Below are 115343 nucleotides of genomic sequence, written 5' to 3' on the forward strand. Positions count from 1 at the left end.
GCTCGGGCTCAAGCTCACCACCAGGACCAAGCCGCAGACGGCGGCCGTCAGTCAGGGCTTCGGGCTGCGCGAGCTGGTCGACTTCCGCGTCGACCTGGCGGTGGGCGAGGAGACGATCAGCGAGGCGGAGCTGGCCGAGCTGGCCAGGCTCAAGGTGCCGCTGGTCCGGGTCCGCGGCCAGTGGGTGGAGCTGGACGACCGGCAGCTCAAGGCCGCGCTGCGGGCCGTGGAGGGGGTGCGCGCGGGCGAGGCGGCGGCGGCCGACCTGCTGCGCCACGTGATCCAGGGCGACGACGAGCTGCCGTTGCTGGCGGTCGACGCCGACGGCGTGCTCGGCGACCTGCTGTCGGGCCAGGCCGAGCGGCGGCTCGTTCCGCTGGCGACCCCGCCGGGTCTCGACGCCGTGCTGCGGCCCTACCAGGAGCGCGGGCTGGCGTGGCTGAGCTTCCTGTCGGAGCTGGGGCTCGGCGGCGTGCTCGCCGACGACATGGGCCTGGGCAAGACGGTCACCACGCTGGCGCTGCTCGTCCACGAGCGGGCCGCCGCGCCGACGCTGCTGGTCTGCCCGATGTCGCTGGTGGGCAACTGGCAGCGGGAGGCGGCCAGGTTCGCCCCTGGGCTGCGCGTGTACGTCCACCACGGCCCCGGCCGGGACGCCGCCCGCATCGCGGAGGCCGACCTGGTGATCACCACGTACGGCACCGCCCACCGCGACCTGGAGACCCTGCGGGAGCACGAGTGGCGCCGGGTGGTGTGCGACGAGGCCCAGGCGATCAAGAACAGCGGCACCCTCCAGGCCCGCGCCGTCCGGTCGATCCCCACCGGCACCCGGCTGGCCCTGACCGGCACGCCGGTCGAGAACCACCTCGCCGAGCTCTGGTCGATCATGGAGTTCGCCAACCCCGGCCTGCTCGGGCCGCGGGCCCGCTTCCGCACCCGGTTCCAGGAGCCCATCGAGGCCCGCCAGGACGAGCAGGCCGCCGCGGCGCTGAAGCGGGCGACGGGCCCGTTCATCCTGCGCCGCCTCAAGACCGACCGGTCCGTCATCTCCGACCTGCCGGAGAAGATCGAGATCAAGGAGTGGTGCCCGCTCACCCCCGAGCAGGCCACCCTCTACCAGGCCGTCGTGGACGACATGCTGGCCCGGATCGACGACAGCGAGGGCGTCGAGCGGCGCGGCCTGGTGCTGTCGGCCATGGCCAGGCTCAAGCAGGTCTGCAACCACCCGGCCCACCTGCTCAAGGACGGCTCCCGCCTGGCCGGCCGGTCGGGCAAGCTGGCCCGGCTGGAGCAGCTGGCCGAGGAGGTGCTGGCCGAGGGCGAGAAGGCGCTGCTGTTCACGCAGTACGCCGAGTTCGGGACGATGCTCCAGCCCTACCTCGCCCAGCGCCTCGGCCGCCCGGTCCTGTGGCTGCACGGCGGCCTGCCCAAGAAGACCCGCGACCGTCTGGTCGAGCGTTTCCAGCACGACCCGGAGCCGATGTTGTTCCTGCTGTCGCTCAAGGCGGCCGGCGTCGGGCTCAACCTGACGGCGGCCGGCCACGTCGTCCACGTCGACCGCTGGTGGAACCCGGCCGTGGAGGACCAGGCCACCGACCGGGCCTTCCGCATCGGCCAGCGCAGGAACGTCCAGGTGCGCAAGCTGATCTGCGCGGGCACCCTCGAAGAGCGCGTCGACCAGATGATCGAGCGGAAGAAGGCGCTGGCCGAGCGGGTGGTCGGCGCCGGCGAGGAGTGGCTGACCGACCTGTCCACCGACGAGCTGCGCGAGGTGTTCCGCCTCACGGGAGGGTCCTGACCATGCCCGACTGGTACGACGGCGGCGGCCCCATCGAGGTCGAGGGCGGCCTGCGGGCCCGGTCGCGGCGCGGCAGCATCGGCTCGGCCTGGTGGTCCAGGCGCTTCGTCGACATCCTGGAGCGCGTCTGCGACAAGGGCCGCCTGTCCCGCGGCCGCGCCTACGCCCGCAAGGGCCAGGTGCTCTCGATCGACCTGTCGGCGGGGCTGGTCCGGGCGTCCGTGCAGGGGTCGCGGCCCAAGCCGTACGACGTCGTGGTCAGGATCGACGTCCACGGCGAGGACGTGTGGGCGCGGCTGGAGGAGGCCGTCGCGGCGCAGGCCGTCCACCGGGCCAGGCTGCTGGCCGGGGAGATGCCGGTCGAGATCGAGGAGCTGTTCGCCGCCCATGGCGTCGACCTGTTCCCGCGCGACCTGGACATGGAGTGCTCGTGCCCCGACTGGGGGTTCCCGTGCAAGCACCTGTCGGCCGTGCTCTACCTGCTGGCCGAGTCGTTCGACGACGACCCGTTCCTGGTGCTGGCCTGGCGCGGGCGCACCCGCGAGCAGCTGCTCGGCTCGCTGGCCGACGACCCGCCCGCGCCGGACCCGCTGGAGGTGGCCGACGTGCCGTTCGCCGACCGGCTGGCCGACTTCTACGCCCCCGGCGCCACCGCGCACCGCCCGGAACGCCGCCCCGCCGCGGCCGCCCCCGACCTGCTGCCGCGGGTGTTCCCGCCGCCCGCCGGCCTGGCGGACGTGCTCGCCCCCGCCTACCGGGCGCTGGGCGAGGGCTGAGGTCAGTTGTCCTCGAAGGAGTCGGGGACCATCACGCGCACGCCGTTGGGCACCACGCGCAGCGTGATGGGGGTGCGCAGGCGCACCTCGCCGTCGACGTCGGCGGCCATCGGCGGGTCGGTCTCCAGCAGCATCTCCCGGCCGACCACGAACGGGCCGCCCGCCAGGCTGCGCCAGCGGCCGGTGGTCGCGCGCAGCAGCGTCTCGCCGAGCAGGCGCAGCTTCTTGCCCGAGCCGAGCTGGTAGGCCACCAGCATGCCGTTGTCGATGCTGATGTCCTTGGCCACCTGCCAGCCGCCGTGGAAGCGGCCGTTGGCGATGTTGAGCTGGTGGGTGAGCAGCTCGTGGCGCTGGCCCTCGACGGTGATGTAGGCCCGGAAGGGCCGGTGGCCCGGCAGGACGGTGAGCGCGGTCATCGGGTAGGCCGGACGGCCAACGATGCGCTTGAGCCACGGCTTGACCCGGCCGGCCACCTCGACCGAGACGCCGAAGCTGGCCAGGTTGGCGAAGGGGCGGTCGCCGGCCATGCCGAGGTCGATGTCGGCGACCTTGCCGGTGGAGAACACCCGGATGGCGCCGGCCAGGTCGAGCGGCAGGCCGAGGCTCCTGGCGAAGTTGTTGGTGGTGCCGAGCGGCAACACGCCGAGCGCCACGTCGCGATGGGCGACGTGGCGCACGGCCGAGGAGAGGGTGCCGTCGCCGCCGCCCACGATCAGCAGGTCGGGTTCGGTGGCGAGGGCGGTGTCGAGCAGGTCGCGCAGCCGCTTGGGGTTGTAGACCGACAGCTCGGCCAGCGGCTCGAACCCCAGGTTGTGCAGCTGCTCGATGACCTCGAAGTAGTGGCGGCGGCCGCGGCGTGAGCGAGTGTTCACCACCACCGCCACCCGGCGATCCCGCCGGATCGCCTCAGTGTGCTCGATCTTGGTGCGCAGTTCGCTCATGGTCATCAATCGTAGGCGCTGTGTCCGCCGCTCAGTGCTGGATCGGGGGCCGCCGGAGACCCGGCGGCCCTCCTCACGCTACTTCTTCGGCGGGACGACCTGGACGATGGCGCCCAGGTTGCCCGGCAGCGGGCTGATCAGCTTGAACTGCACGCCCAGCGCCTTGCCCTCGTCGCCGGGGTTGCCCGAGCCGGCGACGTGGCCGTTGCCGAGGTCGGTCCCGTACAGCTCGGTGGCGGGGGTGCCGTCCAGGTGCACCACGCGGGTGCTGTACGGCTGGTCGCCCTTGCTCGGCACCACCGTGGAGGCGTCGAAGTCACGGTAGTAGAGCGAGCCGTTCTGCAGCTCGAAGCCCGGAACCCAGGTCTTCGCGTCGGTGAAGTTCGGCACGCCCTTGAGCGCGGGGACGTTGGTGCAGTACTCGCTGAACGGCTCGTCCGGCGCCTCCAGGCACTCCTTCAGCGGGTAGGTCTTGTTGAAGGAGAACGCCGCGTTGGAGGACTGCGTACGGCCTTCCAGGTTCTTGTGCCTGCTCGGGTCCTTCTGGGCGGCGGTGCCGGTGCGGCGCAGCGGGTCGTAGTGCGAGTCCACGACCAGCAGGCTGCCCTTGGAGCCGATGCTCGGCGGCAGGGTCAGGTTGTTGACCACCGAGTTGTTGGTGAAGGTCGAGTCGCGGTACCAGACCAGCAGGCCGGGCGCGTTGTACTTGACCTTCTCGACCTTCCACGCCCCGTCGCGGGAGTAGTTGGTGTCGTAGGCGTACTGCAGGCCCTTGTCGAAGCCGTCGAAGTTGCGCCACTCGGCGAGGTAGAAGCGGGAGATCTCGCGCGAGCCGTTGTTGACGGTCCAGCCCTGGCCGCTGGTGTTGGTGAACGTGCCGCCGGTGGCCTTCCAGCCGTTGTCGCCGTTCTCGACGTCGTCGCTCCAGACGGCGGTGCCGCCGTTGGTGAGCGAGAAGTCGTCGGCGTGCCAGCCGCGCGGCTCGAAGGCGGCGTCGGTGTTGTAGGTCAGGCGCAGCTTGATCGACTGCCCGGCGTACGGCGTCAGGTTGACGTAGTCGTGCCGCCACTGGCCGCCGGTGTCGCCGGTGAGCCCGTACTTCTTGTTGCCGAACGTCTTGAGGTTCTTGTTCGGGTCGGGGTAGCCGTCGGGGGTGCTGACCTCGGTGCCGGCCTCGTCATAGACCTTGAGCTGGGTCCAGGTCTGGCCGCCGTCGGTCGAGACCTCCACGAAGCCGAAGTCCCAGTCCTGCTCGATCTCGTAGTTGTTCCACATCCAGAACCGCACGTCGGAGCCCGCGGGCACCGGGACGTCACGGGTCAGGGTCTGGTTGGCCCAGTCCTGGTCCAGGTTGGACCACCAGGCCTTCGTGCCGCTGTGCGGGTCGATCATCTTCAGCGGCGTGGAGGCCAGGTTCACCCGGACGCCGTCCTCGGTGAGCTTGGGCGTGCGCGAGGACTGCCCGACGGTGACGAGCTTGGCGGCGTCACCCGGGTTGAACGTCTTCGGGTTGGCCCAGCCGAGCACCCACTTGTCCCACAGGCCCATGTGCGTGGGCATGGACTGGAAGATGGGGCCGGAGTGGGAGCCGCTGGACATCAGGTCCCAGAAGTCCACCGCGGAGCTGGCCTGGCCGCTGGTGTCGTACAGGTCGGGCAGGCCCAGGTCGTGGCCGTACTCGTGGGCGAAGACGCCGACGCCGGAGTCCTCGGGCTGCACGATGTAGTTGGAGATCTTCTTGTCGCTGCCGGGGATCTTGTAGCCGCCCGCGACCGCGCTGGAGTGCGCCCAGATGGCGTAGGTGCCCTCGGCGCCGCCGTCGGAGGACTTGTCCTTGCCGGCGTGCACCATCACCAGGTGGTCGATGACGCCGTCGGGCTCGTCGAAGTTGCCGTCGCCGTCGGAGTCGGCCACGTCCTCCTGGTCGTAGTCGGCCCAGGGGAAGTTCGGCTGGGCCGCGGCCAGGGCGTTGACCGTGTCGATGGCGAGCTGGCCGGCGCCGGTGGGGTTGCTGGGGTGACCCGACATGTCCTGCGGCTGGCCGCCACAGGCCGCGGCGCCGTAGTACGCCTCGGAGTGGGGGGCCTTGATCCAGCCGACGGCCGAGCCGGTGACGGAGTAGGCGCCCTTGGACAGCTCCTCGTACATCTTCTTCATCGTGAAGCCGGAGATGTCGATGCCGGGCTTGCCGTCGCGCGGGTCCTTGAGGTCCTTGCGCACGCGCTCGGTGATGCCCTGGTCGCTGTAGAGCATCTTGTTGAAGTGGTCGGTGCTGAAGTCCTTGAGCCAGAAGGAGTTGTTGTCCTTCTGCGGCAGCGTCGCCGGGTCGGGGATGTTGTTGTGCAGCGGGCCGTTCTTGAGCGTGCCCGGCGGCTCGACCACGCAGTCGTCCGGCGGGCTGTCGGTCGTGCGCAGCCGGTTGAAGCCGGAGAAGTCGTCGTTCGCCTGCTCGTTGAACTCGACCAGGACGGTGAGGAGCTTGGCGGTCTTGACCTGCTTGGAGTTCTTGAAGATCCATTCAGCCGGGTTGCGGCCGGTCCTGATCGCCTGGTTCTCGCGGGCGGCGAGGACGCGGGCCGCGGCGGGGTTCCCGCTGACGAACTTCCTGTCGAACTTCTCCGCCGGTGAGAGCGAGCGGGCCTTGCCCTTGGTCAGGCCGGGTTCCTGCGGCTCCTTCTCGACCCGCGGGGGAGCGTAGTTGATGTAGTAGTCCGCCGCCGTGGGCTGGTAGCTGGCCACTGACGTGGCCTGGGCCGCCGGGACGGTCAGCGCGGCGCCGAGGAGGGCGACCGCCGGGAACGCGACTAACAGGCGCTTTGAGCTTGGCACTCGGTACCCTCTCTGCCCGGGGTCGCCGGGCGCATGGCCATAGGGTGTGCAATGCCGGACGCTAGAGGGTGGATAAACGGGTCGTAAAGTACGTTGTTGAAACGTGATCAAACTACGACATTTTGACCAACAGAATTGCCGCGGCGGCATCGCCCGCAATGGCCCGGCATAAACGGAACGACGCGATCTTGAAAGGCCGGCTCGGCCGGCTGGTCAGTCGGCGGCGAGCACCGGGGGCGGCTGCTCGGGGCCGGGGTCCGGCTCCACGGCGGGCGTCGCGTGCTCGTGCGGGTAGTGCAGGTCGAACGCGGGCCGCTCGGAGCGGATCGGCGGCATGCCGGTGAAGTTGTGCCGCGGCGGCGGGCAGGAGGTCGCCCATTCCAGCGAGTTGCCGTAGCCCCAGGGGTCGTCGAGCGTGACCCTGGGCGCGTGCCTGGCCGTCCGGTACACGTTGTAGAGGAACGGCAGCGTCGAGGCGCCGAGCAGGAACGCCCCGGCCGAGGAGAGCTCGTTGAGCGCGGTGAAGCCGTCGGCCGCGCTGTAGTCGGCGTACCGGCGCGGCATGCCGAGCTGGCCGAGCCAGTGCTGGACGAGGAACGTGGTGTGGAAGCCGGCGAACAACGTCCAGAAGTGCACCTTGCCGAGCCGGTCGTCGAGCATCTTGCCGGTCATCTTCGGCCACCAGAAGTAGAAGCCGGCGAACATGGCGAACACCACCGTGCCGAAGACCACGTAGTGGAAGTGGGCGACGACGAAGTAGGTGTCGCTGATCTGGAAGTCCAGCGGCGGCGAGGCCAGGATGACGCCGGTCAGCCCGCCGATCAGGAAGGTGACCAGGAACCCCACCGCGAACAGCATCGGCGTCTCGAACGACAGATGGCCGCGCCACATCGTGCCGATCCAGTTGAAGAACTTCACGCCCGTCGGCACCGCGATGAGGAACGTCATGAACGAGAAGAACGGCAGCAGCACCTGCCCGGTCGCGAACATGTGGTGCGCCCACACGGTCATCGACAGCCCGGCGATGGCGATGGTGGCCCCGACCAGGCTCAGGTAGCCGAAGATCGGCTTGCGGCTGAACACCGGGATCACCTCGGTGACGATCCCGAAGAACGGCAGCGCGATGATGTAGACCTCGGGATGACCGAAGAACCAGAACAGGTGCTGCCACAGCAGCGGCCCGCCGTTCGCGCCGTCGAAGACGTGCGTGCCGAGCTTGCGGTCCGACTCCAGCACCAGCAGCGCGGCGGCCAGCACGGGGAAGGCCATCAGCACGAGCATGCTGGTCAGCAGCACGTTCCAGGTGAAGATCGGCAGGCGGAACATGGTCATGCCCGGGGCCCGCATGCCGATGATCGTCGAGATGAAGTTCACCGCGCCGAGGATCGTGCCGAGCCCGGACATCACCAGGCCCATGATCCACAGATCGCCGCCGACCTGCGGCGAGTGGATGGCCGACGACAGCGGCGTGTAGGCGAACCAGCCGAAGTCGGCGGCCCCGCCCGGGGTGAGGAAGCCCGCCACCACCATGAGCCCGCCGAACAGGAACAGCCAGTACGCCACCGCGTTCAGCCGGGGGAAGGCCACGTCGGGCGCGCCGATCTGCAGCGGCATGACCACGTTGGCGAACCCGGCGAACAGCGGCGTGGCGAACAGCAGCAGCATCACCGTGCCGTGGATGGTGAACAGCTGGTTGTACAGCTGCTGGCTGACCACCTGCATGCCGGGCTGCGCCAGCTCGGCCCTGATCAGCATGGCCATGACGCCCGCGACGAGGAAGAAGCCGAAGGAGGTGATCAGGTAGAGGTACCCGATGACCTTGTGGTCGGTCGTCGAGAGCCAGGAGGCGATGACGGTCCCGGTACGGCGGCGCCTGACCTGCTCGATCGAGGTGTCCCGAACAGTCGTCACGGCTGCTCCCTCCTTCGCGGAGTTGTGCCTGCCCCGATGTCCTCCATTCCACTCCGGCGATCGCCGGAGTGGAAGCGCTTCTTGGGAACGTCTTTGAACCGGTGTCCCACATGCCGGGCGATTACCGGCTCCCTTGTGGATGTCTTCTATCCTTTGGACCGAACCGACTCGGAGGAGAGATCTCGTGACCGCACAGAGTGACTACGCCGCCCTCGTCCAGCGGGGGCTCTCGCTCGACCTCACCCGGGGCAAGCCGTCACCGCGCCAGCTCGATCTCTCCGACGGCATGCTCAGGCTGCCCACCTCCGTCAAGGCCGCCGACGGCACCGACGGCCGCAACTACGGCAACCTCCAGGGCCTGCCCGAGCTGCGCGAGATCTTCGCGCCGCTGGTGCAGGTGCCGGCCGGGCAGCTCGTCGTGGGCGGCAACTCCAGCCTGACGCTGATGCACGACACGATCGTGCACGCGCTGCTGTCGAAGGTGCCGGGGGCCGAGCGCCGCTGGGTCGAGGAGCCGGAGATCACGTTCCTGTGCCCGGTGCCTGGCTACGACCGGCATTTCACCATCTGCGAGCGCCTCGGCATCAAGATGACGGCCGTCCCGATGAACGCCGACGGCCCCGACATGGACGTCGTGGAGCGCCTGGTCGCCGCGGACCCGGCGGTCAAGGGCATCTGGTGCGTGCCGAAGTACAGCAACCCGTCCGGCGTCACCTACAGCGACGAGACCGTGCGCAGGCTGGCCGCCATGCCGACGGCCGCCCCCGACTTCCGGATCATGTGGGACAACGCCTACGCCGTCCACCACCTCACCGACACGCCGGACGAGCTGGCCGACCTGCTCGCGCTGGCGGCCGGGCACGGCAACGCCGACCGCATGTTCGTCTACGCCTCCACCTCGAAGGTGACGTACGCGGGCTCGGGCGTGTCGTTCTTCGGCTCCTCGCCGGCGAACGTGGAGTGGTTCCTCGCCAACACCGCCAAGCAGTCCATCGGCCCCGACAAGCTCAACCAGCTCCGGCACGTGGAGTTCCTGCGCGACGCCGCGGGCGTGGCCGCGCACATGCGGCGGCACGCCGAGCTGATCGGCCCGAAGTTCGAGCTGGTCGACAAGGTGCTGACCGAGCGGCTCGGCGACCTGGCCACCTGGACCAGCCCGCGCGGCGGCTACTTCATCAGCCTGGAGGTGCCGCACGCCGCCGAGGTCGTGGCCAGGGCCAAGGCCGCGGGCATCGCGCTCACCCCGGCCGGCGCCACCCACCCCTACGGCCAGGACCCGGCCGACCGCACGATCCGCATCGCCCCCACCTTCCCCGAGCTGGACGAGCTGGAGCAGGCCATCGACGGCCTGGCCGTCTGCGTCCGCCTGGTGGCGGAGGAGCGCGGCTAGATCGCCCGGCCCCGGAAGCCGAAGATGTACTCGCGCGTCTCGCCCGGATGGAACGAGACGCCGACCCCCGGCTCGAACGCGACGTTGTCGCGGGCGCAGTAGTACAGCCGTTCCCACACGGCCAGCGCCTTCTCCCGGGCCGGGGCCTCGGCGTGGTCGCGCCTGCGGGCGCCGCGCGCGCCGAGCACGAACAGCAGCCCGAGCCCCCAGAACAGCCCGGTGAGGCAGAACGGCGCGAGCAGCACCTCGCTCCACTGCGAGTCCTTGCCCATCGCGATCACCAGCGACACGACGAGATGCACCAGGGCCGCCGCGCCGAGCATGATCCACCCCTGGTTCCTGGCCCAGGGCGTGTAGTGGCGGCTGGGGAACGACATCCACACCGCGAGCTGCGTACGGCTCATGACGTGCTTCGACGCGCCCATCGACGGCGCGGTCGGCAGGTCGGCGACTTCGCGCTGGCCGGGCAGCCTGACCCTTCCGATCCGGTATGTCGTCCCCGCAGCGACCGCGCCCGGAACCGCGACGAGCTGGTCAGCCTGCGTACATACCGGGCACCTGACTTCCACCCAGGGCAGTCTGGCCTTAAGGAACGGTCCGCGCAAACCGTAGGGTGCAGGTGTGAGACCGATTGATGCCCTGGTGAACTCGCTGTCCGAAGCTCGCGTGCTGACCGACCCGGACGTGATCGACTCCTACGCCCGCGACCGCACGTTCGTCGAGCCGGGCAAGCCGCTCGGCGTGGTGCTCGCCGCCTCGCGCGAGGACGTGGTGACGACCCTGCGGTGGGCCACCGAGCACCGGGTGCCGGTCGTGCCGCGCGGCGCCGGCACGGGCCTGGCGGGCGCGGCCACCGCCGGCGACGGGACGATCGTGTTGTCGCTGGCCAGGATGACGGCCATCAGGGAGCTCTCCCCCGCCGACGAGATCGCCGTGGTGGAGCCGGGGGTCATCACCGCCGACCTCGACCGCGCCGCCCGCGAGCACGGGCTCATGTACGCGCCGGACCCCTCGTCGTACGAGATCTCCACGATCGGCGGGAACCTGGCCACCAACGCCGGCGGCCTGCGCTGCGTGAAGTACGGCGTCACCAGGGACGCCACGCTCGGCCTTGAGGTCGTGCTGGCCGACGGGCGGATCCTGAACACCGGCCGGCGCACGATGAAGGGCGTCACCGGCTACGACCTGACCGGCCTGTTCGTCGGCTCGGAGGGCACGCTGGGCGTGATCACGGCGGCCACCGTGCGGCTGCGGCGGGCGCCGGTCGCGCCGCCGGCCACGTTCGCCGCCGAGTTCGGCTCGCTGCGCGAGGCGGGCGCGGCCGTGTCGGCGATCATGGCCGCGGGCTGCCAGCCCTCGCTGATGGAGCTGCTGGACCGCGCCACGCTGGAGGCCATCGACGACTGGCGCAACATCGGGCTCGAACCGGCCACGCAGGCCATGCTGATCGGCCAGTCCGACGCGACCGACGGCCCGGCCGTGGCCGCCCGCATGGAACGGCTCTGCCTGGACAACGGCGCCTCGTTCGTGGCCGTCTCCTCCAGTCCGCAGGAGACCGAGGAGCTGGTCGGGCTGCGCAGGATGGCCTACCAGGCCAAGGAGCGGCTGGGGGCGTGCCTGGTCGAGGACGTGTGCGTGCCGCGCTCGGCGCTGCCTGAGATGATCACCGCGATCGAGGCGGCGGCGGCCCGGCACGGCGTGCGGATCTGCACGGTCGCCCACGCCGGCGACGGCAACCTGCACCCGGTCTTCATCTTCGAGCACGGCACGCCTGAACCGCCCCCGCAGGTGTGGGCCGCGGCCGACGAGGTGTTCCGGCACGCGCTCTCGCTCGGCGGCACGCTGACCGGCGAGCACGGCGTGGGCGTGCTCAAGCGGCGCTGGCTGGGGCTGGAGTCCGGGCCGGTGGCGGCCGAGGTGCAGCACGGCATCAAGGCGGTCTTCGACCCGCTGGGCATCATGAACCCGGGCAAGGCCATCTGAATTTGCCAAGCCGTGACCTTGGGCTCCGGCGCGGACACGACCTGCGACGAAACACTGACATGTGCCGTCAAAAGGCGAAACTTACTTACAGGTCCGGCAGACGTCCCACATGTCACGCTGGTAGCGTTTTGCCCCATCTATTGGTTGTCATGGGGGTCGACGTGAATCAGTTCCAGCCGTTGGCGGCGGACGACCCGCGGCGGCTGGGGGCGTACGACATCGTCGCCCGGCTCGGCGAGGGTGGTCAAGGCGTCGTCTATCTGGGCAAGAGCGACTCGGGGGACCAGGTCGCCGTCAAGCTGCTGCACAACGCCCTCGTGGCCGACGCCGACGCGCGGACCAGGTTCCTGCGCGAGGTGGCGGTGGCGCAGCGGGTCGCCCGGTTCTGCACCGCGCCCGTCCTGCACGCCGACCTCGACGGGAGCCGCCCGTACATCGTGAGCGAGTACGTGCCCGGCCCCTCGCTGCGCGAGCTCGTCATCAACGAGGGCCCGCGGCGGGGCGCGGCGCTGGAACGGCTCGCGATCAGCACGGCCACCGCGCTGGCGGCCATCCACCGGGCCGGGATCCTGCACCGCGACTTCAAGCCCGCGAACGTGCTCATGGGCCCCGAGGGGCCGGTCGTGATCGACTTCGGCATCGCCCGCGCGCTGGACTCCCCCGGCGCGACGGCCACGGGGATGGCGATGGGGACGCCGTCGTACCTGGCGCCGGAGCAGCTCAGCGGGGCCGCCGTGTCGGAGGCGGCCGACGTCTTCGCGTGGGGCGTCACGATGGTGTACGCGGCCACCGGCAAGCCCGCGTTCGGGGCCGACTCGATCCCCGTGGTGATGAACCGCATCCTGAACGAGGAGCCGCAGCTCGGCGGGATGGAGGGCGAGCTCGCCGCGCTGGTGGGCCTGTGCCTGTCGAAGGACCCGGCGCAGCGGCCGAGCGCCGACGAGCTGATCGTCCGGCTCACGGGCCAGCCCGCTCCCAAGGCCGCCATCGAGCCGGTCACCGGCGCGACCGCCACCCCGGCCGTGCCCGCCCAGGCCGGCCCTCCGAACAGCCCGGCGAATGGCCCTTCCGGTGCTGCGCAGGACGCCTACCCCGGTCCCTGGACCCAGCCCACCGGCACCAACGCCGTGCCCCGGCAGCCCGGCCCCGACCACCGTCCCGCCCCCGGCGTCCCGCAGGGACCGGCGGGCGGCCCTCAGGGCGCGGCGGGCCCCCAAGGTTCGGCGGGCGGCCCTCAGGGCGTCCCGGCCAGACCCGGCGCGCCGGGCGGCCCCCACGCGGGCGCCATGCCCGGCGCCGCCCAGGGCGTCCCCCACCCGGGCGCCCCGCAGGCCGGAGCCCCGGGCGTACCGCAGGCCGGCGTTCCCGGCGGTCCGCACACACCGGGCGGGCCCCAGACGGGCGCCCCTCACGGCGGCGCCCCCGCCGGCTCCCCGGGCGCGCCTCACGGAGGCACGCCCGGCGGCGTTCCCGGCGGTCCCCACGCCAGTGGCATGGGCGGGCCGGCCGCGCAGGGTGCGGTGCCGCACGGGCACCAGCACGGCGGCATGCCGGGCGCTCCTCAGGCGGGACATCCCGGCGGCCCCCAGGCGGGGCACCCCGGTGGGCCTCAGGCGGCGAACGCGGGCGCGACCAGGGTCGGCGGTCCCGGTGGGGCGCAGGGCGAGACGTCCGGCAAGGCGCCCGACAAGCAGCGGCGGACGCTGACTCTCGCCCTCTCCGGCGCGGCCGCCGCCGCGCTGCTGGTGGTGGCGGGCGCCGTCGTGGTTCAGGCCAACAGCGGCAAGACCGCCGTGACCGCCACCGGCACCACCTCCCAGAACCCCACAGGCGACGGGCAGGGCGCCGGGCAGCCCGAGCCGCCGGTCGCCGAGGTGACCCCGGACCCGATCCTCCCGGCGGAGACCGGCGAGCCCGTCCCCACGCTGGACGTCGGCCAGGCCGAGCCGCCCAAGAAGGCCGAGCACACCAAGGAACCCGTCATCGCGGTCCCGAACCCGGTGACGACCGTGACGGCGACGGCCCACCCGGCGAGCAAGCACCCCACGCACAAGCCCACCCCCACCAAGACGAAGAAACCGACGGGGCTGATCGACGGCGAGGACCAGCCGGACGCCACCCCGACCCCCGGCCCCACGACCACGGTCCCGGGCCCGGCCAAGAAGCCGGCGACGACCAAGCCGACCGTGAAGCCGACCGCCACGCCCAAGCCGACCGCCACGCCCAAGCCGAACACCTACAACGTGGTGACCGTCTGCGGCTCCGGCTACAAGGTGATCGACAAGCACGCGCTGGGCACCTCGGCCACGATCTACCTGCTCTACAACACCGGCGCGGGCAAGAACTGCGTGGTCACGATGTCGAAGCTGGTCTATCCCGGCAAGGTCTCCATGAACGCCACCCTCCAGGTCAAGGGCGGCGCGAGCGGCGGCAACCCGGGCAAGTTCACCGCGTACGCGGGCCCGGTCCGGCTGGCGGCCGTGAAGAAGTGCGTGATCTGGGGCGGTTCGTGGAACTCGCTGAGCTGGAAGTCCGGCTGGAGCCACTGCACCTGACGTGACGGCGCGCGGCGGGACCCCTTCCTTCCGCGCGTCCCGCTCGCTACGGTGACTGACGTGATCGTCAGGTCCCTGACCCTGCGCGGCAAGCGCACGCGGGCCACGTTGCTCGCGGCCGGGCGTGAGGCGTTCGAGGAGCACGGGTACGACGCCGTGCGGATCGACGACGTGTGCGCGCGGGCCGGGGTCTCCCACGGCACCTTCTACACGTACTTCGACTCCAAGGAGTCGCTGTTCGGGGAGGTGGCGCAGACGGTGGTCGGCGAGATGTTCGCGGCGAGCGCGGTCGGCGACGCCGCCTCCGGCGACCCCTACGCCCGCATCGAGGCCGCCAACCGCCTCTACCTGCGGGCCTGGGCGGCCAACTCGCGCCTGGTCCGCATGGTGGAGCACGCCGCCGACGCCGACGCCCGCTTCGGCCGGCTGGTGCTGGAGCTGCGCGAGGCGTTCGTCCGGCGCGGCGCCGACGGGCTGCGCCGGCTGCAGGAGCAGGGCCTGGCCGACCCCTCGCTCGACCCGCGGCTGACGGCCGTCATGCTGGGCGGCATGGTCGAGCACTTCGCCCACGTGTGGCTGGATCTCGGGGAGCGGGCCGGCGAGCAGGACGCCGTCGACCACCTGACCCGGCTGTGGGCGCGGGCCATCGGGCTGACGCCCGCGTCGACTTCACGACAGGAGGCCGTGTGATCAGGAGCCGGCTCGACCCGCGCGACGCCGAACACCTGGCCCGGCGCGCGGCCATGCTCGCCAAGCTGGCCGAGCTCGACGCCGAGCACGCCAAGGCGGTGGCGGGTGGCGGCGAGAAGTACGTCGAGCGCCACCGCCGGCGCGGCAAGCTGCTCGCCAGGGAGCGCGTCGAGCTGCTGATCGACCCCGACTCGCCGTTCCTGGAGCTGTCGCCGCTGGCCGCGTGGGGCAGCGAGTTCCAGGTGGGCGCGGGCATGGTGACCGGCATCGGGGTGATCGAGGGCGTCGAGTGCCTGATCACCGCGAACGACCCCACGGTCAGGGGCGGCGCGTCCAACCCGTGGACGCTGCGCAAGTCGCTGCGCGCGGCCGACATCGCGCTGGCCAACCGGCTGCCGTACGTCAACCTGGTCGAGAGCGGCGGCGCCGACCTGCCGACGCAGAAGGAGATCTTCATCCCGGGCGGCCGGATCTTCCGCGACCTGACGCGGCTGTCAGCGGCGGGCGTCCCGACGGTGGCGCTGGTCTTCGGCAACTCCACGGCCGGCGGCGCGTACGTGCCCGGCATGAGCGACTACGTGGTGATGGTCCGCGACCGCGCCAAGGTGTTCCTGGGCGGGCCGCCGCTGGTGAAGATGGCCACCGGCGAGGAGTCCGACGACGAGTCGCTGGGCGGCGCCGAGATGCACGCCAGGACCAGCGGCCTGGCCGACTACCTGGCCGAGGACGAGCACGACGCGCTGCGCATCGGCCGCGCCGTCGTGCGCTCGCTCAACTGGCGCAAGCAGGGCGTGGCGCCGCTGCCCGCCCGCGAGCCCGCCTACCCGGCCGACGAGCTGCTGGGGATCGTCCCGGAGGACCTGAAGATCCCCTTCGACCCGCGCGAGGTGCTCGCCCGCGTGGTGGACGGCAGCGAGTTCGAGGAGTTCAAGCCCCTGTACGGCCCCTCGCTGGTCACCGGCTGGGCGCGCGTCCACGGTTACCCGGTGGGGGTGCTGGCCAACGCGCGCGGGGTGCTGTTCAGCCAGGAGTCGCAGAAGGCCACCCAGTTCATCCAGCTCGCGAACCAGTCGCGCACGCCGCTGCTGTTCCTGCAGAACACCACCGGCTACATGGTGGGCAAGGAGTACGAGCAGGGCGGCATCATCAAGCACGGCGCCATGATGATCAACGCCGTGTCGAACTCGACCGTGCCCCACCTGACCGTCGTCATGGGCGCCTCCTACGGCGCCGGCAACTACGGCATGTGCGGGCGCGCCTACGACCCCCGCTTCCTGTTCAGCTGGCCGAGCGCCAAGTCGGCGGTGATGGGCCCGGCCCAGCTCGCCGGGGTGCTGTCGATCGTCGGCCGGGCCGCGGCGCAGGCCAGGGGGCAGGTCTACGACGAGGAGGCCGACGCGGCGATGCGGGCCATGGTGGAGTCCCAGATCGAGGCGGAGTCGTTGCCGTTCTTCCTGTCGGGGCGGCTCTACGACGACGGGGTGATCGACCCGCGCGACACCCGTACGGTGCTGGGGATGTGCCTGTCGGCGGTCAACAGCGCGCCGGTGCCGCCCGCGGCGGGGTTCGGGGTGTTCCGCCCGTGATCACCCGTCTGCTGGTGGCCAACCGGGGCGAGATCGCCCGCCGGGTCTTCCGCACCTGCCGCGCGCTCGGCGTCTCCACGGTCGCCGTCTTCTCCGACGCCGACTCCGGCGCGCCGCACGCCCGCGAGGCCGACCTCGCCGTCCGCCTGCCGGGGGCCCATCCGGCCGAAACCTATCTGGCGGTGGACCGGATCATCGAGGCGTGCCGGGTCTCCGGCGCCGACGCGGTGCACCCGGGCTACGGGTTCCTGTCGGAGAACGCCGCGTTCGCGCGGGCCGTGCTGGACGCCGGGCTCACGTGGGTGGGGCCGCCGCCCGAGGCGATCGAGGCGATGGGCTCGAAGATCGCGGCCAAGCGGCTGATGGCCGAGGCCGGGGTGCCGGTGCTGCCCTCGCTCGACCTGGCCGCGCCGGGCGAGTTCCCGCTGCTGGTGAAGGCGTCCGCGGGCGGGGGCGGGCGCGGGATGCGGATCGTCAGGCACGCCGGCGAGCTGGCCGCCGAGGTGGAGTCGGCGCGGCGGGAGGCGCAGGCGGCCTTCGGCGACGGCGCCGTGTTCGCCGAGCCGCTGCTGGAGGCCGCCCGGCACGTCGAGGTGCAGGTGCTGGCCGACGGGCACGGCACGGTGTGGGCGTTGGGCGAGCGGGAGTGCAGCGTCCAGCGCAGGCACCAGAAGGTCGTCGAGGAGTGCCCGTCGCCGGGGATCTCGGAGCGCACCCGCGAGCTGCTGTGCGCGGCGGCCGTGCGCGCGGCCCGGCGGATCGGCTACGTCGGGGCCGGCACGGTGGAGTTCCTGGTCAAGGGCGAGCGGGTGGCGTTCCTGGAGATGAACACCCGGCTCCAGGTCGAGCATCCGGTCACCGAGCTGGTGTTCGGCGTCGATCTCGTCCGGCTGCAGCTGGAGGTGGCTGAGGGCGCGGCGCTGCCGCCTGAGCCGCCCGCGCCGCGCGGCCACGCCATCGAGGTGCGGCTGTACGCCGAGGACGCCGCCTACGTGCCCCAGACGGGCGTGCTGCGCCGGTTCGAGGTGCCGGGTGACGTCCGGGTCGACTCGGGCGTCGAGTCCGGGTCGCAGGTGTCGCCGCACTACGACGCGATGCTGGCCAAGATCGTCGCGCACGGCGGGACGCGGGCGGAGGCGGCGCGGAAGCTGGCCGCGTCCCTGCGCGGGGCCCGGCTGCACGGCCTCACCACCAACCGCGGCCTGCTGCTGGAGATCGTGACCGACCCGGCCTTCCTCGCGGGCGAGACGAACACCGCCTTCCTCTCCCCCGGCGGCCCGCTGTCATCGCCGTCGTCCCCGCCTGCCGGAGACAGCGGCCTGCCGGCGCTGGCCGCCGCGCTCGCCATGGCCGCCGCGCACCGGCGCGACGCCCCCGTCCTGGCCGGGCTGCCCGGCGGCTGGCGCAACGTGCGCTCGCAGCCCGCCCGCGCCCGGTTCGAGGAGGCCGACGTCGTCTACGACCCGCTGCCCGCGGGCGTCACGGTGGTCTCCGCGCGGCCGGAGGAGGTGGTCCTGGAACACGACGGCCTGCGGCGGACGTTCCAGGTCGCCCGGTACGACGGCGACGAGCGCGTCTACGTCGACTCCCCCATGGGCGCGGCCGTGCTGACGCCGGTGCCACTGCTGCCCGAGCCGGTCGAGCACGTCGCCCCCGGCTCGCTGCTCGCGCCCATGCCGGGCAGCGTGCTGCGGGTCGAGGTGGCCGCGGGCGACACGGTGGCCCGGGGCCAGCCGGTCCTGGTGCTGGAGGCGATGAAGATGGAGCATCGCATCGCCGCCCCGGCGGGCGGCGTGGTGTCGGACGTACGCGTCGAGCAGGGTCAGCAGGTCGAAGCCGGGGCCGTGCTGGCGATCATCCAGGAGGAGACCACATGACGAGCCTGGTGCACAGGGAGCTGGCGGACGGCGTGGCCACCGTCACGCTCGACTCGCCGGCCAACCGCAACGCGTTGTCCCGGCGGCTGCTGGCCGAGCTGGCCGAGCACCTGCGCTGGGCGCTGGCCGAGCCGGGCGCCCGGGTGATCGTGCTGACCGGCACGGGCCGGGTGTTCTGCTCGGGCGCCGACCTGAAGGAGCAGCGCGGCGACGCGGACGCGCCGGTGACGGCGTCCTTCCCGGAGATCATGACGCTGCTCTGGGAGAGCCCGAAGCCGGTGATCTGCCGCCTGAACGGCACGGCCCGCGCGGGCGGCCTCGGCCTGGTCGCCGCGTGCGACTTCGCGATCGCGCCGGACACGGCGTCGTTCGCGTTCACCGAGGTGCGGCTCGGGGTGGTGCCGGCGATGATCTCGGTGCCCGTGCTGCGCCGGCTCGACCCGCGGGCGGCGGCCGAGTACTTCCTGACCGGCGAGGTGTTCGACGCCGCCACGGCGGCCCGCATCGGCCTGCTGACCAGGGCCGTCCCGGAGGACGAGCTCGACGCGACCGTGCGCCACTACGCGGGGATGCTGGCCAGGGGCGGCCCGGAGGCGCTGGCCATCACCAAGCGGCTGGTGCGGGAGGTCCCGGCGGTCTCGTTCGAGGAGGGCCTGCGGCGGATGAGCGAGCTGTCGGCCGAGCGGTTCACCTCGGCGGAGGGGCAGGAGGGCATCGCGGCGTTCATGGACAAGCGCCCGCCCAAGTGGGTGCCGTGATGGCGCTGCGCGTCGCGAACTGCAGCGGCTTCTACGGCGACCGGCTCTCGGCGGCCAGGGAGATGGTCGAGGGCGGCCCGATCGACGTGCTCACCGGCGACTGGCTGGCCGAGCTGACCATGCTCATCCTGGCCGGCAACCGGCTCAAGGGCCGTCCCGGCTACGCCCCGACGTTCCTGCGCCAGCTCGAGGACGTGCTCGGCCCGTGTCTCGACCGCGGCATCAGGATCGTGACGAACGCGGGCGGCCTCGACCCGGCCGGGTGCGCCGAGGCCGTGCACGAGCTGGCCGCCCGGCTGGGCCTGTCCCCCAAGGTCGCCCACGTGACCGGCGACGACCTCATGGGCCGCCCGCTCGACCTGGTCCACGCGGGCACCGGCGAGCGCGCGCCGGCCGCGCCGCTGACCGCCAACGCCTACCTGGGCGGCCGTCCCATCGCCGCCGCGCTGTCGGCGGGCGCGGACGTCGTGGTGACCGGCCGGGTGACGGACGCCGCGCTGGTCACCGGCCCCGGCATCTGGCGGTACGGATGGGGCCCCGGCGACCTCGACCCGCTGGCCGGCTCGGTCGTCGCGGGCCACGTCATCGAGTGCGGCTGCCAGGCCACGGGCGGCAACTACGCCTTCTTCCAGGACGTGCCCGACCTGGCCCACTGCGGCTTCCCCATCGCCGAGCTGCGCGCCGACGGCTCGGCGGTGATCACCAAGCATCCGGGCACGGGCGGCCTGGTCTCGGTCGGCACGGTCACCGCGCAGCTCGTCTACGAGCTGGGCGGCCCGCGCTACCTGGGCCCCGACGTGGTGGCCAGGTTCGACACGATCACGCTCGCCGACGACGGCCCCGACCGGGTGCTGATCTCCGGCACGCGCGGCGAGCCGCCGCCGGACACGCTCAAGGTCGCCGTCAACTACCCGGCCGGCTACCGCAACACGATGACGCTCGTCCTGACCGGGCTGGACGTCGAGGCCAAGGCGCGGGTCGCCGAGGAGGCCGTCTGGGCGCGGGTGCCGCGCGAGACCTTCGACCAGGTGGACGTGACGCTGACGGACGCGGGCCTGCTGCGGATCACCGTCATGGACGCCGACCGGCGCACGGCGGGCCGGGTCTTCTCCTCGGCCGTCGTGGAGACCGGCCTGTCCAGCTATCCGGGCTTTTATGGCCTCACCCCGCCCGGCGACGCCTCTCCGTACGGGGTGTACTGGCCGGTCCTGGTGCCGGCCTCGGAGGTGCGCCCGCGGGTCTTCCTGGACGGCGTGGAGCTGCCCGTCCAGGAGGAGCCTCCGGTTCCCCCGGGCGGGCCGGTCCCCGAGCCGCCCGCGCCGCCCGCGCCGCCCGTGCCGCCGGTTCCGGCACCCCCCGGCGGGCCCGCCGTGCGCGTGCCCCTGGGCCGGGTGGCGGGGGCGCGCTCCGGCGACAAGGGCGGCGACGCCAACCTCGGCGTCTGGGTCGCGACCGACGAGCAGTACGCCTGGCTGGCGGCGACCCTCACCGCCGACCGGCTCACGTCCCTGCTGCCGGAGCTGGCCGCCCACCGCGTCGAGCGGCACGAGCTGCCCAACATCAGGGCGCTCAACTTCGTCGTGCACGGGCTGCTGGGCAGGGGCGTGGCGGCCAGCCCGCGGATGGATCCGCAGGCCAAGGCCCTGGGCGAGGAGCTACGCGCCCAGGTGGTCGACGTGCCCGCCGCCCTGCTGCCCCAGCGCCCGCAGGCCGAGCAGCCCGGCGCCTAGCAGGCCCGCGTCCACGCCGAGCGCCGACGTCCGTACCTCGGGCGCGGGGCGGAAGGCGAGCCGCGCGGCCAGCCGGGCGCGCAGCGGGGTCAGCAGGGCGTCCCCGGCCAGCGACAGGCCGCCGCCGACGACGATCACCGCGGGGTCCAGCACCAGCGTGTACGTGGCCAGCGCCAGTGCCAGCGCCTCCACGGCCTCCGCCCACACGCGGGCGGCCGGCTCGTCCCCGGCGGCGGCCCGGCGGACGACGTCCTCGGCGGAGGTCTCGCCGGCGCGGGCGGCGACGGAGGCGGCCGAGGCGTAGGCCGACAGGCAGCCGCGCTGCCCGCACGGGCACGGGAGCCCGCCGGGACGCACCGGGATGTGCCCGATCTGCCCGGCCCAGCCGGCGGCGCCGCCGTACAGGGAGCCGGTCAGGACGACGGCTCCGGCGATGCCGGTGCCGATGGGCAGGTAGAGCGCGTCGGGGGCCGCCGATCCGTACGCCAGCTCCGCCTCGCCGGCCGAGCGCACGTCGTGGCCGAGGGCGAGGGGCAGCCTGCCGTCGGTGAAGGCCGCGGCGGGCACGTCCCGCCAGCCGAACGCGGCCGAGAAGACCGCCCGCCCGGACGCGACCAGGCCGGGCACGGCCAGGCCCACGGCCGCCGGGCGCAGCGGGGCGCCGGCGACGGTCCGCGGCGCGCTCAGGTCGGCGACGAAGGCGGAGATCGCCGCGATCACGCGGTCCGGCCCCTCGGTGCGAGGGGTGGGGCGGCGGTCCCGGTAGAGGATGCGGCCGTCCTGGGCGATCAATCCGCCCTTGAGGGTTGTCCCGCCCACATCGACTGCCACAACACACGTCATCCACCCATCTTGTCCCAATGGAGGATGACGTCTGCCCTGACGCTGCGCCGCCTGACATAGCCGGGCGGCCGGTCGCGGCGGTTCCCGCCGTTCACGCCGGCACCGGGTTGACCGGGCGTCGGGGGCTCTCGTAGGTTGAAGCCACCAGAATATCGTTCTGTCAAAGGGCGGCCATGACCTCCACCCACATCGACGTCAGCGCCATCGACCTCGACGACCTCGGCGCGTGGATGGACGCCGAGGGGCTGCCGGGCGGGGCGATCACGGAGGTCGCGCCGATCCCCGGCGGCACCCAGAACGTCATGGTCCGCCTCGAACGCGGCGGCCGGCCGTACGTGCTGCGCAGGCCGCCCCTGCACGCCAGGGCCAGGAGCAACGAGGTGCTGCGGCGCGAGGCGCGGCTGCTGGCGGCGCTGAGCGGCACGGCGGTGCCGGCGCCCCGGCTGGTGGCCGCGCAGACCGCCCGGGAGCCGGTGTTCTACCTGATGGAACCGGTGGCCGGGTTCAACCCCTCGACCGGGCTGCCCGAGCCGCACGCCTCCGACGCCGCGATCCGGCACCGGATGGGCCTGGAGGCCGCCGCCGCGCTGGCCGAGCTGGGACGGGTCGATCCGGCGGTGCTGCCCGGGTTCGGCCGCCCGGAGGGCTTCCTCGACCGGCAGGTGCCGCGCTGGCTGAAGGAGCTCGACTCCTACGGCGAGCTCGACGGCTACCCCGGCCCCGACATCCCGGGCCTCGACGCCACCGCCGACTGGCTGACCCGCCACCGGCCCGCCGCGTTCGTCCCGGGGATCATGCACGGCGACTACCACTTCGCCAACCTGATGTACGCCCTCGACGGGCCCCGGGTGGCGGCGATCGTCGACTGGGAGATGTGCACGATCGGCGACCCGCTGCTCGACCTGGGCTGGCTGCTGGCCACCTGGCCGGTGAACAACGGGCACGTGCCGGGGCTGCCGTCGGAGCGGGAGCTGGTCGCGTACTACGCGGCGCTGTCGGAGCGCGACCTGTCGGCGATCGACTGGTACGCGGTGCTGGCCTGCTTCAAGCTCGGCATCGTGCTGGAGGGCACGCACGCGCGGGCGTTCGCCGGCAAGGCGCCCAAGGACATCGGCGACGTGCTGCACGCGACCACCCTCGGTCTGTTCGCCCGCGCCCACGACATCATGGAAGGCTTGTTGCGCTGAACCCGATGCGGGAAAAGGATCACGCCGGACGCCCAGATGCGTACAATTGCGCGCAATTGCATCTGGCATTCGGGGAAAGGATCGTCATGCGCATGCGGTTCCTCGGCTCCACCTCGGAGGCGGGCGCCTGCCCCACCCTGTACGAGACCGATCGCGGCACCATCGTCGTCCAGGGACTTCACGTCACCGACCCCGAGGCGCTCGCGGACCTCCGCGACGTGCTCGACGGCGAGGCCGCCGTCGAGGTGCCCCGCGAGCTCCTCACCGAGATCGCCCGCCGGGTCCTGCCCGACGGATCAGCCGGCGCCCGGCCCACCAGCGACGGGACACCGTCGGCAACCGCTTGATCACGATTGCGCGGCTGGGCCTGGCATGATCGGTGCCCGCGGAGCTAGCCTCTTGCCGCGTGACGTCCTATCAGCAGGCGCGCATCGACCTCGGCGGCCGGCTTCGCCAGCTGCGCGAGGCCGCCCACCTGTCGGGCAAAGACCTGGCCGAGCGGCTGCGCTGGCAGCCGTCCAAGGTCTCCCGCCTGGAGAACGCCAGGCAGACGGCGACCGAGGACGACGTGGTCGTGTGGGCGCAGGCCGTGGGGGCCGCGCCCGACACGACCGACGAGCTCATCAGGCAGGCCATCGCGCTGCTGGAGCGGCACGACGACTGGAAGCAGCGTCACCGCAGCGGCCTGGCCGCCATCCAGGAGGACATCCGCGACCTGGAGGCGCGCACGAAGCTGTTCCGCGTCTTCGAGCCCGGCATCGTCGTCGGCCTGCTGCAGACCTCCGAGTACGCCCGGCACGTGTTCCGCAAGGTCAAGCGCCTCTACAGCGCGGCCGACCAGATCGACGCGGCCGTCCGCGTGCGCATGCAGCGCCAGGAGATCCTCTACGACCGCACGCGCACGTTCCGGTTCGTGGTGCCGGAGTCGGCGCTGCGCAGCGCGCTGGCCCCGGCCGACGTCATGCGCGGCCAGCTCGACCGGCTGCTGGCCGTCAGCACGCTGCCCAACGTGGAGTTCGGGGTGATCCCCTTCGGCACCGAGCTGCCGTCCGCGCCGATCAACGGGTTCTGGATCTACAACGAGGCCATGGTGGGCGTCGCCACGATGACCAAGGACCTCGTGCTGCGCGACCCCGACGACATCGCCTTCTACGTGCGGGCCTTCGACGACTACGCCAAGGTGGCGGAGTTCGGCGAGCCGGGGCGAGAAGTCATCATCCGTATTCTTCGCGAATACCTGCAACAAACCCCACATTAACCTCAGCAATTGCTTGCCACCCGCAGCAAGATCGTGCAATTCTGTCGCGAGACGTTGCGGAGGTGACGCATGATGCTTGATACCGCGCTCTGCCTTGAGCGGTTCGCGTGGCACGCGGGCCGTCACGCCGATCTTTCGGTGCAGAATGTCGCGCTGGCCAGCGACCCGGCGTACGTGTCGGTGCGCAACCGGTTCTCCGCCACCCTGGCCGAGACGGTGACCTGCTCCGACGACGGCGCGTACATCACGTCGTGGGGCTACCGCCTCGGCACCGCCGAGGACGTCGAGTCGGCGGCCGCCCGCCTGGCCTTCCTGCTGGCCGCCCTGCCCGCCTGACTCGGGCCGGACTCAGCCGAACCGCTCCACCGCGATGCCCGCCTCCCCGGCGGCGGCGGTGCGCGCATGGGCCAGCAGCCGCGCCCGGTCGAGCACGTTGGGATGCAGGGTGTAGCGGATGATCAGCCCGTCGAGCATGGCGTCGATGCGCTCGGCCGCGCCCGCCGGATCGGCGCAGGCGAACTCCCCCGCCTCGGTGCCGGCCGACAACACCTGGGCCAGCGCGTCGAGCCAGGCCGTCTCCAGCTCCAGCATGATCGCGTTGACCGCGGGCTCGCGCAGCGCGGTGTTCCAGGCGTCGATCCAGAGCAGCCAGCTCTGGTCGGAGCGCGACTCGGGGATGTAGTAGCGCAGCACCCGGTCGAGGCGCTCCACCGCCGTGCCGGGGCCGTCGGCCAGCTCCTTGAGCCGGGCGCTCTCGATGTCGAGCGTGGCCCGCAGCATGGCGGTGATCAGCTCGTCCTTGGTCGCGAAGTGGTAGTGGATCAGGCCGCCGCTGACGTTGATGGACTTGGCGATGTCGGCGATGCGCGTGTGGGCCAGGCCGCGTTCGAGCACCACTTTGCGGGTGGCCTCGAGAAGCTCTGCTCTGCGCTGGTCGGCCTGATCGGCCCGGGTCGTACTCGCCACCCGATCAGCCTATAGCGCGCCGCGGGGACGGGCCGCGCGGCCGCCGTCGCTTCCTCGGTGGGCGCAGTCGTACGGGCCGGCGTGACCGTCCACGGCGACGGCGGTCACCGTCCGCGCCTGCGCCGGGGGTTGAACAGCCACACGCGCAGCAGCAGGAACCGGACGAGGGTGGCCGCCGCGTTGGCCGCGATGACCGCCGCCAGCTCCACCCCGTGCGAGACCACGCCGGGCAGCAGCGCGAGGCTCCCCGACGTCAGCGCCAGCCCCACCAGGAACGCGATCAGGCCGTCGAACTGGTCGCGCAGCGCCCCGCCCGAGCCCTTGACCCCGAACGTGAAGCGGCGGTTGGCCGCCGTGTTGGCCACGGCCGTGACCAGCAGCGCGGCCGCGTTGGCGAGCTGCGCCGGGACGACCTGCCGCGACATCGAGAACAGCGCCAGGTAGGCCAGCGTGCTCACCACGCCCACGATCGCGAACCTGGGCAGCTGCCTGGCCATCCCCCTCGGCAGCTCGGCCCGCCGCACCCGGGCGGGCATCGGCAGGCGCGCCGCGCCCGACAGGGTCCTGCGGGCCACTCTGGCCAGCCCGCGCAGGTCGTCCAGGGCGGTCCGCAGGAGGTCCACGCGGCTGTCGGGGTCGTCCACCCAGTCGACGGGGACCTCGTGGATGCGCAGGCCGTGCCGCTCGGCCAGCAGCAGCAGCTCGGTGTCGAAGAACCACTGCTCGTCCTCGACGGCGGGCAGCAGCGCCTGCGCGATCTCCGTGCGCACGGCCTTGAACCCGCACTGCGCGTCGGAGAAGCCGGCGCCCATCACCGAGCGCAGCAGCAGGTTGTACGAGCGGGAGATGAACTCCCGCCTGGGCCCGCGCTCCACCCGCGAGGCTCTGGCCAGGCGGGTGCCGATGGCCAGGTCGCTGTGGCCCGACAGCAGGGGGGCGACCAGCGGGAGGAAGGCGTCCAGGTCGGTGGACAGGTCGACGTCCATGTAGCTGACGACGTCGGCCTCGCTGGTGGACCAGACCTGGCGCAGGGCCCGGCCGCGGCCCTTCTCGTCGAGGTGCACGGCCCGTACCCGCGGCAGCTCACGGGCCAGCTCGGTGGCCAGCCGCCAGGTGTCGTCGGTGCTGGCGTTGTCCGCGATGGTGATGCGGAAGCCGTACGGGAACGTCGCGGCGAGGTAGGCGTGCAGCCGGGCGACGCTCTCCCGCAGCGCCCGCTGCTCGTTGTGGACCGGGACGACCACCTCAACCAGGCGCGTCCTTACCGCTGTCGTCTCCATGCAGCCAGCTCACGATCCGGGTCTTTGACAGGACTCATCCGATTGTGAGTGACGGGTGAGGGTTCCGGGAAGATCGATCGTCGCGATCGCGCCGCCGCCGGGCGCGTTGGACAGCCGTACCTTGCCGCCGGTCTCGGACACGGCCTGCGCCACGATCGCCAGGCCCAGCCCGGAGCCGGGCAGCCCACGGGCCGAGGGCGAGCGCCAGAAGCGCTCGAAGACGTGCGGCAGCTCCTCCTCGGGGATGCCGGGGCCGTGGTCGCGGACCGTCAGCCGGCCGTCCTTGAGCGAGACCTCGACCTGGCCCTCGGGGCTGAACTTGCGGGCGTTGTCGATGAGGTTGAGCACGGCGCGTTCGAGCGAGGCGGGGCTGCCGACGACGTACCAGGGGTGCAGGTCGGTGCGCACGTCGGCGCCGCGCAGCCGGGCGCGTTCTGCGGCGGCCGTGACGACGTCGTGCAGGGCCAGCTCGACGTGCGGCTCGTGGTCGGTGTCGCCCCTGGCGAGCTGGAGCAGGTCGCCGACCAGCGTGGACAGCTCCGCGAACTGCGCCTTGACGTTGACCAGCAGGCGTTCCTTGGCGCCCGGGTCGAGCTGCCTGCCGGTCTGCTCGCTGCGCAGCAGCAGGTCGATGTTGGTGCGCAGGGTGGTGAGCGGGGTGCGCAGCTCGTGACCGGCGTCGGCGACGAGCTGCTGCTGGCGTTCGCGGGAACCGGCCAGGGCGGCGGTCATGGCGTTGAAGGCGGAGCTGAGCCGGGCGATCTCGTCGTTGCCCTGGACGGGGATGCGGGTGTTGAGGTCCTCGGTCGCCGCGATGTGCTCGGCCGCCTTGGTCAGCCGGCCCACCGGGCGCAGGGCCGTACGGGAGATGGCCCGTCCCGCCAGTGCGGCGCCGATCACGCCCACGGCCGCGACGACGGCGAGCGCGAGCGCGGTGTTCCGCAGGGTGATCTTCACGTGGTAGAGCGACCTGGCCTCCAGGACGGCCACGCCGGGCGCGAAGTTGACGGCCACGACGCGGACCTCCCTGCCGTCCCGCGTCACGCCGTTGCGGTAGACCGGCTCACCGCCGCCGGAAGCCGCTTTCTTGTCCTCCTCCGTGGGCACGATCGGCGAGCCGATCGAGCAGGTCCTGCCGTCGGCGAACAGCAGCGTCGCCATGTCGTGGGAGTCGAAGGAGCCCTCCGGCCGGCAGTTCTTCTGGAGGAAGTGCTTGTCCCCATCGCCCTCCGGCTCCAGGATGGTCTGGTCGAGCTGCCTGATCGCCTGGTTCTGCACGATGAACCAGGACAGCCCGGCGCACACCGCGATCGCGATCGCGACCGCGGCCGCGACCAGCAGCGTCAGGCGGGTGCGCAGGCTGTTGCGGATCACGGTGTGGCCCGTAGCACGTACCCCACCCCGCGGACCGTGTGGATCACCCGGGGCTCTCCCCCTGCCTCGGTCTTGCGGCGCAGGTACATGACGTACACGTCGAGGGAGTTGGAGGTCGGCTCGAAGTCGAAGCCCCACACCTCGTTGAGGATCTGGTCGCGGGTCAGGACCTGGCGGGGGTGGGCCAGGAACAGCTCCATCAGCAGGTACTCGGTCCTGGTCAGGTCGAGCGCGCGGGCGCCGCGGGTGACCTCCCTGGTCGCCGGGTCCATGCGCAGGTCGCCGTAGGACAGCGTGCCGCCGCCGGCCGAGCCCGCGTTGAGCGCGCCGCGCCGCAGCAGCGCGCGCACCCGGGCCAGCAGCTCGTCCAGCTCGAACGGCTTGACCAGGTAGTCGTCGGCCCCCGCGTCGAGCCCGGACACCCGGTCGCCGACGGCGTCGCGGGCGGTGAGCATGAGCACGGGGATGTGGTTGCCCTGGGCCCGCAGCCGCCGGCAGGCGGTGAGCCCGTCGAGCCGCGGCATCATCACGTCGAGCAGCACCGCGTCGTACGGCTCGCCGGCCAGCGCCTCCAGCGCCGCCTGGCCGTCGTTGGCGGTGCCGACCCGGTAGCCCTCGAACTCCAGGCTCGACTGCAGCGCCTCGCGCAACGCGGGCTCGTCGTCCACCACCAGCAACCGTGCGGGCTCACTCATGTGTCACAAGATATGAGCCCACTATGAGAGCACGATGAACGGGATCACCGATGTGTCCTGAGAAAGCGTCGCGGGGGAACGGCGGTCCTTCCGGCCCGGTTCAGGGCCGCAGCAGCGCCATGGCCGCGTTGTGGCCGCCGATCCCGCTCACGCCGCCGCCCCTGCGGGCCGCGGCGCCGCACAGCAGGATGCGTTCGTGCCCGGTCTCGACGCCCCATCCCCTCTCCTCCGCGTACGGCCAGCTCAGGTCGGCGTGGAAGATGTGGCCGCCCGGCAGCCCGGCGTCCCTCTCCAGGTCGACGGGGGTTTTGACCTCGACGCACGGGGTGCCGTCGGGGGCGCGCAGCAGGCAGTCCTCGATGGGCTCGGCGAGCACCGCGTTCATGGAGGCGAACGTGGCCCGCAACGCTTCCTCACGCGCTTTTTCTGGATTTTCCCGGAAAAGTCGGGCGGGCATGTGCAGGCCGAACAGGGTCATCGTCTCGGCCTTCCCCCGCAGTTCCGGCCCCAGAATGGACGGGTCCGTCAGGGAATGGCAGTAGACCTCCGCGGGCGGCGACTCCGGGATCTCCCCTCGCGCCGCCTGCTCGTACGCCTTCGCGAGCTGGTCGCGCCCCTCGTTGATGTGGAACGTGCCGCTGAAGGCGGCCCGGGGGTCGGCCGAGGGGTCCTTCAGCCGGGGCAGCCGGGCGAGCACCATGTTGACCTTGAGCTGCGCGCCCTCCGGCACGGTCGCGGGCCCGCCGAGCACCCGGTCCAGCACCGCCGGGGGCAGGTTGACCAGCACGTGGCGGCCGTCCACGGTGTGCTCGCCGTCCTCGGCGACGTACGTGACCTCGCCCGACGGCGAGATGCCGACGATCTCCGCGCCGGTCCTGATCTCGGCCCCGGCCCGCCTGGCCGCCCGCTCCAGCGCGCCGGAGACCGCGCCCATGCCGCCCACCGGGACGTTCCACTCGCCGGTGCCGTCGCCGATCACGTGGTAGAGGAAGCACCGGTTGGCCAGCAGGTCGGCGGACGGGTCGGCGAACGTGCCGATCAGCGCGTCGGTGAGCACGACGCCGCGCACGGTGTCGTCGGCGAACCGCTCGTCCACGGTCTGGCCGACGGGCCGGGCGAACAGGTCGCGCCATGCCTCCGGGCCGACCAGGCGCTCGATCTCGGCGGGCGGGCGCAGGGGTTCGAGCAGCGTGGGGGCCAGGGCGCGGGCCACGTCCGCCGTCATGGCGTAGAAGTCGCGCCAGGCGCGGTGGTCGTGCTCGCCGCCGGTGACGGCGCGGAAGGAGGCGGCGGTGCGGGCCTCGTCCTCGTTGTCGACGAGCAGGCCGGTCTCGCCCTTGGGGGTGTAGGAGGCGTACCGGCGGCGGCGCAGGTCGAGGTCGAGGCCGAGGTCGCGGACGATCCGGGTGGGCAGCAGGCTCACCAGGTAGGAGTAGCGGGACAGGCGGACGTCCACGCCCGGGAAGGCCCGCGTGGAGATCGCCAGGCCGCCGACGTGCCCGAGGCGCTCCAGCACCAGGACCCGGCGGCCGGCTCCGGCGAGGTAGGCGGCCGCGACCAGCCCGTTGTGCCCGCCGCCTGCCACGACGACGTCATACGCACCCATCCCCGCACCTTATGACCCGACCTGTGCCCTTAGTCAACGGTTTGCGCGGAGATGATGCGGCCACTCGCGGGCGGGCCCGGCCGGGGTCCCCTCCCGGCCGGGCCCGGATCCGTCAGCCCGTCCTGTTCACCCAGACGCGCTTGACCGGCCACGGCGTGAGCCGTACCGAGGAGACCCCGCCGACGGCCGTCCAGCCGCCGGTCAGGACGATCGGCCCGGCGTACGGGTGCGACTGCTCCACCCCGACGGCGTGCTGGCCGGTGCCGGAAGTGCAGCTGCTGTAGGCGTAGCCGCCGCTGACCCAGGCGGTGCAGTCGGTGGGCGCGGCCAGGGCGGGGGACGGCGCCAGGCCCGCCACGGCGAGGCACATCACCGCCGATCCGGCCAGGGCGACGAGGGGACGACGAAGGCTCATGCGGAGTCTCCTGAGGTTCGGGGGGTGAACGCGCTCTTACTTTTAGGAAACTTTCCTAAGGGAAAGCTAGATCGCGTTCCATACGGCGTCAACGGCCCACCTTCGGGGCCGTGCTCACGGACGGCTGGCGATGGCCAGGAGCGTGGCGGCCGGGGCGGTGAGCGAGCGCCCGCGCCGCCACACCGCGCGCAGGTTCCGGACCAGGTTGAGCCCGGCGAGCGGCACCTCGACCAGGCGTCCGGTCGCGATGTCCGCCTCGACCGCGTAACCGCTGAGCACCGCGGGGGCGGCCCCCGCCTGCGCCGCCCCCTTGACCGCCGAGTTCGACCCGAGCTCCAGGCGGGGGCTGGCCCGGTGGAGGCTCTTGAACGCCACGTCCAGGGTCTCCCGGGTACCCGAGCCCGGCTCGCGTACCACCAGCGGCGTGGCGGCCAGCTCGACCCCGCGCAGGGCCGTACGGCGGCGCGCCCAGGGATGGCCGGGGGCCACCACGACGACCAGCCGGTCGGTGCCCACCACCCGGCTGTCCAGCCCCTCCGGCACGGTCGGCCCCTCGACGAACCCCAGCTCCACCTCCTCGCCCAGCACCCTGGCCGCGACGTCGGCGGAGTTGACCACGTCCAGCCCCACCTGGACCTCGGGCTCGCGGTTCTGCAGCTCGCCGAGCCAGCGCGGCACCAGGTACTCGGCCACCGTCATGCTGGCGGCCACCCGCAGGTGGGCCGCCTCGCTGTGCCGCACGGCCTCCACGGCCCGCATCAGCTCCTCGGCCGCGGCCAGCACCTGGGCCGCCCACCCGGCCACCATCCGGCCCTCGGCGGTGAGCGTGGACCCGCGCGGCGTGCGCTCCAGCAGCGGGACGCCGAGACGGCGCTCCAGCATGGCCACCCGCTTGCTGGCCGACGGCTGGGCCATGCCCGCCGCCTTGGCCGCCTGGCCCAGGCTGCCCAGCTCGCCCACGTCGACCAGCAGCTTCAGCGAGTCGAGATCCGGCAGCGCACTCATAGCCACAGGCTATGGCCTCCCAGTCAACGCGTGTCTACCGGCCGGTACGCAGGGCCCGAAGACTGGGATCATGCCTCTCCCCGACCAGCGGATCTCCCCGCTCACCGCGCCCCGGCCGACCCCCGACCCCCGACGCGGCGAGGCGCCGGCCGTCCCCGCGGCGTCGGTGTGGCCGGGCATCGTGCTGGCGGCCGTCGCCGTGGTGGCGGCCATGGTGGCGAACCGGTTCGCCCCGGCGTTCAGCCCGGCGGTGATCGCGGTGCTGTCCGGGGCGGTCCTGGCCAACCTCGCGGCCTGGGCGGCGACGTCCGCGCGGTGGGGCGGGGCGGGGGCCGTCTGGGAGCGGTTCAGGCCGGGGCTGGCGTTCGTGGCCCGGCGGGTGCTGCGGGTGGCGATCGCGCTGCTCGGCCTCCAGATCGCGCTGCCGCAGGTGCTCGCGCTCGGCTGGCAGACGCTGGTGATCGTGGTGACGGCGACCGGCGTGACGTTCGCGGTGACGCCGCTGATCGGCCGCCGCCTGGGCCTGTCGTCCGGCACGTCGCTGCTGGTGGCGACCGGGGTGTCGATCTGCGGGGCGGCGGCGGTCGCGGCCATGCGCGAGAGCGCGGAGGACACCGACGACGACGACGCGGCCGCCGCGCTGAGCGTGGTCGTGCTCTACGGCAGCGCGGCCATCGTGGCCGTCCCGGCGCTGGCGGCGCTGTTCGGGCTGTCGCCGGCCCAGCTCGGCGTCTGGACCGGCGCGGCCGTGCACGAGGTGGCGCAGGTGGCCGCGATCGGCGCGGCGTCGGGCGTCCTGGCCGCCGCGGTGACGGTGAAGCTGGCCCGCGTCGTCCTGCTGGCCCCGCTCGTCGCCCTGACGTCCTTCCGTGCCCGCCGCTCCGCGACCGGTGCGCCCGCGGCCGGCCGGCGGGAGGGGCGCCGGACGCCGGTCATGCCGCTGTTCGTGGCGGCGTTCCTCGTCATGGTGGCGGTACGCAGCACCGGCTGGGTCCCGGACGTCGTCACGCGGGCGGTCCCGCAGGTCACCAACGTGCTCATGGCCGCCGCCCTGTTCGGTCTGGGCACCGGGATCGACGTGCGCAAACTCGTCAAGGGCGGGCGGGCCGTGCTGCTCGGCGCCATCGCCACCGGGCTCATCGCCGCCGTCTCGCTCACCGGGGTCGCCGTGCTGCTGTGAGGCCGCCCGAGTGGACGTCCTGGCCAGGCCACCGTACGCTGCTCTGTTCGGAACAAATTCCGTCAGGCACGCCGTTCTCCCTGAACCGGTCAGGACCACTCAAGGAGCTTGAAACCCGTCATGCGCAGCGCCACCGATCCCCTTCTCCAGCCGTCCGACGAGGTCGCCGAGGCCCTGGCGGGCGGCGCGCCCGTCGTGGCCCTGGAGTCCACGATCATCTCCCACGGCCTGCCGCAGCCGCGCAACCTGGAGGTGGCCCGCGAGCTGGAGGGTGTGGTCCGCGCGGCGGGCGCGGTCCCGGCGACGATCGCCGTCCTCGACGGCGTGGCCAGGATCGGCCTGAACGAGCTGGAGCTGGAGCGCATCGCCACCGAGTCCGGGCTGCGCAAGCTGGGTCAGCGCGACCTGCCGCTGGCCGCCGCGCTGAAGGCGAGCGGGGCGACCACCGTGTCGGCCACGTCGTTCCTGGCCGCCCGCGCCGGCGTGCGGATCTTCGCGACCGGCGGCCTGGGCGGCGTGCACCGCGGCTGGACCGAGGACCAGGACGAGTCCGCCGACCTCGACACCCTGGCCCGCACCCGCATCACGGTCGTCTGCGCGGGCGTGAAGTCGATCCTCGACGTGCCGGCCACGTTGCAGCGGCTGGAGACGCGCGGCGTGACCGTGGCCGGCTACCGCACCGACACCTTCCCCGGCTTCTACCTCAACTCCTCCGGCCAGCCGATCGACTGGCGGATCGAGTCGCCCGAGGACGCCGCCGCCGTCATGCGCGGCCAGGACGCGCTGGCCGGCCCGGAGACCGCGTTCATCGTGGCCAACCCGGTGCCCGAGGACCAGCAGCTCGACCCTGCGCTGCACGACCGCGTGCTGGCCGAGGCGCTGGCCGCCGCCGAGCGCGAGGGCGTCAAGGGGCAGGCGATCACGCCGTTCCTGCTCAGCTACCTCGTCAACGGCACCGGCGGCGCCTCGCTGGAGGCGAACCTGGCCGCCGTGCGCGGGAACACCGCCCTGGCCGCCCGGATCGCCGTGGCGTGGGCGTGGGTCCGTGAGTGACACGGGTCTCCTGGTGATCGGTGACGTCGTCACCGACGTGGTGGCGCTGCACGGCTCCCCGGTGATGGCGGGCACCGACACCGCCGCGGAGATCGTGCTGCGGCCCGGCGGCTCGGGCGCGAACACCGCCGCCTGGGCCGCCCACCTGGGGGCCGACTCGCGGCTGCTGGCCAAGCTCGGCTACGACAGCAGCGAGTGGCACACCACCGAGCTGGTCAGGACCGGCGTCCGGCCGCACGTGCTGGTGGATCAGGAGCACCCCACGGCGGTCGTCATCGCCATGGTGGACAAGACCGGCGAACGGTCCATGCTCACCAACCGCGGCGCGGGCGGCCTGATCTCCGACGCCGACTGGGACCCGTCCCTGCTCGACGGGGTCGGCCGGCTGCACCTGTCGGGGTACACGCTGTTCGCGGCGCCCGGTCTCCGCCTGGCCAGGGCCGCCGTCCGGGACGCCGTGGCCGCCGGGGTGCCGGTCAGCATCGACCCGGCCTCGACGGGCCCGCTGCGGGACTTCGGCGTCGAACGTTTCATGCGGGAGACGTCGGCGGCCGACCTGATCATCCCGAACCTGGACGAGGCGCTGATCCTGACCGGCGTCGCGGCGCCGGAGCGGGCCGCCGTGCTGCTGAGTGAGACGTACGGCACAGCGGTCGTGAAACTGGGCGCCGAGGGCGCGCTGGTGGCGGTGGACGGCAAGGTCACGGCGACGTGCGCGGGTGTGTCCGCCGAGGTCGTGGACTCGACGGGCGCCGGTGACGCCTTCGCGGCGGGGTATCTCACCGCCACCCTCCAGGGGGCGGGCGCCGCGCTCGCGCTGGAGGCGGGTTGCCGGGCCGGTGCGCAATGTGTGGCCCAGGTGGGCGGCCGTCCACGGTACGGTTTTGACCTGAACCGTCTTTACCCTATTCACACTGATTGATAGCTTGCCGCGTAGGCTGCACCATTAGCCACATGCGTACCGGGTTGCCCACGCGGCCCACTGGGGAGGATAAGGTCCGCCGATGGAAGTCGAGTCATCGATCTGCCTGAGCGACCTCGTCCCTGCTCTGCGCTGGAGCCGCCCTCAGCAGGTGGCCGAGGTGCTGGGTGATCCGCGGCTGCCGGCGGGGTGGTGGTCCTCGCTCGCGGTGTCCAGGGCGCTCGGCACGGCGGGTCTCGACTGGGTCTGCGAACGGCTCGCCCGGCTGATCTCCTCCCGCTGGGACCATCTGCCGCTGGTGGACCTGCTTCCCGCGCTCGCCGTCCATCAGGTCGATCCGGCGCTGCCCGGCTGGCCGGAGGCCACCCGTACGGCGATCACCGGGCTCGGCGGCTGGCAGCGGCTGCGCCGCCTGTCGCCCGGCGATCTCGCCACCCCGTCGGCGACGCCCGAGGTGGTGGTCGGCTCGGTCCTGCGCGAGGTGCTCGGGCGCATCCCGGCGCAGCGCGAGGCCGTACCCGCTCAGCAGTCCGGCTCGCCGGACGTCACCCGTCCGCTCGCGCGCGGCGCGACGGGGTCCTTCCCGGCCGTCCCGGTGGCCGAACCCGGGGCGTACGCCGCCCAGCCCGCCAGCGGCCCCCAGCGCCCGCCCGCCGCCTTCACCCCGCACAGCGACGCCTTCCCGGCCCAGCCCCAGGGCGCCCCGCGCCCGGCCCCGGCCGGTGAGGGCGGCCTGCCGCAGCGCCCGGCCGCGGCCCGGCCCGCCGCCCAGCAGCCCGGCTCGTTCCCGCCGCCGCCGGAGAACGCCCAGGGACACCAGACCGGCTCCTTCACCGCCCAGCCGGACGCCACCCGCCAGACCGGCTCGTTCCCTGCCCAACCTTCTCAGACCGGCTCGTTCCCGGCCCAGCCCGAAGGCGGCCGCCAGACCGGTTCGTTCCCCGCCCAGCCGTCCAACGGCCCTCAGACCGGGTCCTTCCCGGCGCAGGGGGGTGCGCGGCTGCCGCAGCGGCCCACCGCCGGGCGTCCGGACGGCGGCCCGCAGGCCGGCGCCGACGGCCCCCCGTACACCGCCCCCGTCCCCGGCGGGACGGCCGCTCCCGGCCCGGTGCCCGCCGACCCCGACCACGCGATGGTCCGCGTCGTGGACGGCCTGTTCCGCGGCCTGGACAAGCTGGAGCTGGCCGTCGCCGTGCACCGGCTGTTCGCCGAGGACCCGGTCAGCCTGCGCACCCTGGCCCACAAGCTGCTGGTGGACCGCGATGTGCTCTCCCAGGCCCAGCGCACCGCCGAGGAACGCGTCCTGCACTGGCTGCGCTCGTCGGAGTCGGCGCCGGTCACCGGCCACATGTTCCGGCTCACCGAATGGCTCGGCGCGGCGGCCACCGAGGAGCAGCTCATCGGCGCCGACCCGGCCCACCCGGCGATGGTCCCGTCGCTGCGCACGCCCCTGTGGCGGGTCCTGGTGACGCTCATGCCCGACCGCCGCCTCCAGGACGGCTGGCTGGTCGTCGGCGACATCCACGGCCTCCAGGCCCGTACGCGGCAGCTCCTGGCCGCCGCCCCGCCGGACACCGACGTCGTGGAGCTGCTCGCCGAGCTGGGCATCCGCGCCCACTCCGCCAAGGCGTGGCTCGACGCCCTGCCCTCGGAGTCGGCCCCCGGCCCCGCGGACGCCTCCCCGCAGCCCGCCCAGCCCCTCCCCCGCCGGACGCCCGGCGCCAACGGCCACCACCACCGGGGCGGCCAGCCCATCCCGACGGCGGGCGCGAACTCGATCGACCCCTCGGCGGCCCTGGCCACGTTGTCGGCGCTGTCCGGCGGCCGGTCCGGCATGCTGCCCGGCAGCCTGGCCGGAACGCCGTCCACGCCGCCTCCGCCGCTGCCGAGCCCGTCGTCGGACCCGCGCCGCTGGCAGCGCATCGAGGTCACCCCGGAACACCTCAGGGGCGGCCCGGTGCCGGTGCCGGAGGGTTACGCGGCCCAGCTCGGCATGCGTCCGGGCACCCTGCTGTCGGTGACCGGTCCGGGCGACAACGCGATCGTGCTGGTCTGGCAGGGCCACCAGCCGGTCTTCGACTCGCTGCAACCGGTGCTCATGCGACTGAACGCCCGCCCCGGCGACCAGGTCTACGTCACGGTGGACGGCTACCGCCTGGAGGCCCAGCTCACCGGCTGACGCTCGCGCCTACGCGGTCACCCGAACAGGCCCAGCCGATGGGCCGTGGCCGCCGCCTCGCCGCGGGTGGCCACGCCCAGCTTGGCCAGGATGTTGGAGACGTGCACGCTGACCGTCTTCACCGAGATGAACAGCGCCGCGGCGATCTCCCGGTTGCTGCGCCCGTTGCTCACCTCGCGCAGCACCTCCAGCTCGCGCGCGGTCAGCCCCAGCGGCGGCCCGTCCGGCTCGTCGGCGCCGCCGACGCGGGCCCGCCGTCCGAGCACGTCGAGCTGTTCGAGCAGCGGCGTGGCGCCCAGCTCCGCGGCCAGCTCCCGCGCCCGCGTCACCATCCCGGCCGCGGCCCGCCGGTCGCCCTCGGCCAGCGCCGCCTGGGCGGCCCCCACCAGGCACTGCGCCTCCGCGTACGGCTGCCGCAACCCCGCCCAGGCCGCCACCGCCGACTCCCACGCCTTGAGCTGGGCCGCCCCGCCGAGCCCCTCCTCCGGCCCGGTCAGCGCCGCGAACGTCAGCCGCTGCGCCTCCTGCAGGTCGCCGTCGACGGCCAGCTCCCGCGCCACCTCCCGCAGCCGCGCCACGACGGCCGCCGCGACCCCCGCGGACGGCGCGCCGCCCTCGCCGAGAGCGGGCCGGGCGAGCTGCGCGAACGTCACCAGCAGCGGCCAGGCGTAACGCGGTGAGGGCAGCAGGTCCTGGCTCTCCAGCCCCCGCGACGCGGCCTCCAGCGCCTCGCCGAGCCGCCCCTGCGCCCGCAGCAGCAGGACCTGCCTGCGCAGCTGCGGCAGCACGGTCTGGTCCCGGTAGGTGCCGCGCGCGAACACGCTGGCGGAGGACGACAGCAGCTTGTCGGCCCGGTCGATCTGCCCCCGCGCGAGCGCGATGTCCACCAGGAACCCCTGGAGACTGGCCCGGTAGGGGGCCGGCGGCGCGAGGTCGAGCGCCTGCTCGACGACCTGGAGCGCCTCGTCCCAGCGGCCCAGCGAGAGCAGCGGCTCGGTCAGGTTGATCGCCAGGAACGTCCCGGACGTGCGCGCCAGGCCGTAGTGCCCGGCCTCCTGCACGCCCTCGCGGGCGACCTGGGCGGCCCGCTCGTGCCGTCCGGCGCCCTCCAGCGCGTCGGACTCGGAGATCGCGCAGCGCATCAGCGCGTTGTAGGCGCCCTGGGCGCGGGCGACCCGGCGCGCCTCGGCGAACTGCCCGAGCTGAGCCTCGATGTCGGAGAAGCGCGAGCGCGCCCAGGCAAGGCTGATGAGCGCGTGGGCCTCGACGTTGGCGTCGCCCATCTGGTGGCCGATCTCCATGGCGAGCTGCGCCGTCGCCAGCTTCTCCGGCCAGTCCTCGGGACGGTGCAGCATGCGCGCCAGCGTCTCCAGGACCTGGCCGCGCAGCTTGCTCGGCGGCTCGGCGGGCACCAGCTCGGCCGCCTGGCGCAGGTCGTCGAGATAACCGGCGCGGCCCAGGTCGTAGCGGGTCAGGCCGCGCTGGCGCAGCAGGGTGGCCGCGGTGGTCGGGTCGGCGTCGAGGTCGACCTCGGCGAGGGCGGCCCCGGCCAGGGCCAGGCTGCGCTCGTACTCGCCGGCGAGGTGGGCGACCGTGGAGGTCTGCCGGAGCACGTCCAGGCGGCCGCAGCCGATGCGCTCGGCGGCGTCGGGCACCTGGTCCCACAGCTCCAGCACCCGCGAGAGCATCCTGAGCTGCTCGTCGTAGGCGGTGGACTTGCGGGCCGCGGCGGCCGCGCGCCAGGCGCTGACCAGCGCCCAGGTGGAGTCGTGGGCGGAGTGCCAGTGGTGGGCCAGCTCGATCGCGCCGCGCGGGGCGGGCAGGATCGACAGGTCGCGTTCGAGTGCCTGCGCGTAACGGGTGTGCAGGCGGGTGTGCTCGCCGGGCAGCAGGTCGTCGTGGAGCGCCTCGCGGATGAGCGCGTGCCGGAAGCCGTAGCCCTCGCCGTCGACCACCAGCACGTTGCCCGCCACGGCGGGGCGCAGCGCCCGCGACAGGGCGGTGTCGTCGAGCCCGGCCACCGCGCTCAGCAGGTCGTGCTCGATGCGCTGGCCGCCCGCGCTGGCCACGCGCAGCAGCTCCTGGGTCTCGTCGGGCAGCCGCTCGACGCTGGCCAGCAGCAGGTCGCGCAGGGACTCGGGCAGCATGTCGCCGCCGTCGGCCTCGCTCAGCAGCGCCTCGACGAACAGCGGGTTGCCCTCGCTGCGGGCGTAGATGAGGTCCATCGCGGCGGCCGACGGCTCGCGCCGCAGGATGCTGGCCGCCTGCGCGACGGCCTCCCTGCGGGTGAGGCGGCGCAGCTCGATCCGGCTCACCCACTCGATGCGGCCCAGCTCGGCCAGCATCGGCCGGAGCGGATGGGTGCGGTGCAGCTCGTCGGTGCGGTAGGTGACGACGATCATCAGCCGGGCCGCCGTGCGCTGGTAGCGGACCAGGAACGACAGCAGGTCACGGGTGGAGCGGTCGGCCCAGTGGGCGTCCTCGACCACCAGCAGCACCGGACGCTCCTCGGCCAGCCGCTCCAGCAGCCCGAGCACCTGCTCGAACAGCCGGGCCCGCGCCTCGGCGCCGTCCTTGTCCGGCTCGCCGAACTCGGGCAGCAGCCGGGCCAGCCCGCGCGTCGTGCCCCCGGGCACCAGCGCCGCCACGCCGTCGCGCCCCAGCTCGCGCACCAGCCCGCGCAGCACGGCCGTGAACGGCGCGAACGGCAGGCCCTCGGTGCCCAGCTCCAGGCAGCCGCCGACGAGCACCCGCGCCTCGCCGGCCCGGTCGGTGAACTCGCTGATCAGGCGGGTCTTGCCGACCCCCGCCTCGCCGCCCACGAGCACGGTGGACGACGCGCCCGCACGTGCTCTGGCCAGGGCGTCGCCCAGAGCGTGCAGCTCGCGGGCGCGCCCGACGAACAGGGGGCTGACGGTGTGAATGCTCACGCCCCAAGGATGCCATCAAACACCGACAAAACGGACCGAAACTCCGGGCCGTCGTCTGTCAGCGCAAAACCTTGCGGAAGAAGGTGGCCGACGCCTCGTAGCCCAGGGCGTGGTAGAACTCCGGCGCCCGCCGGGTGGCCATCGCCACGTACCCGGCCTGACGGGTCCGCGCCCACGCCTCGAACTCCTCCAGCAGCCGGCGGCCGATGCCCTGCCGGCGCGAGCCCGACTGGACCATCGCCTCCTCGACCCAGGCGACCGGCCCGTTGGCGAACAGCGTCAGGTGCACGAACCCCAGCAGGTACCCGTGGACCCGCCCGCCCACCACGGCCGTGAGCAGCAGGGCGTCCTCGTTGCGCAGGAGCTGCGGGAGCGCGGCGTCGAAGGCCGCGCGCTCCGGCCTGAAGGTCAGCCCGAACTCGCGCGCCAACGCGAACACCTCGTCCGCGTCCGCCTTCTCCGCCCTCCTGATGAGAAGATCGTCCGCCGTCATGAGGTACGACACTAGAACCTCTGTGCCCTTTCGTCCATCGTGCCACGGGAGTGTGCCGTGACGTCCGGTACGGCGTCCGACACGGCCCCCGGTCAGAGGTCGCCGAGGCCGAGCTGGCGGGCGATGAGCATGCGCTGCACCTCGCTGGTGCCCTCGCCGATCTCCAGGATCTTGGCGTCGCGGTAGAAGCGGCCGACCGGGAACTCGTTCATGAAGCCGTACCCGCCGAACACCTGGGTGGCGTCGCGGGAGTTGTCCATGGCCGCGTTCGAGGACACCAGCTTGGCGATCGCCGCCTCCTTCTTGAACGGCACCCCGGCCAGCATCTTCTCGGCCGCGTGGTAGTAGGCCAGCCGGGCGGTGTGCGCGCGCACCTCCATGTCGGCGATCTTGAACTGGATGGCCTGGTAGTGGCCGATCGGGTGGCCGAACGCCTTGCGGTCCCTGACGTACTTGAGGCATTCGTCCACGCAGCCCTGGGCCAGGCCCACGCTGAGGGCGGCGATGGCGATGCGGCCCTCGTCGAGGGTCTGCAGGAACTGCGCGTAGCCGCGGCCCCGCTCGCCGAGCAGGTTGGCGGCGGGCACCCGGCAGTCGGAGAAGGACAGCTCGCGGGTGTCGGAGGCGTTCCAGCCGACCTTGGAGTACTTCTTGGAGACGGTGAACCCCGGCGTGCCGCTCGGCACCAGGATCGTGGAGATCTCCCGCTCGCCGGTGAGCGCGGCCACGCCGATCACGCCGGTGATGTCGGTGCCGGAGTTGGTGATGAACGCCTTCGTCCCGTTGATCACCCATTCGCCGCCGTCGAGCACGGCGGTCGTCCGCATGCCGCCCGGCACGTCGGAGCCGCCGCCGGGCTCGGTCAGCCCGAACGCGCCCAGCATCTCGCCGGAGGCCAGCCGGGGGAGCCACTCCTGGCGCTGCTCGTCGGTGCCGAACCGGTAGATCGGCATCGCGCCCAGCGAGACGGCGGCCTCCAGGGTGATCGCCACGCTGGAGTCGGCGCGGGCCAGCTCCTCAAGGGCCAGGCACAGCGCGAAGTAGTCGCCGCCCATGCCGCCGTACTCCTCCGGGAACGGCAGGCCGAACAGCCCCATGTCGGCCATCTTGCGCACGATGTCGTAGGGGAACTCCTCGCGCTCGTAGTAGTCGCCGATCACGGGCGCCACCACGTCACGGGCGAACGCCTCGACGGTCTTGCGCAACTCTTGGTATTCGTCGTTCAGCATGATCAGCCTTTCGCGAGGGCCTGGACGACGCGCGAGGGGCTGGGCCGGCCCAGCCGCTCGGCCAGCCAGGTGCTGGTGGACACGAGTTTGTCCAGGTCGAGCCCGGTCTCGATGCCGAGCCCCGACAACATCCACACGAGGTCCTCGGTGGCCAGGTTGCCGGTGGCGGACTCGGCGTACGGGCAGCCGCCGATGCCGCCGGTGGAGGCGTCGACGGTGGTCACGCCCGCCTGCAGGGCGGCGAGCGTGTTGCCGAGCGCCTGCCCGTAGGTGTCGTGGAAGTGCACGGCCAGGCGCTCGGGGCCGCCGAACGCGCCGATCAGCTCGGTGACGTGGCCCGGCGTGCCGACGCCGATCGTGTCGCCGAGCGACAGCTCGTAGCAGCCGAGCCCGAGCAGCCGCTCGCCGACCGCGACGACCTGCGCGACCGGCGTGGGCCCCTCCCAGGGGTCGCCGAAGCACATCGACACGTACGCGCGCACCCGCAGCCCGTGCTCCAGCGCCCTGGCCACGACCGGCTCGAACATGTCGAACTGGCTCTCCAGCGTGCGGTTGAGGTTCTTGGCGGCGAACGTCTCGGTGGCGCTGGCGAAGATGGCGATCTCGGTGACGCCCAGCTCCAGCGCGCGGTCGAGCCCGCGCTCGTTGGGCACCAGCACCGGGTAGCGCACGCCGGGCCTGCGGTCGAGGCGGCCGAGCAGCTCACCGGCGTCGGCCAGCTGCGGCACCCACTTGGGGTGCACGAAGCTGGTCGCCTCGATCACCTGGTGGCCGGCGTCGGCCAGCCGGTCGATGAACTCGGCCTTCACCTCGACCGGCACGATCGCCGACTCGTTCTGCAGGCCGTCGCGCGGGCCCACCTCGTAGACGGTGACCCGCTCGGGAAGCCCTGGCATGCGGTACGGCATCACGCCTCCTCACCGGTGACCACGGCCAGCACGGCGTCCATGTCGACCGGCCTGCCCGGCTGGACGGGCAGCTCGGCGACCACGCCGTCACAGGGGGCGGTGACCGTGTGCTCCATCTTCATGGCCTCGACGACGACCAGCGGCTGCCCCTCGCTCACCCGGTCGCCGGGCTGCACCTTGACCAGCAGGACGGTGCCGGGCATGGGGCTGCGCACCACGCCGTCGCCCGCCCCCGCGGCCCCGGGCCGGTCGCCCGGGTCGCCGATGAGGTGGCGGGTGAACGCCCACGACTCGCCGTCCTTGCCGAGCCAGAGCGTGTCGCCGTGGCGGGCGGTCAGGTAGCGGGCGGTCCGGCCGCCGAGCGTGACGGCCGCCGCGCCGCCGCCGGTCGTGATCCGGGCGGGCACCGCCTCTCCGTCGAGCAGCACCTCGGCCGACCGGCCGGGCAGGCCGCGGACGGGCACCGCGTGCACGCCGTCGCGCGACTCCAGCCGCCAGGTCGTCCAGGCGGGCGCGCCGACCCGCCAGCCGTCGGTGACCTGCCAGGGGTCGGGGCCCTGCGGCAGCGTGTGGAAGATCAGCGCCGCCGCCGCGGCCACCTCGCGCGGCACGCCGGACTCCGGCAGCAGCCCGGGGAGCACCCGTTCGACCAGGCCGGTGTCCAGCTCGCCCGCCACGACCGCGGGGTGGCGGACGAGCCCGCGCAGGAACGGCACGTTGGTGACCACGCCCAGCACCGCGGTGCGGGCCAGCGCCCGGTCGAGCGCCCTGAGCGCCGCCTCCCGGTCCGGCGCCCAGGCGATCACCTTGGACAGCATGGGGTCGTAGTCGCTGCCGACGACCCCGCCCTCGGCCAGGCCGGAGTCGACCCGCACCCGGCCCGGCCCGTCGTCGCCGGGCTCGCGCAGGGCCAGCACGCGCCCGCCGCTGGGCAGGAAGCCGCGCGCCGGGTCCTCGGCGTAGACGCGCGCCTCGACGGCGTGGCCGTCGAGGCGCACCTGCTCCTGGCCGAACGGCAGCGGCTCGCCGGCCGCGACGCGCAGTTGCAGCTCCACCAGGTCCAGGCCGGTGACCAGCTCGGTGACCGGGTGCTCGACCTGGAGCCGGGTGTTCATCTCCATGAAGTGGTAGGAGCCGGTGGTGCCGTCGACGATGAACTCGACCGTGCCGGCGCCGACGTACCCGACCGAGCGGGCGGCCTCGACGGCCGCGGCGCCCATGTCGGCGCGCATGCCGGGGGTCACGAACGGCGACGGCGCCTCCTCGATGATCTTCTGGTGCCGGCGCTGCAGGCTGCACTCGCGCTCGCCCAGGTGCACGACGTTGCCGTGGGCGTCGGCCATGACCTGGATCTCGATGTGCCGGGGGTTCTCGACGTAGCGCTCGATGAGCAGGGTGCCGTCGCCGAACGCCGCCCGTGCCGTACGGCGGGCCGACTCCAGCGCCTCGGGCAGCTCGGCGGCCGAGCGCACCAGCACCATGCCCTTGCCGCCGCCGCCCGCGGACGGCTTGATCAGCGCCGGGAACTCGGCCCACCGCGCCAGGTCGTCGCCCGGCTCGGCCCCGCCGGGGACGACCGGCACCCCGGCCGCCGACACGGTGGCCTTGGCGCGGATCTTGTCGCCCATGGCGTCGATGGCCTCGGGGGACGGGCCGACGAAGACGAGCCCGGCCTCGGCGCAGCGCCGCGCGAACGCGGCGTTCTCGGCCAGGAAGCCGTAGCCGGGATGCACGGCCTGCGCGCCGGAGGCGAGCGCCGCCTCAACAATCGCCTCGATATCCAGATATTTCGAGACTTCGAGGGCGATGTCTGCTTCGCGGGCGTGCCTGGCGCCCGCGTCCGGCGGCGTGAACACCGCCACCGACTCGATGCCGAGCGCGCGCAGCGTCCGGACGACCCGGACGGCGATCTCGCCCCGGTTGGCGATGAGAACACGGTCGAAGAACATGATCACATCCGGAAGACGCCGTAGCCGGCGGGTTCGAGCGGCGCGTTGGCCGCCGCGGACAGGGCCAGGCCGAGGACGGTACGGGTGTCGAGCGGGTCGATCACGCCGTCGTCCCAGAGCCGGGCGGTGGAGTAGTAGGGGTTGCCCTGGTGCTCGTACTGGGCGCGGATGGCGTCGGGGTCGGCGTTGCCGACCGTGGTCAGCACGTTCGCCGCCTGCTCGCCGCCCATGACGGAGATGCGGGCGTTGGGCCACATCCACAGGAACCTGGGCGAGTACGCCCGTCCGGCCATGGCGTAGTTGCCCGCCCCGAACGAGCCGCCGATCACCACCGTGAACTTGGGCACCCGCGCGCACGACACGGCCGTGACCATCTTGGCGCCGTGCTTGGCGATGCCGCCCGCCTCGTACGCCTTGCCGACCATGAACCCGCTGATGTTCTGCAGGAACACCAGCGGGATGCGGCGCTGGTCGCACAGCTCGATGAAGTGCGCGCCCTTCATCGCCGACTCGCTGAACAGGATGCCGTTGTTGGCCACGATGCCCACCGGGTGGCCGTGCAGGTGGGCGAAGCCGGTGACGAGGGTGGAGCCGTACTCGGCCTTGAACTCCAGGAAGCGCGAGCCGTCCACCAGGCGGGCGATGACCTCGCGCACGTCGTAGGGCTGGCGGGTGTCGGCCGGGACGAGGCCGTAGAGGTCGCGCGGGTCGTGCCGCGGCTCCTCGGGCGCGACCGTGTCCCAGGGACGGGGCGCCCGGGGGGCCAGCGTCGAGACGATGTCGCGGACGATGGCCAGGGCGTGGGCGTCGTCCTCGGCCAGGTGGTCGGTGACGCCGCTGACCCGGGAGTGCAGGTCGCCGCCGCCCAGCTCCTCGGCCGTGACCTCCTCGCCGGTGGCCGCCTTCACCAGGGGCGGACCGCCCAGGAAGATCGTGCCCTGGCCGCGGACGATGACCGCCTCGTCGCTCATGGCCGGCACGTACGCGCCGCCGGCGGTGCACGAGCCGAGCACGGCGGCGATCTGCGGGATGCCGCGGGCCGACATGGTGGCCTGGTTGTAGAAGATGCGCCCGAAGTGCTCCCGGTCGGGGAAGACCTCGTCCTGCTTGGGCAGGAACGCGCCGCCGGAGTCGACCAGGTAGACGCAGGGCAGGTGGTTGTGCAGGGCCACCTCCTGCGCGCGCAGGTGCTTCTTGACGGTCATCGGGTAGTACGTGCCGCCCTTGACGGTGGCGTCGTTGGCCACGACCACGCACTCGCGCCCGGCCACCCTGCCGACGCCGGTGATGATCCCGGCGGCGGGCGCCTGGTCGTCGTAGAGGCCGCCGGCCGCCAGCGGCGACAGCTCCAGGAAGCGGGAACCGGGGTCGAGCAGCCCGTCGACGCGGTCGCGCGGCAGCAGCTTGCCCCGCTCGACGTGGCGCTGCCGCGACCGCTCGGGGCCGCCGAGCGCCGCCGCGGCCAGCCGTTCGAGCAGCTCGGCGGCCAGCCGCTCGTTGAGCTCGGCGTTGCGTTTGTACGCCTCGCTCCCGGGCTCCACGGCCGACTTCAGCACCGGCCAGTCGCTCATGAGTCCCCTCTCGTCATGGCCGAGATGTTAGTCATCATTAACGTAATCGTCTAGCATGTGAGACGTGACCACTGCCTCCACACCTACCCGCGAGCGCGGCAGAAGGCGCATGGAGATCCTCGCGGCGGCCGCCCGGCTGTTCGCCGCCCGCGGTTTCCACGGGGTCTCCATCGAGGACATCGGGGGCGCGGTCGGCGTCTCGGGTCCCGCGCTCTACCGGCACTTCAGTGGCAAGGAGGCGCTGCTCGCCGAGATGCTGCTCGACGTCAGCTCGCGGCTGCGGGAGTCGGCGGTGGCGGTGGCGACCTCCTCGGACGGCCCGGCCGAGACGCTCGACGCGCTGCTCAACGTGCAGATCACGTTCGCGCTCGACCAGCCGGCGCTGATCACCGTGCACGACCGCGAGCTGGGCAACGTGCCCGATCCCGAGCGGCGCAGGATCAGGCGGCTGCAGCGCCTCTACGTCGAGGAGTGGGTGACCGTGCTGGCCGAGCTGCACCCGGCGTGCCCGCCGGCCCGGCTGCGCGCGGCCACGCACGCGGTCTTCGGCCTGCTCAACTCGACGCCCCACAGCGCGGGCGAGCTGCCCCCGCACGACATGCGCCCCCTGCTGCACACGATGGCCCGCGCCGCGATCGAGGCCAGCGTTAGCAATCACTAACTGACCGTCGGCCCATCACGCCGTACGAAAACCCCCGAAACACCGTAGATCTCTGCAAACGGTCATGGATCAGGGTTAAACGGACCGGACCACAATCTGTCATGCACTCCGGCAGACGGCGGCGGCGATGACGGACATAATCAGGGTGTGGCGCGCGACACTGTTGAGACACATTTCATCCAATCCGTTGAGGCGCTGAAGCCAGGCCCCGCCCGAGATCCCGGCGGCCCGGTGCGCGAGGGCACGTCGCTCACCGGCGACCGGTGCCGGACCCTGTTCCAGCGCCAGCTCGACAGCCGCCTGCTCGACATCGCCGCCCGCTGGCTCCGCGAGCAGAACGAGGGCTTCTACACGATCGGGTCGGCCGGCCACGAGGGCAACGCGGCGGTCGCCGCCGCGGCCAGGGCGAGCGACCCGGCGCTGCTCCACTACCGCTCCGGCGCCTTCTACCTGACCAGGTCCGAGCAGGCCGGCCGGCTGCCCGAGCAGGGCCTTCGCGACGTGCTGATGGGCCTCACCGCGGCGGCCGACGAGCCGATCGCGGGCGGCCGGCACAAGGTCTTCGGCCACCCCCACCTGGCCGTCATCCCGCAGACCTCGACGATCGCCAGCCATCTGCCGCGCGCCGTGGGCGTGGCCTTCGCCATCGAACGCGCCACCGCGCTCGGCGACCGGTCGGCCTGGCCGCCCGACGCCATCGCCGTGTGCAGCTTCGGCGACGCCTCGATCAACCACGCCAGCGCCCTGACCGGGCTCAACACCGCCTCCTACGCCACCTTCCAGGGGCAGCCGCTGCCCATCCTGTTCGTGTGCGAGGACAACGGCATCGGCATCAGCGTCCGCACCCCCAAGGGCTGGGTGGAGGCGGCGGCGCGGCGGCCGGGCATCGCCTACTTCGCCGCCGACGGCTGCGACCTGGCCGACGCCTACGACGCCGCCACGCTCGCCGTCCAGCACGTCCGCGCCAACCGCTCCCCCGCGTTCCTGCACCTGTCCACCGTGCGGCTGATGGGGCACGCCGGGTCCGACGTCGAGTCGGCCTACCGCACCCAGCGGGAGCTGCGGGCCGACATGGAGCGCGACCCGCTCGTCCGCACCGCGCGGCTGCTGGTGGAGGCCGGCCTGGAGACGCCGGAGGACCTGCTCAAGGCGTACGAGTCGGCGCGCGAGCACATCCTGCGCATCGCCCTGGAGACCACCCGCGCCCCGCGGCTCGGCTCGGCCGCGGAGGTCATGGAGCCGATCGCGCCGCGCCGTCCCGACCTGATCGCCAACATCAGCCCGACCGCGGCCGAGGGCCCGATCAGGGAGAAGGCGTTCGCCGGCACGCTGCCCGAGACGGAGAAGCCGCTGACGTTGTCGCAGACCATCAACCGCACGCTCGCCGACGCCCTGGTGGTCTACCCCGAGATGACGGTCTTCGGCGAGGACGTCGCCAGGAAGGGCGGCGTCTACGGCGTCACCCGGGGGCTGCAGAAGCGGTTCGGCGGCTCGCGGGTGTTCGACACGCTCCTCGACGAGCAGGCCATCCTCGGCCTCGCGCTCGGCTCGGCGGTGTCCAACCAGCTCCCGGTGCCGGAGATCCAATACCTGGCCTACCTGCACAACGCGCTCGACCAGATCCGCGGCGAGGGCGCCACCCTGTCGTTCTTCTCGCGCGGCGCCTACACCAACGGCATGGTCGTCCGCGTCGCCGGCTACGCCTACCAGAAGGGCTTCGGCGGCCACTTCCACAACGACAACGCGGTGGCCGCGCTGCGCGACATCCCGGGCCTGGTCCTCGCCTCGCCCGCGCGTCCCGACGACGCCGCCGCCATGTTGCGCACCTGCCTGGCCGCCGCCCGTACGGCCGGGTCGGTCTGCGTGTTCCTGGAGCCGATCGCGCTCTACCACACGCGTGACCTGTTCGAGGAGGGCGACGGCGGCTGGCTGGCGCCGTACACGCCGCCGGGGCGCTGGCGCGAGACGCACGTGCCCGTCGGCCGGGCCCGCTCGTACGGCGAGGGCCGTGACCTGACGATCGTGACGTTCGGCAACGGGCTGCGGATGAGCCTGCGCGCCGCGGTCCGGCTCACCCAGGAGGGCTACGGCTGCCGCGTCCTCGACCTGCGCTGGCTGGCCCCCCTGCCGGTGGACGACCTGCTGCGGGCGGCCGAGCTGACCGGCAAGGTGCTGATCGCCGACGAGACCCGCCACTCCGGCGGCGTGTCCGAGGGCGTGACGACCGAGCTGATCGACGCCGGGTTCACGGGGCAGGTGGCCCGGGTGACCTCGGCCGACAGCTTCATCCCGCTGGGCGACGCGGCCAACCACGTGCTGCTGTCGGAGGAGGAGATCGAGCAGGCGGCGCGCAAGCTACTGGGCTGAGCGCGCCCCTCTGACGCAGGCCGGCTTCGACCAGGCGACCGTGGTGTCCGCCGAGATGCGCAGCGGCACGCCCACCAGGAAGCAGTAGCCGGTGTCCGGGTCGAGCCCGGCGACGCGGCCGCTGGTGGCGCCCGTGCCGAGGGCGACGACGGTCACGTCGCCCCCGCCCGCCCGCGAACGTTGCAGGACGACCGGGTAGCGGCGGGCGTCGGCCGGGAGCGCCCAGCTCAGCTCCACCAGGGCGCCGCGGTCGGCGGTGACCTTGAGCCTGCGGGGGGCGAGCGCGGCGACGTCCCGCTTGCTGATCGGCGGCGGGGTGGTGGCGGCGGTCGCCGCGGGGGTCGCGGCCTCGGGACGGCGCTCGGCGGGCCCCGGACCCGCGGGCGGGCGCAGCGACAGGTAGACGGCCAGGCCGGTGCCGCCGATCGCCACGGCCGCGACCGAGCCCCCGATCAGCAGACGCCTCCCGAGGCCCCCGGCCCCGGTGGGCGGCGTCGTGACGGCCTCCCGCCGGGCGCCGCCCACGCCCCCTGCCGTGGGAGCATCCCGCCTTGCGCTGCTCGCGTTTTCCGCCGGGCCGGGCTGATGCGGGGCGGGGGCGTGCGGGTGGGGGTGGGGGAGCCGGCTGCCGGTGGCGGGGAGGGAGGAGTCGCCGGGGTGCGGCGGGGGCTGCGGGCCGCCGCGCGGGCGGCGCGGGACGGTGGACGTCGCCGGCCCCGGCCCCGGATCCTGGCCCACCAGGTCGGTCACCGACAGCCCCAGCTCGGCCTGCACCTCCTGCAACCGCCGCGCCAGCTCCCTGGCCGAGCCGGGCCGCCGCTCGGGCTGCTTGGACATCGCATGCAGGATCGTCCCGAACACCACCGGCGGCACGTCCGGCCGGTTGATCGGCGGCGGGTCGAGGCTCAGCACCCGGTACATCAGCGGCGCGATCGACGGGTCGGCCGGGTTGTGGAAGGCGGGCTGCCCGGCCAGCAGGTGGTAGAGCGTCGAGCCCAGGGAGTAGATGTCGCCGGAGGCCGAGTGCGGCTGCCCGGTGAGCACCTCCGGGGCGGCGTGCAGCGGGGTGAACGCCTGGGAGGTGGCCGAGATCTCCGCCGAGTCCACCACCCTGGCCACGCCGAAGTCGGCGATCGCGGGCTCGCCGTAGCGGGAGATGAGGATGTTCTGCGGCTTGATGTCGCCGTGCAGCACCCCGGCCTCGTGCACGGCGGCCAGCGCGCCGGCCAGCTTGACGCCCGCGCGCAGCACGTCGGGCACCCCGAGCGGCCCCTCCTTGCGGACCTTGTCGCGCAGCGAGCCGTTCTCGAAGAAGTCCATCGCGATGTACGGCTTGCCCGAGCGCGTCACGCCGGTGTCGAAGACGGTCACGACGTTGGGATGGCCGGTCAGGCGGCCGGTGAGCCGGAGCTCGCGCTGGAAGCGGCGCATGGTGCGCTGGTCGACCCGGTCGACCGACAGGACCTTCAGCGCCACGACCCGGTCGAGGCGCTCCTGGTAGGCGCGGTAGACGACGGCGAAACCGCCCTGGCCCGCCTGATCGAGCACCCGGTAGCCGGGCGCGTCCTCGGCTGGCAACACGGCACTCCCCCCTGTTGCCGGTGAGTTTAATGTGAAATTTCGGCTTTCAGGGGGTCAACGGGTTCATCAGGTACGCGCCGAACACCACCGACGCAGCGGCCACGACCAGGAAGAAGAAGACGTAGAAGCCGCCGGGCAGGAACGTCAGCCGGGCGAGCTGGTCGGCGTCGGAGTCTCTGGCCTGCCGCCTGCGCCGCTTGCGCTGCAGCTCGACGATCGGCCGGACGCCGCCGAACAGCAGGAACCACGTCGCCACCATGGCCACGATCTGCTGGACCTGGGCGGGGGCGTACATGGACAGGGCGAACACCGCGCCGCCGGTGACCAGCAGGATCAGCGCGCCGTAGAGGTTGCGGATCAGCAGCAGCATGCACACCAGGAAGAGCAGCACGCTCCAGATCAGCAGTGTGATGCGGCCCTGCTCAGTGAGCCAGGCGGCGGCCAGCCCCAGCAACGAGGGGGCCAGGTAGCCGGCGAGCGCGGTCAGCACCATGCCGGGGCCGTTGGGGCGCCCCCTGGTCAGCGTGACGCCGGAGGTGTCGGAGTGGAGCCGGATGCCTTCCAGCTTGCGCCGGGTGAGCAGCGCCATGACCGCGTGGCCGCCCTCGTGGGCGATCGTGATCAGGCCCCTGGACACCTGCCAGGGTGTGCGGAACGCGACGACCGCGAGCGCGGCCAGAGCCGAGACCAGCACGACCCAGGGGTCGGGGTCAGGCTGAACCTTGATCAGGTGGGCCCAGAGCATGTCCATCGAGGAGAAACACTAGCCGGGTAAAGTCCCGGTTGTGGCCGCAGAACTACATTCTGACGCGGAGGTTCCGGCGTGGTGGCGCGCCCTCGGGCTGCCGGGCCTGATCGACCTGCACGTGCACTTCCTGCCCGAACGAATGGAACGCCGGGTCTGGCATCACTTCAACCACGGCGGCCCGCTGATGGGCGCCGGCTGGAAGATCGAGTACGAACGCCCGGTCGAGGAGCGGCTGACGAGGCTGCGCGAGATGGGCGTACGGCGTTTCCCCGCGCTGGCGTACGCGCACCGGCCGGACATGGCGCGCGACCTCAACGCCTGGACGCTCGGCTTCGCCCGCCGCAACCCCGACTGCCTGCCGTCGGCGACGTTCTACCCCGAGCCCGGCGTCGCGGACTACGTGCGCGCGGCGCTGGCGGACGGCGTCCAGATCTTCAAGGTGCACCTCCAGGTCGGCGGCTTCGACCCGGCCGCGCCCGAGCTGGACGAGGTCTGGGGGCTGCTGGCGGAGTCGGGCGTGCCCGTGGTCGTGCACGCCAGCTCGGTGCCCGTGCCCGGCGGCCACGTGGGGCCGGGGCCGATCGGCGCGGTGCTGGCCGCCCATCCGCGGCTGCGGGCGGTGATCGCGCACCTGGGCATGCCCGAGTACGAGCCGTTCTTCGAGCTGGCCGTCCGCCATGAGCGGGTCGCCCTGGACACCACCATGGCCTTCACCGACTTCTCCGAGCGCGGCATGCCGTTTCCCAGCCGATTGCGCCCGGTTCTGCGTGATCTCGGGCTTTCTGGGAAGGTGGTGCTCGGCAGCGATTTCCCGACGATCCCGTACCCCTACGCGCACCAGCTCGACGCACTCGCCCGCCTGGACCTCGGCGAGCAGTGGCTGCGGGCGGTGTGCTGGGACAATGGTGCGGCCATGATTCGATAGCAAGGTGAACGATCGGCACGTGGCGCTCATCAGCGCCTTCTACGACGCTCTGGGCCGCGCGGACTTCGCGGCCATGGAGCGCTGCTACCACCCCGAGATCAGTTTCGGCGACCCCATCTTCCAGGAGGTCGAGGGCCGCGACCGGGTGATGGCGATGTGGCGGTTGCAGCTCGGCGTGCGCGACGGGCTGAGATCCGGCTACCGCGACGTCCAGGCCGACGAGTTCAGCGGCTCGGCCCACTGGACGGCCAGCTACACCTTCTCCTCCACCGGCCGCACGGTCGTCAACGAGATCGACGCGCTGTTCAGGTTCGAGGACGACCTCATCGTCCGCCACCACGACGAGTTCGACTTCAGGCGCTGGTCCAGAATGGCTCTCGGCAGGCCGCAGGGGCTGCTGTTCGGCTGGACGCCGATGTGGCGCAAGACCATCAGGGACCGGGCGACCCAGGAGCTCGACAGCCTGGTGTCCTCGCAGTAGTCGGCACGGCAACCGGATCGGAGGGTGCATGGCCAGGGTGAAGGGGTTCAGGCGCAGCGGTGACAACCGCGAGGAGGCGCCGGAGCACTCGATGGACCCGCGGGCCACCGAGGAGCACCCCTACCGGCCCACCGTGATCGACAACGCCGTCTACCAGAACGGCGAGCGGGTCGACAACCCCGGCTCGCTCGCCGACGCCTTCGAACGTCTCAAGCAGATGCCGGACAGCATGGCCTGGATCGGCCTCTACCGTCCGAAGGAGTGGGAGCTGGTCAAGCTCGCCGAGGAGTTCGAGCTGCACGAGCTGGCGCTGGAGGACGCGATCGTCGGCTCCCAGCGGGCCAAGGCCGACCGCTACGGCGACACGCTGTTCGTGGTGCTGCGCGCCGCCCGCTACCTCGACGACGTGGAGGAGGTGGCCTTCGGCGAGCTGCACGTCTTCGTCGGCCCCAACTTCGTGATCACCGTGCGCCACGCCGAGGCCCCCGACCTGCAGGGGGTGCGCAAGCGCATGGAGTCCGACCCCGACCTGCTGCGCCAGGGCCCGCAGGCCGTCCTGTACGCGATCCTCGACGCCGTGGTCGACGGCTACGCGCCGGTGGTGGCCGGGCTGCAGAAGGACATCGAGGAGATCGAGGTCGAGGTCTTCAGCGGCGACCCCTCGGTGTCGCGGCGCGTCTACGAGCTGTCCAGCGAGGTGATCGAGTTCCAGCGGGCCATCGCGCCGCTGGTGGGCATGATCCACGGCTTCATCGCCGGCGCCGCCAAGTACGGCGTCAACGACGAGCTGCAGAGCTACCTGCGCGACGTCGCCGACCACGCGATCACGGTGACCGAGCGCATCTCGGCCTTCCGCCAGATGTTGCAGAACATCCTGGTGGTCAACTCGACGCTGGTGACCCAGGCGCAGAACGCGGAGATGGCCCGCATGACCGAGGCCAGCATCCAGCAGGGCGAGGAGGTCAAGAAGATCTCCGCGTGGGCGGCCATCCTGTTCGCCCCGACGCTGGTCGGCACCATCTATGGGATGAACTTCGACTTCATGCCCGAGACCCACTGGGTGTTCGGCTACCCGTTCGCGATCCTGCTGATGGCGGCGGTGTGCATGGTGCTCTACATGGTCTTCAAGCGCCGCGACTGGCTCTAGGGTCCGCCGCGGACCGCCACGGGCGCGAAAACTGACCACGTGGTAGGTTCTTGGGCGAGCCGGTGGAGGGCCGACCTCGCGGTACCCCGGCACGCATGCGCAGCCCGCGTCCCCCAGCAGAAAGGGCCGGCCGGTGACCGAACCGACGCCACGCCGAGGGCGCAAGGGCGAGCGCACGCGCGCCCGCATCCTCGACTCCGCCACAGAGCTGTTCTCCCGCTCGGGATTCCACGCGGTGTCGCTGCGCGACATCGCCGCGCACGCCGGCCTGACCCACGCGGGGCTGCTGCACCACTTCCCCGGCAAGGAGAGCCTGCTCATCCAGGTGCTCAGCCGCCGCGACGAGGTCGACGGCGAGCTGATGGGCGGCCCCGACGACGGCCTCTCGCCGCAGGAGCTGCTCGACCGCGCGGTCTCGCAGGTCGCCAGGAACATGGGCACGCCCGGCCTGGTCGGGCTGTACGTGAAGATCTCCGGCGAGGCCGCCGATCCCGGCCATCCCGCCCACGACTACTTCGTCCAGCGCTACCGCAGGCTGCGCCGGCAGGCCGCGTGGCTGCTCGGCGCCCTGTTCGAAGGCGCCACGCCGCCGCTCGACCACGATCCCGACGCCGTCGCCCGGCAGCTCATCGCGCTCGTCGACGGCCTGCAGACGCAATGGCTGCTCGACCCGGACCAGGTGGACATGCGTGCCGCCGTCATCACCTTCCTCAAGCAACTAGGACTGCAGCCCAGATAACGAGGTGTTCCATGGCTCTTCCCCCCGACCTCACCACGGCAGAGAAGGCGTCGCTCACGTCCGGGAGCGACACCTGGCACACCACGGCGGTCCGTGACGCGGTGCCCGCGATCACGCTGTCCGACGGGCCGCACGGCGTCCGCCGCCAGCGCGCGGAGGCCGGCGACGCGCTCGGGCTGACCCGCAGCGAGCCCGCCACGTGCTTCCCGCCCGCCGTGGCCCTCGGCTCCTCGTGGGACCCGGCGCTGGCCCGCCGGGTGGGCGCGGCGCTGGCCAAGGAGGCCGCCGCGCTGGGGGTGGACGTCGTGCTCGGCCCGGGGGTGAACATCAAGCGGTCGCCGCTGTGCGGGCGCAACTTCGAGTACTTCTCCGAGGATCCGTACCTGACCGGGGTGATGGGGGCGGCGCTGGTCACCGGCGTCCAGTCGCGCGGCGTCGGGGCCTGCGTCAAGCACTTCGCGGTCAACAACCAGGAGACCGACCGCATGCGGATCAGCGCGGACGTCGACGAGCGCACGCTGCGTGAGATCTACCTGCCCGCCTTCGAGCACATCGTCCGGGAGGCCCGACCGTACGCGATCATGTGCTCCTACAACCGCGTCAACGGCGTTTACGCCTCCCAGCACCGCTGGCTGCTGACCACCCTGCTGCGCGAGGAGTGGGGCTTCGACGGCCTGGTGATGTCGGACTGGGGCGCGGTCAACGACCGGGTGGCGGCCCTCGAAGCGGGCCTGGACCTGGAGATGCCGCCCACCGGCACGGACGGCCTGATCGAGGACGCGGTGCGCTCGGGCCGCCTGCCCGAGTCCGTGCTCGACCTGGCGGCGGGCCGCGTCGCCGGGCTCGCCGAACGCGTCGCCGGCCGCGAGCGGCACGACGGCTGGGACGTCGACGAGCACCACGAGCTGGCCCGCGAGGCCGCCCGCGCCTCCGCCGTGCTGCTGAAGAACGACGGCGTGCTGCCGCTGGCCCCCGGCCTGCGCGTGGCCGTGCTGGGCGAGCTCGCCCGCACCCCGCGCTACCAGGGGCACGGCAGCTCGCACGTGGTGCCCACCCGCCTGGACACCGCGCTCGACGCGCTCGGCCGGGCCGTCGAGGGGCTGCCGTTCGCCGCCGGCTACCGGCTCGACGGCGAGGCCGACGCCGATCTGGCGCGGGAGGCGGTGGAGCGCGCGGCGGCGGCCGAGGTGGCCGTGGTGTTCCTCGGCCTGCCCGAGGCCGCCGAGTCCGAGGGCTTCGACCGCACCTCGATCGATCTGCCCGGCGTCCAGGTCGAGCTGCTGCGGCGGGTGGCCGAGGTGTGCCCGCGGGTGGTCGTCGTGCTGTCCAACGGCGGGGTCGTGTCGGTGGCCGGGTGGCGGCACCTCGCCTCGGCCGTCCTGGAGGGCTGGCTGCTCGGCCAGGCGGGCGGCGCGGCGCTGGCCGACCTGCTGCTCGGCACGCACAGCCCGTCCGGACGGCTCACCGAGACGATCCCGCTGCGCCTCGCCGACGTACCGTCCCACCTGTACTTCCCCGGCTCCGACGGCCACGTCGTGTACGGCGAGGGCCGCTACGTCGGCTACCGGCACCACGACACGCTGGGCACCGAGGTCGCCTACCCCTTCGGCCACGGGCTGACCTACACCCGGTTCGAGTACTCCGACCTGGACGTGCGCGAGACCGGCCCCAACACCTGGGACGCCGCCTTCACCGTCACCAACACCGGCGACCGCCACGGCCAGGAGGTGGCCCAGCTCTACGTCGCCTTCGAGGCCGAACACCCCTCGCGGCCCCGCCACGGGCTGCGCGCCTTCGCCAAGGTCGGCCTGGCCCCCGGGGCGAGCGAGCGCGTACGGCTCGCCCTCGGGCCGCGCGACCTCGCGCGGTGGTCGGTGACGCGCGGCGGCTGGCGGATCGACCCCGGCCCGTTCGCCGTCGAGGTGGGCGCGTCGTCACGGGACATCCGGCTGCGCGCGGAGCTGAGCACGCCCGGCGACGGACATGTGGGCGAGCTGAGCGAGATGTCCACGCTGGGCGAGTGGCTGGCGCACCCGGTGGGCGGCCGGGTGCTGAGGGAACGGCTCCGGCAGGCCCCGGGGCTGCCCGACCTCGACCGGACGGATTCGCCTCTGGTGGGGCTGGCGCTCGGCATCCCGTTGATCAAGTTCCGGACGTTCGGGATCGGGCTGACGGCCGAAGTCGTCGCCGACCTCGTCACCGCCGCTCGGAGCGCCCTTCCGGGAGCTGACCGCTAGGTCGTCCGTCCTGGCGGTCAGCGCGCTTCCGGGAGCTGACCGCCAGGCCGTCCGTCCTGGCGGACCCGCACGAGCTGCCTTCACCCAAGAGGACCCGCCTCCCCGGCCCCCATCCCCCGGCCCCCACCAGCAGCACCGCGCGCCGCCCACACCCGCGGCTCGGCGGCTGAGCGGGCGGCGGGCCCCTCACCGCAGCCTTCACCACTCTCCCACCCAGCCTCGCCACCAGCCCTTCCACACGACACCCCACCCGCCACCCAACCCAACCCAACCTTCGGCCCCTCACCCGCCGCTACCTCCAGCCACCCTCACCCTCGGCACTCACCCTCACGCCCCAGCGCTCACCTCCCCTCACCTGACACTGCCCCGAGGGTTCCCCCTTCCCTCCCATTCATCAAACACAACGAAATAACGCGTTCAGCCTATTTATCACCACAAACCCTCGCCCAATTCATCAGCCAAGAGCCGAATTACACGAGGACCCCTTTTCCATTTCACCAGCGCCGACGCGGCGGGCTAATATGCCATCGACCACCCCTCCCCCGCCCCCCAAAGCGCAACGAAATCGGGTGATGATGGCGACGCAGCACGAAATAACCGCCGCCCGGCGTCACATCGAACGACTGCGCGACGAACACGCCAACGACCTGACCGCCCTGATCCGCCTGGTGGACGGCGGCGCGCTCAAGGGCCCCGCCGGCGACAGCCTCGCCGCCGACCTGCGCACCTGGGACCACGGCTTCAAGGACCTGTTCACCCGGGCACTGAGGCTGCTCGACACGCTGCACCCGTCCGAGCCCGCCTCATGACCCCTCCCGTGGGCATCGACCCCGCCCTGATGACCCAGCTCATCAACGGCATGAAACGAGCAAGCAGCACAATTCCCGACATCGGCCTCCAAGTCGAACGAGCCCTCACCCCACTCGGCCTATCCCTGTGGGGACCGGCCCAGCTGTCGACCATCGGCCGCCAGCTGCACGACCAGATCCCCACACTGCAGGGCCGTCTCGACCTCATCCTCGCCACCCCAGACCGGCGCCCCGGCGAGGACGGCGTCCTCTGGGCCGACGAATCCCCATGGCTGTCGAAATCCCCCTCCGAAGGCGCGACCGCGGCCACCGCCCTCGCCGCGCGACTCCGTGCACGAATCGCATCCCATTCACTCGACGCGGAATCCGTCGCCGAACTCGAACGTCACAAGAACGACCCGTTCTTCGCCGTGGCCTTTCTCACCCTGATACCGCCGCGCGAACTCAAAGCACTCATCGCCCGCGCGTACTCCTACGACCTTCCGCCCGGTGACCGCCCCCTCCTCTACGACACGGCCACCCAGGACCGGCTCCTCACCATGCTCAGCACCCTGCTCGGCACCGCCTCCCACGGCGTCGGCCGGACGCGCCTGGCCGCCGACTACGCCGACCGCCTGATCGAGGACATCGACCACCCCCAGGACGCGTTCGCCGTCAAAAGGCTCCTCCAGGACGGCGACTTCGACCACACCTTCCTGCTCACCCTGGTCCGCAAGCTGCACGACCAGGACCTCGCCCATCCCCCCGACCTGTCCCTCCCCCGAGACCCCTGGGCGCTCCCCGGCCCCAGAGACGTCTCCCCCGGCGACCTCAGCCCCATGGGCACCGCCCTGATCGCCCTGGCCCACCACCCCGCCGTGGCCCAGGACTTCTTCACCGACCCCGCCCGCAAACCCCTCGCCTACCTGATGCGCACCCACCGCTGGCTCGGCGACGCCGACGCCGACCTCGGCTGGGCCATCCAGGCCGCCACCACGGAGTTCCGCGACCACGACCTGCCACCGGGCGGATCACGCGGCTACAAGTCCGCCCTGATCGCCTCCTGGGCGGTCCGCTTCTGGAGCGACCCCAAGGTCCAGACCAACCTCCCCTCCACCCGCCCCCACCTCAGCACAGTCCTCAGCCAGTACATCGGCGACGTGCACCGCGACGCCCAGTCGTTCACCGACAAGAGGCCCGGAGTGGAGACAAGCGCCAACGCGGACAAGAACCTCCTCGGCGGCGACCCCTACGGCGCCAAGTTCAACGCCAAGGACATGAGGCAGGCCATGGCCTGGGCGTTCGAGGACGACGACGCCTTCCGGAAGGTGACCGCCGCGCACGGCCTGCACGCCGCCCGGATGCTGGACGAACTGGCAGCCAAGATCGAATCGGAGGTCGAGGCCGATGTCACGGCCTGGCGCCAGTCGCACCCCGGCGCCACGCGGCAGCAACTGGACGCCGCACGGCAGGACATCCTCGAGGAGCGGATGAGCCGGAGTGGAGGCGCGGAGTTCGCCCGAGCGGCACGCGGCCTCAGCGTGACGACCTGGATGATCATCGATGCGGCCAACATCTCCGGCATCGAGAAGGCGAAAGCGGAAGACGCCCGTTTCTCCGCGTTCAGGGAGATGACGGAGGCGGTCGTCGGGCTTGCCCCCGGCCCTCCCGGCAAGTTCATCGGACTGCTGGTCGACACGGCCAAGGGAGAGCTCTTCGGCAAGATCAAGCCCGGCCGGGAGGAACAGGCCCGCATCAACGCCGACGATGCGCTGGGGGCCGCCAAGCACATGTTCTCGGACCTGACCGCGGCCACCATGATGCGCCACGGCTTGTTCGGGGACGGTTCCGTACCGGCCAGGACGCACCCGTACCGTCACAAGGACTTCTCGCCGGGGGCTGCCGGACACTTCCTGGTCAATGGAGAGATCAAACCTTGGGACGAGATGAACGCGGACCAGCGGGAGTCCTACGACGAGTGGCTGCATCTCAACGAGACCGGCCGCGTGTTCGACCGCCCGGACGCGGCCATCGAGATCGGCTTCGATAAAGCCACGGATTACCATGCCGGAAGTGGATCATGAAGGTCAATCCAGCGATTGCCCTTACGACGCTCATTCTGGTGGGATGCTCCTCGGTTCCGCCTCCGGATACCAGACTGCTCGGAAACGTCACCGCCGCTCCACACGAATGCGACTTGATCTCCGCCAACTCCATCATGGTCGCGACCGGCCTCCACGAATATCGCGCATTCGGCACGAAGATGGATGGGGGCCGCAAGTTCGAGTCATGCACGGTGACCGAGAAGCCTGATGCGGAACACAACCGAGGTCTGCTGATCGAAGTGTTCGATCCGTCGCCGGATGATGCGGAGGATCTGGAGAACACGAGACGATCCACCGCTGGAACCGATCTTCCTGGTGGTCTCGGGCCGGGTTTCGCTGCTCGGCGGAAGAATGGTCAGGGGCAGAGCATTGCGTTTGTTTACGGGTGGACGTCTGACTACAGGCGGCTGCTTACCGTGAACATCATCGAGGGGGCGCCGGGGAGGGATTCGTTGGCGGATGCGGTGGAGTTTTTTCGGCAGCTCAAGCCGTTGCTGCTCACGTCGTCCCGTTAGTCGGTTGCCTTGTGGTGATCGAAGCATGTGGGCGGGTGTCCAGGGCCTCCGGCGGGTCAGGTGGGAAGTTGGTGAGGTGGGGTTCGGCCTCGGTGATGGATTGGCGGAGGTCGGTCAGGAGGGACGGGAGGCGGTCGGGGGTGTAGCGGGCCGAGGGGATCGAGATGGACAGGGCTCCCACGGGGGTGCCGCGGCCGTTGCGTAGCGCCGCTCCGATCGCCGAGACGCCCTGCTCCGTGTCGTCGAGGTTGAGGGCGTAGCCGCGGGGGCGGATCTCGTCGAGTTCGCGGAGCAGGGACGCGCGTTCCTGGTCGGGCAGGTCCTGGTAGAGGTGGGCGAGCTGGTCGCGGGGCAGTGAGGACAGCAGGACCTTGCCGCCGGAGGCGCGGTGGGCGGGCAGGATGGTGCCGCGGCGGTCGCCGACGTACAGGATCTGCGGGGACTCGATGCTGTCCAGGAAGCGTACTTCGGTGCCCATTCTGACCATGAGGTTCACGGTCTCCCGGACGCGGGCGCACAGGGCCTCCATGGCGGGCCGGACGTGCGCGCGCAGCTCGCGCAGGGACGAGCCGCCGCCGTCGCCCGCCGCCGGGCCGAGGAAGGGGCCCGGCAGGTAGGTGTGGTGCTCGTCCTGGACGGCGAAGTCGCGATAGACCAGCATCGCCAGCAGGCGGTGCGCGGTCGAGCGGGCGATGCCGAGTTCCTTGGCGACGTCGGTGACCTTGAGACGTCCTTGGTCACGCAGCATGTGGAGGAGAAGCAGCGCGTTGTCGACCGAGCCCAGGGGGTACGCGGGCTTGTTCTTCACAGCAGAACGCTAGTGCAGTACGCGGGATTACTCCCTAGCGTTGGGCAGCATGAATCCCGATGAGACGTTGTATGTGGACGTCGCTGTCGTGCATCTGTCCTGTTCTGGGCGCAGGTCGGCGACTTGATGCCCGTACGTCCTCGGTTCAGGGCACGGGTGCAGGGAAGACGCTTCGTCCGACGGGGCAACGGGCGGTCCAGCGGGCGGGTGAGGTGCGTCCGGTGGGTGGGGGTGGCGAGCGGCGGGCCGTCGTGCCGGCCGCTCCGATCTGGACCGTACGCCGGGTGTCGCCCCGGCTCTCTGGGCGGGCATCCAGTGCCTGGGGCTGCTGTTGCCTGAGCGCCGCCGCAGCCGGAACGCGGTTGGTTCAGGCGCGCGCGCCCGGTTCGAAATTGTTCTGGTTCTCCGACACGCCCTTTTGAGGGCCTGCACCAGTATCGAGAGGAGCTCGAGTGAAGCTCGCGACGCTGCGACTGCCGCGCCGTACGGCCGCCGTCCGGATCGACGGGGAGCACGCCGTTGAGGTCGGGGCGCCCGACGTCGGGATGTTGCTGGCCGATCCGCGCTGGCGGGAGGTGGCCGCCGCGGCGGACGGGGCGCGGCATCCGCTGTCCACGGCCGACCTGGCGCCCGTGGTGCCGGTGCCAGGGAAGATCATCTGTGTCGGGCTCAACTACCGCGATCACATCCTGGAGATGGGACGGGAGTTGCCGCGGTACCCGACGGTGTTCGCGAAGTTCGCCGAGGCGCTGATCGGGCCGTACGACGACATCGAGCTGCCCGCGGTGTCGGATTCCATGGACTGGGAGGGTGAGCTGGCCGTGATCGTCGGGGCGGAGGTGCGCGGCGCCTCGCGTGCGGAGGCCGAGGCGGCCATCGCCGGGTATTCGGTGCTCAACGACGTGACGGCCAGGGACTACCAGAACCGTACGGCGCAGTGGCTGCAGGGCAAGACGTTCGAGGGGACGACGCCGTTCGGGCCCTTCCTCGTCACGCCGGACGAGATCAGCGGGGCGATGACCCTGGAGTGCGAGGTGGACGGGGAGGTCGTGCAGCAGGCGGACACGGCCGGCCTGGTGTTCCCGCCGGGTGAGCTGATCGCGTACCTGTCGCAGATTCTCACGTTGCGGCCGGGCGACGTCATCGCGACCGGCACGCCCGGGGGCGTGGGGCATGCCCGGAAGCCGCCCCGGTATCTGATGGACGGGAGCAAGGTGGTCACCCGGATCGCGGGGGTCGGCGAGCTGGTGAACACGGCTCGCCGCCTGGCCTGACACGGCCTCGCTGAACGCCGGGCGACGTACTTCCTGGACCGCCCCGGGGCCGACCTGGTCTCGCTGGGTGCCGCGACGACCTACTTCGCTGGTTGCATGGGCAGCCGACCTCGACCGTCTCTCGGTGCTGCCGGGGTGCGCGGGGGTGCGGCAGGGGCCCGAGAGACGGTGTGCAGGGGGCGGTCCCGGCCGACGGGGGCAGTGGCGGTCTTGGTGAACCGAGGTTGCGGGCAGGGCACGGGTGATGATCCCGGCAATCGAGCTACCGCCCGCACCTAGCGGGGCTGGCTGTCTGACTGTGTGCACGGGTTGCGGGTCACGGCGAAGGGGGCCATGGCAGGGGGAGGTGGGGGGTGGTGGCTGGGGTGTCGGTGCCGGGGAGGATCACGGTCAGTACCTCGGGTGCGTTTCCTGACGTGACCGTCACCGACTCCTCCGTGCGCAGGTAGCCGGTGGAGACCATGGTGGTCCCCACCTCCATGCCTGTCGCGGGCCGCTGGAGCAGTGTGACGCGCCAGTCGCCGTCGCCGAGGACCACGGCGTCCGTCCGCCGTTCGACCAGTCGCAGGGCGGGGTCGAAGTGCCACAGGCTGCGGAGCGTCCCGGACGGCACCGAGTCGCGTACGGCCATCACGTCCTCGCCGTGCCCGACCACTACGCGGCGGGTCCTGGTCACGCCGTAGGCGTCGTCGGCCAGCTCGAACTCCTGGCGTCCGGGGGCGAGATCGGCGTGCACCAGGCGGGTGGCCGTGCCGGGACGGAACTCCCCGTCCGGGACGGGCACGTTGTGGGCCTGCGGGGTACGGGTCCAGGCCGCGTACTCGGTCCGTTCGTAGGAGTGGAACCCGGCCTCGACCAGGATGCGGCGGCCCTGGGCGCTGTAGGTGACGCCGAGGTGGTCCTCGTGGCCGTGCAGACGGCGGCCGGGGCCGAACCTGATCGAGTAGTGGGCCGAGCGCGGGTCGTCCCAGGCGGTCCTGCCGAAGACGTATCCGGCGTCGAAGACGCGTACGAGGGGGCCCTCGTGGGGGAAGCCGGGGGCGCGGGTGTCGGCCGGGCTGTCGCCGATGGGGGTCAGGCGGCCGTCGGGCTGGGTGGCGTGCGCGATGTAGCCCTCCAGGGCGGTCCGGCGGGCGGCGAGGCGGGCCGGGGGCTCGGCGCCGCTCTCGCTGATCGCGCGCAGGGCCACGCCGAGGCGGCGGTGCACGTACAGGCCGTAGCGGGGGGCCTGTTCGTGCAGCACGCCCTGGGCGTCAATGGCCAGTTCGGCGGATCCGGTCATCCGGCGTACGGCCAGGTCGCGCCACTTGGCGCGACCGAGGCGGCAGCCGATGAGCAACAGCCCGATGTCCTGGTCCAGCCCGTGGTTGTGGCCCGCGCGGTAGAGCGCGGGGTCGGCCAGGACCTCGCCGTGCTCGGCCAGGCTCGCCCACAGCTGCGGGGTGCGCACGTGCTCGCTCAGGCAGACCAGCACGGGCGCGCGCAGGGCGACGGCGTGCTCGGCCCACGCCCACGGGCTCAGCTCGTGGCCGCCGCGCGGGTTCCGGCTGATCCACTGCGCGGTCACGTCGGCGGCGCGCTCCAGGCAGGCCCGCTCGCCCGTGCGCTCGTACGCGGCGACCAGCCGGCCCGCCCAGCGCAGCGTGTGCAGGTTCAGCGCCCAGGAGCGGTTGCCGTACGGGTCGCCGGTCCAGTCGATCTCCGTGCCGAGGTCGGCGGGCGGCAGGCCGGCGAAGCGGACCCGTCCGTCCATCACCTCCGCGACGTCGGCGGCGGGGAACTGGTCGCTCAGGCAGATGGCCCTGCCGGTGGTCGTGCGGGCACGCCAGAACACGTCGCGGCTCCTGTTTCGGGGCGCGCTGAACTCGCCGCGCGGCGGTCACGCGCCTGCCGGGGTGGGGTCAGTGCAGGTGGGGGTGGGGCGGGAGAATGCGGGGCGGGGCGGGGGTCAGTGCAGGTCGGGGGCCTGGTCGGTCCAGCCTGCCGTGAGGACGATCTGCGAGCCGCCGGTCCCGCCCGCGTCGGCGCCGGCGAGGACCTGGGAGGTGGCCGGATCGATGATCAACGTACGCCGGACGCCGGTGGGGAGCGGATAGCTGAACCCCTCCCCGGGACGGCCCAGGGGATCGGCCCGACCGCCCAGGTAGCGGACGTCGGGCAGGTCGGCCAGCGCCCGGTAGGCGGCGGCGCGTACGGCGGGGGGTGACGGCTTGCTCCACAGCAGGCCGCTGAGCGCGTCGGCGAGCAGGCCCGCCGAACCGGCGGGCAACATCGCGGCCACCCGCTCCTTGAGCGCCGCGGGGTCGGCGGGCAGCTCCTGGATCTGGCGGAACGTCAGGTCGCGGCCCGCCATGGTGAACGGCGCCCGGCCCGTCACCGGGACGACCCGCCCACGCCCCGCACAGCTCCCCTCATAGGCCGGCCCCGAGAGGGGCGCTGGGGTGGTGACGCGGCCCGGGTGCGACGCGGAGGCGGCAGGGGTGGAGGTGGGAGCCGCAGGGCTGGGGGTGGAGTTGGGAGCGGCGGGGGCCAGGGTGGAGGTGATGGTGAGGGCGGAGTTGGCGGCCGGGGTGGAGGTGCAGGTCCAGGCTCGGCCGTCTCTGGTGGCCCAGAGCTCGGTGAGGCGGTCGCCGTCGTGCAGCCGGCTGATGTGCCAGTAGGCCGCCTGCTGCCCGGAGGCCGCCGTACTGGCCGCCGCGAGCAGGATCGAACGGCCCGGCACGGCGGACGGCGTCCCTCTGACCAGCATGAGGGCCACGGCGAGGGCGGTGGCCGTCGCTAGGGAGAGCGCCGACAGCCGCGTCAGGCGCCGGCGGCGGCGCGCGGCCGTCACCCGCCGCCACACCCTGGCCTGGGCGTAGGGGGCGGGCGCCGGATGCCCGTACAGGTCGCGGACGGCCCGCAGGTCGTCACCACCGGGCCGCGGGTCGGGAGCGGGTCGGGGCTGCTCCGGGGCAGGGGGGCGGGGGTCAGCCATGGGTGGTCTCCAGGACGTGCGTGCCGAGCAGGCCGCGCAGTTTCTTGCGGGCCCGGCTGAGCCGCGACCCGACGGTCCCGTACGGGATGCCGAGGACGGTGGCGATCTCGTCGTGGCTCAGCCCGGCGAGCGCGACGAGCAGCAGCACGTCGCGGTCGCGCCGGTCCAGCTCGGCCAGGGCGGCGGCCAGGTTGGGGCGCAGGCTCTGGGCGCTGACCCGCAGGGCGACGGCCTCCTCGTGGCCGGGCGCGTCGCCGTCGGGGCCGCAGCGGCCGAGCGCCCGCAGCGTGCGGGCCTCCAGCCGGCGCTGCTTGCCGATGAGGTTCGTGGCGATGCCGTAGAGCCAGGCGCGCACGCCCGCCCTCGACGGGTCGTAGTGCGCGCGCTTGCGGAAGGCGGTCAGGAAGGTCTCGGCGACGATGTCCTCGGCGTGGTCGGGGCCGAGCCGCTGGGCGACGTAGGCGTGGATCTCGCCGAAGTACCGGTCGAACACCTCCTCGAAGCGCTCGTCGAGCGTGCGCTCGCCGGGCGCGCGGGCGGCCCACGGCACCGCCGTCGCGATGGTCTCCCCCGTCATGTCCAGCCTCCGTGCGTCAAGTGGTTCTTCTCTTATCACCCGATGCGCCGGATTGCTTTCACGACAATTCACTCTCAACGGTCACATGCCTTTCTTCCGGGTAGGCGGATGGCATGAGGAGCTGGTCGGGGTGGATCGGCCCGGCGGGCGTGGTGCTGCCGGTCGAGGACGGGTTCGCGGTGTCCTCGCCGCAGGTGGGCGGGTCGTGGCGGCACGCGCGGGCGCTGGTGGAGGCGAGCGCGCCTCGTCAGGACGTCCCCCGGGAAGAGCGCGGCTAGGAGGCGGTCAGCGGCCGCTGAGGAAGCGGTGAACGTCCTCGATCTCCGCCCGGACCAGTTCCTCGGGCAGCTCGCCGAACGGCTGCACGCTCACCTGCGTGCCCTTCCTGGACCACACGCCCGCGACCGTCCCCGCGGACAGCACGACCGGGCGCAGGACGCCGCCGCCGGGGAACACCTTGGCGGCGTGCTCGGGGGCCAGGACGCCGTCCCGGCCGCGCCAGCCCATCAGGTACTCGTCGAAGGCGGGCGCGAGGCGCAGCACGGGCTCGCCGGGCTCGGGCGGGTCCTGGGCGGCGCCGGCCCGCCAGGCGGCGCGGGCCTCGCCGAGCGGCAGGCCGGACCAGGCGGCCAGGTCCTCGGGGGTGGCCGGGTGGTGGGCGCGGCGGTAACGCACGGCCAGCTCCTTCAGCGCCTTCCCGCGGTCGGGCTCGGGCACGACGGGCGCGCCGAGCCAGTCGCCCGCGTGCACGTACGTCGGCTTGCCCGCCCTGGACGGGCCGAGCACCGCCAGGCCGTGATGGGCGGCCAGCGCCATCAGGTGCACGACGCCCTGGCCGCGGGCCCGTCCGGCGAGGCGTTCCGTCAGCTCGGCCTTGGTCAGCGGGCCCTGATCGGCGAGCGCGTTCACGGCGAGCGGGAGCAGGTCGTCGCCCGTGACGCCCTCCTGCCGCAGGCGGCGCAGGGCCGCGGTGTCGCTGCTGGTGAGGGCGTGGATCCAGGGGAGGTCGTCGGCGTGCACGAAGTGCAGCGTGCCGCGCGGGCCCCACGTCCTGACGATCTCGCGGGCCTGCCAGGCGGCCTCGATGCCGGACGGTGTGAGGGTGGCCGAGCGGGCACGGAAGGCGAGCAGGGCGGAGGGCACGTCCTGGGCCTGGATCGCGGTCAGGTGCCGGACGACGTCGGCCGCGGTGAGGCCGGGCGGGCGGTGCAGGAGCTGGGCCTCGACGCTTCTCATGGACGGGATCATCGCAGGAGCAGGCGGTCGCGCAGGCGGGTGGGGAGGGGGGTGCGCGAGCGGGCGGCGCGGCGGACGGCGTCGCTGCTGTCCCATGCGCGGGCGGCGTCGGCGTCGGTGACGTCGTCGGGGGCGTACCGGACGAAGTTCGAAATTTCGGCCAACGGCCTGAGATGGGCGGTGATGTCGGGCGGCTGGCCGGTCAGGACGTCCTCGGCGGTCAGCGTCCGCCGGCCGCCCAGCCGCAGGTCGTCGCAGGTCTGCCGCCAGGCGCCGAGCACCCGGTCGCCGGGCGCCCCGCCGCGTCTCCTGGACCGCCTGCGCCACCAGGGCAGCACGGCGGCCGTCACCGCGTACGCCACCAGCAGGCCCCCGCCCACGGCGGCGGCGAGCACCCACGGCGACGGCCCGCCGCCGGGCCGCGCGCCCTGTTCCCCGGCCTTCGGCTTGGCCGTGCCGGACCGGTCGCCGCCCCCGCGCGCGAACTCGCCCTCCAGCTGCTCGCTCTCCTTGATCGCCGAGGAGACGACGTCGTGGTCGTCCTTGGCGCCGCTGCGGCCGGGCGTGGGGTAGAACGGCCGCCAGCCCAGCCGTTCGAACTTGATCTCCGCCCACGCCATGACGTACCCCGACCTGACGTGGTAGACGCCCCCGGACGCCTGTCCCGGCCGGAAGCCCACCACCACCCGCGACGGCAGCCCGAGCGTCCTGGCCATGAGCGCGAACGTCGCCGCGAACTGCTCCGACGTGCCCCGGTGCGTGGTCCGCAGGAAGAACTCCAGGCCCTTGAGCGAGTGGCCGGGCGGCGCGGTGACGTCGTAGGAGGCGCTGGTGCGCAGGTAGCTCTGCAGCCGGTACGCCTGCTTGATCGGCGCGTCCGCGCCCTTGGTCGCCTGCTGCGCGAGCTCGCGGAACAGCTTCTCCTGCGGTCCGGGCGGGAACGCGGTCAGCGCGGCGTCGTCGTGCGCGGGGGTGGCCGCCAGCAGGTCCTCCTTGGACGGCTCCGGCACCCTGGACGTCACCTCGTAGGCGAAGCCCTTGCCGGGACGCCTGTCGCTTCCCGCGGCGGGGTCGGCCAGCAGGGCGCCGCTCTGCGGGTCGGCGGCCAGCCCGGGGACGCCGTCGACCTCGACCGGCCGTTCGGCGGCGGGCAGCCACGTCCCCGGCAGCCCGGCGAAGGTCACCCGCTGCCGGACGACGTTCGCGGCTCCCGTCCACTCCCCCTCGGGGATCCGGCCGCCCGTGGGACGGAAGCGGGCCCCGGACGTCCAGCGCACGCCGTCGTAGCGGTCGAGCACGGCCAGCCGCCAGTTGAGCGGCTTGTCCGCCTTGACGGTGAACAGCTCCCTGTCGGGGATCTGCAACCAGCCCGACACGCGGTCGAGCGGGCTCACGCTGTCCACCCGCCGGGGCGGCGGCAGTTCGGCGTCCTGCCTCGGGTCGTACGGCTGCGCCGCCACGGGCAGCAGCGGCCCCACCACCAGCGCCAGCGCGGCCAGGACGGCGGCCGCGGGCGGGCCGCCGAGCAGCCAGAGCGGCGAGCGGTCGTCGCGGACCAGGGCGAGGGCGGCGACGAGCACGAACAGGGCGGCGGCGACCGGCAGGTTCGAGCCCTCGCCGTCCACGCCGAGCAGCAGCGCGGCGGCGAACACCGCCAGGGCGGGGACGGCGGCGGCGATCCTGGTTCGGGTGCGGGTGAAGGTCTCGGCGCCGATGACGGCCGCGGCCCAGACGAGCGTGTGCACGAGGACGAGCAGGCGCGGCTCGGGCTGGGCGGGGAGCAGCGTGGTGAGCAGCGCGTGCCAGGCGTCGGCCACGTCGGCGAGCACGCCGGGGGCCAGGCCGTGGTAGAGCGGGATCGTCCCGGCGAGCCAGGCGACGAGGTCGAGCGCGAGCGCGAGCCACAGGGGCCGCCGCGCGGTGAGCGCCGCCACCAGGACGGGGGCGACGGCGGCGGGCCCGATCGCGAGCAGGAGCTCCGTGCCGGGGAAGACCCGGTGGAACCCCCACCCGGCGACCCCCGCCACGGCCGCCACCACCACCAGCCCGACGCCTCCCCGCCACCCCACCCCGAACGCGAGCGCAGAAGGGACAGAAGCGGGCGCAGGAGAAACAGGGGCGGTCGCGGGAGAAACCGAAGCGGGCGCGGGCCCGACAGGCGCGGGAGGAACGGGAGCGGGCGTGGGAGGGCCGGAGGCGGGTGCGGGGGGTTCTGGGCGGGTCATCGGGGGGTCCAGGCGAAGGGGAGGGCGGCCAGGTCGGTGAGGGGGATGACCGTGACGCCGGGCACGCTCACCGGCCCCGGTCCGGTGTGCACGCAGATCACCCGGTCGAAGCGCCGCCGGACCCCCGCCGCCCGTCCCGCCTCGGCCGCGTCACCGGTGACCAGCACCAGCGACCCGCCGCCGCGCGCCACCCGCATGATCTCCCCCACGCCCGCCGAGCCCGGCCGCGCCAGGGCGAGCCGGTCGAGGATCGCGTCGGGGTCGGCGTCGGCCTTGGCGTCGGCCGCCGCCCGCTCGCCGGCCAGCACCCGCACCGGGAACCCGGCGCGGGCGGCCGCCACCGCCACGGACGCCGCCGCGTCGACGGCCAGTTCGGTCAGCTCCCGCGTGTCCAGGACGACGGTCGTGGTGGGCAGGCTCGCGTCGATGAGCTGGCGCACCATCAGCGTGCCGGTCCTGGCGCTGGAGCGCCAGTGGACGTGCCGCAGGTCGTCGCCCACGACGTACTCGCGCAGGGTGTGGAAGGTGACGGTGCCGCTGGGGGCGTTGTCGCTGGTGGGCCCCTCCAGGTGGTGGGCCCGGCCGGACGGCGGCACGGACAGCGCGACGGTGCGCGGGCGGACCAGGAGGGTGACGGCGTCGCCGTACCGTCGCACCCGGCGCGTGAGGCCGAACGGGTCGGCCCGGACCAGCAGCAACGGCCCGACCGGGATCTCGCCGCGCACATCGGTGGGCAGCGGGTAGGAGACGGTGCGCGCGGCGTTCCTGGGCAGCCGCGGCAGGCCGATCAGGTGCTCCGACGCCCCGACGCGGTCCTGGACGCGCAGCCCCGACAGTCCGCGCCGGCCCCGGTTGACCACGTTCAGCACCGCGACCGCCGCCTCGCCCCTCGGCACCTTGAGCGGCGTCACCTCGCGCCGCACCTCCAGGTCGGGCGCGGGGGCCGTCCAGGCGAGGGCGGCGGCCAGGGCGAGCACGCCGCCGGTGGCCAGCACGACCGGCTCGGGGTAGCCGAGGGCGAACCCCGCCGCGTAGAGCGCCGCCGAGCCCGCGAGCGTGGCCCACCCGAGCGGGGTGAACAGGGCCGTGAGCCGCATCTACGCCGCCTGCGGCACCGGCATCCCGGCGATGATCTCGCCGAGCGCGGACGCCGCGCCGATCTCGCGCAGCTCGGCCTCCGGCGTGACGATCAGCCGGTGCGCCAGCACCGGGACGGCCAGCGCCTTGACGTCCTCGGGCACCACGTAGTGCCGCCCGGCGGCGGCCGCCCTGACCCGGGCGGCGCGCAGCAGCGCGAGGCTCCCCCGAGGGCTCGCGCCCAGCCGCAGGTGCGGGCTGGTACGGGTGGCCGCGCACAGCCCGACGATGTAGTCGTAGACCGGGTCGGCCACGTGGATCCGGGAGGCGAAGTCGATCATCCCGGCCACGTCCGTCGCCCGCGCCACCACCGGCAGCCGCTCGACCTGCGGCCCGGTCGGGCCGCCCTTGAGCACCTCGACCTCCGAGACGTGGTCGGGGTAGCCGACGGAGATCTTCATCAGGAACCGGTCGAGCTGCGCCTCGGGCAGCGGGTACGTGCCGTCCATGTCCACCGGGTTCTGCGTGGCCACCACCAGGAACGGCCGCGGCACGGGGTGCGGTTCGGCGTCCACGGTGACCCGGCGCTCCTCCATGACCTCCAGCAGGGCCGACTGGGTCTTGGGCGAGGCCCGGTTGATCTCGTCGGCGAGCACGATGTTGGCGAACACCGGGCCCTGGTGGAACTCGAACTTCTGGTGCGCCTGGTTGAAGATCGACACGCCGGTGATGTCGCTCGGCAGCAGGTCGGGGGTGAACTGGATGCGCCGCCACTCGGCGTCCACGCTGGCCGCGACCGAGCGGGCCAGGGTGGTCTTGCCGGTGCCCGGGACGTCCTCGATGAGCAGGTGGCCCTCGGCGAACAGGCAGATCAGGGCCAGTTCGACGGCCTCGTGCTTGCCGCGGACGACGCGTTCGATGTTGCCGGCCAGGAGCTGGAACCGCTGCGCGAACTGGCCGGCCAGGGCGGCGGGCTGCTGGGCCTGGGCCATCTGGTCCGGGTAGTTGTACTGGGTCAACCGGTCCCCCTCCTCAGTCGGTGCACTCGAAGAGCGGCGGCGCCGGGAACGAGCCGCGGGGCGTGGTCATCAGCGTCTCGCTCAGGTAGGCCACGCCGCCGTTCCACTCGATCCGGTTCCAGACGTCGCTGGTCTCCTTGCTCTCGTCCTCCGTGACGCTCTGGCCCTTGACCTGGCAGATGACGGTGAGCGAGAGGTACTGACCCTTCGGGATGCGGCCCGCCTCGCCGGTCTTGGTCGCGGCGGGGCGGACCAGCGTGTCCACCACGTTGTTGTTGGCGTTCTTGTACTGCTGCCTCGGGTAGGTCAGGTCCACCTCGGCGGTGGCGACGTCCGGGCTCTCCCCCGCCTGGTTCGTGGCCTTGAGCTTGAAGGCGTACTTCGCGTTGTTCTTCAGCCCGTCCACGCTGAACGACGTCCCCTTGATCGCGTCGTTCGCGGCCGCGCCGCTGAGCTGGTAGGTGATGCTCGGGTCGCCGTTCTCGGGGGCGCTCCAGGTCAGCTCGGCGCCCCGGTTCCTGGGCCGGGCGGCGAAGTTCGACGGCGCCCCGGGCGCCACGCAGGGCCTGGCCCCCGCGCTCTGCTCCGACTCCACCTCCCCGCCCGGCCAGTGGGCGACGACGACGAAGGTGTACTCCCGGGCGCAGTCGCCGCCGGTGAACTCGAACTGGAAGGGCCCGTCGGCGTCCACCGACTGCGGCTCCGGCCGTCCCTCGCCGGACGCCTTGAGCGTGTAGCGCTCGACCTTGCCGCCGGTGGACGGGCTGAAGGTGACGGTCACCCGGCCGGGGCCCGACCGCGCGGTCACCGCGCCGGGCGCGCCGGGCGCGGCGGTGGGCGTCGGAGTCGGCGTCGGGGACGGGGTGGTCGCAGGGGTCGGCGTGGCCGTCCTGTCCGGGTGGCGGGGCCGCTCGGTCTGCTTCGTCCTGGTCGGGTCGGGTTCGCTGGTCTCGGGCGGATCGTCCGGCGGCGGGTCGGGGATCGTGGGGTCGGGGCGCGGGGTCTGCTTGGGCTTGGGGGTGTTGGTCGGCCCCGGTACGTCGGAGTCGTCCTTGTCCACGTCGTGCTTGCGGCCCTCGGGGTCGATGACCAGGGCCTTGTCGCCGTTCTCGTCGTTGGCCCAGAGCAGGCCGTCCTTGACGAACACGTCCACCGGGCCCGGCCCGTCCGCCACCTGGAGGGTGGTGGGCCGCCCGCCGGCGGCGCTGTCCCAGACGATCAGCGCGCCCCGGCTCTTGTCCGGTACGTACACCTTCGACCCGAGCACCTGCGGCACCCCGAGCCCGGCGGGGTCGCCGGTCGCGAACCTGGTGCTGAGCACGGCGTTGGAGGAGGTGTCGAGCACGACGAGCAGCCCGGAGCCGCCCGGCGTCAGCACCGGGACGAGCGGGCCCTCGGTCGAGGCCGGGGTGAGCACGCCGCCCTTGGCCGCCCGCGCGACCTCCTTGGGCAGGGCGATCTCGCCGACGCCGCCGTCCGCGCCGACGGTGAAGGCGGTGGCGGCCCGCGTGTTGACCACGACGGGCAGGCCGCCGGCGATGGTCACCGCCAGTTCCTCGCCCGGTTCGCCCACCTTGACGGGGGTCGCGGCGACGCCGCCGGACACCGGCACGACCTCGCCCCTGGCGGTCACCGGCACCCACAGCCTGCCGCCGCCGTCGATCCTGGCCGCGCCGAGCGGGCCCGGCAGGGTGACGGGCGCGCCCACGGCGTTCAGCGTGACCGGGTCGATGCGCTGGACGCGGCCCGCCGCCGGAGCGACGGCGTAGGCCGTGCCGCCGGAGACCGCGAGCTGGGTCCCGGCCGCGCCGAGGTCGCGGGTCTGGGTGACGGTGAGCTGGCTGGGCTCGACCCGGCTGACGAAGCCGGTGCGGTCGTCGACGAGCAGCACGTTGGTGCCGTCCTGGACGACGCGCAACTGCCTGCCGGCCTTGTCGTCGAGGTAACCGTCCACCTCGCCCGACAGGCCGTTCACGTGCACGACCCTGCCCTTGGCCTTGGTCCACAGCCACGCGCCGACGTCGGCCAGCTCCGGATTGGCGCTGGAGACGCCCACGCCGAACCACGCCGCCGCGGCCACCAGCAGCACGGCCGCCCCACCGGCCATCAGGGCCGTCGCCCGGTCCCCGCCGAGCACACGGATGGACAACCGTCACTCACCCCGTATGTGCGATCACAGAGAGTTTGCCCCGCTTTAACCGGGATCACCCTAGCGGGCAGGAGTCCCATCCGCGTCCGTACCGGCTGGTAGCCCGCGCCGGGTTCCGTGTCTGTCGGTGTGAAGCCGTACCTTAGTGCGCGTGTCCGAACAGCCCCTGACCCTCGACGCCGCCCTCTCCGAGGAGGCGGTGCTGTCGACCTACCGCCGCATGTTCGCCGCGCTGGCCCGCGACAGCGGCGCGGTGGTCGACGACCCCGCCCTGGTCGACATCGCCGAGACGCTGTTCGCGGCGTTCGCCGAGGCGGGCGAGGAGTGGCTGACGCACGAGCAGATGCGCTTCGCCTGCCGGGCCTACCCCGGCGACCAGTTCGACAACCGGCTGCGGGTGCTCAAGGGGCTCGGCGCGATCCGCGAGGTGTTCCCCAAGCCCAACCAGCTCCGCTACCGCGCCTCGTTCACCAGCGTCGTCGGCCTGATGTTCATCCGCCGCATGATGGACGACGGCGGCCAGTCCGAGATGCACCGCCTGCTCGCCCTGGAGGACCTCAACGTCGCCGACCCCCGCACCACCAGCGAGGAGGCCCGGCAGAGCGCGGTCAACCTGGCGCGCGCGTTCCGGCTCTGGGCCCTGGAGCTGATCACGCTGACCACGGGCACCATCGAGGAGCTGCGCGAGCAGGCCCCCAAGCTCTGGGGCACCGAGGAGATCGCCCGGCGCGCCCAGGGCCTGCACGGCACGATCCTGACCCGCTGGCCCGAGCTCGACCGGGTCTGCACCGACCTGCGCGCGTCCATCTACTCCTACAGCGACGCCTCGCGCCGCGCCGCCGGCCGCCTGGCCGACTCGGCGGGCACGACCCGCAACCTCACGCTGCTGCCCACCGAGACGTGGCGCACGTTCGCCCAGACCGCCTCCAAGGAGCGGCTGGCCTCGGTGCTCGACGGGTTCGTCTTCGACGCGCCCGCGCCGTGGCACGATCCGGCCGCCGTCGCGCGGGCGGTCGACGAGGCGCCGCGGCCGGCTCCCGTCCAGCCCACTCCCCCGCGTTCGGCGCTGCCCGACCCCGGGCCCGAGGGGTCGCTCGACTCCTCGCCGGGGGCCGCCGTCGAGCGGCTCACGCAGGTGGCCGAGTCGCTGCTCGGCGCCGCCTCCCGGGTCGCGCTGGCCGACGTGATCGGCTCCGACTGGCCATCGGCCCGCCGTCTGCTCGCCGACCTGACCACCGCAGACCTGCGCCCCGAGCTCCCCTACCGGCTCACCTGGTCCGACGGCCTGACCGTCGACCCCGACGGCGAGCCCGCCTGGCTGTCCCACGGCTACCTGGAGCGCACCTCATGACGTCCACCGGTTCTCCGGCCTCCGAGCGCGGCCGGTCCGCCGGTCAGGCGCTCGCCCACGCGCGGGCGCGGTCAGGCGGGCCGCTGCGGCTGGGGGCGGGCGTGCCCGCGCCCGCCGGGATGACCCGCCTGACCCGCCCCGACTCCACCGGGCACACGCTGCCGGTGTGGCCCGACGGGGTGACACCGTCGCTGCTGGAGGAGTACCAGGTCGCCGCCGTCCCGGTGGAGCGGGCCGGCGAGACGCGGCGGGTGCTGGCGGCCACGCTCAAGTGCTGCTGGAACGATCTGTCCGTCGATCCGTGGCCCGGCGACCCGGCGCCCGTCGAGCTGGTGCTCGACACCTACCGGGCGCTGATCGGGCGCACCGACGACCTGATGCGCAACTGGGCGCGGGGCGCGCTGCGGCGGCTGCACGACTCTGCGTGGATCGTCCTCGACGACGGGGTGGTGACGCTCGGGCCGCGCTGCGCGCTGTGGCCGGCGGAGTCGCACGCCCAGTTGCAGGAGCTGGTCCGCCGCCTGCCCGAGCCCGAGCGGCCGGAGCTCACGGTGGTGGGCGACGCCGACATCGTGGCCGCGGCGGTCCTGCCGCTGCCCGCCGCGGGCGGGCGGGCCGAGCTCGGCGTGGCCGAGTTCGACGACCTGCTGGGCGCCTACGACGAGCGGCGGCGGGCCGAGCTGGTGGCCGCGTTCATGGTGGTCGAGCACGCCGCCGAGCCGGTCGCCGAGGGCCGCTTCGCCGCGCTGCGCGATCCGGCACTGCGCCACACGCTGGGCGAGATGCTGGCCCGCCGCGGCCGCGTCCTCATCCAGCTGCGCGAACGCTGGACCTCGGGCTACGACGACACCCTCACGGCCGCCCTGGCTCAGCCCCCGTCCCCCGCCTCCGAGCCGGAGGCGGGCCTGGAGACCGCGGGCGCGGAGGCGGCGGCTCGCCCGGCGGCGGTCGCGGGGCTCGGCGTGAGCGAGCGGGCGGTGCTGACGCTGGTACTGGTGCACTCGGTCGCGATCCCCAGAGCCGAGGGCCTGCTGCCGGAGGACTCCTGGCTGTCGCCGCACCCCACCCCGGTCGAGGAGCTGCGCCGCCACACCCAGGTCCCGATCGGCGAGCTGGAGTCGGCGCTGCGCACGCTGCGGCACGCCGGCCTGCTGGCCCAGGTGAAGGCCGGCGAGGAGGCGGGCGGCTACGTCCCCGGCCCGCAGTTCCACCGGCTCACGCCGGCGGCCCGGCGGCGGCTGCAGGAGGAGCTGATCCTCGCCGCCGGCCCGCACACGCCGCTCGCGGCGGCCGTACGCGCCCGCAGGTCGGCGCAGTGAACGTCATGACAGATGGAAGGGTTACGGGGGTTCGGGTGTCGCAGATGGAGAACGTCGTCGGAGACCGGGTGCTGATCGCCGTGCAGGCGGTCAACATCTCACGGCTCTCGACCCATCCGGTGCCCACGGTCCCCGGCACGCTCATCGTCGTCGCGGGCGCGGGCCCCAAAGACTCCAACGGCGCGGGCAAGTCGTCGTTCATCGCCTCGATCACGGCGCTGCTCGGCGACGAGCAGTGGCGCTTCGCCTCGGGCGCCAAGGCGGTCTCCGAGCTGCTCTTCAACGCCGAGCTGGCCAGCGGCGCGGGCGCCCGCCAGTGGGCGAGCGCCGACCACGGCTACATCGTGGGCGTCTTCGGCCCGCCCGGCATGGACTCCTTCGCCCCGCCGCCGGCCCCGCCCGAGCCGGTCGCCGCGCCCGACCTCACCCTGACCGAGGCGGGCGAGGAGGGCGAGGAGGGCGAGCGGGACAGCGGGGAGCTGTTCGAGGTGCCCGACACCTCGGGCGGCGCGATCACCGTGTGGCTCAGGGTCAACCAGGAGGCTCCGCACCTGGAGATCCGCTGGCGGGAGGGCGTCCATCTGGCCGCCTCGCCGTCCGAGGCCGAGCGGGTGGCGCGGGCCGACGAGATCTGGGCGTCGCTGCCGAGGTCGGCGGGCAAGCGCGACGTCGTGGCCCGCGACCTGACCAAGGTGCTCTACGGCGACCGGGTCAGGTGCGTGTCGTTCCTGTCCACGTCCGTGCGCAGCAAGGTCGCCACCAACCTGCTCTCCCAGCCGCTCAACGAGATCTCCCCCGAGCGCGTCTTCGAGGCCATCGCGGCGCTCACCGGCCTCGACGCCGAGCTGGAGCAGGAGCGCGAGGCCCGGCGCGACGAGCACGCCAAGCGGGTGCGGGCGGCGCAGGCGGCCGACCGGCTGGCCGAGTTCGAGGTGGAGTCCAAGGCGCTGCTCGGCACGTTCGACCGCCGCGACCAGGCCCGGGTGCGCCTGGCCGAGGCGTTGCGCTGCTGGCGCGGCAGGCAGGCGCGCAAGCTCGCCGACGCCGCCGCCAAAGACGAGCTGCTGGCCGCCGACCTCGGCCGCCACCGCGCCGCGGGCGAGTCGGCGGCCGAGGAGATCGCGCTGGTCAAGGCCGAGATCGCCACGCTGCGCGAGGACACGCTCGACCGCCAGGTGTCCCAGGCCCGCAAGGAGCTGGCCGCCCTGCAGGCCCGTACCACCAAGCTCGACGCCGACCGCGCGGTGGCCGAGAACTCCGCCGACGAGCTGCGGGCCGCGATCCCGGCGCTGGAGGAGACGCGCAGGTTCGCCGACGGGCGCGACGTGCCCGCCGCCGAGGGCGAGCTGCGGCAGGCCGGGCTCCGGCTCAACGAGGCGCTCAAGGCGCTCGGCGTGGCCGACCAGGAGGTGTCCTCGGCGCGGGCGGCGCTCGACGACGCCGAGGGCGGTCCGGCCGCGGCCCAGCTCGACGCGCTGTCGGCGGCGGGTGTCGGGGCGACCGGCCTGCTCGACGCCCTCGACGTGGCCGAGCAGGCCCGCGACGCCGCCCTTCCCGGCGGCCGCCTGCGCGGCTGGCCGCACGAGCACGCCGTCATCGTCGACGCCGCGCGGCTCGGCGAGGCGGCACAGGCCCTGGCCGGGCTGCCCGGGTCCGTGCTGGTCAGCGCGGCCGGGGTGAGCGTGGTGGGGGCGTTCGACGGGGTGGCGACCGGGCGGGAGGCCCGCATCAAGGCCGCCGGCCAGCGGCTCAACCGCGCCGAAGACGCCCAGGAGAGCGCCGCGGAGGTGGTGCGCGCGGCCGAGGAGGCCGTCGCCGAGGCGCAGCGGCGGCTGGAGGGCGCGCGGGCCGGGGTGCGGCTGGCGGAGCTGGAGGCCAGGCTGGCCGAGCGCCGCGACCGGCTGGTCGGGCTCAACGCGGCGATCGAGGAGCTGACGCCGAAGGTCGCCGAGGCCGAGCGGCAGGCGGGCGCGCTCGACTTCCGGGCCCGTACCCGCGACATGGAGATCGAGCGGCTCGACGGGCGGCGGCAGCGGCACGAGAGCGAGCGGGCGCAGGCCCGCGAGCAGGAGGCCAAGGTCACCGCCGAGCGCGAGGCGCTGCGGCTCGACGCGCTGGCCGCCGACTGGGGCGGCACGGTGGAGACCGCCCGCGAGTGGATCGCGGCGCTGCCGGAGGAGGAGCGTCCGCGCGCGGCCGAGGAGTGGTGGCGCGTCGCCGAACGCCACTTCGACCAGGCGTTGCGCGACACCTTCCCCGAGGAGGACGCCGAGATCCCGGAGGAGCTGGCGTTCCTGCTGTCGGAGCGGGGCGGCAGCACGGCGCGCGAGCAGGCGACGTTCGCGGCGGTGTGCGGGTCGCTGGCCTCCTACCTGCGCGGCCAGGAGGAGTACGAGAAGCACCAGCGGCGGCAGATCGAGGCGCAGGTCGTCTCCCGGCAGCGCGACCTGGCGGCGGCCGCCCGGGGCGCGGAGGAGGCGGCGCAGTCCACGGCCGTCCACCGGGCGGCGCTGACGGCGGCGATCAAGGCCAGGCTGACGCGGGTGGCCGAGGAGTTCGAGAAGCTCGACACCTCCTACGGCGGCTACGGCGCGACGCTGGAGTTCCCGGTGCCGCCCGCGCCCGCCGACCCCGAGCAGCGCTGGCAGTGGCGGGTGACGCCGAAGTGGCGGCGGGGCGAGGGGCAGGGGTTCGTGCCGTACAACCGGCGGGCCAACACCGCGCTCATGGACGAGAAGGCCGTCAAGCTGGTGTGCGCGGCGGCCATCGCCTCCTCCGGCGGCGGCCACCTGTGCCTGGTGCTCGACGAGCTCGGCCGCAACCTGGGCAAGGAGCACCGCAGGGAGGCGGTCGCGCTGTTCCGGCGGATCGGCGAGACGTACGGCATCACGGTGATCGGCGCGCTCCAGGACGACATGGAGCCGTACGCGATCGACGCCTGCGGCCAGTACGTCAAGCTGCGGCGGTCGTCGGACGCGATGCCGTACAACGAGCCGCCGGTGATCGTCGGCCACGACCAGCACGCCGAGCGGGTGCGCGCGCTGGCCGCGTACGTCGACCGCGGCCAGCCGGTCGGTCAGCAGGTCGAGCAGCCGGTGTAGCGGGCGCGGGGAGGGCGGATCAGGCGGCGCGGCCGAGGTCGTCGGCCGCCAGGGCCCGGCGGAAGTCCTCCCCGGCCTGCTCGATGGCCGTGAGCTGCACGGCCTCCCGCCGGAACAGCATCGACAGCCCCCAGTCCGCCAGCACCCGCGCCTTGTGGTTGAACGTCGGCACCCACGCCAGGTGGTACGCCCGGTGCGCCAGCCACCCCAGGAACCCGGTCAGCCGGATCGCGTGCACCTGGGCCACGCCCTGGTGGTGGCCGAGCCCGGCCACCGACCCCAGGTACGCGTGCCGGTACGCCTTCAACCGGCCTCCCCTGACGTGGGCCGCCAGGTTGCGGGCGAGCAGCTTGGCCTGGCGCACCGCGTGCTGCGCGTTGGGCGCGGTGAACTCGCCCGGACGGGTCAGGTCGGGCACCGCCGCGCCGTCGCCGGCCGTGAACGCGTCCGCCAGTCCGGCCACCGTCAGGTATTCGGTGGCCCGCAGCCGTCCGGCCTCGTCCACGGGCAGCCCGCTGTCGGCGGCGAGCGGGCTCGGCCGGCCGCCGGCCGCCCACACCAGCGTCCCGGCCTCCAGCGACGTGCCGTCCGACAGCCGGGCCACGCCGCCTTCGGCCGAGCTCAGCCGGGTCTCCAGCCGCACGTCCACGCCGCGGGCGCGCAGCGCGTCCACGGTCCAGCGGCCGAGGCCGGGGTGGAGTTCGGGCAGGATGCCGCCGGTCGCCTCGACCAGGGTCCAGCTCAGGTCGGCGGGCTCGATCCCGTCGTGGTAGCGCAGGGCCTCGTCGGCCAGCCCCTGCATCTCGGCCAGCGCCTCGACGCCCGAGAACCCGCCGCCGACCACCACGAACGTCAGCGCCCTGCGCCGCACCAGCGGGTCGTCGGTCGAGGCGGCCGCGGCGAGCTGGGCCAGGACGTGGTTGCGCAGGTGCACGGCCTCGCCGAGGCTCTTGAACCCGACCGCGTGCTCGGCCAGCCCCGGGATGGGCAGCGCGCGGGTGATCGACCCGGCCGCCAGCACGAGGATGTCGTACGTGAGCGTCCTGGCCGGCCCCTGGACCGGCTGGAACCGCGCGGTGCGGGCCTCGTGGTCGACGCGGGTGACGTGGCCGGTGAGCACGCGCGCGCCTTTGAGCACCCGGTTGAGCGGGGCGACGACGTGGCGCGGCTCGATCGTCCCGCCGACCGCCTCGGCCAGGAACGGCTGGTACGTCATGTAGCCCCGCGGGTCGACCACGGTGACCGTCACCTCGCCCGACCGGATCAGCCGCCGCAGCCCGCGGGCCGTGTACATCCCGACATATCCACCGCCGACGATCAGAATGTGCTTGCTCATCGTCCGCTCCTCCTCATCAGGTTCTTCACCAGGAGGACGGGACAGCCCCTGCGGATGTGACAGGAAAGCCGGGATCACCGGAGTGAGCTGTCGCCGGTCTCCGGCAGGGCGAGCAGGCAGAGCAGGCTCAGCAGGGCCATCGCCGAGACGTACAGGCCGACGCCCATGACGCCGAGGCCGCTCGTCTGCAGGCTGGTGGCGACCAGCGGCGGCACCGCCCCGCCCAGCACGCCGCCGAGGCTGTAGGCGACCGAGGCGCCGCTGTAGCGGAACTCCGTCCTGAACAACTCGGGCAGGTACGCCCCCATCGGCCCGAAGATCAGCCCCATCAGCCCGAGCGCGCCGGCCAGCGCCACCCCGGCCAGGACGACCGACCCGGTCTCCATCAGCGGGAACATCACCAGCCCCCACCCGACGGCGACGGCCGTGCCGGTGAGGAGGGTGCGGCGGCGGCCCAGCCGGTCGCTGACCACCGCCGAGACGACCGTGCCCGCCGCCATGAACAGCACGCCGACCATGGTCAGGATCAGCATGGTGGTCTTCGGGATGCCGAGGGTGGCGGTGCCGTAGGACAGGCAGTAGGTGGTGGCGGTGTAGAAGAGCGTGTAGGCGACGGTCATCGCCCCGGCGGCGGGCAGCACCCGCCGCCACTGGTGGCGCATCAGCCCGGCGAACGGCACCTTGGCGATGCGGCGCTGGTCGAGGGCGGCCCGGAAGACGGGCGTCTCGGAGATCCGCAGCCGCACGTACAGGCCGACGACCACGAGGAGCAGGCTGGCCACGAACGGCAGCCGCCAGCCCCAGCCGCCGAACTGCTCGTCGGTCAGCGTCTCGCCGAGGATCAGGAACAGCCCGTTGGCCACGATGAACCCGGCCGCGGGGCCGAGCTGGGGGAACATCGCGTACCGGCCGCGCCTGCCGGGCGGGGCGTGCTCGGTGGCCAGCAGCGCCGCGCCGCCCCACTCACCGCCGAGGCCGATGCCCTGGGTGAAGCGCAGCAGCACCAGCAGCACGGGCGCGGCCACGCCGATGGCCGCGTACCCAGGCAGCAACCCGATCGCCACCGTGGACAGGCCCATCACCAGCAGCGAGACGACCAGCATCGACTTGCGCCCCACGCGGTCGCCCCAGTGGCCGAACACCGCCGACCCGAGCGGACGCGAGACGAACGCCACCGCGAACGTCGAGAACGCGGCCAGCCGGCCGGCCACCGGGTCCATGCCGGGGAAGAACGCGGTGTTGAGCACCAGCGCGGCGGCGGTCCCGTAGATGTAGAAGTCGTAGAACTCGATCGCGGTGCCCATGAGGCTGGCCATGGCGATCCTGGTCGTGCTGGGCGCCGAGGCCCGGGGGGAAGTCTTCACTTCGTGTCTCACTGTCCGGACTGACATCTTGTCAAGCGGTACGACGACGCTACCACCTGCGCAATGTCACACAGCCGCCCGATAGATTCGACCGCAAACGCCACCTTTTGGGAGGATCGCACCTTGGCCGTGGAACTGGTCATCTTCGACTGTGACGGGGTGCTCGTCGACAGCGAGCGCATCTCGGTACGCGTGGGCACCGCCGCCCTGCGCCGCCTGGGCTGGACGATCGACGAGAGCGAGTACGCCGAGCGCTTCGTCGGCTGCAGCAACGAGTACTGGGACGAGCAGGTCGGCGAGACGCCCCCGGGCTGGCGTGACCAGATCACCCAGGAGTACCTGGCCGCGATGGAGACCGAGCTGCGCGTCATCGAGGGCATCGAGGCCGCCCTCGACCGCCTGGACATCCCCTACTGCGTGGCCTCCAACGGCCGGCACGCCAACGTCCGCAACAGCCTGGAGCTGACCGGTCTGGCCCGGCGTTTCGACGGCCGCGTCTTCAGCGCCGAGGACGTCGCCCGCGGCAAGCCCGCCCCCGACCTGTTCCTGCACGCCGCGGCGACCATGGGGGCCGCGCCGGAGGGGTGCGTGGTGGTCGAGGACAGCCCGTTCGGGGTGCGGGCGGCGATGAGCGCGGGGATGCGCTGCCTGGCGTTCGCGGGCGGCCTGACGCCCCCCGCACGCCTGTCCGGCCTCGGCGCCACCCTCTTCCACGACCCCACCACAATCCCCGACCTGATAGCCACCCTCCCCTAACCCCCACCCCTGCCCCCCGGCACCCGGCCCCGACCCCTGACACCCAGCCCGTGACACCCGGAGCCCTGCCCCTGGCACCCGGACCGGCCCCTTGCGCCGCCCTGACCGGCTCCTGCCCCTCCTGATGACCTGGGCCCCTCCTGACACCGGGAGGGGCACACCGCCCCTCCTGACGCTCCCGACCAACCCCTCCGCCTCTTTGCGCCCCCGCCGGTCGCGCAGCTCGGTAGGGCATTCGGCATCTATCTGTGCTGCTGCGGTCAGCGCATCGCCCCTCTCAACGCCCCGCCCAGCCTGCCCCCATCTCCCGGGCGGAGGCAGCCGGCCCCAGGGACCGGGGGGCGTCGGCAGGGGCGAGGAAACCGGGGGCTGCCTTGGCGCCAAGGGCCGGTCACACCCTCGCTGCACCGGCCTGACGGTCGAGCCCGAACGAGCGGGGCCTCGGGTCACCGGCAGGGCGGGGCCGCCCCCGGTCTTACGAGAAGGCCCGGCCACAGCTCGCCGCGCCCGACCGACGCTCCCAGCCTGCACGGCCGGGGCCTCGGGTGTGAGGGACCGGCTGGGCGGGGACATCGGGATGCCCTGCTCTCACGGGAAGGGCCCGCCGCACCAGGCCCATGGTCGAGCCTGAACGGCCGGGGCGCGTCCAGGCCGGGCGACCGGCAGGCGGGGACCTCGGGGCCGCCGCGGTCTCACGAGAAGGGGGCGGTCACAGCTCGCCGTAGCGGGTGGGTGGGCAGGTGGGGTCGAGGCGGTCGGCGGTGCGGCGTAGTGAGTGCGCGAGCCGCGCCCGTACGGCGACCCGCTCCGGGTCCCGCCTGCGCGGCGCCCCCGGCAGGGCCGCGTCGAGCGAGTCGCGGAACCCCATCGCCGTCCGGTGCGCGAGAACCTGCATGGCATCCATGTCTCTCCTCCTTAATCAATTAAGACCTTAATCAATTAAGAACGCACCGGCAAGGCCGTTCGATACGGTTGGACGATGGCAAGGGTCACCCTGCAGACGATCGCCGACAGGCTCGGCGTGTCCCGCGCCACCGTGTCGTACGCCTTCTCCCGGCCCGACCAGCTCAGCGACGGGCTGCGGCGGCGCATCCTGGAGGTGGCCGACGAGCTCGGCTACGCGGGCCCCAACCCGACGGCGCGCTCGCTCCGGCTCGGCCGCGCCGGCGCGCTCGGCCTGCTGTTCAGCGAGACGCTGGCCTACGCCTTCGCCGACCCGTACGCGCTCGGCTTCTTCCAGGGCCTCGCCACGGCGGCCGAGGAGGCGGGGGTGGGCCTGCTCATCCTGCCGCTGCCGCACGGCGACCGGCGCAGCGACACCGTGCGCGACGCGGTGGTCGACGCGTTCTGCGTGGTCTCGCTGCCCGACGGCCATCCGGCGCTGGCCGAGGTGCTGGCCAGGAAGCTGCCCGTCGTGGTGGTGGACGAGCCGTACGTGCCCGGCCACCCCTTCGTCGGCATCGACGAGCCGGCCGCCGGGGCCGCCGCCGCCGCGCACGTGCTCGGCCTCGGGCACCGGCGGGTCGCGGTGGCGATGGTCGGCCTGCACGACGACGGCCACACCGGCTGGGCCGACCGCGCCCGCCAGGAGAGCGCGGTGTTCGCGGCGATGCGCGCCCGGCGCGGCGGCTACCAGACGGCCTGCGAGCAGGCCGGCCTCGACTGGGACGACGTGCCCTTCTACGAGGTCGCCAGGAACTCGCGGGAGGCGGGCAGGAAGGCCGGCCACGCGCTGCTGCGGCTGGACCCCCGGCCCACGGCGATCCTGACCAACACCGACGTGCTCGCCCTCGGCGTCCTCGACGCCGCCGCCGACCTGGGCCTCGACGTGCCGGGCGAGCTGTCGGTCGTCGGGTTCTCCGACAGCGCGGCGCGGGAGGCGGGGCTCACCACGATCCGGCAGGCCAAGCAGGAGATCGGGGAGGCGGCCGGGCGGCTGCTGCTGTCGGGGGCCGCGGCCCGGCCGGAGCGGCGGCTGTTCCCGTACGAGCTGATCGTGCGGGCCTCGACCGCGCCGCCGCCTAGCTGACCAGGGTCGAGCCCCGGCGCGTCTTGCCCACCTTGAGCTGCACGGGGATCCGGGTACGCAGCTCGCCGACGTGGCTGACGATGCCGACCGCGCGTCCGCCGTCGCGCAGCCCGTCGAGGATGTCGAGCACGTCGTCGAGGGTGTCCTCGTCGAGGGTGCCGAAGCCCTCGTCCACGAACAGGGTGCCGACCTCCGCGCCGCCCGCCTCGGCGGTGACCACGTCGGCCAGGCCGAGCGCGAGCGCGAGCGAGGTGATGAAGCTCTCGCCGCCCGACAGGGTCGCCGGGTCGCGGTCGACCCCGGTCCAGGCGTCGGCCACCTTCAGGCCCAGGCCGCCGCCGGACCGCGCCCGGGATCCGGCGGTCTTGCGCAGGTCGTGCCGGAGCAGGTAGCGGCCGGACGACATGTGGTCGAGGCGCTCGTTGGCGGCGTCGACCACCTGCCTGAGCCGCTCCCCCAGCACGAACGACGTGAGGCTCATGTTCCACTGGTTGTCGCCGGACGTGCCCGAGGCCAGCGCCGCCATGCGTTCGGCCAGCCGGTGCCGCTCGGCCGCGGGACGCCATCGCTCGATGCGCGCGGCCAGCTCCTCGCGCAGCTCGGCGAGGCGGGCGGCTCTGGCCGCCGCGCGGTCGCGTTCGCTCGCCAGCCGCGTGTGCGCCTCCTCGGCCGCGTCTCTGTCGGCCTCGGCGGCCGCCAGATCGGGCGCGGGCTCGGCGGCCGCGGCGATCAGCTCGGGGTCGGCGAGCAGGGCGGTGACGGCGGCGTGCTGGTCGTCGAGCCGCCGCAGCAGCTCCGCCTTGCCCTCCCGCTCGGCCGGGCTCCGGTACGCCTCCTCGGCCTCCCGCACGTCGGCGAACCCCGCCTCGGCCGCCGCCCGCCCGGCCGCCTCGGCCGCGGCGTCGAGCTCGGCGGCGGCCGCGACCGCCGCCCTGGTGGCCTCCAGCGCCTCGCGCAGCAGCTCGGCCTCGTCGTGGAGCCTGGACAGGCGGGCCGTCAGGGTCGGGTCGCCGCCCCGGGCCGCGTCGAGCCGCGCGCCCAGCCGCCCGGCGTCCGCGCTCAGCTCCTCATGTCTGGTACGGCCGGCCGCCACCCGCGCCGCGATGCGGCGTCCGCGCTCCTCCAGCTCGGCGCGTTCGCGGCCGAGCGCGGCCACCTCGGCCGCCAGCCCCGCCTCCTTGGCCGCCACCGCGGCCAGCCGCCGCAGCTCCTCCTCGGCCGCGGCCAGCACCCGCCTCCCGTCGACCTCACCCGGGGCCTCAGGATGGGCGTCTGCCGTGAGCGGACGCTCGGCGAGGAGGGTCTTGGGGTGCAGGGTCTGGGCGAGACGGGTGTGGAGGCGGGTGCGTTCGGCGGTGAGCCGGGTGCGGTGGGCGTGGTGGGCGGCGAGCTCCTCGGCGATCTCCCTGGCCCGGTCGCGGACGTGGTCGCGGTCGCCTTCGAGGCGGTCGAGCGCGTCGGCGAGGGCGGGCTCCCGGTCGGCGACCGACCGCAGCCGGGCCAGCTCCTCCTCGGCCGCGAGCACGCGTCCGGCCGCGGTGTCGGCGGACAGCCCCTCGGTGGCCTCCGAGACGTCGGCGAGCCGGGACTCGATGGAGGCCAGAGCGCGTTCGGCGGCCTCCCGGTCGGCGGCGGCCGCCTCGTGGGCGGTCTCGGCGGCGTGCTCGTCGTCGGGCGAGGGCGCGCTGGGGGCCGGGGCGGCGGGCACGGGGTGGTGCTCGGAGCCGCAGACCGCGCACGGACGCCCGTCGGTCAGGTCGCGGGCCAGCTCGGCCGCCATGCCGTCGATCCTGGCCTGACGCAGGTCGAGCCAGCGTTCGCGGGTCTCCTGGGCGCGGTCCACCAGCACCTGGTGGGCGGCGGCGGCCGACTCCAGCTCGGCGGCGAGGGCGTCGCGGCGGTGGGCGGCCTCCAGGACGGCACGGGCGGCGTCGAGACGGGCGGCGGCGGCGGGCACGGCCGCCGCCTCGGCGCGCACCTCGGCCAGGGCGGCGCCCGCCGCGGCCAGCCGGGCGGGCAGCTCGGCCTCGGCCGCCGCCACCTCGGCCTCGCGCCGGGCCAGCGCCTCCAGCTCCCCGGCCAGTGCGGCGAGCTCCCGGTCGACGTCGATCAGGTCGGCGGCGGCGTCGCGGACGGCCTGGGCCGCCGGGATGCGCGCCGCGGCCACCCGCGCGCCGGCGAGCCTGCCCTCGGCGTCGGCGAGCAGGCCGGGCAGGACGGCGAGCCGCGCGGCGGCGGACTCGTCGGCGCTGACCAGCTCGGCCAGCTCCTGCTCCACCCGCGACAGGTCGCGCCGGACGACCGACAGCCGGGCCTCCTCGGTGAGCAGCTCCGACAGCCGGGCCAGCTCGGCCCGGCGCTCCCGCTCCAGGCCCTCCAGCTCCTCCACCGACGGCTCCGCGCCGCTCGCGGGCCCCTCGACGCCTGGCGTGGATCGGCGGGTGAGGAGGGGACGGGCGCGGGCCAGGGCGTCGGCGACCATGGCGCGGGCCTTGGCGGCGGCCTCGGCGCGCTGCCCGGCGGCCGTGACGAGCGGGAGCACGCGGTCGGCGCGGGCGGCGTCGTCGATGACGGCCTGGAGGTCGGCGCGTTCGTCGGCGCGCTCGTCGAGGGTGCGGCGCAGGGTCAGGGCCTCGGCGTGCCGGCGGCGGCGTTCGGCGAGGGCGGCGGCCTGCTCGAACCGCGACCGCGCCGCGCGTACGGCGTCGCCCGCGGCGGCGTGCCGCTCCTCGCACCGGTGGACGACGGCCCGCGCCGCGTCCAGCAACGCGCCGGCCCATCCGAGCGGATCGTCCGCCGCGGACGGCAGCCCGCCGTCCGCGGCGTCACCGTCCGGCGCGGAGGCGAGGACGGGGCCGGCGGCCTCCTCCAGGCGTTCGACGGCGAAGGCGACCTCGCGCCCCAGCTCCTGCTCCTCCCGCCCCGTGGCCCGCCGCCGCTCGGCCAGCCACGCCTCGGCCTGGGTGAACACCTTGACGGTGAACAGCCGCTCCAGCAGCCGGGCGCGGTCGTCGCCGTCGGCGCGCAGGAACTTGGCGAAGTCGCCCTGCGGCAACATCACCACCTGGCAGAACTGCTCGGCGTTCATCCCGAGCAGCCCGCCCACCAGGTCGCCTGCCTCGTCGAGCCGGGTCGTGAGCCCCTGCCAGGCGGCCCCGCGGCGCTCCTCGACGACGACCTTGGCCTTCTCCTCGGTGAACCCGGCGCCGCGCAGCTTGGGACGCTGCCACGACGGCGACCGCCGGATGCGCAGCGAACGGCCCCGGATCGTGACCTCCAGCGTCACCGAAGGGCCGGCGCCGGCGGGCGCGTGGTCGCAGCGCAGGCTGCGGGCGCTGTTGCGCTGGCCGGGCACGACGCCGTAGAGGGCGAAGCAGAGCGCGTCGAGGATCGTGGTCTTGCCCGCCCCGGTGGGCCCGTGGATGAGGAACAGGCCCGCTTCGGTGAGGGCGTCGAAGTCGACCGTCTCGGTGCCGGGGAAGGACCCGAAGGCCGTGAGGGAGAGCAGGTGCGGCCGCATCTACGCCATCGTCTCCTTCATCCGCGACGCCTCGACCGCCTGTCTCAGCAGCTCTTCCTCCTCGGGCGCGGCGGGCTCGCCGCGCACCTCGCGGACGAAGTCGAGGGCGACCTCGGCCTCGGGCCGCCCGCTGACCCGCACCGGCCCGGCGGCGGGCGCCGCGCCCACCGGGTCGAACGCCAGGGCGAGGGCGTGCGGGAACCGGGCCCGCAGCCGGTCCATGGCCTGCTTGGGACGGACGGCGTCGGTCAGGGTGATCTGCAGCCAGTGGTCTTCGTAGGCGGCGAAGGCGGGCAGGGTCAGCAGGTCGTCGAGGTCGCCGCGGAGCCGCCCGACCGGCCGGGGCACGGGTGCGGGCACGAACTCGACGCCCGCGCCGAGCGTGACCAGCCAGCAGCCCTTGACGTGGCCGGTCTCGGAGAAGGAGTAGGCCAGCGGGGAGCCGGAGTAGCGCACGGTCTCGGACATGCGCTGCCGCCCGTGCAGGTGGCCGAGCGCGACGTAGTCGACGCCGTCGAAGGCCGACAGGGGGACGTGGGACACGCCGCCCACGCTGATGTCGCGCTCGCTGTCGCTGGCCTGCCCGCCGGTCACGAAGCAGTGGGCCAGCACGACGGCGGCCCGATGGCGGACGGCGTCGGCGCGCACGCGGCTCATCGCGTGGGAGATCGCGGCGGTGTGGCCGCGGTCGGGCAGCTGCCAGGGGGTGCGCACCAGTTCGGGCTCCAGGTAGGGGATGCCGTAGAAGGCGACGTCGCCGACCAGCACCGGCTCCCACGACTGCGCGGGCTCGGTGCGGACGTGCACCCCCGAGGACTCGAACAGCGCCGACCCGAACCCCAGCCGCAGCGCAGAGTCGTGGTTGCCGCTGATCAGCACCACCCGCGCCCCGGCGGCGCGCAGCCGGGCCAGCGCGTCGGAGAGCAGGGCCACCGCGTCGACCGGCGGCAGGGCGCGGTCGTAGACGTCGCCGGAGACGGCCACGACGTCGACCCGCTCGGCCCGCACCGTCTCGACCAGGTGGTCGACGAACGCGGCCTGCGCCCCGAGCAGGCTCTCCCGATGGAAGGAGCGCCCGAGGTGCCAGTCGGAGGTGTGCAGGATCCGCATGTCGCAGGAAGCTAACATCTCTCACCGACAAATGCGGCCCCTCCCGTCACAGAAGCCGGGAGTAGGCTGGATGATCGGCGGGCAAACCAACGCACATGGGGAGGCCGATGCGCACTGGCCGTGGCACCTTGAGCGTCGCCGCCGGCCTGGTGCTGGTGGCTCTCGCGTCGGTCGGCTACGTGTTGCCGCCCGCGTTCGACCCGCCGCCGCTGAAGGCGGATCCGGCGTTCGCCGCGATTCCCCCGCAACCGGCCGACGAGCTACGCCCGGTGGTGGCGGCCACCCCCGTGCGGCGGGAGGAGATCTCGCTGCCGGCCGAGGGCCAGCGCCTGGAGGGCACCTTACGCGTGCCGCTCTCGCCCGGCCCGCATCCGGCGATGGTGTTCGTGTCGGGGTCGGGCAACGGGTCGCGGACGGAGTTCACGCCGCAGGCGGAGTTCCTGGCCAGGGCGGGCGTGGCGACGATCGCGTTCGACAAGCGGACGGTCGGCTACGACTTCCGCGACCGCGACTTCGGGCTGCTGGCCGACGACGCGCTGCGCATGGTGCAGTACCTGCGCACCCGGCCGGAGGTGGACGCCTCGCGCGTCGGGCTGTGGGGGGTCAGCGAGGGCGGCTGGGTCGTCCCGATCGCGGCGGCGAAGAGCACGGCGGTGGGCTTCGCGGTGCTGGTCTCCTCGCCGAACGTCTCGCCGCTGCGCCAGGTCGCCTGGGCCCTGAACGAGCAGCTGCTGCGGCTGCACGCCCCCATCGGCGCCCGCGACCTGCTGACCAGGGCGATGGGCGGCGTCGGCTTCACCTTCCTGCGTTACGACGCGATGCCGGCCTTACGTCAGGTCAAGCAGCCGGTCCTGGCGTTCTACGGCACGACCGACCCCTCGATCCCCTTCGTGGAGTCCACCAAGGCGCTGGTCACGGCGCTCACCGAGGCGGGCAACGACCGGTACACGATCCGCTTCATGGACAAGGGCGACCACGCCATGCGGGTCAACGGCGGCCCGTTCACCAAGGGCTACCTGGAGACGCTGGCCAACTGGATCACCGGCCTGCCGGGCACCGCCAGGCCGGCGGCGCACATGGCGGGCAGCACGCCGGTCCAGCGGTTCGAGGCCAGCGACGTGCCCGCGGCCCCCTGGTACGCGGGCGGCACGATGCTCGGGCTGACCATCTGCCTGGCCGCCGTCGGGTACGTGGCCGGCCCGGTGGCGGCGATGGTCGTCCGGCTGCGCGGCCAGGGCAGTCGGCCGGTCGAGACCAACGCCCGGCTGTGGCCGCCGATCAGGCGCAGGCTGCGCAGGATGGCGTGGACGGGCCTCGGCCTGCTGGCCTCGGTCGTGGCGTTCATCATGCTGCTGGTGCTGTTCTCGGTGAACCAGGCGGGCGCCTGGCCGGCCGTGCTGGCCGGCTGGCTGGTGGTCCGCGTGCTGGCCGTGCTCATGCTGGTCCAGGAGGTCACGGCGGTGGCCGCGTACGTGTCGGCGCTGCGCGAGGGCATGCAGCCCACCCGGTGGCAGTACGTGGCGATCGGCGGCGTGCTCGGCGGCACCGGGCTGCTCCTGGTCGCGGCGGCCTACTACGGCCTGTTCGCCTTCCCCTGGTAGGCGTTCATCCAGCGGTCGAGCTCGGCGAAGACCTGCTTGCGCGCGGGCTCGGCCGACAGCACCAGGTCGTGCACGCCGTCCTGGATGCGCACGCAGGTGACGTGGGGGCCGATCGAGGTGGCCCAGCGGGCCATGTGCTCCGGGTCGAGCACGATGTCGGCCGAGCGCGCCTCGGGCACGAAGTCGCGTACCCGCAGGCCCGTGGAGGAGGCCAGGACGAGCACCGGCACGTCCACCGCCAGCCCGCGGTGCAGCCGCCGCTGGGCCCGCCGGATGGCGGCCAGCCACATGGCGTGCACGGAGAACCCGACCAGCGGCTTGAGCTCCAGGTCGTAGTCCCATTCGCCCTGTTCGGTGCGGTGCAGGCTCTGGCCGTAGGCGGTGCTGATGCCGAGGGGCAGCGGCCGCCGGACGTAGGACATCGGGGTCTTGAGCAGGTCGGCGGCCAGCCGGAGCGGGGCCGGCACGTTGAGGTCGAGGAACGGGCTGTTGAGCACGAGCCCCTGCACCAGCCCCCGGCCGCGGACCCGGTCGGCCCACAGCGCGGCGATCAGGCCGCCGGTGGAGTGGGCGTTGACGGTCAGCTCGTCGTGGTCGCGCCGGATGAGCCGGACTGCCTCGTCGATCTCGGGGAAGTAGTCGGTGACGCTCCTGATCAGCCCCCTGGTCTGGTGCGGGAGCAGTGAGCGGCCGTACTTGCGCAGGTCGAGGGCGTAGAAGTCGATGCCGCGCTGGACGTAGTGGTCGGCCAGATGGTCCTGGAAGAAGTAGTCGGTGAACCCGTGGACGTAGAGCACCGCCCTGCGCGAACCGGTCCTCCTGGAGATCAGGGTCGCGACGACCTCGCCCTCGAAGTCGGGCTGCATGGGGAGAACGGTGATCTCGTACATATCAGACAGAATATGGATTGTCCGGCCATGTGGGGACGCCGGGCGGAAGGTCGGTGCTCACCTTCATCGGGAAGTCGGCCGGACGCTTCTCCAGGAACGCCGTCACCCCCTCCACCGTGTCGGCCGCGCCCCCGAGTTCGGCCATGAGCCTGGAGTCGGCGGCGTGCGCCTCCCACGGCGAGGCGGCCGACAGGCCCGACCACATCAGCCTGCGCACGGCCGCGACGGAGACGGCCGAGGTGTTCTCGGCGATCTCGCGGCCCAGCGCGTACGCGGCGGGCAGCAGCTCCTCGTCCGGCAGCACCCGCGAGACCAGGCGGCCCTCCAGCGCCTCGGCGGCGGGGAAGACCCGGCCGGTCACCGCCCACTCCATGGCCCGGGAGATGCCGACCACCCGGGGCAGGAACCAGCTCGACGCCGCCTCGGTGACGATGCCGCGCCGGGCGAACACGAACCCGAACCTGGCGCTCTCGGCGGCCAGCCGGACGTCCATGGGCAGCGTCATCGTGACGCCCACGCCCACCGCCGGGCCGTTGATCGCGGCGATGACGGGCTTGAGCGAGGCGGCGATCCGCAGCGCGACCGTGCCGCCGCCGTCGCGCGGCGCGCCCTCGACCAGCTCGGCCTCCGCCCGGTGGCCGAACGTGCCCCCGCCGCCGCCCAGGTCGGCCCCCGCGCAGAAGGCCCGCCCGGCGCCCGTGACGACCACCGCGCGCACGTCGTCGTCGGCGTCGGCGAGGTCGAACGCGCTGATCAGCTCGGCGCGCATGGTCAGGGTGAAGGCGTTGAGCCGCTCGGGGCGAGACAGTGTGATGGTGGCGACGCGATCGGCCACGTGGTACTCGATCTCGGAGAAGGCCATGACCCGAATCTTATTCGGTTACCGATGTTCACCCTCCGATAAAGACATATTTCGCATCCGATGCGTAGGCTGCCCGCGCTGTCCGTGCCTGCGGGTTACGGTGGAGTTCGGGGAACGGGGATGCCGTGCAGGGTAAGGAACCGGTGAGCGCGGGAGCGGTCCTCGGCTGGCTGGCGCTCTCGGCGCTGGCGCCAGGGGCCGCCCATCTGCGTGCCGGCCGGCGCACGGCCGGCCTGATCCTGCTGTCGTGCTACTTCGCCGGCCTGCTGGCGCTGCTGGCGCTCGCGCTGACGACCGACAACCTGCCGGGCTCGCTGACCCAGGACTCGTGGCTGACCGCGATCGTCGTCGGAGCCGCGGCGCTGGGCGTCGCCTGGTTCGCGGTGATCGTGCACTCCTTCGTGGTGCTGCGTCCCGGGCGGCTGTCGCAGAACGGCCAGATCCTGGCCGGCACCCTCGCGGGGCTGCTCGCCGTCGCCGTGGTGGTGCCGTTCGGGCTGGTCGCGCAGAACGTGTGGACGTCCCAGAAGACCCTCGACGACATCTTCACCGGCCCCGAGCCGGCCGAACCCGCCGTCCCGGCCGGGCAGGAGCCGCCGCGGGACCCGTGGGCCGGTCGTGACCGGGTCAACATCCTGCTCCTCGGCGGCGACGCCGACGACAACCGCACCGGCGTGCGCACCGACAGCATGAACGTGGCCAGCATCGACGTGAAGTCCGGCAACACCGTGCTGGTCAGCCTCCCGCGCAACCTGGAGAACGTGCGCTTCCGCCCCGGCACGCCCATGGCCCAGCGTTTCCCTGGCGGCTTCCGCCTGCCGCCCGACCCGGGCGGCGGCCGCAGCGACCTGCTCAACAGCGTCTGGGAGTACGCCGACGCCCACCCGGAGATCTTCGGTGGCCGCCGGCAGCAGGGCCCGCAGGTGCTCATGGACACCATCGGCTACACCCTCGACCTGAAGATCGACTGGTACGCCCTGGTCAACATGTGGGGCTTCGCCCGGCTCATCGACGCCATCGGCGGCATCACGCTCACCGTCGAGCAGGACGTGGTGTTCGGCAAGTACAACGAGGGCCTGGTCAAGGCCGGCACCAGGAAGCTCAAGGGCGCCGACGCGATGTGGTACGCCCGCTCCCGCACCTTCAGCGACGACTACACCAGGATGCGGCGGCAGCGCTGCGTGCTCGGCGCGCTGCTGGACCAGGCCGACCCGGCGACCGTGCTGGTCCGGTTCAACCGGATCGCGCTGGCCGCCAAGGAGCTGATCAGGACCGACATCCCGCGCTCGATGCTGACGAACCTGGTGCCGCTCGCGCTCAAGGTCAAGAACGCGAAGGTGACCAGCCTGCAGTTCGTGCCGCCGCTGATCAGCACCGGCTACCCCGACTGGGACAAGATCCGCCGGCTGACCGCCAAGGCCGTGCGCGACTCGGCCGCGGCCACGTCCGCGGTCGCCGCCTCGGCGACCCCGTCGGCCACGGCGTCGGCCACGGGCGACCCCTCGCCCGCGAAGTCCGGCAAGCCCTCCGCGCCGCCGACCAAGGGGCTCACCGAGGGATGCGGCGCGGGTTGAGCCGGACGCCCTGACGACCCCGGTCACGGATGGCATGCTGGGGAACCCGGCAAACCTGGAGGAGATTCATGATGTCCCACCCCCTCGGCAGCTCACCCGCCGTCCGGCGCACCCCACTCGACGCCGAGGAGAGAGTGCGGGCCGAGGCCGGCTTCGTCCCCCTCGTGGCGCAGCAGCTGGCCGAGAACGGCCGGTTCAGGGTGAGCGCCGACAGCGCCGAGCTGGTGGAGGTGTTCCAGGGGGTCGCCCGCAAGGTGGGCGAGCTGCTCGGCCGGCCGGTGGTCAGCTACTCCAACGGCCGGTACATGGTGATCACCTTCGCCCAGGACTCACCGCTGGGCTGAGGCGGGCCGGCGGTCCAGGAGGGCGCGCAGGATCCGGTGGGGGTGCGTCCACAGCAGCGCGCCGCCGGCGCCGGGCACGACGTGCCGCACGGCTCCCGGGATGCGGGCGGTCAGTCCCTCCCCCAGGTCGGGCGAGTGGGTGGCGTCGAGCTCGCCGTACCAGACGTCGACCGGCACCGTGATCGACGACAGGTCGACGCCCCAGCGGCCCATCGCCAGGACGGTGTCGCGGGCGTAACCGGCCGGCCCCTGCGCGAACGCCTCCCCCAGCGCCTCGCGGTATCCGGCGGCGAACTCGGGCCGCTGGTAGACGGCCAGGTCGCAGGCCGGGCTGCCGCCCATCACCAGGTCCCACATCGCCTGCGGGGTGAAGCCCGCGAAGATCCGCTCGGCGGCCTGCGGGTCGTGCGTGGCCAGGTCCGTCAACTGCCGCAGCTCGGCGGGCAGCGCACCGGCGAAGCGCGGGTCGGCCACCTCGTCGGCGGCCGAGACCAGGGCCAGCGCGCCGGTCACGCCGGCGGCGGCGCAGGCGAGCGCGAACGGCGCGCCCTGCGAGTTGCCCACCATGGCCGGACGCCCGAGGCCGCGCAGCCCGGCGAAGACCTCGACGTCGGCGGCGAAGCCGGCGAACGTGCGGCCCGGCGCGGGGGTGGAGGCGCCCAGGCCGGGCCGGTCCAGGGAGATCAGCCGCACGCCGAGGTCGTCGGGCGCCGCCGCGCCCATGCCGAGCCGGCGGCTGGTGGCGGCCCCCGGGGAGAGCAGGACCGGCCTCCCGTCCGGCGGCCCCCACTCGGCCCAGCCCAGCAGGCGGCCATCGGGCAGGCGTTCGGCGCCGGTGCGGGCAGGAGGTGCGACCAAGGTGCTCATGCGCCCATCATCCCGTGCGCACCTCGGGGCACTTCCACCGGTTTTCCGGGGCACGCCGGGCCGCCCGGCGGGTGAATCCGCAGGTCATCCTGCACACTGGGCTTGTGCTCATCGATCTGGCCCCGCCCTTCGAAGGGCGTCACTGTGAGACGACCACCGCCGGCACGCTGCTGCGGCACGCGGGCGTGGAGCTGTCGGAGGCGATGCTGTTCGGGCTGGGTGAGGGGCTGAGCTTCATCTACTGGGACAGCGGCTCGCTGGACGTCCCGCTGATCGGCGGGCGGGTCAAGCCGCACGCGCTCACCGAGAAGCTGGCCGCCGCGCTCGGGTTCACGCTGGACACGCAGGAGACCTCCTCCCCCATCACGGCCTGGTCGAACGTCCGCCGGCACCTCGACGAGGGCACCCCCGTCGGGATCCGGCTCGACTGCTTCCACCTCGACTACGTCAGGACGCCCTACCACTTCGGCGGCCACTACGTGGCGATGGTCGGCTACGACGAGGGCCACGCCCATCTCGTGGACACCGCCCAGCACGGCACCCGCAACCGGGTCCCGCTCGACTCGCTCGAACGGGCCCGCGCGGCGACCGGGCCGATGACGGCGCACAACCTGTCGTACACGGTGGGGCCGTGCGCCGAGCCCGACCTGCCGCAGTCCGTCAGGACGGCCGTCCGGTCCACCGCCGCCGCCTTCCTCAACCCGGCGATGCGGAACGTCGGCTACCGGGGCATCGAGCAGGCCGCCGCGCTCATCCCCACCTGGCTGGAGCGCGGGCCGACCGCGCAGCTCACGCGTACGGCCAACCTCATGGAGCGGGGCGGCACGGGCGGCGCGTTCTTCCGCAACCTCTACACCGAGTTCCTGGCCGAGGCCCAGATGATCGCGCCCGGCAAGGCCCTGGAGACGGCCTGCCAGGCGTACATGGCGCTGGCGCCCAAGTGGAGCGAGGTGGCCGACCTGCTGGCCCAGGCCGGGGAGACCGGCCGGCAGCAGCCGCTCGACCAGGCGGGGACGCTGCTGTACGACCTGGCCGTGCGCGAGCGCCTGGCCATGGAGACGCTGTACGAGGCGGCGTGACAGGGACGGAGACCGGCCGGGGTCAGCGGGGGCGGCGGAAGGTCGCGCGCCGGCGATGGCGTCAGCGGGGGCGGCGGAAGGTGGCTCGCCAGCGATGGCGTCCGCCGTCGCGCAGGTCCTCGATCCGCTCCGCCGTCAGCCCGCCGGTCGCGAACGCCGCGATCTCCGACGCCGTCAGCGGCCACGGCGGCGCGCCGACCGGCCCGCCGTCCTCGCGGCCGGACGCGATCACCAGCAGCGTGCCCCCGGGGCGGACGAACCCGGCGACGCTCTCGGTGGCGCGGGCGTGCAGCTCCTCCGGAAGGGCCTGCACGGTCATGATCTCCACCACCAGGTCGAAGGCGTGCCGCCAGGCGGCGGGCGGGTCGAGCAGGTCGGCGGTGACGTAGTCGACCGGGCTGTCCGGGAACCGCTCGCGGGCCAGGCGCACGGCCGACGCGCTCACGTCGAAGGCGACCGTCGCGTGCCCGAGGGCCGCCACGTGCTCGGCGTCGTCGCCCAGGCCCGCGCCCACCACGAGCGCCCGCCCGCCGCCGGGGCCGCGTCCGGCGGTCCACTCCACGAGCAGGAAGTGCGGGGTGCGCGAGTCCCAGGGCACGCTCGCGTCGCCGGTCGCCGACTCGGCGTAGAGGTCCTCGAACCAGCCGGTCGGGTCGTCGGCGGCCAGCGATCGGGCGGCCAGCCGCCTGGCGTCGGCGTCGGGGTCGCGCTCGGTCATCGGTGCTCCGGGTCGATCATGCGGGGCGGTCGTGCGGGCCGGTCATGCGGGCCGGTCATGCGTGGAAGGACTCCTTGGCCAGGCGGCCGAGGCGGGTCTCGTCGATCGTGTGGCCCAGGCCGGGCTGGGTGAGCGGGACGGCGATGACGCCCGCGTTCGCGCCCACCAGCGGCGTGACGATCTGGTTCTGCTTCGGCGGCTGGGTGACGTCGCACGGCAGCGTGCAGCCGGGCAGGCTGGCGACCGCCACCGTGGCCGCCCTGGCCAGGCCGGCTCCCTGGCCGCCCGCGCACTGGATGTCCCAGCCGGCGGCGGCGGCCCGGTCGTGCGCCCGGCGGGCCTCCGACAACGACGGGAAGGCGGTGGGGCGCAGCAGGAGCACCCTGGCGGCGCGCAGGGTCAGGTAGTCGTCCAGCTCGGCGGTCGAGCGCACCTCGACGGCGACCGAGGCGGCCACGTCGTCCTGGAGCGCGGCGTGCGCGTGCACGTCGCCGAGCGGGAAGGGCCGCTCGATGACCTCCAGGCCGTAGGAGTCGAGGGCGACGAGCTGGCCGAGGTCGGTGTAGGCGTTGCCGCCGTCGACGGCCAAAGTCAGGGCGGGGTAGGCGCGCCGCACCGCGCGGACGGGCTCGACGTCCCAGCCGGGCCTGATGTCGAGGGTGACGTGCCCGTAACCGGCGCAGACCTGCTGGTTGACGCGGGCGACCAGGCTCTCGACGGACGGGTCGGGCGCCAGGCGCACGGTGGCCATCACCGAGGTGCGGGTGCCGCCGATCGCGTGCGCGAGCGGCACGCCGCGCATCCTGGTCCACAGGTCCCAGCAGGCCATGTCGACGGCCGGATCGCCGCTCGGCACGGCGTCGGGGTGCTCCCAGTCGACGCCGATCAGCAGCGCGGCCAGCGACTCCTCCAGCCGCGACCAGGCTTTGGGCTCCGGTGAGAGGGCCTCGCCCCAGCCGGTCATGCCGCCGTGGTCGGTGAGCTTGACGAGCAGGCTCTCCGACCTCGCGCCGTACGGCAGGACCAGCCGGAAGACCTCCAGCTCCCGCACTCGCGGCATGAACCCCCCTTAAGCCATGACGAGAGAGTCGTCGCGCCTGGTGAAGGCCATCCACGCCGATGCGTTTGGCAGCGTTCTCAGCACTATGACGTTCTCATCACTATGACGCGGTCCCTTCCATAGTGCCTGCCTTGGCGGACTGCACAAAACGGGGGGCCAGCACGACGGCCAGGACGGCGAGCACGACGGTGAATCCGAGCCCCACGGCGTAGTTCTCGCCCGTGGCGGTGAACAGGGCGCCGCTGACGGCGACGGCCACGACGGTGAACACCGACTCGCCGACGCCCACGGCCGCGCTGTTCTGCCCCTCCTCCCCCTCCTTGGACATCTCCAGCACCAGCACGGACACCGTGGGGTGCAGCGCGCCGATGCCGAGGCCGGAGACGGCCATGGCGACGTAGGCGATCGCGATGGGCAGGGAGTCCACGAGCACGAGCGACACCAGCGCGATGCCGACGGCGATCATCGCGGCGCCGCCGCGGATGGCGGCCATGTGGCTGATCGTGCCGCGGCCCTTGATCCAGGAGCCGGTGGACCAGCCGAGCGCCCCCACCGTGAGGACGACGCCCGCGCCGGTGGCGGTCAGGCCGCGCTCCTTCATCAGCATGAGCGGGATGAGCACCTCGGCGGCCATGAGCGAGCCGTAGGCCAGGCCGCGCAGCACGGGGGCGGACGGCAGGCCGCGGGCGGCGCGCAGCGAGCCGGGCAGCAGCAGCCTGGGCAGGGCCACGGCCAGCAGGACGACGCCGGCCACGAGCAGCGGCAGGCCGTCCAGCTTCGCGGCGCTGCCGTACTGGATGAGGGCGGCGGCGACGGCGGTCAGCGTGGCCCAGACGAGCTTGCGGCCGATGCCGGGGGCGGGTTCGGCGGAGCCGCGCTCGGCCGAGCGGCCCGCGGTGCCGCGCCACAGCAGCAGCGCCGCGGGGATGACCAGCGCGGAGACGCCGAGGAAGATCCAACGCCAGCTCACGTTCTCCACGACGAACCCGGCGATGGCCGGGCCGATCATGGAGGGCACCACCCAGGCGGCCGAGAACAACGCGAACACCTTGGGATGCATGGCCCCTGGGAAGACCCGGGCGACCAGCACGTACAGGGACACCTGGATCAACCCGGCGCCGAGCCCCTGGACGAACCGCCCGGCGACCAGCACCTCCATCGTGGGCGCGAACCCGGCGACCAGCAGCCCGGCCACGAAGGCGACCACGCCGACGGCGATCGGCTGCACCGGCCCCCGCACGTCGCTCCACCTGCCGCCGAGCACGGTCGCGATCACGCTGGCCGCGAGGGTGGCGCTGAAGGCCAGGTTGTACAGGGGCATGCCGTCGAGGTCGCGGGCCACGATCGGCATCGCGGTCGCCACCGCCATCGCCTCGAAGGCCACCAGCATGACGAGCGCGACCAGGCCGACGCTGAGCGCCCGGTACTGCGCGGACAACACCCCGGCCGGGGCCGGGGCGACGTCCTCGATCGGATCAACAGTCGTAGTCATGACGGTAAAGCTACGAGGAAGCCCGGACCGGCACATCGGGCGCGGGGCCTAGGCAATTGGGCCTAAGGCATGCGCGACTCGATGCCGTCGAGCAGCAGTTCCAGGCCGTAGCGGAAACGTTCCTCGCCGCCGGCGTCGATCAGGTCGTCGATGTGCTCGACCAGGTAGGGGAAGCGGTCGCGGGGCAGGGCGCGGTAGTAGTCGGCGATCTGGCCGGCGAAGGAGGCGAAGTACTCCTCCTGCGAGGACAGGCCGGCGGCGCGCATCCGGCTGATGTGCACCGAGCCCTCGTAGGCGTCGCCGATGAGGTAGAGGGACAGGCGGTCGAGGCACAGGGCGGCCTCGCGCGGCGGCATGCCGGCCTCCAGCAGCAGGCCGTAGACGAACTCGCCGGTGCGCAGGGAGTTGCCGCCCGAGGGGATGTTCGCCAGGGCCGCCCTGGCGACGTCGGCGTGCCTGTTGAGCACCCGGTAGACCTCCAGCGCGTACGACCTGAGCTGGTCCTTCCACTGGGCCGGGTCGCGCTCGGGCAGCCTGATCTCGCCGAGCACCCGGTCGTAGACCAGTTCGAGCAGCTCCTCCTTGTTGGCCACGTGGGCGTACAGCGAGGCGGGGCCGGTGTCGAGCTCCTGGGCGACGCGTCTCATGCTGAGCGCGTCGAGCCCTTCGGCGTCGAGGACGCGCAGCCCGGTCTCGACGATGAGCTCCTGGCTGAGCTGCCGCCTGATCTGCGGTTGCTTGCGGGACTTGCGCCACGGCGGCACCGGCACCGCTTCTTCCTTGCTCCCCATGGCGAACACTGTACTTGACACGAACACCGTTCGCCACTAAAACGGTGTTCGTAAACGAACAGTGTTCGTAACCAAGAACGGCGTTCTGAAGGAGTTCCTGTGACAGTGACCAATGCGGGGCAGGCCACGGAGGCCGTCGCGCCCTACCGGTGGCGCTGGGCCGCCCTTTTCGTGATCCTGGCCGCCGAGGTGATGGACCTGCTCGACGCGCTGATCACCACGATCGCCGCCCCCACCATCCGCGCCGACCTGGGCGGCAGCGACAGCCTCGTGCAGTGGCTCGGCGCCGGCTACACGCTGGCCATGGCCGTCGGCCTGGTCACCGGCGGGCGGCTCGGCGACCTGTTCGGCCGCAAGCGCATGTTCCTCATCGGCGCCTTCGGCTTCACCGCCGCCTCGCTGCTGTGCGGAGTGGCGGGCAGCCCCGAGATGCTCATCGCCAGCCGGGTGCTGCAGGGCCTGTTCGGCGCCGTGATGTTGCCGCAGGGGCTGGGGCTGATCAAGGAGATGTTCCCGCCGCAGGAGATGGGCAAGGCGTTCGGCATGTTCGGGCCCGTCATGACGATCTCGTCGGTCGGCGGGCCCGTGCTGGCCGGCTGGCTGGTCGACGCCGACTTCTTCGGCACCGGCTGGCGCATGATCTTCCTGATCAACCTGCCCATCGGCCTGGCCGCCGCCGTCGCCGGCATCCGCTTCCTGCCCGAGTTCCGCCTCTCGAACGCCACCCGGCTCGACCTGGTCGGCGTCGGCCTGGTCTCGGTCGCCGGGTTCCTGCTGATCTACCCGCTGATCCAGGGCCGCGAGCTCGGCTGGCCCGCCTGGACGTTCGTCTCGATGGCCGCCTCGCTGGTCGTCTTCGCCCTGTTCGGCCGGTACGAGTCGCGCCGCGCCGCGTCCGGCAAGGACCCGCTGGTCACGCCCAGCCTGTTCCGCAAGCGGGCCTTCTCCGGGGGCCTGGTGGCCGGTCTGGCGTTCTTCTCCGGCATGATCGGCCTCAGCCTGGTCTTCAGCATCTACATGCAGGCCGGCCTGCACTTCAGCCCGCTCAAGGCGGGCCTGGCCAGCCTTCCCCAGGCGGTCGGCGGCGTGCTCGGCTTCGGCCTGGCCATGTCCGGGCTCCAGGAGAAGCTGGGCCGCGGGCTGCTGCAGATCGGCGTGGTCGTGATGGCCGCCGGCGCGGCCGTGCTCGGGGTGACCATCCAGCTGGCCGGCACCGACGTCGGCGTCTGGCAGCTCGCCCCCGGGCTGGCGCTGGTCGGCATCGGCATGGGCCTGACCATGGCGCCGTTCTTCGACATCGTGCTGGCCGGCGTCGAGCCGCACGAGTCGGGGTCGGCGTCGGGCACGATGACCGCCGTCCAGCAGCTCGGCGGCGCGCTCGGCACCGCCGTGCTCGGCACGCTCTTCTTCAACCTGCTCAAGGACGAGTGGAGCTTCGGCTCGGCGATGCAGGTGACCGTCTGGGTCGAGGTCGGGCTGCTGGCGGTGACGTTCGCCCTGTCGTTCCTCATGCCGCGCAAGGCCCGCCCCGAACAGGCCGGCCACTGACCGCCGGCCCGGCCGCGGCTCCCCTGCGGGGGTGGAGCCGCGGCCGTTCGCGCGCCCGGGTCAGCTGCTGACGTGGCGTTCGGCCCAGCGCGCGATGTCGCGGCGTTCGATGGCGGCGGCCATCAGGTCGGGGAAGGCGTCGGGGGTGCAGGCGAACGCGGGCACGCCCATCGCGGCCAGCGCGGCGGCGTTGTCGTGGTCGTAGAAGGGCGCGCCCTCGTCGGAGAGCGCGAGCAGCACGATCACCTGCACGCCGGCCTGGGTCATCGCCGCCACCCGGCGCAGCATCTCCTCCCGCACGCCGCCCTCGTACAGGTCGCTGACCAGGACGAAGACGGAGTCGGCCGGGCGGGTGACGAGGCCCTGGCAGTAGGCGATCGCCCGGTTGATGTCGGTGCCGCCGCCGAGCTGGGTGCCGAACAGCAGCTCGACCGGGTCGTGCAACTGCTCGGTCAGGTCGACCACCGCCGTGTCGAACACCACCAGCGACGTCTTCAGCGACCGCATCGAGGCCAGGACCGCCCCGAACACGCTCGAATACACCACCGAGGCCGCCATCGAACCGCTCTGGTCGATGCAGAGCACCACCTCGCGCTGCACCGACCGCTGCCGGCGCGCGTAGCCGACGAGCCGCGACGGGACCACCGTGTTCCGGTCGGGCAGGTAGTTCTTGAGGTTCGCCCGGATCGTCCGGTCCCAGTCGATGTCGGCCACCCGCCTGGGCCGGTGGGTGCGCGCCGAACGGTCGAGCGCGCCCGTCACCGCCGCCCTGGTGCGGTCGGCCAGCCGGCGTTCGAGCTCGTCGACGACCTTGCGCACCACCGCCCTGGCCGACTCGCGGGCCTGCGCGGGCATCACCCGGTTGAGCGCCAGCAGCGTGCCGACCAGGTGCACGTCGGGCTCCACGGCCTCCAGCATCTCCGGTTCGAGCAGCAGCCTGGTGAGGTTCAGCCGCTCGATCGCGTCCTTCTGCATGACCTGGACGACCGTGGACGGGAAGTACGTGCGGATGTCGCCCAGCCAGCGGGCCACCCGCGGCGCGGACGCCCCGAGGCCGCCCTCGCGCCGGCTCTGCCCCTCGCGGCCGTCGTGGTCGTAGACGGCGGCCAGGGCCGCGTCCATCTGCGCGTCGGCACCCTGCAGGGCGCAGCCGGTGCCGTCGGCGTCGCCGCCCCCGAGCACCAGCCGCCACCTGCGCATGCGCTCATCCACGGTCTCTCCCGATGATCGCCAGCACGGTCGCCACGGCTCCCGCCGCGCGCCGCTCGTCGATGTGCGGCTCGTTCCCGCCGCCGGCGCCGCCGGCGCCGCCTGCGCGGCCCGCCGCGCTCACCCGCTCGCCGACGGCCCGCCGCTCCGGCACGGCGAAGCCGCCGAACGTGCGGCGCAGCAGCGGCAGCACGTCGGTGAACTGGTCGGCGGGCAGCGCGGTCAGCCAGGCGTCGACCAGGCCCAGCAGGCGCGGGTCGTGCACCAGGAGCAGGCCGCCGCCGGACAGGAACCCCTCGACCCAGGCCGCCGCCCGGACCGGGGTCTGCCCCCGGGACATGGCCCTGGACATGCGGTCGTCCGCGTCGGCGAGCTCGCCGCAGTCGAGCAGGACGCGGGTGAGCCGGCCCTCGATGAGCCCGTGCAGGTCCTGCCGGTCGGCGATGCCCCGCAACGTGCTCAGCCACCGGGCCCGCGGCGAACCGCCCGCCCCGCCCTCCTCGGCGGTCTCCCCCGCGCCACCGCCGCCGTCCGCCCCGGCCGCGTCGGCCGCCACGGGGGGCGGTGGGTCGGTGGGGGGTTCGGTGAGCAGGGCGACGGCGGCGTGCACGGCGTCGACGTGTTTGAGCAGCTCGGCCGCCGCGTCGTCGTCGAGCGCGGTGACCGCGACCGGCAGCCCGACGCAGATGCGGTCGAGCATCGAGCGCACGATCACCGCCAGCCCCTCGGCCGAGGTGCCGCGCACGTCGCCGTACCGGTGGGCGCGGACCATCGCGGGCAGCGCCGCCATCAGCTGGGTGACGTCGGTGTCCAGCGCCGCCTTGGCCGACAGCGCGGCGAGCACGCCGGGCAGCGCCTGCGGCAGGTCGGCCAGCAGGCACTGCTCCACCAGCGCGGTCAGGTCGGCGAGCGCCGCCGACGCGGCCCCGGCCAGGTCGCGGGCGCGCCGGGCGGCCGCGGCGGCGACGGTGGTGCCGAGTGCGGCGTGCTCGATGAGGGCGAGGTCGTGCTCGGGCCGCCACTGCAACGTCCAGGACTCGCGGAACGTGCCCTTGCCGCGCGCCTGCCCCGGGGTGCCCCAGCCCACCTCCAGCAGCCGCAGCCGGTGCAGCAGGTGGCTGCGCTCCAGGTCGAGCGGCTTGCGCAGGTCGAGGTCGAGCTCCCGGTCGAGGGCCTCGGGCCGCAGCTTCAGCCGCCGCCGCTGCTCGCGCAGGTCGCGCTGGAGCGGGACCATCGGGGTGCCGTCGGTGACGTGGCCGAGCCGGTCGCCGACGACCATCCGCCGCTGGATCAGCTCGACGGCCAGGTCGTCGCCCTCGCACAGCACCGCCCTGGCCGCCTCGGTCACCTCGCCCAGCCCGGCCAGCGGCCGGCCGCGCAGCCCGGCCAGGGCGCCGGCCAGGCGCACGGACTCGATGACGTGCGCGGAGGAGACCGGCAGCCCCTCCTCGCGCAGCACGGCGGCGGCCTCGGTGAGCCAGCGCTCGACCGGCCGGTCGGGGACGGTGAACAGGTGGTGGTACCAGCCCGGCGAGGTGATGCCCGCGCCGTAGCCGCTCCAGGAGGCCAGCCGCCCGTACGTCCAGGGCACCCACGTCAGCTCGGCCTTCACCTTCGGCATGCCGCGCAGCAGCGCGTTGTCGGCGGCGGCCGGGGGCAGCGGCCCGGTGAGCGCGGGCACGTGCCAGGCGCCGCAGACCACCGCGATCGTGCCGAACCCCTCCTTGATCGCGGCCCGCAGCGCCTTGCGCATGTACGCCTCGCGCCTGGCCTCCCGGCCGGCCGGCACGTGGCCCTCGCGTACGGCGGCCATGGCCTCGGCGATCACCTCGAAGGGGGTGTCGCCGCGGTGCTCGACGACGTCCTCCCACCAGCGTTCTGGGTCGTCGTGCCCGGCCGCGGCGGCCAGCGCGCCGATCGGGTCGGCCCGCAGCCCGTCGCCGGTCTCGTCGTGCTCCTCGTCGTCGGCCAGGGAGTGGGCGGCGGGCAGGTCGCAGAAGCGCACCGGGACGCCGGCCGCGACGCCGTACAGGATCGCCTGCCATTCGGGCGAGAACTGCGCGAACGGCCAGAACGCGGCCCTGGCCGGCGCGCCGGGCACGTGCGCGAGCAGCGCGACCGGCGGCTCCAGGTCGGGGGCGAGCGCCACCAGCGCGTCGGCCTCCGGCGGCCCCTCGACGAGGACCGCGTCGGGGCGCAGGCGTTCGAGCTCGCGCCGCAGCGCGCGGGCCGAGCCGGGGCCGTGGTGGCGCACGCCCAGCACGGAGACGGCGCTCATGACACCTCGCGGCAGGCGCGGTAGAAGTCGCGCCAGTCGGGACGCTCGCGCACCACGGTCTCCAGGTACTCGCGCCACACCACCCGGTCGGAGACCGGCTCCTGCACCACCGCGCCGACGATCCCGGCCGCGACGTCGGCGGGCCGCAGCACGCCGTCGCCGAAGTGGGCGGCCAGCGCGATGCCGCTGGTGAGCACCGAGATCGCCTCGGCCGTGGACAGGGTGCCGCTCGGCGACTTGACCTTGGTGCGGCCGTCCTCGGTGACGCCGGCCCGCAGCTCGCGGAAGACGGTCACCACGCGCCTGATCTCGGCCAGGCCGGTGGAGGTCTCCGGCAGCTCCAGCGAGCGGCCGAGCTGGGTGACACGGCGGGCGACGATGTGCACCTCCTCCTCGGCGCTGGCGGGCACGGGCAGCACGACGGTGTTGAAGCGGCGGCGCAGGGCGCTGGACAGCTCGTTGACGCCCCGGTCGCGGTCGTTGGCGGTGGCGATGACGTTGAAGCCGCGCTCGGCCTGGACCTCGCGGTTGAGCTCGGGGATCGGCAGCGTCTTCTCCGACAGGACGGTGATCAGCGCGTCCTGGACGTCGGAGGGCATGCGGGTCAGCTCCTCGACGCGGGCGACGCGCCCCTCGGCCATGGCGCGCATCACCGGCGAGGGGGTCAGCGCCTCGAACGAGGGGCCCTCGGCCAGCAGCCTGGCGTAGTTCCAGCCGTACCGGACGGCCTCCTCGGCGGTGCCCGCGGTGCCCTGGACGAGCAGCGTCGAGTCGCCGCTGACGGCGGCGGCCAGATGCTCCGACAACCACGTCTTGGCCGTGCCTGGCACGCCGAGCAGCAGCAGCGCGCGGTCGGTCGCGAGCGTGGCCACGGCGACCTCGACGATGCGGCGGGCGCCGACGTATTTGGGGGTGACGCGGTCGTCGTCGCCCAGGATGTAGCGGGTCACCGCCCACGGCGACAACTTCCAGCCGGGGGGCCGGGGGCGGTCGTCGTCCTTGGCCAGGTAGGCCAGTTCCTCGGCGTACTGGTCTTCGGCGTGGGGACGCAGGACGGTCATGCGAGCTCCTTGTACATGTCGGCACGGAAACGCAGGAGGGCGGCGACCTGCTGGATCGGCGCCACCGGCGAGTAGCTCTCGGCCAGCGGGAACAGCGCGGGGTCGATGTGCTCGCCCGCCAGCTTGACCAGCTCGCCGAGGTTCCACGGCTGGACGGCCGCCACCTTGACGATCTTGTGCAGGACGGCCGTGGCCAGGCCCTCCCGCCAATGGGACGAGACGCCGCCGAGCACCATGATCAACTGGCTGTCGAGGTCGTGCTTCTGGACGAAGCCCGCGGCGAGCTCCTGCTGCTCGGCGGGCGGGAGCGCTTCGAGCAGGTCGGCGATCGGGTCCCAGCCGAACATCGCGCGCGCCCACTCGGGGTCCTTCTGCAGCACCGCGGCCCGGACCCAGGCGGCCTTCACCTCGGCGTCCCAGTCGGGGACGCGCATCTTCAGCAGCGCGGACGGCGGCCGGCCCCAGAAGCCCAGCGGGGCGCGGGCCAGGATCTGCTGCAGCCACCAGGCCCGCTCGCCGATGCCGCGCGGCGGCTTGGGACGCACGCCGTCGCGCTCCATCGCCCGGTCGCACTCCAGGGGCGCCTCGACGGCGATGGCCGAGCCGGAGATCGACACGCAGGCCCGCGCCCGCTCGGCCATGCGCCTGGACAGGCGGGAGCCGGGCAGCCGGGTCAGCAGGTTGGCGGCGGCCTGGCGGACCTCCCGGCGGCGGTCGTCGAGCGCGGCCTCCAGGAACGGCTCGTCGCCCATGGCGAGCCCGTCGGCCAGCAGCTCGACGAACTCGGCCCGGTCGTCGGGCGTCTCCCGCTCCCAGGTGCTCTCCAGCAGCTCCCTGGCCGCGGCGGGGTCGGCGGCGCGCAGGGCGCGCAGGTGGGCGCGGCGGTCGGCGGGGCCGCCGAGCTCCCAGGTCTCGCCGGTGGGCTCCTCCAGCAGGTAGCCCCACGCCGGGTTGAGTCCGGCCAGCCAGCGGCCGCGCTGCCCGGCCAGGACGCCCAGATGGGCGCGGATCGAGCGGTCGCGCCGGCCTCGTTCGAGCAGGTCGGGCAGCACGTCGCAGGGCACCCTGCGGCCGGTCGCGGCGGCCGCGGCCAGCCATTCGGGCAGCAGGCGCTCGTAGTCGCCGCCCATGATCCGGACCAGCCGCTCGGCCGCGCGCCTGCCCACGGCGGGCAGCTCCTCGTCGGGGGCGGGGGACGGCGCCGCGGCCTCGACCGGGCCGCGGCCCGCACGCCGCCGGGCCGTCTCGACGGCGGCGGCCGCCAGCAGGTCTCCCCGGTACGGCCTGCGGTCGGTGCCCACCAGGGCCGTGGAGGCCAGGTCGTCCCAGGTCACAGGAGCACCGCCGTTCCGTCGTCGTCGTAGGTGGTGAGCGGGCGCAGGCCCTGCGGGGTCCATTCGGCGGCCAGCGTGACGGGACGGCCGCCGGAGACGGCGATCAGCCGCCAGGGGTCGCGGGCGCGGCGGTGCAGCGGCAGCCCGCCGACCGCCGTGCGGCCGGGGACGACGCCGGCCAGCACGAGCGGCCACGACTCGGTCCAGGGGTCGTCGGCCAGCACCCGCGCCACCTCCTCCAGCGCCTCGCCGGCCGGCACCCCGGCCGGTGGAGCGCCCTCGCCGGGAAGGGGGTCGGTGTCGTGGCGGGCGGCGACGAGGGCGCGGAGGGGCGCGGCGCCGGGGTAGAAGGCGAGGTCGGCGTCGATCGTGGTGCCCGTGACCAGCGAGGCGTCGAGGGACTGGCCGGGCGGGGCGAAGGAGAGGATCAGCGCCGCCCGGCCGGTGGCGCGGCCCTTGAGCCAGACGCGGCGCGCGGTCAGCCGGTCGTGCTCGTCGTCGCGGCGGCCGAGCACGTGCCAGTGGTCGCGCACCGCCGGCCCGGCCAGCACCTCCTCCCGGGTGACCGGGAAACCGGTGCGGATGCGGACGGTCTCGGCCAGAGGCGCGGGCAGCTCGGCGCGGCGGCGATGGGCGACGGCGAGCAGGTTGATCAACGCGTACTCCTCCAGGAGCCGGCCGGGCCAGTCGTCCTCCGCGCGCACCTGGGTCAGCCGGGACACCAGGCCCGCGACGCCGGGGGCCTGGGCGTCGATGAGGCGCTTGGCCAGGCCGTCCCAGTCGTGCTCGGCGGAGGACGCGAGGCCCTGGCGGATCTGGTCGGCCAGCCAGCGCTCCAGCTCCGCCAGCCCGGCCCCCACCCGCGCCTGCCGCACCGACTCCGCCTTCCCCGCCCCGGCGCCGGCCCCGGCCCCGGTCCCGGTCCCGGCGGCCTCGTCGCGCGGGGTCTCGTCGCGCGGGGTCTCGGCGCGCGGGGTCTCGGCGCGGGCGGCGGACCTGGCGGCGCGCTCGGCGCGGCCGTCGAGCCACTCGGTGACCCACTGCGGCGCGGCCTCCTCGGCGGGCACGCCGCCGGCCGACCACAGCAGCAGCAGGCCCAGCGCGTGTTTGCAGGGGAACTTGCGGCTGGGGCAGCTGCACCGGTAGGCGGGCTCGGTCAGGTCGACGCACGCCAGGTAGGGCTTGGACCCGCTGCCCTCGCACTCGCCGTAGAGGACGCTGCCCGTCGTGCCGCGCGAGGACCACCTGCCCGCCGCGGCCACCCCCTGAGCCGCCTTCCTGGACGACGCGTCGGGGGCGAGGGCGAGCACCTGATCAAGGCTCCACCGTTCGATCACCTGCCGCAGACTAGCCAGGCCGACCGACAGTTCGTCCGGCGGGCGGCCCGTCCGCCCAACGTGGTCCCCGCGCGCCCCGGGCCCTCGTAAGATCGGCCATGTGGAGCTGAGGATCTATCCCGACGGCGCGCCCACCGAGGTCGCCGACGAGGCCGCCGCCATGGCGCTGGCCGCCGCGCTCGACGGCCAGGCCGTCCTCGACGGCACCCGTTTCCTGCGGCGCGACGTCACCGGCGCGCCCGTCGGCTTCGACGAGCGCCCGCCCGTGGCCGCCGCGCTCGACCTGCTCCCCCATCCGGAGGGCGGCTGGTACCGCGAGACCTGGCGCTCGCCCGTCACGGTCCGGCCCGACGGCTACCCGGGGCCTCGCGCGAGCGCCACCGGCATCTACTTCCTGCTCCAGCCGGGCGAGGAGTCCGTCCCGCACGTCGTCAGGTCGGACGAGGTGTGGTTGTGGCACCGGGGCGGCCCGCTGAGCCTGACCGTGGGGGACCGCGACGTCGTCCTGGGCCCGCTGGTCGAGCGGGGGCAGGTGCCGCAGGCGGTCGTGCCCGGCGGCGTGTGGCAGTCCGCCCGCCCGGCCGGGGACGAGGCGGTGCTGGTGAGCTGCGTCGTGTCGCCGGGGTTCGACTTCGCCGATTTCACCGCGTGATCGTAAAGATCGTCTTATATAGAAGGCATGCCGGGCATCGAGGCGGCCCTGACCGCCGCTGGGAAGAGCGTCGCGGAGCGCGCCATGCGCGAATGGCTGGCCGTCCGGGCCGCGCGCAAAGACCGGACGAGTGAGCTGAAGGACCTGGTCCAGAGCGGCTTTCGCGACCGGCTGGCGCCCCGGAAGATCGACAACCAGCTCCAGGGCATCGCGCTGGCCGTCGAGGGGCGGCTGTCGCGCCTCATCGAGCAGGAGTTCCGCGGGCTGGACGAGTCCGCGCGGGCCGCCGTCCTGCTGGAGACCGTGGCCGCGCTGCGCGCCGCCGACCTGTCGGACGAGGCGCTGTTCGACTCCGACGCCGACCCGGCCAAGCTCGCCGAGCGCGTCCTGGCCGCCCTCCCGGAACCGCGCCTCGGGGAGGCCGAGGACCGCCTGTACGCCGTGCTGCTCGCCGAGTCCGTCGACTGCCTGGTCGGCCTGATGCGGCAGCTCCCCCAGTACGTGCCGCGCGCCGCCACCGAGACGCTGGGCAGGCTCAGCGGCCTGGCCGAGGGCGTGGAACGGCTGCTCGCCAGGCTGCCGCAGCGCACGCTGGAGGCCCCGGAGGGCACCCAGGACGACGCCGCGTTCGAACGCCTCTACCTCGGTTTCGCCAGCCGCACCCTCGACGAGGTCGAGCTGTTCGGCGTCCGGGTGGAGACCTACCGGCCGCGCACGTCGCTGAGCATGGCCTACATCAGCCTCAACGTCTCCTCCGGCGAGCGCGGGCCGCGCGCGCCGGAGCGGCTGTCGATCGCCGCGCTCACCGGCGGCCATCCCGCCGAGCGCGGCACCGAGCGCATCGAGTCGGCGCTCGGCCGCGCCCGGCTCACGCTGCTGCGCGGCGACGCGGGTTCGGGCAAGAGCACGTTGCTGCGCTGGCTCGCGGTGACCGCCGCGCGCGGCGGCTTCTCGGGCGACCTGGCCGCCTGGAACGGCTGCGTGCCGCTGATGATCAAGCTGAGGAGCCATTCGTCGGGACGCCTGCCCGCGCCCGCCGCCTTCCTCGACGACGTCGCGCGGGAGGTCGCCGGGCGCATGCCGCGCGGCTGGGTGGAGCGCGTGCTGGACTCCGGCCGCGGCCTGCTGCTGGTCGACGGGGTGGACGAGCTGCTCGTCCGGCACCGGCCGGCCGTGCGGGAGTGGTTGTCGCGGCTGCTGGCGGCCTATCCGGGGCTGCGGGTCGTGGTGACCTCGCGTCCGACGGCCGCCGACGCCCGCTGGCTGGCCGACGAGGGGTTCGCGGCGTGCACGCTGGAGCCGATGACGCCCGACGACCAGCGGGAGCTGATCCGCCAGTGGCACGTCGCGATGCGCGACTGCCCGAGCCTGCCGTGCGAGCCCGGCGAGCTGGAGGGCTACGAGGTCGCCCTGCTGGCCCGCATGGAGTCCAATCCGCACCTCGGCGTGGTCGCCTCGACCCCGCTGCTGGCCGCCATGTTGTGCGCGCTCAACCTCGACCGCCGCACCCAGCTGCCGCGCAGCCGGATGGGCTTCTACGACGCCGTGCTCAGCCTGCTGCTGGAACGCCGCGACGCCGAGCGGCGGATCGACGACGACGTGTCCCTCGACCCCGGCCAGAAGGTGTGGATCCTGCGCGACCTGGCCTGGCGGCTGGTGTCGATGGGCCGTTCCGAGCTGTCGAAGGCGACCGCGCTGCGCCGGGTCGAGCAGAAGCTCGCCTCGATGACCCGCGTCTCGCACACCGCCTCCGACGTGCTGGAACACCTGCTGCGCAGGAGCGGCGTGCTGCGCGAGCCGGTGCCCGGCCGGATCGACTTCGCCCACCGGACCGTGCAGGAGTACCTGGCCGCCGGGCAGCTCGTGGAGGACGAGGACGTCGAGGCCGCGGTCGAGCGGGCCCACCTGGACCAGTGGCGCGAGGTCGTGGTGATGGCCGCCGGGCACGCGAACGGCCGGCTGCGCGGTGAGCTGCTGAGCGGCCTGCTGGACCGGGCCGACCAGGGCGGCAAGCACGCCCGCAGGCTGCGGCTGCTGGTGGCCGCGTGCCTGGAGACCGTCCAGGAGATCCCGGCGGGGCTGCGCGACCGGGTGGAGTCGTGCCTGGCGGAGGTGATCCCGCCGCGTACGGAGGAGGAGGCGACCCTGCTGGCGGCGGCGGGCGAGGAGATCCTGCGCCGCCTGCCCCGCGACCTGACGGCCCTGCCGGAGCGGCGGGCGGCGATGACGATCCGCACGACTTACCTGATCAACGGCCCGGAGGCCCTGGACCGCCTGGCGAGCTACGCCACGGACCAGCGCTACAGGGTGCAGGACCAGCTTCGCCAGGGCTGGCAGTACTTCGACGCCGACGTCTACGCCAGCCGCGTCCTGGCCGACATGGAGGACGTCACCTTCTTCGGCTCCCGCCATCTCCGCAGCGCCACCCACCTGAAGGCGGCCAACGTGACGGTCACCGTGCCCACCCCTCTCCCCGACCTGCGCTTCCTCCGCGACATGCCGCAAGTGCGGGTGTTGAGCCTGCAGTACGCCCCGATCAGCTCTCTGGACGGTGTGGAGCGGCTGCCTCACCTGGAAACCCTGCAGTTGCGTTGGCTCACCGCGCCCGCCCTCGACCTCGGCGCCATGGAGAGGCTGCCGGGGCTCAACGACCTGTGGCTCCAGGGAGTCCGGTTCGATCCGGTCATCCTCGACCGTCTGCCTCGCCTGAGCGAACTCGGCCTGGAACCACTCGCCGACGATCCGGACTCCTGGCAGGAGCCGCTGTCCCGGCAGAGCGAGCTGGAGTTCTTGTTCCTCACGGGAGACCGCCTGCCGGTTCCGGGGGCGGTGTTCGCCGGGATGCGGCTGCTCAAGACGCTGTGGCTCGATGGCATCACCGGGGCGGCCGCCTGCCTCGAGACCGCCGCCCGAAGCTGCCCCTCCATCGCCGACCTGTACCTCGACGCAATCGATCTCATCGACCTCGCGGTACTCGAGCGCTTCCCGCTGACCACTCTCTACCTGCGCAACTGCGACACCCTGACGGATCTCGCCCCGCTGCGCGGGCAGGATCAGCTCACCCAACTGACGCTGGCCATCTGCCCCGGCGTGACCGACCTCTCGCCCCTCGCCGCTCTCCCCCAGCTGCGCAGCCTGAGGTTGTTCAAGATGGGGCACGACCTCGACGTGAGCCCGCTGGCCGGGATGCCGGGGCTCACCGTCCGGCTCGGGCACACGCAGCGGGTCGTCAACGGGAACGGCGTGCGGATCAGGAGGGTGTGACGTCCCGGCAGGGGTGGGCGGCGCCTTTAACTACCCGGAATTTCGTGCTAAACGTGGCAATATCCCGTTCGGAGATCCCACCAACCGGCCCAGTCCGGCCTGGCGCCCTGCCCTGATCACGTCCAGGCCGTCGTCACAGAACTTGCACGGCGTGTACACGTTCACCCCCCCGGGACGCCCGGCGTCCGCCCGTGCGCGGCGCCGCCTCCCGCTGGACGAGAAGGGGAACCACCATGACCCTGCCCCTCGCCGCGACCCCCGCCGTCGACTCCGCCCCCGCCCGCCGCCGCGGACTCGTGCTGCTGCTCAGCGCCCTGGCGGGATTCCTGCTGACCGTGGTGTGGTCGGCCGAGTTCGTGGACCAGACGATCGGCTCGACGGTCGCCGACACGATGCTCGGCCGCGACGCCGACGCCACCCCCATCACCGGGACGCTCTCCGGCATCGTGTTCGCCTTCGCCTCCGGCCTGGCGGGCTCGTTCACCGCCTGCAACATCGCCGCGCTCGGCGCGGTCGCGCCCCTGGTCGGGGCCAGGCCGTCGGTCGGCGCCCGGATCCGCGGGACGCTGCGCCCGCTCGGCTGGCTGGCGGCCGGCGCGCTGGCCGTGTCCGGCGCGTACGGCGTCGTGGTGGGGATCGTGGGCACCGCCATGCCGCAGTTCGCCACGGCCAGGCCCGCGCCGGGCACCCTGTCCCCCGGCCTGGTCCAGGCGATGGTCACGTTCGGGCTGATCGGGCTGGCCTTCCTCTACCTGGGCCTGGCCGCGCTCGGCTACCTGCCCGACCCGCTGGCCCGCCACCCGAGGGCCCGCATGGCCGTCATGGGCGCGCTGATCGGCGGCTTCCTGATCGGCCGCCCGTTCCCGCTGTTCCGCCAGCTCTTCAGGGACGCCGCCGAGAGCCACAACCCCCTGTACGGCGCGCTGGCGTTCATGCTGCAGTCGGCCGGCAACCTCGTCGTCATGTCGGTCCTGTTCGTGCTGCTCGCCCTGGCCACCGGGGGCCGCGCGCACCGCTGGCTGACCGCCACCCCGACCCGCCTGGCCCTCATCACCGGCGCGGCGCTCGTCGTGGCCGGGGTCTTCACCCTTCTGTACTGGGACGTCCGGATCCTGGCCCGCCGCGACCTCATCTGGTACCCGACGGCGCCCTGGAGCTGACCTGCACGGCGGCTGCCCCCGGGCGGGCTACCGGCCGTTTCTGCGGGAAGGAGGAAAGGTGACCGTGGGAGGTGCGCGATGAGGGCCGTCATAAACGCCGCGATGTTGCGGATCCGCAGGCACCGGCCGGACCGCAACCCGTTGCGCCGCCGCTCCGACCGGCTGGAGAGCGCCTTGCTGGCGGTGGCGGCGCTCCTCGTCCTGCTGAGCGTCTGGCCGGCCGTGCTGGCCGGCCGGGTCACCTACGAGGGCGGGCTGCGCGAGGCCCGCGTGGGCCCCGGCTTCCGGCAACAGGTGACCGCGACGACGCTGCGGGAGCCGCGGCCCGTCCGCCCGTCGTTCGGCGAGGCGGCGACCACCATGGTCCCGGCGAGCTGGACCACCCCGGCGGGGGTGGCCAGGACCGGGCAGGTGCAGGTGCCGGCCGGCACGCGGGTGGGCCACACCGTCCCCTTGTGGATCGACCGCGAGGGCGACCCCACGACGCCGCCGCCGAGCCGCACCGACGTGGTCCTGCGCGGCGTGGGCATGGCGGCGTTCGTCCAGGTGCTGGCCTTCCTGCTGGTGCTGGGGGCCGTCGCGGCGCTGCGCCGGCTGCTGGACCGGCGCAGGTACGCCGACTGGGACGCGGCCTGGATCCGCGCCAACGACCGCTGGCGCCGCCCGCGCCGCCCGTAGCCGGGCCGTCCGGTTTACCGCCGTGTGTCCGGGCAGCCGTACGCGGGAGGAGGCGAGCCATGGAAGCCAAGGAGTGGACGGTCCGGATCAGTCTCGCCGAGGAGGGCGACGACACCTCGGCGCGGGCGGTCCTGACCATCCCGGACGGAACGCGG

At 73.5% G+C, this 115343-nt stretch carries 91 protein-coding genes (2 of these 91 only partly in view); 45 read left to right on the forward strand and 46 right to left on the reverse strand.

What is annotated here, in order from left to right:
• On the forward strand, nucleotides 1–1798 hold the 3' portion of the coding sequence (locus ABT158_RS24435) for a DEAD/DEAH box helicase (RefSeq protein ID WP_352356986.1). 1169 nt of this gene lie to the left of the window's left edge; only the last 1798 of its 2967 coding nucleotides appear in the window; the start codon falls outside the window, past its left edge; the stop codon is at nucleotides 1796–1798.
• Between the two features lie 2 nt (nucleotides 1799–1800).
• Nucleotides 1801–2574, forward strand: coding sequence for an SWIM zinc finger family protein (locus ABT158_RS24440; protein ID WP_352356988.1), 774 nt, complete (start codon nucleotides 1801–1803; stop codon nucleotides 2572–2574).
• Between the two features lie 2 nt (nucleotides 2575–2576).
• Here ABT158_RS24440 and ABT158_RS24445 read toward each other — a convergent pair whose 3' ends face one another.
• The 3 genes from ABT158_RS24445 to ctaD form a co-directional block, all read right to left on the reverse strand.
• Nucleotides 2577–3515 (reverse strand): diacylglycerol/lipid kinase family protein, encoded by a 939-nt coding sequence (locus tag ABT158_RS24445; protein ID WP_352356990.1) that lies wholly within the window; start codon nucleotides 3513–3515, stop codon nucleotides 2577–2579.
• Between the two features lie 78 nt (nucleotides 3516–3593).
• Entirely contained in the window at nucleotides 3594–6344 is a 2751-nt protein-coding gene (locus tag ABT158_RS24450) for an immune inhibitor A domain-containing protein (protein ID WP_352356992.1), read from the reverse strand.
• 213 nt (nucleotides 6345–6557) lie between these two features.
• A complete protein-coding gene (gene ctaD, locus ABT158_RS24455; protein WP_352356994.1) occupies nucleotides 6558–8255 on the reverse strand; it encodes an aa3-type cytochrome oxidase subunit I in 1698 nt (565 codons plus the stop codon).
• 139 nt (nucleotides 8256–8394) lie between these two features.
• Between ctaD and ABT158_RS24460 the strand changes: the two genes are divergently transcribed.
• Nucleotides 8395–9645, forward strand: a complete 1251-nt coding sequence (locus ABT158_RS24460; RefSeq protein ID WP_352356996.1) for an aspartate aminotransferase type Ic — start codon at nucleotides 8395–8397, stop codon at nucleotides 9643–9645.
• Here the strand turns inward: ABT158_RS24460 and ABT158_RS24465 are convergent.
• Nucleotides 9642–10214: a hypothetical protein gene (locus ABT158_RS24465; RefSeq protein ID WP_352356998.1), complete on the reverse strand. Its 573-nt coding sequence runs from the start codon at nucleotides 10212–10214 to the stop codon at nucleotides 9642–9644. The two genes, ABT158_RS24460 and ABT158_RS24465, sit on opposite strands and share 4 nt — an antisense overlap.
• A gap of 52 nt (nucleotides 10215–10266) precedes the next feature.
• Between ABT158_RS24465 and ABT158_RS24470 the strand changes: the two genes are divergently transcribed.
• The 7 genes from ABT158_RS24470 to ABT158_RS24500 all read left to right on the forward strand — a co-directional run bounded on the left by ABT158_RS24470 (nucleotide 10267) and on the right by ABT158_RS24500 (nucleotide 20824).
• The gene (locus ABT158_RS24470) at nucleotides 10267–11628 is read left to right on the forward strand and encodes an FAD-binding oxidoreductase (protein ID WP_352357000.1); all 1362 of its coding nucleotides are present in this window, start codon (nucleotides 10267–10269) and stop codon (nucleotides 11626–11628) included.
• Between the two features lie 161 nt (nucleotides 11629–11789).
• Nucleotides 11790–14183: a protein kinase domain-containing protein gene (locus ABT158_RS24475; protein ID WP_352357002.1), complete on the forward strand. Its 2394-nt coding sequence runs from the start codon at nucleotides 11790–11792 to the stop codon at nucleotides 14181–14183.
• 60 nt (nucleotides 14184–14243) lie between these two features.
• Nucleotides 14244–14873: a TetR/AcrR family transcriptional regulator gene (locus ABT158_RS24480; RefSeq protein ID WP_352357004.1), complete on the forward strand. Its 630-nt coding sequence runs from the start codon at nucleotides 14244–14246 to the stop codon at nucleotides 14871–14873.
• Between the two features lie 53 nt (nucleotides 14874–14926).
• Nucleotides 14927–16459, forward strand: a complete 1533-nt coding sequence (locus tag ABT158_RS24485) for an acyl-CoA carboxylase subunit beta (RefSeq protein ID WP_352357198.1) — start codon at nucleotides 14927–14929, stop codon at nucleotides 16457–16459.
• A complete protein-coding gene (locus ABT158_RS24490; RefSeq protein WP_352357006.1) occupies nucleotides 16456–18336 on the forward strand; it encodes an ATP-binding protein in 1881 nt (626 codons plus the stop codon). Before ABT158_RS24485 ends, ABT158_RS24490 begins: the two co-directional genes overlap by 4 nt.
• Nucleotides 18333–19094, forward strand: a complete 762-nt coding sequence (locus ABT158_RS24495; protein WP_352320246.1) for an enoyl-CoA hydratase-related protein — start codon at nucleotides 18333–18335, stop codon at nucleotides 19092–19094. The genes ABT158_RS24490 and ABT158_RS24495 overlap by 4 nt, the downstream gene beginning before the upstream one ends.
• On the forward strand, nucleotides 19094–20824 hold the full coding sequence (locus ABT158_RS24500; protein WP_352357008.1) for an acyclic terpene utilization AtuA family protein: 1731 nt from the start codon (nucleotides 19094–19096) through the stop codon (nucleotides 20822–20824). Before ABT158_RS24495 ends, ABT158_RS24500 begins: the two co-directional genes overlap by 1 nt.
• Here ABT158_RS24500 and ABT158_RS24505 read toward each other — a convergent pair.
• Entirely contained in the window at nucleotides 20750–21655 is a 906-nt protein-coding gene (locus ABT158_RS24505; protein WP_352357010.1) for an ROK family protein, read from the reverse strand. The genes ABT158_RS24500 and ABT158_RS24505 overlap by 75 nt on opposite strands.
• A 185-nt stretch (nucleotides 21656–21840) precedes the next feature.
• On the opposite strand from ABT158_RS24505, the gene ABT158_RS24510 reads away from it, so the two are divergent.
• The 4 genes from ABT158_RS24510 to ABT158_RS24525 all read left to right on the forward strand — a co-directional run bounded on the left by ABT158_RS24510 (nucleotide 21841) and on the right by ABT158_RS24525 (nucleotide 24448).
• A complete protein-coding gene (locus ABT158_RS24510) occupies nucleotides 21841–22854 on the forward strand; it encodes a phosphotransferase family protein (RefSeq protein ID WP_352357012.1) in 1014 nt (337 codons plus the stop codon).
• A gap of 86 nt (nucleotides 22855–22940) precedes the next feature.
• A complete protein-coding gene (locus tag ABT158_RS24515; RefSeq protein ID WP_352357014.1) occupies nucleotides 22941–23201 on the forward strand; it encodes a hypothetical protein in 261 nt (86 codons plus the stop codon).
• A 59-nt stretch (nucleotides 23202–23260) separates the two neighbouring features.
• Nucleotides 23261–24112 carry a helix-turn-helix domain-containing protein gene (locus ABT158_RS24520; RefSeq protein ID WP_352357016.1) on the forward strand — a complete coding sequence of 284 codons (852 nt, stop codon included), beginning with the start codon at nucleotides 23261–23263 and terminating at the stop codon, nucleotides 24110–24112.
• 69 nt (nucleotides 24113–24181) lie between these two features.
• Nucleotides 24182–24448 carry a hypothetical protein gene (locus ABT158_RS24525; RefSeq protein WP_352320256.1) on the forward strand — a complete coding sequence of 89 codons (267 nt, stop codon included), beginning with the start codon at nucleotides 24182–24184 and terminating at the stop codon, nucleotides 24446–24448.
• Nucleotides 24449–24460: 12 nt separating this feature from the next.
• Here ABT158_RS24525 and ABT158_RS24530 read toward each other — a convergent pair whose 3' ends face one another.
• The 7 genes from ABT158_RS24530 to ABT158_RS24560 all read right to left on the reverse strand — a co-directional run bounded on the left by ABT158_RS24530 (nucleotide 24461) and on the right by ABT158_RS24560 (nucleotide 31453).
• Complete coding sequence (locus tag ABT158_RS24530; protein WP_352357019.1) at nucleotides 24461–25078, reverse strand: TetR/AcrR family transcriptional regulator; 618 nt, start codon at nucleotides 25076–25078, stop codon at nucleotides 24461–24463.
• 104 nt (nucleotides 25079–25182) lie between these two features.
• Entirely contained in the window at nucleotides 25183–26358 is a 1176-nt protein-coding gene (locus ABT158_RS24535) for a bifunctional glycosyltransferase family 2/GtrA family protein (RefSeq protein ID WP_352357021.1), read from the reverse strand.
• A 9-nt stretch (nucleotides 26359–26367) separates the two neighbouring features.
• Entirely contained in the window at nucleotides 26368–27732 is a 1365-nt protein-coding gene (locus ABT158_RS24540) for a HAMP domain-containing sensor histidine kinase (protein WP_352357023.1), read from the reverse strand.
• On the reverse strand, nucleotides 27729–28427 hold the full coding sequence (locus ABT158_RS24545) for a response regulator transcription factor (RefSeq protein ID WP_352357025.1): 699 nt from the start codon (nucleotides 28425–28427) through the stop codon (nucleotides 27729–27731). The genes ABT158_RS24540 and ABT158_RS24545 overlap by 4 nt, the downstream gene beginning before the upstream one ends.
• Before the next feature lie 100 nt (nucleotides 28428–28527).
• Complete coding sequence (locus ABT158_RS24550) at nucleotides 28528–30033, reverse strand: phytoene desaturase family protein (protein WP_352357027.1); 1506 nt, start codon at nucleotides 30031–30033, stop codon at nucleotides 28528–28530.
• A gap of 112 nt (nucleotides 30034–30145) precedes the next feature.
• The gene (locus ABT158_RS24555; RefSeq protein ID WP_352357029.1) at nucleotides 30146–30448 is read right to left on the reverse strand and encodes a hypothetical protein; all 303 of its coding nucleotides are present in this window, start codon (nucleotides 30446–30448) and stop codon (nucleotides 30146–30148) included.
• A gap of 114 nt (nucleotides 30449–30562) precedes the next feature.
• A complete protein-coding gene (locus ABT158_RS24560) occupies nucleotides 30563–31453 on the reverse strand; it encodes a LysR substrate-binding domain-containing protein (protein ID WP_352357031.1) in 891 nt (296 codons plus the stop codon).
• Between the two features lie 70 nt (nucleotides 31454–31523).
• Here ABT158_RS24560 and ABT158_RS24565 point away from each other — a divergent pair, with 70 nt between their 5' ends.
• The 4 genes from ABT158_RS24565 (at nucleotide 31524) to ABT158_RS24580 (ending at nucleotide 36787) form a co-directional block, all read left to right on the forward strand.
• Nucleotides 31524–32633 carry a YeiH family protein gene (locus ABT158_RS24565; protein WP_352357033.1) on the forward strand — a complete coding sequence of 370 codons (1110 nt, stop codon included), beginning with the start codon at nucleotides 31524–31526 and terminating at the stop codon, nucleotides 32631–32633.
• A 120-nt stretch (nucleotides 32634–32753) separates the two neighbouring features.
• Entirely contained in the window at nucleotides 32754–33686 is a 933-nt protein-coding gene (locus ABT158_RS24570; protein ID WP_352357035.1) for a pseudouridine-5'-phosphate glycosidase, read from the forward strand.
• Nucleotides 33679–34608 carry a carbohydrate kinase family protein gene (locus ABT158_RS24575; protein ID WP_352357037.1) on the forward strand — a complete coding sequence of 310 codons (930 nt, stop codon included), beginning with the start codon at nucleotides 33679–33681 and terminating at the stop codon, nucleotides 34606–34608. The genes ABT158_RS24570 and ABT158_RS24575 overlap by 8 nt, the downstream gene beginning before the upstream one ends.
• Before the next feature lie 82 nt (nucleotides 34609–34690).
• On the forward strand, nucleotides 34691–36787 hold the full coding sequence (locus ABT158_RS24580) for a hypothetical protein (protein ID WP_352357039.1): 2097 nt from the start codon (nucleotides 34691–34693) through the stop codon (nucleotides 36785–36787).
• A 17-nt stretch (nucleotides 36788–36804) separates the two neighbouring features.
• On the opposite strand, the gene ABT158_RS24585 is transcribed toward ABT158_RS24580, so the two are convergent.
• From ABT158_RS24585 to ABT158_RS24610, 6 genes are all read right to left on the reverse strand, one after another.
• Complete coding sequence (locus ABT158_RS24585) at nucleotides 36805–39717, reverse strand: ATP-binding protein (RefSeq protein ID WP_352357041.1); 2913 nt, start codon at nucleotides 39715–39717, stop codon at nucleotides 36805–36807.
• A gap of 58 nt (nucleotides 39718–39775) precedes the next feature.
• A complete protein-coding gene (locus tag ABT158_RS24590; RefSeq protein WP_352320284.1) occupies nucleotides 39776–40210 on the reverse strand; it encodes a GNAT family N-acetyltransferase in 435 nt (144 codons plus the stop codon).
• 92 nt (nucleotides 40211–40302) lie between these two features.
• Nucleotides 40303–41439, reverse strand: coding sequence for an acyl-CoA dehydrogenase family protein (locus tag ABT158_RS24595; protein WP_352357043.1), 1137 nt, complete (start codon nucleotides 41437–41439; stop codon nucleotides 40303–40305).
• A 2-nt stretch (nucleotides 41440–41441) separates the two neighbouring features.
• Nucleotides 41442–42347: a hydroxymethylglutaryl-CoA lyase gene (locus ABT158_RS24600; protein ID WP_352357045.1), complete on the reverse strand. Its 906-nt coding sequence runs from the start codon at nucleotides 42345–42347 to the stop codon at nucleotides 41442–41444.
• Nucleotides 42347–44296, reverse strand: coding sequence for an acetyl/propionyl/methylcrotonyl-CoA carboxylase subunit alpha (locus ABT158_RS24605; protein ID WP_352357047.1), 1950 nt, complete (start codon nucleotides 44294–44296; stop codon nucleotides 42347–42349). The genes ABT158_RS24600 and ABT158_RS24605 overlap by 1 nt, the downstream gene beginning before the upstream one ends.
• Before the next feature lie 2 nt (nucleotides 44297–44298).
• Nucleotides 44299–45867, reverse strand: a complete 1569-nt coding sequence (locus tag ABT158_RS24610; RefSeq protein WP_352357049.1) for a carboxyl transferase domain-containing protein — start codon at nucleotides 45865–45867, stop codon at nucleotides 44299–44301.
• A gap of 109 nt (nucleotides 45868–45976) precedes the next feature.
• Here ABT158_RS24610 and ABT158_RS24615 point away from each other — a divergent pair, with 109 nt between their 5' ends.
• Together ABT158_RS24615 and ABT158_RS24620 are read left to right on the forward strand one after the other, a co-directional pair.
• Nucleotides 45977–46528, forward strand: a complete 552-nt coding sequence (locus tag ABT158_RS24615) for a TetR/AcrR family transcriptional regulator (protein ID WP_352357200.1) — start codon at nucleotides 45977–45979, stop codon at nucleotides 46526–46528.
• A 231-nt stretch (nucleotides 46529–46759) separates the two neighbouring features.
• A complete protein-coding gene (locus ABT158_RS24620; protein WP_352357050.1) occupies nucleotides 46760–48895 on the forward strand; it encodes a thiamine pyrophosphate-dependent enzyme in 2136 nt (711 codons plus the stop codon).
• Here the strand turns inward: ABT158_RS24620 and ABT158_RS24625 are convergent.
• Entirely contained in the window at nucleotides 48884–50476 is a 1593-nt protein-coding gene (locus ABT158_RS24625; RefSeq protein WP_352357052.1) for a serine/threonine-protein kinase, read from the reverse strand. The two genes, ABT158_RS24620 and ABT158_RS24625, sit on opposite strands and share 12 nt — an antisense overlap.
• A 46-nt stretch (nucleotides 50477–50522) precedes the next feature.
• Nucleotides 50523–51227 (reverse strand): M50 family metallopeptidase, encoded by a 705-nt coding sequence (locus ABT158_RS24630; protein ID WP_352357054.1) that lies wholly within the window; start codon nucleotides 51225–51227, stop codon nucleotides 50523–50525.
• Nucleotides 51228–51261: 34 nt separating this feature from the next.
• Between ABT158_RS24630 and ABT158_RS24635 the strand changes: the two genes are divergently transcribed.
• The 8 genes from ABT158_RS24635 to ABT158_RS24670 all read left to right on the forward strand — a co-directional run bounded on the left by ABT158_RS24635 (nucleotide 51262) and on the right by ABT158_RS24670 (nucleotide 60161).
• Complete coding sequence (locus ABT158_RS24635; RefSeq protein ID WP_352357056.1) at nucleotides 51262–52149, forward strand: amidohydrolase family protein; 888 nt, start codon at nucleotides 51262–51264, stop codon at nucleotides 52147–52149.
• 4 nt (nucleotides 52150–52153) lie between these two features.
• Nucleotides 52154–52630: a nuclear transport factor 2 family protein gene (locus ABT158_RS24640; protein ID WP_352357058.1), complete on the forward strand. Its 477-nt coding sequence runs from the start codon at nucleotides 52154–52156 to the stop codon at nucleotides 52628–52630.
• A 28-nt stretch (nucleotides 52631–52658) separates the two neighbouring features.
• The gene (gene corA, locus ABT158_RS24645) at nucleotides 52659–53777 is read left to right on the forward strand and encodes a magnesium/cobalt transporter CorA (RefSeq protein ID WP_352357060.1); all 1119 of its coding nucleotides are present in this window, start codon (nucleotides 52659–52661) and stop codon (nucleotides 53775–53777) included.
• Nucleotides 53778–53910: 133 nt separating this feature from the next.
• The gene (locus ABT158_RS24650) at nucleotides 53911–54516 is read left to right on the forward strand and encodes a TetR/AcrR family transcriptional regulator (protein WP_352357062.1); all 606 of its coding nucleotides are present in this window, start codon (nucleotides 53911–53913) and stop codon (nucleotides 54514–54516) included.
• An 11-nt stretch (nucleotides 54517–54527) separates the two neighbouring features.
• Nucleotides 54528–56753: a glycoside hydrolase family 3 C-terminal domain-containing protein gene (locus ABT158_RS24655; protein WP_352357064.1), complete on the forward strand. Its 2226-nt coding sequence runs from the start codon at nucleotides 54528–54530 to the stop codon at nucleotides 56751–56753.
• A 572-nt stretch (nucleotides 56754–57325) separates the two neighbouring features.
• Nucleotides 57326–57562 carry a hypothetical protein gene (locus ABT158_RS24660; RefSeq protein WP_352320310.1) on the forward strand — a complete coding sequence of 79 codons (237 nt, stop codon included), beginning with the start codon at nucleotides 57326–57328 and terminating at the stop codon, nucleotides 57560–57562.
• Nucleotides 57559–59625, forward strand: a complete 2067-nt coding sequence (locus tag ABT158_RS24665) for a hypothetical protein (RefSeq protein WP_352357066.1) — start codon at nucleotides 57559–57561, stop codon at nucleotides 59623–59625. Before ABT158_RS24660 ends, ABT158_RS24665 begins: the two co-directional genes overlap by 4 nt.
• On the forward strand, nucleotides 59622–60161 hold the full coding sequence (locus ABT158_RS24670; RefSeq protein ID WP_352357068.1) for a hypothetical protein: 540 nt from the start codon (nucleotides 59622–59624) through the stop codon (nucleotides 60159–60161). The genes ABT158_RS24665 and ABT158_RS24670 overlap by 4 nt, the downstream gene beginning before the upstream one ends.
• Here ABT158_RS24670 and ABT158_RS24675 read toward each other — a convergent pair.
• Nucleotides 60145–60969 carry an IclR family transcriptional regulator gene (locus tag ABT158_RS24675; RefSeq protein ID WP_352357070.1) on the reverse strand — a complete coding sequence of 275 codons (825 nt, stop codon included), beginning with the start codon at nucleotides 60967–60969 and terminating at the stop codon, nucleotides 60145–60147. The two genes, ABT158_RS24670 and ABT158_RS24675, sit on opposite strands and share 17 nt — an antisense overlap.
• A 452-nt stretch (nucleotides 60970–61421) precedes the next feature.
• On the opposite strand from ABT158_RS24675, the gene ABT158_RS24680 reads away from it, so the two are divergent.
• Nucleotides 61422–62243, forward strand: coding sequence for a fumarylacetoacetate hydrolase family protein (locus ABT158_RS24680; RefSeq protein ID WP_352357072.1), 822 nt, complete (start codon nucleotides 61422–61424; stop codon nucleotides 62241–62243).
• A 316-nt stretch (nucleotides 62244–62559) separates the two neighbouring features.
• Here ABT158_RS24680 and ABT158_RS24685 read toward each other — a convergent pair whose 3' ends face one another.
• The 3 genes from ABT158_RS24685 to ABT158_RS24695 all read right to left on the reverse strand — a co-directional run bounded on the left by ABT158_RS24685 (nucleotide 62560) and on the right by ABT158_RS24695 (nucleotide 65797).
• Nucleotides 62560–64077 carry a heparinase II/III domain-containing protein gene (locus tag ABT158_RS24685; RefSeq protein WP_352357074.1) on the reverse strand — a complete coding sequence of 506 codons (1518 nt, stop codon included), beginning with the start codon at nucleotides 64075–64077 and terminating at the stop codon, nucleotides 62560–62562.
• 114 nt (nucleotides 64078–64191) lie between these two features.
• Nucleotides 64192–65220: a hypothetical protein gene (locus tag ABT158_RS24690; RefSeq protein WP_352357076.1), complete on the reverse strand. Its 1029-nt coding sequence runs from the start codon at nucleotides 65218–65220 to the stop codon at nucleotides 64192–64194.
• Nucleotides 65213–65797: an RNA polymerase sigma factor gene (locus ABT158_RS24695; protein WP_352357078.1), complete on the reverse strand. Its 585-nt coding sequence runs from the start codon at nucleotides 65795–65797 to the stop codon at nucleotides 65213–65215. The genes ABT158_RS24690 and ABT158_RS24695 overlap by 8 nt, the downstream gene beginning before the upstream one ends.
• 113 nt (nucleotides 65798–65910) lie before the next feature.
• On the opposite strand from ABT158_RS24695, the gene ABT158_RS24700 reads away from it, so the two are divergent.
• A complete protein-coding gene (locus tag ABT158_RS24700) occupies nucleotides 65911–66075 on the forward strand; it encodes a hypothetical protein (protein ID WP_352357080.1) in 165 nt (54 codons plus the stop codon).
• 7 nt (nucleotides 66076–66082) lie between these two features.
• On the opposite strand, the gene ABT158_RS24705 is transcribed toward ABT158_RS24700, so the two are convergent.
• The 5 genes from ABT158_RS24705 to ABT158_RS24725 form a co-directional block, all read right to left on the reverse strand.
• Nucleotides 66083–67033, reverse strand: a complete 951-nt coding sequence (locus ABT158_RS24705) for a winged helix DNA-binding domain-containing protein (protein ID WP_352357082.1) — start codon at nucleotides 67031–67033, stop codon at nucleotides 66083–66085.
• An 8-nt stretch (nucleotides 67034–67041) separates the two neighbouring features.
• Nucleotides 67042–69102: a transglutaminase TgpA family protein gene (locus ABT158_RS24710; RefSeq protein WP_352357084.1), complete on the reverse strand. Its 2061-nt coding sequence runs from the start codon at nucleotides 69100–69102 to the stop codon at nucleotides 67042–67044.
• 152 nt (nucleotides 69103–69254) lie between these two features.
• A complete protein-coding gene (locus ABT158_RS24715) occupies nucleotides 69255–70355 on the reverse strand; it encodes a DUF58 domain-containing protein (RefSeq protein ID WP_352357086.1) in 1101 nt (366 codons plus the stop codon).
• On the reverse strand, nucleotides 70356–71354 hold the full coding sequence (locus ABT158_RS24720; RefSeq protein ID WP_352357088.1) for an AAA family ATPase: 999 nt from the start codon (nucleotides 71352–71354) through the stop codon (nucleotides 70356–70358).
• A gap of 13 nt (nucleotides 71355–71367) precedes the next feature.
• Nucleotides 71368–73503 (reverse strand): fibronectin type III domain-containing protein, encoded by a 2136-nt coding sequence (locus ABT158_RS24725; protein WP_352357090.1) that lies wholly within the window; start codon nucleotides 73501–73503, stop codon nucleotides 71368–71370.
• Nucleotides 73504–73654: 151 nt separating this feature from the next.
• Here ABT158_RS24725 and ABT158_RS24730 point away from each other — a divergent pair, with 151 nt between their 5' ends.
• The 3 genes from ABT158_RS24730 to ABT158_RS24740 are packed head-to-tail and all read left to right on the forward strand — an operon-like array spanning nucleotide 73655 to nucleotide 79274.
• Nucleotides 73655–74854, forward strand: coding sequence for a hypothetical protein (locus ABT158_RS24730; RefSeq protein WP_352357092.1), 1200 nt, complete (start codon nucleotides 73655–73657; stop codon nucleotides 74852–74854).
• Entirely contained in the window at nucleotides 74851–76173 is a 1323-nt protein-coding gene (locus tag ABT158_RS24735; RefSeq protein ID WP_352357094.1) for a hypothetical protein, read from the forward strand. The genes ABT158_RS24730 and ABT158_RS24735 overlap by 4 nt, the downstream gene beginning before the upstream one ends.
• A 44-nt stretch (nucleotides 76174–76217) precedes the next feature.
• Nucleotides 76218–79274 (forward strand): chromosome partitioning protein ParA, encoded by a 3057-nt coding sequence (locus tag ABT158_RS24740; RefSeq protein WP_352357096.1) that lies wholly within the window; start codon nucleotides 76218–76220, stop codon nucleotides 79272–79274.
• Nucleotides 79275–79293: 19 nt separating this feature from the next.
• Here the strand turns inward: ABT158_RS24740 and ABT158_RS24745 are convergent, their stop codons facing one another.
• Together ABT158_RS24745 and ABT158_RS24750 are read right to left on the reverse strand one after the other, a co-directional pair.
• On the reverse strand, nucleotides 79294–80610 hold the full coding sequence (locus ABT158_RS24745; RefSeq protein ID WP_352357098.1) for an NAD(P)/FAD-dependent oxidoreductase: 1317 nt from the start codon (nucleotides 80608–80610) through the stop codon (nucleotides 79294–79296).
• 74 nt (nucleotides 80611–80684) lie between these two features.
• Nucleotides 80685–81974 (reverse strand): MFS transporter, encoded by a 1290-nt coding sequence (locus tag ABT158_RS24750; RefSeq protein ID WP_352357100.1) that lies wholly within the window; start codon nucleotides 81972–81974, stop codon nucleotides 80685–80687.
• A 129-nt stretch (nucleotides 81975–82103) separates the two neighbouring features.
• Between ABT158_RS24750 and ABT158_RS24755 the strand changes: the two genes are divergently transcribed.
• On the forward strand, nucleotides 82104–82730 hold the full coding sequence (locus ABT158_RS24755; RefSeq protein ID WP_352357202.1) for an HAD family hydrolase: 627 nt from the start codon (nucleotides 82104–82106) through the stop codon (nucleotides 82728–82730).
• Nucleotides 82731–83439: 709 nt separating this feature from the next.
• Here the strand turns inward: ABT158_RS24755 and ABT158_RS24760 are convergent.
• Entirely contained in the window at nucleotides 83440–83634 is a 195-nt protein-coding gene (locus ABT158_RS24760) for a hypothetical protein (RefSeq protein ID WP_352357102.1), read from the reverse strand.
• A 75-nt stretch (nucleotides 83635–83709) separates the two neighbouring features.
• Here ABT158_RS24760 and ABT158_RS24765 point away from each other — a divergent pair, with 75 nt between their 5' ends.
• Nucleotides 83710–84759 carry a LacI family DNA-binding transcriptional regulator gene (locus ABT158_RS24765; protein WP_352357104.1) on the forward strand — a complete coding sequence of 350 codons (1050 nt, stop codon included), beginning with the start codon at nucleotides 83710–83712 and terminating at the stop codon, nucleotides 84757–84759.
• Here ABT158_RS24765 and ABT158_RS24770 read toward each other — a convergent pair.
• Both ABT158_RS24770 and ABT158_RS24775 read right to left on the reverse strand, forming a co-directional pair.
• Complete coding sequence (locus ABT158_RS24770; RefSeq protein WP_352357106.1) at nucleotides 84752–88279, reverse strand: AAA family ATPase; 3528 nt, start codon at nucleotides 88277–88279, stop codon at nucleotides 84752–84754. The genes ABT158_RS24765 and ABT158_RS24770 overlap by 8 nt on opposite strands.
• Complete coding sequence (locus tag ABT158_RS24775) at nucleotides 88280–89389, reverse strand: exonuclease SbcCD subunit D (protein ID WP_352357108.1); 1110 nt, start codon at nucleotides 89387–89389, stop codon at nucleotides 88280–88282.
• A gap of 107 nt (nucleotides 89390–89496) precedes the next feature.
• Here ABT158_RS24775 and ABT158_RS24780 point away from each other — a divergent pair, with 107 nt between their 5' ends.
• Nucleotides 89497–90990 carry an alpha/beta hydrolase family protein gene (locus tag ABT158_RS24780; RefSeq protein ID WP_352357110.1) on the forward strand — a complete coding sequence of 498 codons (1494 nt, stop codon included), beginning with the start codon at nucleotides 89497–89499 and terminating at the stop codon, nucleotides 90988–90990.
• Here the strand turns inward: ABT158_RS24780 and ABT158_RS24785 are convergent.
• Together ABT158_RS24785 and ABT158_RS24790 are read right to left on the reverse strand one after the other, a co-directional pair.
• Nucleotides 90963–91880 carry an alpha/beta hydrolase gene (locus ABT158_RS24785; RefSeq protein ID WP_352357112.1) on the reverse strand — a complete coding sequence of 306 codons (918 nt, stop codon included), beginning with the start codon at nucleotides 91878–91880 and terminating at the stop codon, nucleotides 90963–90965. The genes ABT158_RS24780 and ABT158_RS24785 overlap by 28 nt on opposite strands.
• Before the next feature lies 1 nt (nucleotide 91881).
• Nucleotides 91882–92742, reverse strand: a complete 861-nt coding sequence (locus tag ABT158_RS24790; RefSeq protein ID WP_352357114.1) for an enoyl-CoA hydratase-related protein — start codon at nucleotides 92740–92742, stop codon at nucleotides 91882–91884.
• Nucleotides 92743–92885: 143 nt separating this feature from the next.
• On the opposite strand from ABT158_RS24790, the gene ABT158_RS24795 reads away from it, so the two are divergent.
• Nucleotides 92886–94316 (forward strand): LCP family protein, encoded by a 1431-nt coding sequence (locus ABT158_RS24795; RefSeq protein WP_352357116.1) that lies wholly within the window; start codon nucleotides 92886–92888, stop codon nucleotides 94314–94316.
• Nucleotides 94317–94384: 68 nt separating this feature from the next.
• Nucleotides 94385–94660, forward strand: a complete 276-nt coding sequence (locus tag ABT158_RS24800) for a hypothetical protein (RefSeq protein ID WP_352357118.1) — start codon at nucleotides 94385–94387, stop codon at nucleotides 94658–94660.
• On the opposite strand, the gene ABT158_RS24805 is transcribed toward ABT158_RS24800, so the two are convergent.
• Entirely contained in the window at nucleotides 94646–95527 is an 882-nt protein-coding gene (locus ABT158_RS24805; RefSeq protein WP_352357120.1) for an alpha/beta fold hydrolase, read from the reverse strand. The genes ABT158_RS24800 and ABT158_RS24805 overlap by 15 nt on opposite strands.
• Nucleotides 95528–95631: 104 nt before the next feature.
• Here ABT158_RS24805 and ABT158_RS24810 point away from each other — a divergent pair, with 104 nt between their 5' ends.
• Nucleotides 95632–96606, forward strand: a complete 975-nt coding sequence (locus tag ABT158_RS24810) for a BtrH N-terminal domain-containing protein (protein ID WP_352357122.1) — start codon at nucleotides 95632–95634, stop codon at nucleotides 96604–96606.
• A 61-nt stretch (nucleotides 96607–96667) separates the two neighbouring features.
• Here ABT158_RS24810 and ABT158_RS24815 read toward each other — a convergent pair whose 3' ends face one another.
• The 4 genes from ABT158_RS24815 to ABT158_RS24830 form a co-directional block, all read right to left on the reverse strand.
• The gene (locus ABT158_RS24815; RefSeq protein ID WP_352357124.1) at nucleotides 96668–97324 is read right to left on the reverse strand and encodes a class I SAM-dependent methyltransferase; all 657 of its coding nucleotides are present in this window, start codon (nucleotides 97322–97324) and stop codon (nucleotides 96668–96670) included.
• 55 nt (nucleotides 97325–97379) lie between these two features.
• Nucleotides 97380–98384, reverse strand: a complete 1005-nt coding sequence (locus tag ABT158_RS24820; protein ID WP_352357126.1) for an enolase C-terminal domain-like protein — start codon at nucleotides 98382–98384, stop codon at nucleotides 97380–97382.
• 100 nt (nucleotides 98385–98484) lie between these two features.
• Nucleotides 98485–99876: an MFS transporter gene (locus ABT158_RS24825; RefSeq protein WP_352357128.1), complete on the reverse strand. Its 1392-nt coding sequence runs from the start codon at nucleotides 99874–99876 to the stop codon at nucleotides 98485–98487.
• 62 nt (nucleotides 99877–99938) lie between these two features.
• Nucleotides 99939–100667, reverse strand: coding sequence for a TetR/AcrR family transcriptional regulator C-terminal domain-containing protein (locus ABT158_RS24830; RefSeq protein WP_352357130.1), 729 nt, complete (start codon nucleotides 100665–100667; stop codon nucleotides 99939–99941).
• A gap of 99 nt (nucleotides 100668–100766) precedes the next feature.
• Here ABT158_RS24830 and ABT158_RS24835 point away from each other — a divergent pair, with 99 nt between their 5' ends.
• Nucleotides 100767–102215, forward strand: coding sequence for a DHA2 family efflux MFS transporter permease subunit (locus ABT158_RS24835; RefSeq protein WP_352357132.1), 1449 nt, complete (start codon nucleotides 100767–100769; stop codon nucleotides 102213–102215).
• A 60-nt stretch (nucleotides 102216–102275) separates the two neighbouring features.
• Here ABT158_RS24835 and ABT158_RS24840 read toward each other — a convergent pair whose 3' ends face one another.
• From ABT158_RS24840 to ABT158_RS24860, 5 genes are read right to left on the reverse strand one after another with little or no spacing between them, the layout of a single operon-like run.
• The gene (locus ABT158_RS24840) at nucleotides 102276–103415 is read right to left on the reverse strand and encodes a VWA domain-containing protein (protein ID WP_352357204.1); all 1140 of its coding nucleotides are present in this window, start codon (nucleotides 103413–103415) and stop codon (nucleotides 102276–102278) included.
• 4 nt (nucleotides 103416–103419) lie between these two features.
• Complete coding sequence (locus tag ABT158_RS24845) at nucleotides 103420–105702, reverse strand: DUF5682 family protein (protein ID WP_352357134.1); 2283 nt, start codon at nucleotides 105700–105702, stop codon at nucleotides 103420–103422.
• Nucleotides 105699–106763 carry an ATP-binding protein gene (locus tag ABT158_RS24850; protein ID WP_352357136.1) on the reverse strand — a complete coding sequence of 355 codons (1065 nt, stop codon included), beginning with the start codon at nucleotides 106761–106763 and terminating at the stop codon, nucleotides 105699–105701. The genes ABT158_RS24845 and ABT158_RS24850 overlap by 4 nt, the downstream gene beginning before the upstream one ends.
• A complete protein-coding gene (locus tag ABT158_RS24855) occupies nucleotides 106760–108097 on the reverse strand; it encodes a DUF5691 domain-containing protein (RefSeq protein ID WP_352357138.1) in 1338 nt (445 codons plus the stop codon). Before ABT158_RS24855 ends, ABT158_RS24850 begins: the two co-directional genes overlap by 4 nt.
• Entirely contained in the window at nucleotides 108094–109434 is a 1341-nt protein-coding gene (locus ABT158_RS24860; protein ID WP_352357140.1) for an SWIM zinc finger family protein, read from the reverse strand. Before ABT158_RS24860 ends, ABT158_RS24855 begins: the two co-directional genes overlap by 4 nt.
• A gap of 100 nt (nucleotides 109435–109534) precedes the next feature.
• Here ABT158_RS24860 and ABT158_RS24865 point away from each other — a divergent pair, with 100 nt between their 5' ends.
• The 5 genes from ABT158_RS24865 to ABT158_RS24885 all read left to right on the forward strand — a co-directional run.
• A complete protein-coding gene (locus tag ABT158_RS24865; protein ID WP_352357142.1) occupies nucleotides 109535–110086 on the forward strand; it encodes a cupin domain-containing protein in 552 nt (183 codons plus the stop codon).
• A gap of 27 nt (nucleotides 110087–110113) precedes the next feature.
• On the forward strand, nucleotides 110114–113350 hold the full coding sequence (locus ABT158_RS24870; RefSeq protein ID WP_352357144.1) for an NACHT domain-containing protein: 3237 nt from the start codon (nucleotides 110114–110116) through the stop codon (nucleotides 113348–113350).
• A 233-nt stretch (nucleotides 113351–113583) separates the two neighbouring features.
• Nucleotides 113584–114510 (forward strand): hypothetical protein, encoded by a 927-nt coding sequence (locus tag ABT158_RS24875; RefSeq protein WP_352357146.1) that lies wholly within the window; start codon nucleotides 113584–113586, stop codon nucleotides 114508–114510.
• Nucleotides 114511–114588: 78 nt separating this feature from the next.
• Nucleotides 114589–115188 carry an Rv1733c family protein gene (locus ABT158_RS24880; RefSeq protein WP_352357148.1) on the forward strand — a complete coding sequence of 200 codons (600 nt, stop codon included), beginning with the start codon at nucleotides 114589–114591 and terminating at the stop codon, nucleotides 115186–115188.
• 59 nt (nucleotides 115189–115247) lie between these two features.
• Nucleotides 115248–115343 carry the 5' end (the start) of a DUF1876 domain-containing protein gene (locus ABT158_RS24885; protein ID WP_352357150.1) on the forward strand. It continues 168 nt past the right edge of the window, so the window shows 96 of its 264 coding nt (coding positions 1–96); its start codon is at nucleotides 115248–115250; its stop codon lies beyond the right edge, outside the window.

The sequence above is a fragment of the Nonomuraea sp. NPDC001636 genome (assembly GCF_040298265.1).
Lineage (GTDB): Bacteria > Actinomycetota > Actinomycetes > Streptosporangiales > Streptosporangiaceae > Nonomuraea.

Bases quoted from the DNA above. Each gene is read 5' to 3' on its own strand.
- ABT158_RS24495 (WP_352320246.1), top strand. From the start codon at position 18,333: ATGACGAGCCTGGTGCACAGGGAGCTGGCGGACGGCGTGGCCACCGTC.
- ABT158_RS24500 (WP_352357008.1), top strand. From the start codon at position 19,094: ATGGCGCTGCGCGTCGCGAACTGCAGCGGCTTCTACGGCGACCGGCTC.
- ABT158_RS24815 (WP_352357124.1), bottom strand. From the start codon at position 97,324: ATGACCGAGCGCGACCCCGACGCCGACGCCAGGCGGCTGGCCGCCCGA.
- ABT158_RS24820 (WP_352357126.1), bottom strand. From the start codon at position 98,384: ATGCCGCGAGTGCGGGAGCTGGAGGTCTTCCGGCTGGTCCTGCCGTAC.
- ABT158_RS24875 (WP_352357146.1), top strand. From the start codon at position 113,584: ATGACCCTGCCCCTCGCCGCGACCCCCGCCGTCGACTCCGCCCCCGCC.
- ABT158_RS24525 (WP_352320256.1), top strand. From the start codon at position 24,182: ATGATGCTTGATACCGCGCTCTGCCTTGAGCGGTTCGCGTGGCACGCG.
- corA (WP_352357060.1), top strand. From the start codon at position 52,659: ATGGCCAGGGTGAAGGGGTTCAGGCGCAGCGGTGACAACCGCGAGGAG.
- ABT158_RS24615 (WP_352357200.1), top strand. From the start codon at position 45,977: ATGGAGATCCTCGCGGCGGCCGCCCGGCTGTTCGCCGCCCGCGGTTTC.
- ABT158_RS24665 (WP_352357066.1), top strand. From the start codon at position 57,559: ATGACCCCTCCCGTGGGCATCGACCCCGCCCTGATGACCCAGCTCATC.
- ABT158_RS24660 (WP_352320310.1), top strand. From the start codon at position 57,326: ATGATGGCGACGCAGCACGAAATAACCGCCGCCCGGCGTCACATCGAA.
- ABT158_RS24550 (WP_352357027.1), bottom strand. From the start codon at position 30,033: ATGGGTGCGTATGACGTCGTCGTGGCAGGCGGCGGGCACAACGGGCTG.
- ABT158_RS24590 (WP_352320284.1), bottom strand. From the start codon at position 40,210: ATGACGGCGGACGATCTTCTCATCAGGAGGGCGGAGAAGGCGGACGCG.
- ABT158_RS24765 (WP_352357104.1), top strand. From the start codon at position 83,710: ATGGCAAGGGTCACCCTGCAGACGATCGCCGACAGGCTCGGCGTGTCC.
- ABT158_RS24670 (WP_352357068.1), top strand. From the start codon at position 59,622: ATGAAGGTCAATCCAGCGATTGCCCTTACGACGCTCATTCTGGTGGGA.
- ABT158_RS24845 (WP_352357134.1), bottom strand. From the start codon at position 105,702: ATGAGCGCCGTCTCCGTGCTGGGCGTGCGCCACCACGGCCCCGGCTCG.
- ABT158_RS24605 (WP_352357047.1), bottom strand. From the start codon at position 44,296: ATGTTCTTCGACCGTGTTCTCATCGCCAACCGGGGCGAGATCGCCGTC.
- ABT158_RS24695 (WP_352357078.1), bottom strand. From the start codon at position 65,797: ATGACGGGGGAGACCATCGCGACGGCGGTGCCGTGGGCCGCCCGCGCG.
- ABT158_RS24770 (WP_352357106.1), bottom strand. From the start codon at position 88,279: ATGCGGCCGCACCTGCTCTCCCTCACGGCCTTCGGGTCCTTCCCCGGC.
- ABT158_RS24840 (WP_352357204.1), bottom strand. From the start codon at position 103,415: ATGCGCAGGTGGCGGCTGGTGCTCGGGGGCGGCGACGCCGACGGCACC.
- ABT158_RS24850 (WP_352357136.1), bottom strand. From the start codon at position 106,763: ATGACCGTCCTGCGTCCCCACGCCGAAGACCAGTACGCCGAGGAACTG.
- ABT158_RS24870 (WP_352357144.1), top strand. From the start codon at position 110,114: ATGCCGGGCATCGAGGCGGCCCTGACCGCCGCTGGGAAGAGCGTCGCG.
- ABT158_RS24600 (WP_352357045.1), bottom strand. From the start codon at position 42,347: ATGCCGTACCGCATGCCAGGGCTTCCCGAGCGGGTCACCGTCTACGAG.
- ABT158_RS24655 (WP_352357064.1), top strand. From the start codon at position 54,528: ATGGCTCTTCCCCCCGACCTCACCACGGCAGAGAAGGCGTCGCTCACG.
- ABT158_RS24560 (WP_352357031.1), bottom strand. From the start codon at position 31,453: ATGAGTGCGCTGCCGGATCTCGACTCGCTGAAGCTGCTGGTCGACGTG.
- ABT158_RS24880 (WP_352357148.1), top strand. From the start codon at position 114,589: ATGAGGGCCGTCATAAACGCCGCGATGTTGCGGATCCGCAGGCACCGG.
- ABT158_RS24800 (WP_352357118.1), top strand. From the start codon at position 94,385: ATGATGTCCCACCCCCTCGGCAGCTCACCCGCCGTCCGGCGCACCCCA.
- ABT158_RS24775 (WP_352357108.1), bottom strand. From the start codon at position 89,389: ATGCGGATCCTGCACACCTCCGACTGGCACCTCGGGCGCTCCTTCCAT.
- ABT158_RS24595 (WP_352357043.1), bottom strand. From the start codon at position 41,439: ATGCTGAACGACGAATACCAAGAGTTGCGCAAGACCGTCGAGGCGTTC.
- ABT158_RS24565 (WP_352357033.1), top strand. From the start codon at position 31,524: ATGCCTCTCCCCGACCAGCGGATCTCCCCGCTCACCGCGCCCCGGCCG.
- ABT158_RS24705 (WP_352357082.1), bottom strand. From the start codon at position 67,033: ATGAGAAGCGTCGAGGCCCAGCTCCTGCACCGCCCGCCCGGCCTCACC.
- ABT158_RS24690 (WP_352357076.1), bottom strand. From the start codon at position 65,220: ATGGCTGACCCCCGCCCCCCTGCCCCGGAGCAGCCCCGACCCGCTCCC.
- ABT158_RS24515 (WP_352357014.1), top strand. From the start codon at position 22,941: ATGCGCATGCGGTTCCTCGGCTCCACCTCGGAGGCGGGCGCCTGCCCC.
- ABT158_RS24440 (WP_352356988.1), top strand. From the start codon at position 1,801: ATGCCCGACTGGTACGACGGCGGCGGCCCCATCGAGGTCGAGGGCGGC.
- ABT158_RS24760 (WP_352357102.1), bottom strand. From the start codon at position 83,634: ATGGATGCCATGCAGGTTCTCGCGCACCGGACGGCGATGGGGTTCCGC.
- ABT158_RS24485 (WP_352357198.1), top strand. From the start codon at position 14,927: ATGCTCGCCAAGCTGGCCGAGCTCGACGCCGAGCACGCCAAGGCGGTG.
- ABT158_RS24785 (WP_352357112.1), bottom strand. From the start codon at position 91,880: ATGTACGAGATCACCGTTCTCCCCATGCAGCCCGACTTCGAGGGCGAG.
- ABT158_RS24790 (WP_352357114.1), bottom strand. From the start codon at position 92,742: ATGGCCTTCTCCGAGATCGAGTACCACGTGGCCGATCGCGTCGCCACC.
- ABT158_RS24570 (WP_352357035.1), top strand. From the start codon at position 32,754: ATGCGCAGCGCCACCGATCCCCTTCTCCAGCCGTCCGACGAGGTCGCC.
- ABT158_RS24715 (WP_352357086.1), bottom strand. From the start codon at position 70,355: ATGCGGCTCACGGCCCTGTTCACCCCGCTCGGGTGGGCCACGCTCGCG.
- ABT158_RS24555 (WP_352357029.1), bottom strand. From the start codon at position 30,448: ATGAGCCTTCGTCGTCCCCTCGTCGCCCTGGCCGGATCGGCGGTGATG.
- ABT158_RS24740 (WP_352357096.1), top strand. From the start codon at position 76,218: ATGGAGAACGTCGTCGGAGACCGGGTGCTGATCGCCGTGCAGGCGGTC.
- ABT158_RS24580 (WP_352357039.1), top strand. From the start codon at position 34,691: ATGGAAGTCGAGTCATCGATCTGCCTGAGCGACCTCGTCCCTGCTCTG.
- ABT158_RS24805 (WP_352357120.1), bottom strand. From the start codon at position 95,527: ATGAGCACCTTGGTCGCACCTCCTGCCCGCACCGGCGCCGAACGCCTG.
- ABT158_RS24830 (WP_352357130.1), bottom strand. From the start codon at position 100,667: ATGGGGAGCAAGGAAGAAGCGGTGCCGGTGCCGCCGTGGCGCAAGTCC.
- ABT158_RS24510 (WP_352357012.1), top strand. From the start codon at position 21,841: ATGACCTCCACCCACATCGACGTCAGCGCCATCGACCTCGACGACCTC.
- ABT158_RS24825 (WP_352357128.1), bottom strand. From the start codon at position 99,876: ATGACTACGACTGTTGATCCGATCGAGGACGTCGCCCCGGCCCCGGCC.
- ABT158_RS24735 (WP_352357094.1), top strand. From the start codon at position 74,851: ATGACGTCCACCGGTTCTCCGGCCTCCGAGCGCGGCCGGTCCGCCGGT.
- ABT158_RS24780 (WP_352357110.1), top strand. From the start codon at position 89,497: ATGCGCACTGGCCGTGGCACCTTGAGCGTCGCCGCCGGCCTGGTGCTG.
- ABT158_RS24545 (WP_352357025.1), bottom strand. From the start codon at position 28,427: ATGAGTGAGCCCGCACGGTTGCTGGTGGTGGACGACGAGCCCGCGTTG.
- ABT158_RS24535 (WP_352357021.1), bottom strand. From the start codon at position 26,358: ATGGAGACGACAGCGGTAAGGACGCGCCTGGTTGAGGTGGTCGTCCCG.
- ABT158_RS24745 (WP_352357098.1), bottom strand. From the start codon at position 80,610: ATGAGCAAGCACATTCTGATCGTCGGCGGTGGATATGTCGGGATGTAC.
- ABT158_RS24610 (WP_352357049.1), bottom strand. From the start codon at position 45,867: ATGAGCGACTGGCCGGTGCTGAAGTCGGCCGTGGAGCCCGGGAGCGAG.
- ABT158_RS24630 (WP_352357054.1), bottom strand. From the start codon at position 51,227: ATGGACATGCTCTGGGCCCACCTGATCAAGGTTCAGCCTGACCCCGAC.
- ABT158_RS24460 (WP_352356996.1), top strand. From the start codon at position 8,395: ATGTCTTCTATCCTTTGGACCGAACCGACTCGGAGGAGAGATCTCGTG.
- ABT158_RS24445 (WP_352356990.1), bottom strand. From the start codon at position 3,515: ATGAGCGAACTGCGCACCAAGATCGAGCACACTGAGGCGATCCGGCGG.
- ABT158_RS24700 (WP_352357080.1), top strand. From the start codon at position 65,911: ATGAGGAGCTGGTCGGGGTGGATCGGCCCGGCGGGCGTGGTGCTGCCG.